This window comes from Chromohalobacter marismortui, from assembly GCF_004364315.1.
Lineage (GTDB): Bacteria > Pseudomonadota > Gammaproteobacteria > Pseudomonadales > Halomonadaceae > Chromohalobacter > Chromohalobacter marismortui.
In genome coordinates, this window is the sequence record NZ_SOBR01000003.1 from 1 (window position 1) to 113,368 (window position 113,368).

Consider the following 113,368-nt stretch of genomic DNA (forward strand, 5'->3'; position numbering starts at 1 on the left):
GCGGTGCCACGAAGGGCCGGGCGGTCTCACCCCCATGCGAGAGTAGCGGAACGCCGCCCGGGACATCGTCAGGCATTTCTTCCGAACCCCGGCCACTTGGTCGGGGTTCACTCGTTTGGGGGCCTCCCACTGGCTCTCGTCAGGCATTTATCCCGGAAACCCTCGTTGGCACAGGCCAGCGGGGGTTTTCTCGTTTATGGGGCTCTACCCTCATGCACGTCTAAGCAGTACAATTTACGTTAAGAACTCATTTTTTTCAGTCACATGCTTGATTGCATCGGACTGCCGCCAATCAGCGAAGTATATTGATGTCAGACACCCAAGTGGCTAAAGAAGCGGATCTACGCCGGACATTCGCCATCATCTCCCACCCCGACGCCGGCAAGACCACCATTACCGAGAAAATGCTGCTGTTTGGCAACGCGATTCAGCTCGCAGGTTCGGTCAAGAGCAAGCGTGATGAGCGTCATGCGACTTCTGACTGGATGAAGATGGAGCAGGAGCGTGGTATCTCGGTAACGACCTCGGTGATGCAGTTCCCGTATAATGGGCGGATTGTCAATCTGCTCGATACGCCTGGCCACGAAGACTTCTCCGAGGACACTTATCGTACGCTGACGGCCGTGGACTCGGCGCTGATGGTGATCGATGGCGCCAAGGGCGTCGAGGACCGCACCATCAAGCTGATGGATGTCTGTCGTTTGCGGACGACACCGATCCTGACCTTCATCAACAAGATGGATCGTGATATCCGTGATCCGGTCGAAGTCATGGATGAAGTCGAAACGGTACTCAACATTCAATGTGCGCCGATGACGTGGCCGGTGGGGATGGGCCGCCATTTTCGTGGTGTCTATCATCTCTACGACGATGTCATCCATCTTTACAAGCAGGGCCAGGGCAACCGGATCCCGGAAGATCTGCGTATCGAAGGGCTCGACAGCTCCGAGGTCGAGGAAACACTGGGGCAGGATGCTGCGGAGGAACTCCGTGCGGAAGTCGAACTGGTCCGTGGTGCGTCCCACACATTTGATCTTGACGCATATCGCCGTGGCGACCTCACTCCAGTGTACTTTGGCACGGCCATGGGGAATTTCGGGGTGCGCGAAATGCTCAATGGTTTCGTCGAATACGCGCCCTCGCCGTTAGCACGCGATACCGACAAGCGCACGGTGGAGGCAAGCGACGAACGTTTCACCGGTTTCGTCTTCAAGATACAGGCCAATATGGATCCCAAGCATCGTGACCGTGTTGCCTTCCTGCGAGTGTGCTCGGGCAAGTACGACAAGAATATGAAGATGCGTCATGTCCGCATTGGTAAAGACGTCAAGATTGCCGATGCACTGACTTTCATGGCCTCCGATCGCTCGCATGTCGAAGAGGCCTGGCCCGGCGACATCATTGGCTTGCACAACCATGGCACGATTCAAATCGGCGATACGTTCACCTTGAACGAGGATATGCGCTTCACGGGCATTCCGCACTTTGCCCCCGAATTGTTCAAACGCGTGCGGTTGCGTGATCCCCTCAAGATGAAGGCCCTGCAAAAGGGGCTGAAGCAGCTTTCGGAGGAAGGCGCGACGCAGGTATTCATGCCGATGGACAACAACGACTTGATCGTTGGTGCCGTCGGGTCGCTGCAGTTCGATGTCGTCGCGCATCGGCTGAAGCAGGAATACAAGGTCGATTGTCTGTATGAGCCGGTCAACGTGCAAACGGCGCGCTGGGTGTATTGCAACGATGCCAAGATGCTCGACGAGTTCAAGCGCAAGGCCAGCACTAACCTTGCCTGGGACGGTGGCGACTATCTCACCTACCTGGCACCGACGCGCGTCAACCTGCAGATGACACAGGAGCGTTGGCCGGATATTGAGTTCCGTGCTACGCGTGAGCACTAAGTCTCTTTAGCGTTTCGTCGTCGGCGCATTGCTACCGGATGCGTCGGCGAAAAAGGTACTCCATGTCCTCGACTCTGATCGATGCCCATTGCCACCTCGACTTCGACGTCTTCGATGAAGATCGCGACGCTGTTCTGGCGCGTGCGGCCACGGCTGGAGTGGGGCATTGTATCGTCCCCGGGACGACGCGTGAGCGTTGGCCGCAGGTGGCCGATCTTGGGCGCCGTCGGCAGATCAGTGTCTGCTTTGGGCTGCATCCTTACTTTCTTCAGGCACATGCACTGGAAGATACCGCGGCGCTTGAAGTCCAGCTCGATGCTCATCCGGAAGCCGTCGCTCTCGGCGAATGTGGCATCGATGCACGTCTCGAGGATCTAAATCGCCAATGGCAACTCTTCGATGCCCAATTGCGTATCGCGAAGCAGCGTCACTTGCCGGTAGTGATTCACTGTGTCCAGGCCAACGACCAGGTAGCAAAGCGATTGCGTCAGCTCGCGTTGCCTGCCGGCGGTTTGATACACGCGTTCTCTGGAAGTCCTGAACAGGCTCGAGGGTTCTTGGACCTAGGCTTCGTCTTGGGTTTTGGCGGAGCAGCGACCTATACGCGCGCCAAGCGTCTTCATCGTGCCATACGTTCGCTACCCGACGATGGTTATGTCCTCGAGACCGATAGTCCGGATATGCCGCTATCCGGTGCGCAGGGACAACGCAACGAGCCATCACGGGTTCATGCTGTCTGTGAAACCGTGGCCGAGCTCCGAAAACAATCCTATGCTGCGGTGGCAACGCAGAGTACGGCCACCGCGCGCCGCTTATTCGGATTGGCGTCACATCAATCCTGAAGAGACATGCTTTCGGGGTCGACGCGTTCGATCGCATAGGGAAGCGACAGGCGCTTGAGCGGAACGCCATCGATGTTGAGCTCGCGGGGTTCATCGCGCTGCGTGATGATGGCGAGTACTTCGGCTTTTCCATCAGCGTTCAGTGCAGCGCACACGACGTCGCCTTGAGACTTGCCGTTGGCGTCATGCACGGGTGTCCCCAGCGCTGGTAGCGTGTCGTTCTCCAACTGAGCACGCAGCAGACGTTTCTTGACCTGTCCACGGAAATGCGCCCGCGCGACCACTTCTTGCCCGGTGTAACACCCCTTGCGGAAACTGATACCGCCCAAGGCTTCCCAATTGATCATCTGGGGAAGATAACTGTCACGTTGCGCATCCCCCAGCCACGCGAGACCAGCCTGGATATCATGAAGACGCCATACTGCGTTGCCGACGGGCGTTGCGGTGCTTTCGCAAGCCTTCCAAGCAGACAGGGCTGCATCCTCCGGGGCAATGACCATGAACCTGGGGATCGGGCCTGGATGGTGCAGGATCACCGTTGCATGGCTCTGAGCCATCGCCCATGTGGCAGGGGCGGTCACATCGAGCTGAGCCTCGACCTGAGCAGCTGCGTCTTTGCCTAGTACACCGAATACTCGCACTTCCGGCCGCGTGATCTCGACCTTGTAAAAGGGGGCGTATTTCGCGAGGTGTGCGTGCAATGGGTCGGCCACACCGACATCCAACACGAGCCAATAGCGTGTCTCATCCACGCGCATCAATTGGCCGTTGGCCAGCACGCGCCCCTTGGGAGAACAAAACGCCGTCAAAGGCGCAAACTCACCGTCGGCAAGCGCCACCTGAGCGCTGGTTTGGCCTTGGAGAAAACGCTCGGCATCGGGACCGGCAATGTCCATGATCGAGTATTGCGGCAACGGCGCAATTGCCGTGGACGACAAGGGCACGCGAGCCTGGGACATCGCCTCGCCGAAGTGCCACTCATTCTCCGCTGCGTGCACTAGCCCTTGCGTTTCAAGATGCCTGGTCCAATCATTCATGGAATAACTCCGTATCGCGAACGCAACGGTCGCTCGACCGCATTCAAATGTCATACTCGAATATCAGGGCGGACAAGGGATTTTCCAACCATCGCAGCGTTGCCGTCGCGCCATGATAAACTCCCCACGGGAAATGAATGAACGGATGGAGAAGCCCCATGTCGCGTATAGCACTGACCTTCGAGCAAGTCGACAGCGCCGAGGATGTCAATCGCATCACCACGGCGCTGATGGAGACGGACGGCGTCGAGGAAGTTGAGGTCGGTCGCCATGGTGCCGAAGTGGAAGGGCGCGTGCGTCGCGAAGCATTGCTTCGAACCGTCCAAGCGCTAGGCTACAAGGCACACTGATTGCCACACGAGAGGGTAGCTATGACGATCACGGTCATGACACGGCGCGACGGCTCGCTTCGCCAGCAGGCCACGGTCAGCGACTTTGAGGCGCTCGCGGTGGATGCACCGCGAGAGGTGGGCGGAAGCGAAAGCGCCCCTGATCCGCACGACTATTTCGATCTGTCGCTCGGCGCATGCAAGGCCATGACGGCCCTGATGTACGCCCGGCGCAAGCAATGGCCCGTGGAGACCATTACTGCAACCGTTGAGCGCGACGCAAGCGATGAGGCGCGTGGCCATTATCGACTCATCGTGACGCTGGCGTTCCAGGGCATCGACGACCCTGAAACACTGAACCGACTGCTCGAGATTGCCGACCGCTGCCCAATACAGCGCCTGATGACCGTCAGCGACGTGGACATCACCACGCGTCAGGCCTGACCAGCGAGTGCGGTCAGAGGCTTGAACGGCGCTTACCTCGCCCTTATGTGAGATTCATGAGCAAACCCTTTCGCATTCAGTCGCAATTTCAGCCCGCTGGCGATCAGCCAACAGCCATTGAAGGCTTGATACATGGCTACAACGCCGGGCTTGCGCATCAAACCCTGCTCGGTGTCACCGGGTCGGGAAAAACATTCACCATGGCCAACGTGGTGGAACGCCTGCAGCGTCCAACCATCGTCATGGCCCCGAACAAGACGCTGGCTGCCCAGCTTTACGGCGAGTTCAAGAGTTTTTTCCCCGATAACGCCGTCGAGTATTTCGTTTCGTATTACGACTACTATCAGCCGGAAGCCTATGTCCCTTCGTCGGACACCTTCATCGAGAAGGATGCTGCGGTCAACGATCATATCGAGCAGATGCGTCTTTCGGCCACCAAGGCGCTCCTGGAGCGTCGTGACTCGCTGATCGTGGTATCCGTCTCGGCTATCTATGGCTTGGGTGACCCCGATCAATATCTGAAGATGCGCTTGCACTTCAACCGTGGCGAGTTAATCGATCAGCGTACTTTCCTGCGGCGTCTCGCCGAGCTGCAATATACCCGCAATGACATGGACTTCCGCCGTGGTACCTATCGTGTGCGGGGCGATGTCATCGATATCTTCCCGGCGGATGCCGAAGATGAAGCGGTGAGGGTGGAGCTGTTCGACGACGAAATCGAGACCATCAGCCTGTTCGATCCACTGACCGGCGAAGTGCGCGGCAAGGTGCCGCGGATGACGATCTATCCCAAAAGCCACTATGTGACACCGCGCGAGACGATTCTCGGTGCGGTGGACAACATCAAGGCCGAACTGGCCGAGCAGCTGGAGTGGTTGCGCAAGAACGACAAGCTCGTGGAAGCTCAGCGTCTTGAGCAGCGTACGCTTTATGATATTGAAATGATGCTCGAGCTGGGATACTGCAACGGCATCGAGAATTACTCGCGCTATCTCTCGGGCCGCGCGCCGGGTGAGCCGCCTCCGACTTTCTTCGATTACCTCCCGGATGACGCGCTTTTGTTCATCGATGAATCTCACGTCAGCGTTCCGCAGGTAGGCGGTATGTACAAGGGAGACCGTTCCCGCAAAGAAACGCTGGTCGAATACGGTTTCCGACTACCGTCGGCGTTGGACAATCGACCTATGAAGTTCGAGGAATGGGAGCGTGTCTGTCCGCAGGCAACTTTCGTTTCGGCGACGCCGGGTAAGTATGAGGCAGAACATGCCGGCCAGGTCGTCGAACAGGTCGTGCGTCCTACCGGCCTGGTCGATCCCGAAATCGAAGTGCGTCCGGCGGGGACGCAGGTAGACGATTTGCTCTCCGAGATTCGGTTGCGTACCGACGTGGGAGAGCGCGTGCTGGTCACGACGCTGACCAAGCGCATGGCCGAAGATCTCACCGAGTATTTCGACGAGCACGATATTCGGGTGCGCTATCTACATTCCGATATCGACACCGTTGAACGTATCGAAATCATTCGTGACTTGCGCCTGGGTAAATTCGATGTCCTCGTGGGCATCAACCTGCTGCGTGAGGGGCTCGATATCCCGGAAGTTTCGCTGGTAGCCATCCTCGATGCCGACAAGGAGGGCTTTCTGCGCGCTGAACGTTCTTTGATTCAGACCATCGGGCGTGCGGCACGCAATGCTCATGGCAAGGCCATTCTCTATGGAGATCGCGTCACGGACTCGATGCGGCGGGCGATGGATGAGACCGAACGCCGCCGTCACAAGCAGATAGCGTTCAACGAGGAACATGGCATCACCCCCAAGACGGTGACGAAGTCGGTCGCCGACATCATGGAAGGGGCACAAACGCCAGGTAAGAAAGTAGGCCATAAGCGTCCCGACAAGCGTGTTGCCGAGGCGCCTGGCGATTACAGCGCGGAGCAGCTCAATCAACTGGATGCATCTGGCCTCACACGGGAAATCAGCAAGCTGGAAGATGCCATGCACGAAGCCGCACAGAACCTCGACTTCGAGGAAGCGGCAAGGCGGCGTGATCAATTGCAATCCTTGAAGGCTCGACTACTGGAGTTAGGCTAATAGCAGATACAAGGGTTATACCGTTATCATTTTTAATGAAAATTCGGGAAAAAATAAGAAACCATGTGCGGTCATCTCCGGTGTCGGGAGTTGATCGCTCATTTTCGGTATAATCCTGCGCTCGTGTCTCTCGCGTTGCTTTCCTGACCGCACTTCGCGAGAGGGGACCCATCATAAGGAGCCTTTTCATGACCGTGATACGCCAAGGCGATGTGATCCAGAGCGTGGCCGATGCCTTGCAGTTCATTTCTTATTACCACCCTAAAGATTTCATCGATGCCATGCATGAGGCGTATCAGCGTGAGGAGAACCCCGCCGCTCGTGACGCTATCGCGCAGATCTTGATCAACTCACGCATGTGTGCGGAGGGGCATCGACCCATCTGTCAGGATACCGGCATCGTGACGGTCTTTGTCGACATCGGCATGAACGTTCAGTGGGAAGCCGACATGGGGTTGGACGACATGATCAACGAAGGCGTCCGGCAGGCATATCAGCTTCCCGATAATGTCTTGCGCGCCTCAGTATTGGCCGACCCCGACGGCAAGCGCACCAACACCCGCGACAATACGCCCGCCGTCATTCATCACAAGCTCGTGCCTGGCGATAATCTCGAGATCCATGTCGCGGCAAAAGGTGGGGGCAGCGAGGCTAAATCCAAGTTCGCCATGCTCAACCCTTCCGATGATGTCGCCGAGTGGGTCCTGGAACAGTTGCCCAAGATGGGCGCAGGGTGGTGCCCACCGGGCATGTTGGGAATCGGCATCGGTGGCACCGCCGAGAAGGCCATGGCATTGGCCAAGGAGGCCTTGCTCGACCCTATCGACATTCAGGATCTCAAGCGTCGTGGAGCCACCACTCGTGCCGAGGAACTGCGCCTCGCGCTCTTCGAGCAAGTCAATCGCACTGGCATCGGCGCGCAAGGGTTGGGGGGATTGACCACCGTGCTCGATATAAAGGTCAAGGATTATCCCACTCACGCGGCCAACAAGCCGGTGGCCATCATTCCCAATTGCGCGGCCACGCGGCACGTCCATTTCACGCTGGACGGTAGTGGCGCGGCATCGCTTCCCGTCCCCACGTTGGAGGACTGGCCAGAGATCACTCGCGAAACGGGCGATAACGTCAAGCGCATCAACCTGGATACGGTAACGGCCGAAGAAGCCGCCTCCTGGCAGCCGGGAGATACGCTACTTCTCAACGGAAAACTATTGACCGGTCGTGATGCTGCGCACAAGCGCATGGTCGATATGCTGTCGAAGGGCGAGTCCCTGCCGGTCGATCTGCGTGGGCGTTTCATTTATTACGTCGGGCCCGTCGATCCTGTCGGCGACGAAGTCGTGGGGCCGGCAGGCCCCACGACGGCCACGCGCATGGATAAGTTTACGCGAACCATGCTCGAGGAAACCGGGCTTCAGGGAATGGTCGGCAAAGCCGAACGCGGGCCGATGGCCATCGAAGCGATTCGTGACAACCGGGCCGTTTACCTGATGGCCGTGGGCGGTGCTGCGTATCTGGTGGCACAAGCGATCAAGAAATCCCGCGTCATCGCTTTCGAGGATCTCGGCATGGAAGCAATCTACGAATTCGATGTCGAGGACATGCCGGTGACCGTTGCCGTCGATAGTCGAGGCGAATCGGTTCATCAGATCGGACCGGCAAAATGGAAAGAGATTATCGCCGCGAGTGCATGATCATGCGATGATCGTCACCTCAGGCCCCGTTCATGCGGGGCCTGCGTTTTAACCAGCGAGTGTTTCGAAGGTTTCAGGGAGGAACCGACATGACATCCGGGCTGATCGGTATCCTGATCGTGACGATCCATGTGCTGGGCGCGTTGTCTTCCATCATGGCATTGATGTCGAGTCGTACTTCGCAAGGGGCCGTCGCCTGGATCGTGACCCTGCTGACCTTTCCCTATCTGGCGGTCCCTATCTACTGGATCTTCGGACGCCCGCGCTTCTACGGATATACCTCCGCTCGAGGCGAACGCGACACCGTACTACGCCAGGTGCTCTTGCGCTTCAGGCCTCGGCTCGAGCCGTTCTTCTCCCGTCCTTCGTTTGACACCACGCGCATTCAGGCCGTCGAGCGCCTGGCCATGATGCCCATGAGCACGGGCAATCGAGCCGAACTGCTTATCGATGGGGAAGACACCTTCCGGAGTCTGCTGGACGGCATCGATGCCGCCCGCGAATATATCCTCGTACAGTTCTTCATTTTCCGTGCCGATGAAATCGGCACCTTATTCAAGCAGCACTTGATGCGTCGAGCGGAGCAGGGCGTGCGGGTTTGCCTTCTCTACGACGAAATCGGGAGCCGTAGTTTACCGAATGATTACTTGCACGAGTTATCGAGCGCAGGCATCGAGGTCACGGCCTTCAACTCGTCACGCGGCTGGCGGCATCGTTTCCAGATCAACTTCCGCAACCATCGCAAGGTGCTGGTCGTCGACGGTCGCGAGGGGTGGACGGGGGGCTTCAACGTGGCCGATGAATACCTGGGACGCGTCGCGCGATATGGTCCATGGCGCGACACCCATATCAAGCTCACCGGCCCCAGCGTCATGGGGTTGCAGGAAGCTTTCTGGGAAGATTGGTACTGGGCCACCGAAGAGATCCTGCCACTGAACTGGGAGCCCTCGGTTACCTGTGACGAATGCCAGCATGTGGTGATCGTACCCTCGGGACCGGCCGACCGCTGCGAGACGGCAAGTTTGCTGATTCAACATGCCATACACGGTGCCCGTGAGCGGCTATGGGTGACCAGCCCCTATTTCGTCCCCGACCAGGGCGTGCAGGACGCGCTGAAACTCGCGGCGTTGCGCGGCGTCGACGTAAGAGTGATGATCCCCGAGCGTCCCGACCATCTGCTGGTCTTTCTCTCCGCCTTTTCCTTCTTGCCCGAGATGATCCGCCACGGCGTGCGTATTTTTCGCTATCAGCCTGGGTTTTTGCACCAAAAGGTCGTCTTGGTCGACGATGAAACGGCGCTGGTCGGCTCGGTCAATCTCGATAACCGCTCGTTTCGTCTTAATTTCGAGATTACTGCCTATGTGCCCGATACGGCGTTTGCCGGTCAGGTAGAGGGCATGTTGCGTCGGGATTTTGCGGCATGCCGTGAGGTGTCGCTGGATGAGCTCAACAATCGTCCCATCTGGCGCAAGCTCGTCTCCCGTGCTGCATATCTGCTAGCGCCGATACAATGACGCCCATGGCATGTAGAACGACGCCCACATGCTGGCGGTTGTCGAATATGTACAGTGTGACCATCAGGAGTGCCGGTGAATCTTGAAACCAAGTGGCTCGAAGATTTCGTTGCCCTCGCGAATACACGCAGCTTCTCTGCATCGGCCAGGCAACGGCACGTCACGCAGCCTGCTTTCAGCCGACGCATTCGCTCCCTGGAGCAAGCCGTGGGCGCCACCTTGGTCGATCGTTCCACGACCCCTATCGGGCTGACGCCGGAAGGGCAGTTGTTTCTGGTCACGGCACGCAGCATGGTCGAGCAGTTGAGTGAATGTCTTGCCCATTTGCGTGGTCTGTCGATGGCCAACGAAGCGCTCGATATCGTCGCCGCACACTCATTGGCGCTGACGTTTTTCCCACACTGGATTTCGCGCTTGCAAAAGGGGGTGGGTGAACTTCCCACGCGGCTGGTGGCAATGAACGTTGGGGACGCCATTCATGTGTTGCGCGAAGGCAACTGCGACCTGATGCTGGCGTATTATGATCCCTATGCCAGCATGCAGCTCGATGCCGAGGCGTTCCCTTCGTTTTCCATCGGGCAAGTGAACATGCTGCCGGTGTGCGTCCCCAATGCCGATGGTTCTCCCCGCTTTGCACTGGACAACGACGCGGGAGTGCCGTTTCTCGCCTATACCCAAGGCGCTTTTCTAGGTCGCAGCGTACGTATGCTGCTCAAGAACGATCCGCTGCGCATGCGCCTCAAGACCGTCTATGAGACGGCCATGGCGGAAGGTCTCAAGGGCATGGCCCTGCAAGGCGTCGGCATGGCCTGGATTCCCGACTTCTGCATACGCGAAGAGCTCGCTGCGGGACGCTTGGTTCGCGCGGGAGATCCGCAATGGGACATTCCACTCGAGATACGTCTTTATCGGTGTTCGCTGGTACATAAGCCCGGCGTCGAGAAGCTCTGGCGACAAATGATGAAACTGCCACGCGATTTCTTGCAGGCATGACATCCCCGATCATGCATCTGGGGTGGCCATCCCGGCCGGTAATCCGAGGAAATTCTGAATGATGAAGAAGTGATCTTCGAACAGTGCCTCGGGGTTGAGGTCGGCCAGCGCCACCCAATGAGCCTGCTCACCACTACGCGAAGGCTTGAGTTGGGGGAGTTGCTGTTCGGGCCGCAGAGCGAAATAGAAGGCTTGTGCCAGGGTACGCCCGCGCCAGCTGCGATGAGGCTCATCGAACAAGCGCTGGCCACGTAACGAGCCTTTGAGCACGGCCTCGGGGATCTTCAGACGTACCCGCTCGCGCAGCTCGCGCAAGCAGGCGTCCAGCAAGCGCTCCTGAGGTTGAATGAAGCCTCCCGGCAAGGCGAGCAGGCCCTTGCCGGGCGCCGCGCGACGCTCGACCAGCAGTACATGCCCGGATTGCACCACGACGGCATCGACGGTCACGAACACCGGTGGATAGGGCGCCTGTGCCCAGGCCTCACGATACTGTTCGAGCAAGTGTTGCTCTTCCCATAATTGCGCGCATTCAGGGGTTGCAAGGAAGCGGCGTAGTGCATCAGAGACCGGCGCCGGCAGTCCGCTGCTTTCCTCGCGTGCCAAGTACTCGTCTGCCACGGCGGGCTCCCCGAACAGTGCCTCGCGAATTCGGCTGGCCGAGACATCGCTGACCAATGACACACTGACCGATTCCCATTGGGGGAAAAGCGTTAGGTAGTAGCTCGATTGACCGCGACTGGCACCGATCAAGCCGATCCGAGGGAACCGGCCCTGCTGAGGAACGATGGCATCACGCACGTGACGCTGCACATCACGCACCCAGACATCATTGTTGTAGAGGGCATCCAGCAAGGGCGTGATATCGAGTCGTGCATTGTCGTCGTCATCGAAGCATGCGCGTAGCATGTCTCGACGTTCCTCGAAACGCCAGGGATTACGCAGCGACCGGGCTTGCCAGGCGGATCCCACCATGACGATCACTTGCCGTGCCTGCTGCAATGCCTCGTGTATGACCGCGAGATGCCCCGAATGCGGCGGCTGGAAACGCCCGATGAAGACCAGGCAGTCGAACTCATAGGGCTTGTCGAGAGACGAGGGAGGCGTAATGGCGTTGGACATGGAGGCTCCATCAGCAGGGCGGCGCCATTATGAGCAGCCGTACGAGGCTCTGCAATATACGCATTGGGTGGGGGATCTACGCTATCCTGAACGCCATCGACATAAAGCCGGCCATCATCATGCCTGACAAGGAGCGTCCGTGAGCAATTTTTCACCCCGTTATTGGTATCGAATCGTCGTCAACGCCGCAACCCTGTGGCTCGAGCATAATGCGTTCAGCTTCGCGGGCTCCTTGGCGTTTTACACACTGTTTTCATTGGCGCCGACGATCATCATCGCCGTTACCGTCATCGGCCTGGTGCTCGGGGAAGATGCCGCGCAGGGCCAGATCGTCGCACAATTGCAAGACACCATGGGGCAAGATGCCGCTATGGCCATCCAGCAAGCAGTGGCTCAGTCGCGCATAGAAAGTTCCGGCATCTTGCCGACCTTGCTCGGCGTCGGCGCGCTGGTGGTAGGGGCAACGACCGTCTTCGCACAGATGCAGTTCTCTCTCAATACCCTGTGGGGTGTGACGGCACGCCCCGATCGCAATAGCCTTTTACTGTTCATTAAGAAACGCCTGCTGTCGCTGACGGTGGTGCTGGCGGTGGGCTTCATCCTGATGGTCTCGCTGGTGCTGAGTGTCATGCTCCAGGCTTTTTTCCGCTATGCCAGCGACTGGCTGCCGGGTATCAATGCACTTCTCGGCGGTGCCGAATTCCTCGTCTCGTTGGCCGTGATCGCGCTGTTTTTTGCCGCCATCTTCAAGGTGTTACCGGATGTCGTGGTCAGTTGGCGAGATGTTATGGTCGGTGCGATCGTCACGGCGGTTCTATTTGCCATCGGGCGCTACGCCATCGCCGCTTATTTAGCCTATACCGCCACGGCGTCGACGTATGGCGCGGCAGGGTCGGTCGTGCTGGTGTTGCTGTGGGTGTACTACAGCTCACTGATTCTACTTTACGGCGCAGCCTTCACTCGAACCCATCTCGAGGCGCGTGGCAAGCGTATCGTGCCGCGTAATTCTGCGGTGTTGGTCAAGCGCGAATTCGTGGATTGATCCGGATATGGCTACCCGTACGGCACCCGCAAGCAAAGGAGAAGAGCATGCATGAACATTGCCTCAAGGCCTGGGTCACCGGCCGTGTGCAAGGCGTGGGATTCCGCGCGGCCACCCGTGACCAAGCGTTGACCGCTGGCGTAACCGGCTACGCCCGAAATCTCCCCGATGGCCGTGTCGAAGTGCTCCTGTGTGGTGAGTCGTCGGCGGTGGATCGTGTCGTACGCTGGCTATGGCAAGGGCCGCCAGCCTCGCGCGTCACCCACGTCGAATGCGAAGAGGCCGACGAGCTGCCGCCGGCCACCTTCGACCTCGGCTGAGACGAGCCGGCGCAAGGAGAGGGCACGGCTCTCAACGTGTCAGCGTCTCGACGATCCAGTCCACAACGGCGTCGCCGTCGGCGTTCATGCACACCTCGACGAGCGGTGTGCGCGACCAGCGTGAATCGATGAAAGCACGCGCCTGAGGCGCGAACAGTGTCTGGCCTTCGGCGTCGCCATCGGTGACGACATTCAAATGTCCTGGCACGCTCGTGAAGAGTTCCGGACGCATTAACCACGCCAAGGCACAGCTGTCATGCGGGCAGCATCCGTCGATATCCAGCGCGTTGCGATAAAACGCACGATAGAATGCATAACTGCCCGCCAGTACCTCCCCGAGTCTGCCTTGCGCGGCGGCGATTTTGTCCATGTGCGCAGGCCCCAGCACGCAGCGGTGCGTGGCATCCAGACCCACCAGCGTCAGCGGCCAATTCGCGGTCAATACCCGTGCGGCGGCATGCGGATCGTTGAAGATATTGGCCTCGGCAACGGGGGTGACATTGCCGCCCTCGCGAATCGAGCCGCCCATGACCACGACCTGCTTGACGCGCTCGACGATGCTCGGATCGAGCTGCAGTGCGGCCGCGAGGTTGCCCAGAGGGCCGACGGCGACCAGCGTGATCTCGCCAGGGCGTGCATTGACCTGGTCGACGATGAACTGGGCGGCGCAGACCGCTTCGGCGCGGCCCTGCACGTCGGGCAGCACATGGTTACCGAGTCCGTTGTCGCCATGGATGTGCGTCGGCGCCGGATGCTTTGGCTTGACCAGCGGAGCCGCAGCCCCTTGCGCGACGGGAATACGCTGGTCGGCTAACTCGGCCAGCAGCAAGGCGTTGGCGGTGGCGGTATCGATATCGACATTGCCGTAGGTCGTGGTCATCCCGAGCAACTCGATGTCGGGATGCGCCAGGGCAATGGCAATGGCTTGGGCGTCGTCGACGCCGGGGTCGGTATCGAAAATCAGTGGAACGGTCATGCGAATCCTTTTTCTGTAGGTGCTGTACAAGGGGCGGCAAGGGCTGAGAGGGGATGACGCAATGTCTTGTCCATCACTCAGGGAAAAAAGGCCGCGACGTCACTCGCCAGCGGAATACTGGGTGCGGCGCCGGCTCGTTGCACGCACAGCGCAGCAGCGGCGCTGGCTTCTTGCAGGCATGTCTCGATGCGCTCGTTGCGCTGGCGGGCCGCCATGAAGTAACCGATGAAGGTATCGCCGGCGGCGGTCGTGTCGACCGCGTCGACCGGCAGGGCGGGTAGTGCCAGACGTTGCTCGCCCCATTGATAGCAGACGCCATCGCGTCCCAGGGTCAGCACCAGCTCGACATCGGGCAGCCGCCGAGACAACACATCCAGCAGTGCCTCGGCCTCGGCATTTTCCTCGAGCCCCGCCAACGCCGCCGCCTCGCCACGATTGAGAAACAGCACCTGGCACAGCTCCAGCGGCAACGCATGCACATTGGCGCCGAGGGGCGCGGGATTGAACGCGATCTGCATGCCGTGGCGCGCGGCCAGCGTCATGACGGTCTCGAGCGCATTGCACTCGTTTTGCAACAGCAGCCAATCGTCAGGACTCACCGAGGTCATTAGCGCGTCGAGATGACGCTCGCTAAAGCCATGATTGGCCCCGGGGCTGAGAATGATGGCGTTCTCGGCATGATCGTCGACCTGAATGATGGCATGCCCACTGGCATCGGCAGTGAGTTCGATCAAGGACGTATTGACGCCCGCCTGAGCGAGGATTTCCAGAACCCAGCGGTCGTGCTGTGATACGCGTCCCCAATGCGTGACGTCACCGCCGGCACGGGCCATCGCCAAGGACTGGTTGGCACCTTTGCCACCGAGTACCTGAGTAAAGCTCTGGCTGGACAATGTCTCGCCGGGGCGCACCAGATGAGTCACGCGGTAGACGTAATCGATATTGATGGAACCGTAGTTATAAAGCATGCAAGCTCCCGGCTTTGAAACTCATATGTTAAGCGCGCGAGGCGAGCCATTGATGCAGGTTGTCACGCGTCAGGGCGACAACGTTGGCGCGGGCTTCCGGTGTGATCCATGCGCTGTGCGGTGTCACGATGAGGTTGAGTGACGCATTCATGGCCTCAATCAACGCGTGTCCCTGACGTGGCGGTTCCTCGGGCAGGCTATCGACACCGAGCCCACCGAGAGCACCGCCGCGAAGCGCGTCCAACGCTGCCTGTTCGTCGATGATACCGCCCCGCGCGCAATTGATCAGCAACGCACCGGGTTTGAAACGGCCCAGCATCTCGGCGTCGACGAGATGGCGCGTCTGGTCGGTTAGCGGGCAATGCAGACTCAGCACATCGAGCTCGCTTGCCAGGGACGCCAGGGACGGGCGCGAATCCTGCGCCTCGTTGCCGGGGCGCGCGGCAAAGGTGACGCGCATGCCGAAGGCCTCGGCCAAGCGAGACACCGCCTGGCCAAGCTCGCCATGCCCGACGATGACGAGATGCTTGCCAGCCAGTTGCAACGTGCGATGATCGAGCAGGCAGAATAATGCGCTATCGTTCCAGCGACCGGCGGCAACATCACGCATGTAAAGCGGCAAGCGATTGGCGAGGGAGAGCATCAACATCAGGGTATGCTGCGCCACACTCGCCGTGCCGTAGGCGGCCACGTTGCGCACCTCGATGCCTCGAGCTCGGGCCGTTTCCATATCGATATTGTTGGTGCCTGTCGCCAGCACGCAGATCAACTTCAGATCAGGCAGGGACGCGAGCAGTTCGCCGTCAAGCACCACCTTATTAGTGATCGCAATATCCGCGCCGACGAGACGCTCCTGGCGTTTGTCGACGGCGGTATGCGCATGGACCTCGAGCTGATCGACCGCTGCGCGCAATGGCGAGAGATCAATATCGTCACCGAGGCTGGCGGCATCGAGAATCACGGCTTTCATGTGACGTCCTTTATCTGTTGACGAAATGGGGCGGGACTGGCATCGCGACGACGAGGTACATGACTATCAAGTCCCGATACGCTTGCCCGCCGGGTGGCGCAACGCGCTATAATGACCGGCTTTCGGAAAAGGCTTGGAAAGTGCGATCTCCGGCCCTATATCCCTGCCACCGTGCGCGAATCGCGCGGGCGCTTCTTGATGACATGAATGGTGAGAACCATGCCCATCTACGAGTATGAGTGCAAGGCCTGCGGCCATCGCCTGGAAAAGCTGCAAAAAGTCAGTGCGGCAGCGTTGACCGATTGTCCACGCTGCGAGCGCGCGGAGTTATCGCGTCTAGTCTCCGCGGCGGGCTTTCGCCTGGCGGGCGGCGGATGGTATGAAACCGACTTCAAATCGGGGCAAAAACGCAATCTCGCGGGAGAAGGGGGGGCGCCGCCCTCCACGTCTACCGAGACCGGCGGCAAGACGCCCGCCTGACGTATGCGGCGCCGTTCGCGTGGCGCCGCATAGCCCCATGAAACACGCAACGAAACAGGATAAGACATGCGCAGTCACTATTGCGGTCAATTGAACGAAACCCAGGTGGATCAGGAAGTCGCACTCTGCGGCTGGGTACATCGGCGGCGCGACCACGGGGGAGTGATCTTCCTCGATTTGCGCGATCGCGATGGTATCGCCCAGGTCGTCGTCGACCCCGATACGCCCGAGGCGTTCGCCAATGCCGATCGGGCCCGCAACGAGTTTGTACTGCGCATTCGCGGACGCATTCGTCTGCGCCCCGAAGGAACCCAGAACCCCAACATGCCCACCGGCATGATCGAGGTGCTGGCATCAAACGTCGAAGTGCTCAACACGGCGGCCACGCCACCATTCCAGCTCGATGAGCATGGCAAGGTCGGCGAGGAGATTCGTCTCAAGCATCGCTACATCGATCTGCGTCGTCCGGAGATGATCGACAAGCTACGCTTGCGTTCGCGGATCACGCACAGCGTGCGCGCGCATCTCGAAGCCCAGGGTTTCCTGGATATCGAGACACCGATCCTGACACGCGCCACACCGGAAGGTGCCCGCGATTACCTGGTGCCGAGCCGTACGCATCCGGGCGAGTTCTTCGCCTTGCCGCAGTCACCGCAGCTATTCAAGCAGTTATTGATGGTGTCCGGGTTCGATCGTTATTACCAGATCGCCAAGTGCTTCCGTGACGAAGACCTGCGTGCCGATCGCCAGCCAGAATTCACCCAGATCGATCTGGAGGCCTCGTTCGTCGAGGAAAGCGACATCATGTCGTTGACCGAAGACATGATCCGTCAACTGTTCCAGGACGTGCTCGATGTCAATTTGCCGGCATTCCCCAAGATGCCGTACAGCGAAGCGATGAACCGTTACGGATCGGACAAGCCCGATCTGCGCATTCCGCTCGAGCTGGTCGATGTCAATGACCTGATGCGTGATGTCGACTTCAAGGTGTTCTCCGGTCCGGCCAAGGCCGATGACGGGCGCGTTGCAGCGCTCAAGGTCACTGGTGGCGCCAAGCTGTCGCGCAAGGAAATCGATGCCTACACCGATTTCGTCAACATCTACGGTGCCAAGGGATTGGCCTGGATCAAGGTCAACGAGCGTGCCAAAGGCATCGAGGGCCTGCAGTCGCCCATCGTCAAGTTCATGGAAGGCATCGTCGACGAGCTGCTCGATCGCGTGGGCGCCGAGGACGGCGATATCATCTTCTTCGGTGCCGACAAGGCCCGCATCGTCAATGAGGCGTTAGGGGCACTGCGCGTCAAGCTGGGCGAAGATCTCGATCTCTATACGCAGGCGTGGGCGCCGTTGTGGGTCGTCGATTTCCCCATGTTCGAAACCGACGACAACGGTCGCCTGGCCGCCTTGCACCATCCGTTCACCGCGCCGTCGTGCTCGCCGGAAGCCTTCAAGGCAGACCCCGCCAGTGCGCTGTCGCGGGCCTACGATATGGTCTTGAACGGCACCGAGCTGGGGGGCGGCTCCATCCGTATCCACGATCAGGCCATGCAACGCGCGGTCTTCGAGGTGCTGGGCATCGGCGAGGCAGAAGCCGATGAGAAGTTCGGCTTCCTGCTCGACGCCCTCAAGTTCGGCGCACCGCCCCACGGCGGGCTGGCCTTCGGTCTCGACCGTCTGGTCATGCTGATGAGCGGCGCCAAGACGATCCGCGAAGTGATCGCCTTCCCCAAGACGCAGAGTGCCGCTTGCCTGATGACCGACGCCCCGGGCGAGGTCAGCGCCGAACAGCTCAAGGAACTCAACATTCGCTTGCGTCAGAAGGCACAGCAAGGTGGCAACGGCGAGGCGTGACGTGCGCCGCTTGTCCCACGTTCTTATCGCTTTCCCGGCGTCGCCTCGGCGCCGGGTGTCCTGCAAACGCGAACGCCTGTTTTTTCAAGGAGTGACGTCGACATGGCAGGCCATAGTAAATGGGCGAACATCAAGCACCGCAAGGCCGCCCAGGATGCCAAACGCGGCAAGATTTTCAGCAAGCTCATTCGCGAGCTGACCGTTGCCTCCCGCCAGGGAGGTGGCGAAGTGGCGGATAACCCACGCCTGCGTGCCGCCATCGACAAGGCACTGGCCAATAACATGACCAAGGACACCATCCAGCGTGCCATCGAGCGCGGCGCCGGCAATACCGACGGCGACGAGATGGAGGAAACCGTCTACGAGGGGTACGGCCCCGAAGGCGTCGCCGTGATGGTCGAATGCATGACCGACAATCGCAATCGCACCGTGTCCGAAGTGCGTCACGCTTTCAACAAGAACGGCGGTAATTTGGGCACCTCCGGATCCGTCGCCTTCATGTTCCATAAGCAAGGGCGATTGACGCTGCCGGCGGGCACCTCGGAAGAAGCGGCCATGGAAGCGACGCTCGCTGCCGAGCCCGACGATATCGTTACCCTGGACGATGGCACGCTCGAGATCGTGACCTCCGTGGAAGGCTTTGGTGCGGTCAAGGACGCGCTAGTCGAGGCAGGCCTCGAGCCCACCGCGAGCGATGTCGGGTCCTATCCGGATACCTATTCCCCCATCGACGATGTCGAAACGGCGCGCAAGGTCCTCAAGTTGTTCGACATGCTCGAAGACCTCGACGACGTGCAGAACGTCTACTCCAACGCCGATTTTTCCGAGGCCGTCATGGCGGAGCTCGGGTGACGGACGGGGCAGGAGTGACGCGTCGATGATCCTGCTGGGGATCGATCCCGGGTCGCGCATCACCGGTTACGGTGTCGTCGATGTCGCCTCGGCGACGCCGCGTTACGTTGCCAGCGGCTGCATCCGTATCAAGAGTGACCAGCTCGCCCAGAAGCTCGCCCAGGTATATGCCGGGATCGGCGAGTTGATTGGTGTGCATCGTCCGCATGAAATCGCCATCGAACAGGTTTTCATGTCCAAGAATGCCGACTCCGCGCTCAAGCTGGGGCAGGCACGCGGCACCGCCATCGTCTGCGCCGCCAATCATGGCCTGGAGGTGTTCGAGTACGCGCCTACCCAGATCAAGCAGGCGGTGACCGGTACCGGCGCGGCGACCAAGAGCCAGGTTCAGCATATGATCACATCGATTCTGGGGCTCGACGGCACGCCACAGGCCGATGCCGCCGACGCACTGGCGATCGCTCTGACACATGCCTATGCGCGCCAAGGGCGCTCGCTGTCAGCCGCGCGCGGGCGCCGGCGCGGTGGTTCCCGTCAGCGTTGGCGGGATTTCCGGCCCGACTGAGGCGCGGCGTGTCGAGTGCTGGTCAGTCGCGAGGCGGATCAGTATAGTGTCAACCCAGTCAATCGAAGGACTCGATGTGCATGATTGGACGCTTGCGTGGCACCCTGCTGGAAAAGCAACCGCCGTGGATCGTCGTCGACGTCGGCGGCGTCGGCTATGAGCTGGAAACTTCCATGACCACCTTGCTGGCATTGCCGGCGGTGGGCGAAGAGGTTCAACTCCACACGCATATGGCGGTGCGCGAGGACGCGCATTTGCTGTATGGCTTCGCTCGCGGCGAGGAACGTCAATTGTTTCGTGCCCTGATCAAAGTCAATGGGGTAGGGCCCAAGCTCGCCTTGGCGATTCTCTCGGGCATGGATCAGGAGGCCTTCATTCGCTGCATCATGGAAGACGACAGCAAAGCGCTGACACGCCTACCCGGGGTCGGCAAGAAAACCGCCGATCGCCTGGTCGTGGAAATGCGTGACCGTTTCCCCCATTGGCAGCTCGAGCAGGAAAACGGACTCCATGCGCTCGAGCTGGGTGCCTCGCCCGCAGCCCCTGCGGCCGACCCCTTCGCCGATGCGGAATCGGCTCTCGTCGCCTTGGGCTACAAACCCACCGAAGCCGCGCGCATGCTGTCCGGGCTGGACGATGGCCTCTCCACGGAAGGCCTGATCAAAGCCGCCCTGACACGCAAGATGGCAGGCTAGGGACCGCGAATGATCGATACTGACCGTCTAATCGCGGCGCAACCTCAGGGAAGCGAGGTGCACGTGGATCATGCCATCCGCCCACAGCGCCTCACCGAGTACATCGGCCAGCCGCGTGTTCGCGAGCAGTTGGATATCTTCATCAGCGCGGCTCGCCAGCGCGGTGACAGCCTCGATCATACCCTGATCTTCGGGCCGCCCGGCCTGGGCAAGACCACGCTGGCCAACATCATCGCCGCCGAGATGGACGTCGATATCAAGTCGACATCCGGTCCTGTACTCGAACGTGCCGGCGATCTCGCCGCCATGCTGACCAACCTGCAAGCCGGTGATGTGTTGTTCATCGACGAGATCCATCGTCTTCCCGCCTCAGTGGAAGAGGTGCTGTATCCGGCGATGGAGGATTATCAGCTCGATATCATGATCGGCGAGGGCCCAGCGGCGCGCTCCATCAAGCTCGATCTGCCGGCGTTCACCCTGGTGGGCGCCACCACGCGCGCAGGGTTGCTCACGTCACCGCTGCGCGACCGTTTCGGCATCGTGCAGCGCTTAGAATTCTATGCTGTCGAGGAACTCACCGAGATCGTCGTGCGCTCGGCGCATTTGCTGGGTGTCGAGGCTGACCGTGACGGTGCAGCCGAAATCGCCCGCCGCGCGCGTGGCACGCCGCGTATCGCCAATCGTCTGCTGCGACGCGTGCGTGACTTCGCCGAAGTGCGTGGCGATGGTCGCCTGAGCGAAGACATTGCCGATCAAGCCCTCAACATGCTGCATGTCGACCGTCATGGCCTCGACCACATGGACCGACGCCTGTTGATGGCGATGATCGAAAAGTTCGATGGCGGTCCGGTTGGCGTCGACAGCCTGGCGGCTGCGATCAGCGAGGAACGCGACACGATCGAAGATGTCCTAGAACCGTACCTGATTCAGCAGGGGTTCATGATGCGCACCGCCCGCGGACGTGTGGTCACCCGTCTGGCTTACGAACACTTCGGCCTGACGCCGAGCGACGCCGTCGCTTCGGTACCGTCGCTTGACGATAAGCGCCGGGAGGGCGATGCATGAGCGGCTTCACGCATTCGGTCAAGGTCTACATCGAAGACACGGATGCCGGCGGCATCGTTTATTACGTCAATTATCTCAAATATATGGAGCGGGCACGCAGCGAATGGCTAAATCATTACGGCCTGACCCAACGCGACTTGCTCGCGCAGGGTATCCAACTGGTCGTGCATCGGTTGGATTGCCGTTATGCCAAGCCCGCCCACCTCGACGACGAACTGCACATCACTGCCGACGTCGTCGAATCCACTGCCTGCCGTGCGACATTCGCCCAGACAGTGACACGTCGCGGGGAACGACTGTGCGAGGCCCGAGTAGACATCGTCTGCCTCGAGGCTGCTCGGCTTAAGCCCGTGCGTTGGCCGGATGCACTGCATCCTCTCATGCACGGATAACCCAAGCGAAACGAACTCTCAAGCGACACGAGGACTGCCGTGAACGACTCCATGTCCATTCCGCATCTGATCATGAACGCCAGCCTGATCGTTCAGTTGGTCATGCTCTTGCTCCTGGCGGCCTCCATAGCCTCCTGGATCATTATTTTTCAACGTGGCATCGCGCTGCGCCGCGCCGAAAAAGCGTATCGGGATTTCGAGGATCGCTTTTGGTCCGGCGTCGATCTCAATGAACTCTATCGTGACTTGCCCGCCGAACATGAATCGCTTGGTGCGGAGCATGTCTTCCGCTCCGGCTTTCGCGAATTCAATCGCCTGATGGCTAAAACCGGCAGCGTCGATGCCGTGCTCGAAGGCGTGCAGCGGGGCCAGCGCGTCGCGCTGTCGCGTGAGGAAGACCGCCTGCAGCTTCACCTTACCTTCCTGGCCACCGTCGCGTCGGCCAGCCCCTATATCGGCCTGTTCGGTACTGTATGGGGCATCATGGGGTCGTTCCAGAGCTTGTCGATGGCTCAGCAGGCGACGCTATCTACCGTCGCGCCCTGGATCGCGGAGGCACTGGTCGCCACGGCCATGGGGCTGTTTGCCGCCATCCCCGCCGTGATCTTTTACAATCGACTATCCGCCCATGCGGGACGCTTGCTCGGCAAATACGAAAACTTCGCCGAGGAATTCCACGCCATCCTGCACCGTAACCTGCAGGGGCGTAGCGAACGCGCAGCATCCTGAGGGAGAGAAATCATGTACGGATCCTATCATCATCGCCAACGGCGCAAGCCGATGGGCGAGATCAATGTCGTCCCGTTCATCGATGTGATGCTCGTGCTACTGGTGATCTTCATGATTACGGCGCCGATGCTCAATCAAGGGGTCAATGTCGAGTTGCCGCAGGTGTCGTCCGAGCCCATCGATACCGATGAGCAAGAGCCACTGATCGTGTCGGTGGATCGTGAAGGGCAATATTACATCTCCCTGGGAGATGAGGAGACCCCCGTTGCCCTTGATGCGCTCGGCGCAAAGGTCCAGGCCATGTTGAGCCGCAACCCCAACACCCCGGTCATGGTGCGTGGTGATCGCAATGTTGCTTATGGTCAGGTCGTCACATTGATGAGCACCTTGCAAGGCTCGGGAGTGGGTAACGTCGGACTGATCTCCGAACCCCCTTCCGGCGGTGAAGAGTGAGGTCCCGACATGGCGAAACGTGAACGCCGCGTAGGCTATGGTTGGCCAGTACTGCTGGCCATTGGCGTGCATATCGCAGCGTTGATGCTCACCGTCATCAAATGGCCTGAAAGCACTCCTGATCCAACCTCTTCATCGGTGGTTCAGGCGACGCTGGTGCGGGCGGAAACGGCAACGAATCAGCCTCAGCAGACAAAGGACGCTACTCCACCGGCGACATCACAGCCGAAAGATCAGGAAGATGCCTCGCAACCCGCGGCATCGCCGCCTCCTGAACCATCCGATCAACCAACAGCCGAGAGCGACGTTCAGATACCGGATGAGGTAGTGGAAGAAGCCAAAGCCCAAGCGCAGCGTTTGCAGGAAGAAGCCCGGCGTGCAGCTCAGCAGCGGGCCGAGGCGGAACGGCAGCGTCAGAAAGAAGCAGCCCAACGCCAAGCCCAAGCCGAGGCCGAGCGAAAGCGCCAAGCCCAAGCCGAGGCGGAGCGGAAACGCCAGGCCCAAGCCGAGGCCGAGCGGAAGCGCCAGGCCCAAGCCGAGGCCGAGCAGAAACGCCAGGCCCAAGCCGAGGCCGAGCAGAAACGCCTGGCAGCACTCGCCGAACGGGCGGCGCAGGCCAATGCTTCGTCCCTCGATGAATTGATCAGCGAGGAGCAGCAATCCATTGCCAATGCCGAACAGGCCAGCGAAGCTGCCAATGGCTTCAAGAACCTGGTGCGGCGTTACGTCGAGCAAAGCTGGAATCTGCCTTCGAACATCTCGTCGGACTTACGCGCCATCGTGCAAATTCAATTACTGCCGACAGGCGAGCTGGTAAGCGCTACGATTCTACAAAGCAGTGGCAATTCCACGTTCGATCGTTCCGCTATCAATGCCATCGAAAAAGCGTCTCCCTTCCGCGAGATGAGCAAGCTTGACGCGTCGGTCAGAGACCAGTTCCGTGAATTCAATCTGGACTTCAACCCAGAGGACATCCGCTGATGAAACGACTCAATCTTTGGGCAGCTGCATTGCTGCTGATGTTAGGCGCCAGCATGGCGCATGCCGAGCTGACCATCGAAATTACCAAGGGGAGCGATCAGGCCATTCCCATTGCCATCGTGCCCATGGCAGGAGGAGAGGCGCTACCGGAAAAGGTGTCACGGATCATTGGCAATGACCTGGAGCGAAGCGGTCGTTTCGAGCCATTGCCGCGTGAATCGCTGATTTCGACTCCCAGCAGCAGCGAGGATGTCTACTATCAGGACTGGCAACAGTTGGGTAGCGATTACCTGGTCGTGGGCAGGGTCGAGAACCAGAATGGCCAGTATCGCATCCAGTACGAGCTTCTCAACGTCAATGGCGAAGACCGCATGCTCGGCGAAGTCGTGACATCCTCGCCCGAAGAATTGCGTGACAGTGCCCACTACATCAGCAACCAGATCTTCGAGTCCATCACCGGTATCCGCGGTGCTTTCTTGACGAACATCGCCTATGTCAGAGCCAATGGCGTCGGTGACAACATCAAGTATACCTTGAATATTGCCGACGCCGATGGCCACAACAATCAGGTGATTCTGACCTCGGACGAGCCCATCTTGTCACCAGCCTGGTCGCCGGACGGCAAGAAGCTGGCCTATGTCTCATTCGAAACGGGCCGCTCCGCCATTTACGTCCAAAACATCGCCACCGGACAGCGTGTGCGCTTGACATCCTTTGAAGGTATCAATGGCGCGCCGGCTTGGTCGCCGGACGGGCGCAAGTTGGCGATGTCGCTCTCCAAGGAGGGTCAACCTGAAATCTACGTCATGGATCTCGCCTCGCGTGATATCACGCGTCTGACACACAGTGAGGCGATCGACACCGAGCCGGACTGGGCACCGAATGGGGATAGCCTGATTTTTACCTCGGACCGCAGTGGCAACCCACAGATTTACCGTTATAACCTGAGTGCTGAACAGGCCCAGCGAATCACCTTCACCGGCAGCTACAATTCTCGTGGGCGCTTCAGCCCGTACGGCGACACGATCTTCATGGTGACACGCGATGAGCAGGGCTTTCACATTGCGCGCCAGAACCTGGAGACGGACCGTATGACGATTCTCACCGAGTCCAATTGGGATGAATCACCCAGTGTCGCGCCGAATGGCACCATGGTAATCTTCGCCACGCAAGAAGGGAATCGAGGTGTACTGGGATTGGTATCGGCGGATGGTAGTGCCTCCTTCCGCTTGCCATCTCCGGAAGGTGATGTGCGCTCACCCGCATGGTCGCCTTTTCTGAACTAACAACGCATTAGCGTCATGTGACTTCCAAGCAAGGAGAGAAAAATGCAATTCAAACCATATGCCCAAGGGCTTGCCGTCGCCGTTTCACTCGCCGTTCTGGCGGGTTGCTCCACTACCGGGGGCACTCAGGATGGCAGCATGGACGGCACCTCTGGAATGGGGGCAGGGACGGGCAGTGGCGCAGCCTCCAGTCAAGGAATGGATAGCGGGCAAGGCGTTTCGGGTAGTGAAATGAGCGATCGTAATGCCATTCCCGAACAGCGCACCATCTATTTTGCGTTCGATCGCAATAACATCCGTCCCGAGTTTGAACCGATACTCGAAGCGCATGCTCAATACCTCAAGCGCCATCCCAATACCCAGGTCGTCCTGGAAGGGCATGCCGACGAACGCGGCACCCGGGAATACAACCTCGGGCTGGGCGAGCGTCGTGCGCAAGCCGTCAAGCAATATCTCAGCGTGGAAGGCGTTCCGTCCGCACAGGTCGAAATCGTCAGCTATGGTGAAGAACGCCCAGCGGTACGTGGTCACAATGAAGCGTCATACGCCAAGAATCGTCGTGTCGTCTTTGACTACTAAACGTCCCCGGAGTCAGATATGAAACACAGTCTGAAAAGACTGTGCGGCACGGGAGCCTTGGTGCTCCCGTTGTCCGTGTGGGCTCAGCCCGCGGTCGAGGACTTGACCGCTCAGTCCAATAGTCTCTATAGCCAAACCGCCGTTCAGCAAGAACCGAGCGGCGGCGGCAATCTGGCCTTGTTCAATCAGTTGCAGGACAACCAACGCGACATCAAGCGGTTGCGAGGACAGATCGAAGAGTTGCGCTATCAACTCGAGCAACAGAAGAAACTGTCGCAAGAGCGCTACCTGAATCTCGAGAAGCGCCTTGAGGCCATGGCGTCACGCCCCCCCGAGGCAAGCGTCGATAGCGACGCCGCTCAATCGGTCACTGGCGCCTCTGCTGATAATGGCAGCTCCAGTAATCAAGCAGGTATTCAAGGTCGCGATGCTTATCAAGCTGCCTTCCAAAAAGTGCAGGCACGCGATTTCGATGCCGCCATACAAGCCTTCCAAGATTTCATCACTGCGTATCCGAATTCCGATCTGCGCCCCAATGCGCACTATTGGTTAGGCGAATTGTATTCGGCACAGTCACAGTTGGATGCGGCCGCCCAAGCCTTTCAGACAGTCATCGATGACTATCCCGACAGCAATAAGGTCGCCGATGCGCTCTACAAGCTGGGATTGCTCAAGGCACGCCAAGGGCACCCCGATGAAAGCAAGAACCTTCTGAATCGCGTCCGTAACGACTATCCTGATAGCAACGCGGCTGACATGGCTCAAGATTTTCTCAATCAATCGGGCACTTGATGCGACGACAAGAGGGAGGATGACTCATGGAATGTCATATCGATTATCATCCGCCCGCGAACCTGCTTGAAGGGCGTGTCATCCTCGTCACCGGTGCGGGAGCGGGCATCGGGCGCGCCGCCGCACGGTCCTTTGCCGAACACGGTGCCACGCTGATCCTGGTCGGACGCACGCTGACCAAGCTCGAAGCGGTTTATGATGAAATCGAAACCGCCGGTGGCCCCCAACCCGCGATTTTTCCGCTCAACTTCGAAGGGGCGACACTCAAGGAATATCACGATCTGGCCGAGACGCTGGAACGTGAATTCGGCCGCCTCGATGGACTCCTTCACAACGCCGGTCTGCTCGGCGAGTTGACGCCCTTTGCGGAGTACGATCCGGAGCTCTGGGAGCGAGTAATGCACGTCAATCTCACCGGTCCCCTATGGATGACTCAGGCGTTATTGCCATTGCTCGAAAAATCACGCGACGCTTCGGTCGTGCTGACGTCCTCGAGCGTCGGACGCAAGGGGCGCGCATGCTGGGGGGCCTATTCGGTGTCGAAGTTCGCCACGGAAGGCTTCATGCAGGTGCTGGCCGATGAACTCGAGCCTTCGTCGTCGATACGCGTGAATACCCTCAACCCCGGAGCAACACGCACCGCCATGCGGCAGCGGGCGTATCCTGACGAGAACCCGGCAACGCTGCGCACGCCATTGGACATCATGCCGACTTACCTGTGGCTGATGGGCCCCGCCAGTCGTGGGCGTACGGGCCAGGCCTTCGATGCTCAGCCGCCCAGGGGAGGCGCGCCGACATCCGCGTAACCGGTTTCTCAACTCGACTGTAGCAGCGCGTCGTCTGTGCCGGGCCATAGTGCTTGCGTCAAGCTTTCCGGCGTCTCGAACCAGTGATCCACCGGCCAGCTATCGGGCGTTTCGTCGACGCCGATATAGCCATAGCGTACCGCGATGGCGGACATGCCCGCAGCGCGTGCCGCCTGCATGTCACGCAGATGGTCACCAATGTACCAGCAGTTGGCGGGGGCCACGCCAAGTCGCCGTGCCGCCTCGAGCAGCGGCGCCGGATCGGGCTTCTTGAGCGGTAGGTCATCTGCGGCAAGCAAGACGCCATGCGTCAGATTCAGTGCCTCGACCAGCGGCTCTGCATAAAGACGGGGTTTATTGGTCACGATCCCCCAGGGGCGATGTGCGTGATCCCAGGCGTTCAGCAATGGCTCAAGCCCTGGAAATACCCGGCTGTGTCGGGCCACATCGCGCCCGTAAACCTCGAGCAGGAAGCGCCTTGCCTCGCCGTGCTCCGCATGCGTGGGAGGCCAGCCTAGCGCCAGTTCGACCAAGGCGCTCCCCCCGTTGGAGACTTGTGCCCGTATGCTGTCATAGGCCAGGGGCGCGAGCCCGTGATGCGCTCGCAAGGCATTGGTGGCATGTGCCAGATCGGGAGCCGTGTCGACGAGCGTGCCATCGAGATCGAAAAGCAACGCCGCCGGTCGGGCATGACTCATAGTGTCTCTCCAGTGCCCGTCCATTCCGGCGTGCAATGCATCATGTAATTCACCGAGACATCATTGGCCACGAGGCGATAGCGCTTGGTCATGGGATTGTAGGTCAGCCCGGTCTGACGGCTCACACGCAGCCCGGCGTCACGGCACCAAGCCGACAACTCCGCCGGGCGAATGAACTTGGCGTAGGTATGCGTACCGCGAGGCAATAGCTGCAAGAGGTACTCGGCGCCGAGAATGGCGAACATGTACGCCTTGGGATTGCGATTGATGGTCGAGAAGAACACATGGCCACCGGGTTTGACCAGGGTCGCGCACGCACGCACGACCGCTGCCGGATCGGGCACATGCTCGAGCATTTCCAGGCAGGTGACGACATCGAACTCACCCGGGTGCTGGGCCGCCATTTCCTCGGCGCTGATCTGGCGGTAGTCGACCGACACGTCGCTTTCCTGCTGATGCAGGCGCGCCACGGCAAGCGGTGCTTCCCCCATATCGATGCCCGTGACCCGGGCGCCGCGATGGGCCATCGCCTCGCTAAGAAGTCCGCCGCCACATCCCACGTCGATGGCGGTCTTGCCCGCCAGGTTGGCCTGTTCATCAATGAAGTTCAGGCGCAGCGGATTGATCTGATGCAGCGGCTTGAACTCACTTTCAGGGTCCCACCAGCGGCTGGCGAGCGCTTCGAATTTGGCGATTTCGGCATGATCCACGTTGTTACCGAACGTCTCGCTCATGGGGTGTCCTCTTGGAGAGATGATCGAACCGATGCCGCGGCACGCGTCTCGACATCTGGATGTCTATATGTGACGTCGCGTCTCGGCACGTCCATGATGCGTATTCTACAAGGTTATGCCCGGATGTTGAGAGTGTTGCGCGACGCGTTCCATTGGACCCGACAGGCAAGGCGACTCGAACCTCTTTGCCTGAAGACCATCAAAGGAATGCCGAATCGGTGGCGCCGTCGTGCTTTTCACTATGGCATACTGCCGACACTCGACCCTAGAACGCTAAGGAAGGATTCCGCATGATCAAGAAGGCCGTACTCCCCGTCGCTGGACTCGGCACGCGTTGCCTACCAGCCTCCAAGGCCATTCCCAAGGAAATGATCACTATCGTCGACAAGCCGGTCATTCAGTACGTCGTCGAAGAGGCGGTGGCCGCCGGCATCAAGGAAATCGTGCTGGTCACGCACTCCAGCAAGAGCGCCATCGAGAACCACTTCGACAAGAACTTCGAGTTGGAAGCGATGCTCGAAGCCAAAGGCAAGGACGAGTTGTTGGCGGAAGTACGCAGCATCGTTCCCGAGGACGTCAGCATCATTGCCGTACGCCAACCGGTCGCCCTGGGCCTAGGGCATGCTGTGCTGTGCGCTCGGTCGGTGATCGGCGACGACCCGTTTGCCGTCCTGCTGCCGGATGTGCTGGTGGATGCCGTCGACCTGCCGCAGAACGATCTTGCCGGCATGGTCGCCGCCTACGAGCGGAGCGGTCAGGCACAAATCATGGTCGAGAACGTGCCGCCAGACATGACCCACAAGTATGGCATCGTCGCGCTCGAAGGCGAATCACCGGCGCCCGGCCATAGCGCCCCGCTGGCAGGCATGGTTGAAAAACCCAAGGTGGAGGAGGCGCCCTCCAGCCTCGCGGTGATCGGACGCTACCTGCTGCCCGCGGCGATTTTCCCGCTGCTCGCCGACACCAAGCCCGGCGCAGGCAATGAGATCCAGCTTACCGACGCCCTCGAATCCTTGCGGCAACAGCAGGGCGCCGAGGCCTATCGCATGCGCGGCAATACCTATGATTGCGGTCATCAGTTAGGCTACCTGGAAGCCACGCTGGCCCTTGCCAAGCGCCACCCCCAGTATGGCGATGGGTTTCGCTCCCTGTTGAGCCGTTACGCAAACGAGGGCTGAGACCATGCGCGTGAACGTGTATGGAAGCGAGCTATCGGCGGCCGTGGCGGCGGCAGCGCTCTCCTCGGTGGGACACCAGGTCGACTGGTGCCCGCATCCCGAGATGCCTTGGCAACGCCTGGAAAACGCCGAATGGCTGCTTCGCGAGCCGGGACTCAAGTCCCAGATCGATGCGGGATGTCGCTCGGGTCTGCTGCGCCTGGTCAGTACCCCCAAAGGAGAAGATGTCGACATTCATTGGCTGGCGCTGGCCCCTGATCAACGCGATGCCGCCGAAGCCTATGTAGCCGATATTCCTGCCGCGCAAAGCACCCCGCTGGTCATCATCAACAATTCCACGTTCCCGGTTGGCCATACCGAACGCCTCGAGGCGTTGCTCGGCCACGCCGCCCAGTCGGCCGTCGCCTTGCCCGACATGCTGGAAGAAGGCCGCGCCTGGGAGACCTTCACTCGACCGGCACGATGGTTGCTCGGCAGCGAAGATAGCCAGGCCACCGCGCAGGTACGCGAGCTGCTGCGCGCCTTCAATCGCCGCCGGGATGTGTTCCAGCTCATGCCGCGACGTGCCGCGGAACTCACCAAGTTGGCGATCATCGGCATGTTGGCGACACGCATCAGTTACATGAACGAGTTGGCGGGATTGGCCGATTCGCTGGATGTCGATGTCGAACATGTACGCCTGGGGATGGGGGCCGATAGCCGCATCGGTTTCGAATATCTGTACCCTGGTTGTGGATTTGGCGGGCCCAGCTTTTCGCGCGACCTCATGCGGCTGGCCGATGTCCAGCATGCCTCCGGTCGTGAGTCACTCCTGCTCGAGCATGTCCTCGACATCAATGAGCAGAAAAAAGAGACGCTGTTCCGAAAATTCTGGCATCACTTCCATGGCCAGCTTTTCGAGCGCCGCGTGGCAATCTGGGGAGCGGCGTTCAAACCCGGTACGACCCGTATCGATCAGGCCCCCGTGCTGACCTTGCTCGATGCATTGCTGGCGCAAGGTGTCCATGTCAGCATTCACGACCCCGAGGCGTTGCCGGCGCTGCGTGAGCTCTACGAACAACATCCTCGTGTTCGCTTCTGCGACGATGATTTCTATGCCGCGTGCGAGGGGGCCGATGCCCTGATGCTGGTGACCGAATGGAAATGCTACTGGAACCCCAATTGGCGTCGCTTGAGCGAGCTGATGGCCACGCCGCTGATTCTTGATGGGCGCAATATCTTCGATCCCGATTATGTCGCGGCGCGCGGTTTGATCTATCGCGGCATCGGCCGGCGGGCGGATCCCACGCATACCTGAGCGACGCACGCCCCGTCATGGCGGGGCGTGCTTGCAAAGCGTCACGATCACCGTTTAGCTTGCGGCCCGCGCTCAGTCATCGAAGTTCTGAGCAATGAAGTCCCAGTTGATGACGTTCCACACGGCATCCAGATAGCGCTGGCGAGCATTGCGATAGTCGATGTAGTAGGCGTGCTCCCAGACATCGATGGCCAATAGCGGGGTCTGGCCATGCGCGATAGGGCAGTCGGCATCGTCGGTGTTGCTGATGGCCACGCCACCCTCGGCGGTCTTGATCAGCCAGGTCCAGCCAGAGCCGAAATTACCCACGGCTTTGGCATTGAACGCTTCCTTGAACCGCTCGAAGGAACCGAACGCTGCCTTGATCGCATCACCCAACGCGCCCTTGGGCTCGCCGCCCCCTTGGGGGGAAAGGCAATGCCAATAGAATGTATGGTTCCATACCTGGGCCGCCTGATTGAATATGACGCCGGAACTCGATTGAATGATCTCTTCGAGTGACGTGTTTTCGTGACAGCTGCCTTGGGTGAGTTCGTTGAGCTTGTCGATGTAGGCTCGGTGATGCTTGCCGTAATGATACGCCAGGGTTTCGGCGGAGATATGCGGTTCGAGCGCATTTTTTTCATACGGAAGGGCAGGCAGTTCAAATGCCATGGTGTTCTCCTTGTAGCGTGGGAAACCTTACAATACCGAGTACCTGCGTCCTCAACGGCGCCCGATATCCTAGCACCGGCCCCGGTAAGCGCCAATTTCGCCACGCTCGTGTGATGCGCCTTGGGTTTTGACAAATAACGTAGTGAGACGAGAGCCGAGCATGTCTGAACGATCCGAAGGAACACGCCAGGAACCGCGTATCGTGCCCGAACGCGATACCGATCCCATCGACGAGGGACGCCTCGACGATCGTCCACGCCGTCGCAGTAGCGGCACGCGTCGCCGCCGTTCGCGTGTTTGGCCGCTATGGTGTTTGACGCTACTTCTCATCATTGCCCTGGCCGGCGTCATCAGGATTTATTGGCAGGACCGCCAGGCCTGGCAGGCCCGACTTTCCAATCTCGAAGCACGTCAGAGCACATTCATGGACCGTCTCGAGGCCACCGGTAGCTCCTTGGATGCTTCCGGTGATAGCTTGCGTTCCGAACTGGACCGATTGAGGTCTGAACTTGACGCTTCTCGCGCCGTGATCGGCAACCTGGAAAACAAGGTGAACACACTGGAGGAGGGCGCGGGCACGCGCGATGCCTTGGCGTCGCTGCGTGACACCCAAGACATGCAGCAAACGCTCATCGGCGCCTTGCAAGCCTCGCTCAAGGCCCTGGAAAGTACCAGTGAGGATTCGCGCGCTACCTTATCATCACGCCTGGAATCGCTTTCAACACGCCAGCAAGAATACGCTGCGCGGCTATCCAAGCAGCGTGAAACGCTTGACGCGCTGCAACAGAATCTCGACGATCTGAGCGCGCGTCTCGCCTCGCTATCCGGCAATCATGACACAGTGGCGAGCGAGATCGCTGACGTAAAGCGTAGCCTCAGGGAACTTCGTCAAGGACAAGTGGCTCTCAATGCCAGTGTTGAAGCGCTTTCTTCTCAATAATCCCGCCACGCGATCTCACGACAAGGATTGAGTCAGTGAAAAGCAGCCGAGTGCAAATCCCGAGGTTCATTGCCCCGTCGCGACTAGACGTTGCCGATCTGCATCACCGGAAAGGTTGATGTCGATGCGTCCCTCCATGATACGACGCTTCCTGTGTGGGGCGACACTGAGCCTCGTCGCGTCCGGTGCCCATGCGCTGGATGCAACGGTGAAAGGGCTGGAAGGGCCTGCCGCCGAGAATGTCGTTACCTTCCTGCGTCCGGTCGATAGCCAAGGGATCAGCAGGGAACGATTGGATAGCGAGGTGCGCCATCGCACTCAACGTGCGTTGCGTGCCTTCGGCTATTATTCACCCCAGATTGATACGGCATATCCCGATGGCACCTTCGCTGCCGGCGTCGTGGTCACCATCGACCCCGGTCCCCTGACGCATATCATTGAACTCGACGTGGGCATCGATGGCGATGCCGCTGATGATCCTGCCTTCGAGCGCGCACGCGACCACATGCCGCTCGAGGAAGGCGACGCATTACGCCATGCTCGTTATGAAAGCACCAAGAGTCGTTTCTCCACGCTGGCACTGGAACGCGGCTATTTCGATGCCAACTTTACGCAACAGCGCATGGAAGTGCGTCCCTGGGAAGCCAGTGCCCGTATTTTCCTGAGGATGAACAGCGGGCCACGTTATCATTTTGGCGCGATTCATTTCTCGGGAAGTCAGATCGAAGAAGCACGTCTACGCCAAATGCTGCCGTTTGCAGAAGGTGATCCCTATCTGGCCGGGCAACTCGCCGAATACAACCAGCGTCTGGGCGAAACCGGCTGGTTTCGCGGCATCGCCGTACGACCGACCATCGACAGCGAAGGACGCGGCGCGAACACTGGGCAATGGTGGCAAGAAGCCACCGGGCGCGCGCCCGCGCTGATCAGTGGACCAGGCGTTGCCGCTGCACGACAGGTCCATGGCCAGCAGCGCACCGCCGTGCCGGTCGATGTCGACCTGATTCCCGCCGACCGTCACCAGTTCGAAACAGGCATTGGCTATGCCACCGACGTGGGGCCCCGCGTTCAATTCAGTTGGCAGATGCCGTGGCTCAACGACCGTGGCCACAGCCTGACCAACGCCTTGTATCTCTCGGGCCCCGAGCAACGCTTCAACGGTGAGTATCTGATCCCGTTGGAAGATCCGCTGCGCGATAGTTACCGCCTCAGCTATGGTCTGCGCAAACTCGACAACGAGGATACGCAGAGTCTGGAGAGTTCGGTCGAGTTGGCAAGACGCTGGGAGTTCGACAACGACTGGGCGCAAGAAGTCTATCTGCGTACCACATACGAGGATTTCACCCAGGCGGACCAGAACGATCAAGTCCTGCTGCTTTACCCGGGCATCAGTTGGAGCCGTACTCGCACACGGCAGCCTAGCTTCCCCATGTGGGGCGATCGGCAGCGATTGACGCTAGAGATCTCCGATCCCAGCTGGGGGTCGGATGCACGCTTCGTGCGCTCGACGTTCGACTCGCAATGGATTCGCTCGCTGGGCCAGGATAACCGTTTCATCGGGCGCCTGAGCGGTGGCGCCATGGCCACCGACACCTTCGATAAGGTTCCACCGTCACTGCGCTTTTTCGCCGGGGGCGACCAAAGCGTGCGCGGTTACGGCTATGAGAGCCTGTCGCCGGAAAATCAAGACGGCGAGTTGCTGGGTGGTCAACATATGCTGACCGCCAGCGCCGAATATCAACGACGGGTCACCGGCAACTGGTGGGGGGCGACCTTCATCGATACCGGCAATGCCTTCAATGAATGGTGGCCCCAGGAACTCAAGACCGGTGCCGGCATCGGCGTACGGTGGATTTCCCCCGTGGGTCCCGTGCGTTTCGATATCGCCCATCCGTTCGACAATCAGGAGGACGCGTGGCGTCTGCACTTCTCCATCGGGCCGGAATTCTGATCCGCGCACTGATTTATGTACCACTGTGGCTATTGGGGCTGGTGATGATGTTGCTCGGGGTGGCGTTGTCGCCCTGGGGAACTGAGTGGCTGGCGGATCAAGGCCAGGCACGCGGCTGGTATGAGGTCGACGAGGTCACTGGAGCACCGCTGGACACCTTGACATTGCGTGGCCTGCATCTCGATATTGGCACGCTCACCCTCGATATCGACCGGCTGCATCTGAGCTGGGCCGACGACTGCTTGCTCGACGGCAAGCTCTGCCTGCAGGGACTGCAAGTCAAGGGGGCACACATTGCCCTGGCTTCCAGTGACGTCAGTGAGTCCCAAGCGGACGCCTCATCCGGCAGCGGAGGAATGCCCGCGCTCTGGTTTCCGTTTCCCATCGAAATACGCGCCCTCGCGCTCGAGGATGTACGCGTCGATCTAGGCGATGGCACGCAACTGCAATGGAAGAAGTTCACCACTGGCGCGCGTATTGCCGGCAATGAGCTCACCTTGCTCCCGACGCACCTGGCGGGGGCGGCGTTATCTCTGCCGATGAGTGAAGGACAACGTCTGACCCAGGAGATGGCCTCGCCCGCCATCCCGGCAGGTACGATCGATGCGGCCTCACAAGCCTCAAGGAGTAGGCCTGGTGCCTCTGCAGAAGGGCTGGCGAACGATGGCTCCGCGGTGACCGGTGAGACGCCTGCGTCCCCTACAGAGACACCCGGTGCCAACAACCGCCTGACATTGCCCGAGATCGATGTGCCACTCGATATTCGTGCACCCAGTGTGGTGGTGACGGATTTCGAACTTCAAGGCGCGACGCCGTATCACATCCAGCGCGCTTCGTTAGCATTGTCTGCTCACGACAGTCAGGTCGCCATCCACCGGCTACATGTGCGTAGCGATGACGGTGAGGCGGAGCTGGCCTTGAAGGCCACGCTGAGTGGCGATTATCCGCTCCGCGGCAGCCTGCAAACACATATCGCGCGCACGCCGTTGGCCGGTCAGCGGTTATCGTTGACGCTGGCGGGTTCCTTGGCCGACCTGGCGCTCGAACTCGACGCCAGCGGTCCGGTTACTGCAGACCTGGAGGCGACGCTCGACGCGCTAGCCCCCGAGCGGCCATTTTCCCTCTCGCTCACCGCACGCGATATCGTCTGGCCCTTGTCCGGGATGGGCGAGCTGTCTTCATTGGCAAGTTTCAAGCCGGGCGTACTGGCAGCGTCGCAACGTTTGACGCGCCCGCCCGCCATGTATCGCCTCGATACGTTGGATCTCGACGCCGAGGGCTCACTGGATAGCTATCGCGTCGCCCTTGACCTCGCCGTCAGGGGCCAGGGACTACCTGCCAGCCATCTGACACTCGAGGGACACGGCGACAGGACGCGATTTGCCTGGTCACCACTGACATTGAACGCCGAAGGAGGCACGCTCACCGGACGCGGGCACGTGGATTGGTCGTCGGCGCTGGCGGTGGAGAGCGATCTTCAGCTCGACAAACTGCCTGTCGGCGCGTTCACCGATGTCGTCGACGGAACGCTCAACGGCAAGGCACGCATCGGCTTCAACATGACCCCCCAGGGATGGCAGCTGCGTATCCCTCAATTGGCTATCGACGGCACTCTGCAGGACAGGGCCTTGCGCTTGAATGCCAAGCTCCAGGGCAACAGCCAGATGCAGTGGATGATCGATCAGCTAGACCTGCGCCAGGGCGATAACCGCATCACCGCCGAGGGCCAAATCGGAAAACGCCTGTCCTTGCAGGCGCGTATCGAGGCACCGCAACTCGCCACTCTATGGCCCGGTCTCGGTGGCGCCTTGCAGGGCGAACTCGATGCCCAGGGCGCTCTCGCATCGCCACGTATCGATCTCACGCTGAGCGGCGATGCCTTGCACTATCGGACACAGCAACTCCAGTCGCTGTCACTCACGGCCCATAGCGAAGGACTCGAAGATCCACGCGTGGACGCCCAAGTGAGTCTCGCTGGACTCGAGGCTGGCGGACAACGTGTCGATACCCTGGCTGCCACGCTCGAAGGGCGCTTATCTCAGCACATGCTGGATATCCAAGCCGAGCTGGGAGCCGGGATGCCAGTGTCTCGCGCGGCCCTCACTCTCGAGGGTGGGTACCAGCGGACGACGCAACACTACCAAGGCGTGTTGGCCCCGCTTGAGCTGGCCACCGAGTACGGTGACTTTTCCCTCGATGATCGCTTGAGCATTAACGCCGATCTGGCCGCCAGCCAAGTGATATTATCGCCGTTTTGCCTGGTCCGCGAGCAAGGCGGTCGAGTATGCCTCACCGAGCGTGCACGCCTTTCCGCCGCGAAGGGTGAGATCGCCCTGGCATTGCGTGACATGCCCATGGCGTTGTTCGCCGACCGGTTGCCCCCGGGGTGGCGTCTGGGGGGAGACACCCAAGGTGATGCTGTGCTGAGATGGCGTCATGCGGGTCAGTTCTGGAGCGCCAAAGGACAACTCAACAGCCAGTTGACGGTCACCGGCGAGGATGCCAACGGCAACCCATGGCATCTTCCCGATAGCCGCCTGTCACTACGTTTCGATGCCACGCCGACGCGTGCCGATATGCAACTCACACTCGATCAAGGAGATGCGGGCCAGCTGGACCTCACCCTGGGGATCGATGAGCCGCTTGGCGAAGGCGCTCTGGAAGGGCGTCTACGAGTCGACGATATCGCCTTTTCGCCCTACCGTCCGCTCGTCGAGGGACTTACCGAACTACATGGCGTTCTCAATGGCGATGTGACGCTGGGCGGCACCATACGCACCCCTGACGTGCAAGGTCGGTTGGTCGTCGATGAGGTCTCCATCCGCGGTGCGGCGACGCCGGTGGCGATAACCGATGCCCGCTTGGCGCTCGATCTCACAGGGCAGGGCGGACGGGTCGACGGGTTTGTGGCCGGTGAACAAGGGCGGCTGAATCTGGGCGGTGAGGTAGACTGGCAAGACCCCACGGCATGGCGTGCCCATCTGGAAATCGAGGGACAGACGGATCCTCTCCGAGTGGACTTGCCACAGTTCGGACGCCTGCGCGTTGCGCCGGATCTCAGCCTCGACGCCAGCCCGGATCTCCTGCGCGTACGTGGCGACGTGAGGATACCCTGGGGACGTCTGGAAGTGGGCCAGATTCCGCCGTCCGCCGTCGCGCCCAGTAGCGACGAGGTCATCATCACCCGCGAAGAGGATGCTGCCCGGCAACAAGCCGAGGCATCGGGCAAACAGGGAGAGGCAACCGCCCAGGCGCTCTCCGAGGCCGGCATGGCACTGGATGTCAGAATCACGCTCGACCTGGGACCGGACATTACCTTGGAGGCGTATGGCCTGGAAACACAACTGGAAGGCGAACTCGAAGTCCGTCAGGAAAGCGGACCGGTACAGCTGTTCGGCAATGTGCGACTCATCGATGGATCCTACACTGCATTTGGACAGGATTTGCTGATTCGTCAGGGGCAAATCCTGTTCAGCGGGCCGGCATCGCAGCCACGCCTGCAGTTCGAGGCGATTCGCAATCCCGATACCATCGAGGATGATGTCACGGCGGGATTGCGCGTCACCGGGCCCGCGCAGAATCCTCAGTTGAGCATCTTTTCGGAACCCGCGATGCCGGAAAGCCGAGCGCTTTCCTATCTGCTTAGAGGTAGGGCGCCTGGAGAAGGCGGCGGCGATGGCGCGCTGACCTCGGCGCTGATCGGACTCTCGCTGTCGCAGAGCGGCCGTGCCGTGGGCCAGCTTGGCCAGGCATTTGGGGTCGACGATTTAAGCCTCGACACCGCGGGCGCAGGCGAGGATAGTCAGGTCGTGGTCAGCGGCTATGTCTTCGATGACTTGAAAGTTAGCTATGGTGTTGGCATTTTCTCACCCATCGCCGAGTTGACACTTCGCTACCGCCTGATTCAAAACCTGTATTTGGAGGCTGTATCCGGCGCGGCTCAGGCGCTCGACGTGATCTATACCTTCAGCCTCGGGCGCAGCAGCGCTTCACCTTGAGGCCACTGCCGCAGGGACACGCGGCATTGCGACCGATATCGAGGCGATGCCACTGGGCATCGCCGTCGACATAGAGCCATTGGCCAGCCTGGGGCGAAAACCGAAAGCGACTGGTTTCGGTAAGACGCTGAAAGCCATGGGTATCGATGAAGTCGGCGCTGAACGTCACCGTGCCGTTTTCGCCTCGTTGTGTGCTGTCATGGACCGTCAGCTTCAGCCAGCGAGCTCCGCTCGTGGCCAATGCCTCGCGCGGCGGGCATGTCACGGGATCCCAGGTAGCGATCAATACACCGTATGCCTCGCGCGCGAAAGCACTGTAGCGTGCTCGCATCAGCGCTTCGGGTGTCTTGGCGCGGCGCGGATCCCCATGGATCGGCGCACAGCATTTTTCGAAACGCTCTGGCTGCCCACAAGGGCAGGTATCAAGCGCTTTTTTATTCATCGTCATGCGAGATTGTTCCTATGTTGTCACAAGAATCGCTGGAGCTACCCACGCCGGCAACGGCCCTCGAAGGACGTGATACGCCTATACGTATCAGCGGCTTGCATTATGTCAACGGTCGCTCGATGTTGCCGCCCTTTCCGGAAGGGCACGAGGAGATCGTGCTGGGGCTGGGATGTTTCTGGGGTGCCGAGCGTTTGTTCTGGGAGATGCCCGGGGTCTATGTAACGGCGGTGGGTTATGCCGGTGGCCATACGCCCCATCCCACTTACGAGGAAACCTGCACCGGGCGTACCGGACACGCCGAAGTGGTCCACGTCGTGTTCGACCCCATCGAAATCGGGTTGCCTGAATTGCTGCGCGCCTTCTGGGAGGCACACGATCCGACCCAAGGCATGCGCCAGGGCAACGATATCGGCAGCCAATATCGGAGCGTCATCTACACCACCGATGAGCTACAGCGTCCGCTGGTCGACAAGAGCTTGCAGGAATACGACCAAGCCCTGCGCCAGCAGGAACTAGGACATGTCACCACGGAAGTGGCACCGCTCGAGGCTTTTTATTATGCCGAAGAGTACCACCAGCAGTACCTTGCCAAGAACCCGGCAGGGTACTGCGGCCTCAAGGGGACAGGCGTGGCCTGCCCGGTGACGTAAAGCGCCAGACCCGCGTGCCTACGCCATCAACCATTGGGCCCCGCCGCCAGCGAGCGATGGGGCGCCAAATGTTCGGCCCAGCCTTCCAGCTGCAAGGCGACGCGCCGCGCCAACCAGGAGTTCAGTCGCCCGTGGCGTGACTCGATAAAGCCGACATGACCGCCTTGTCGGGCAATTTCCAGATGAACGGCATCGGCCGGCGGCGGTAGCCGAGAGAACAAGTCGGCCGGCATGAAAGGGTCGTCCTCGGCATGCAGAATCAGGGTCGGCAGTTCGATATCGCCGAGCAGACGGCCGGCGGACGCGCGACAATAGTAGTCGCTGGCCGATTGAAAGCCGTGCAGTGGCGCCGTCACGGCGTTGTCGTATGCCCAGAACGTTTCCAGGCCCGCCAGCTGGCGCACATTGAGTGCAATCGGCAAAGGGCCGGCTGCCAGTTTGGTGGCGATTTTGCGCTTGAGAGCGTCGAGCAGATAGCGTTGATAGACGCGCGCAAACCCCCGATTGAGCGCATCGGCGCTGGCCGCCAGGTCGAGAGGCGCGCTGATAGCGATGGCCCCGGCCAGATCGAGCCCGTCACCGCCTTGTTCGGCCACCAGCTTGAGAAGCATGTTACCGCCCAGCGACACGCCTGCCGCCACCTTGATGGCATGCGGATACCGCCGTGCCAACTGCCCGATGACCCAGTAGGCATCCGCCGTATCGCCCGAGTGATAGGCTCGAGCAAGCCGATTGGGCGCCTGCCCACAGCCGCGAAAATGCATCAGCACCGCCCGCCACCCCAATGCGCTGGCTGCACGCATCAACTCGCGTGCATAAGGAGAGTCGACCGACCCTTCCAAGCCATGAAACAGCACGAATACCGGCGCATCGGCCCGTGCGGGCGCCGGCTGAGACCAGGCCAGCTCGACGAAGTCGCCATCGGGCAGATTGAGGATTTCCGTTTCACGCGCTAGCGGAGGCAAGCGGCGAAAACGGGGTAACAGGGTTTGCACATGGCGATTACCCAATCCCCGTGGCGCGCGGAAATCGGCAGGAAAAAGCGTGCGTGACATTAGTGTAGCTCTTGCGAATCTGTCTTTAGCTTAACGCGTTGCGCTTGCTCGGCAAGTGCCATCAAACGATGCCGTGTGCTGCCTCGAGACGTTGCCATACGTCGGGCAAACCGGGATGGCGTGAATCCTTGCGCGCATACAGACGCAGGTCGAAGGGCACATCCCATTGCTCATCGCCGGCGCGTACCAGCTCGCCGTTGGCCATGGGCGTGATCACGCTACGCCAGGGCAGCCACCCAAGACCATAACCTTGGACGACCAGCTCACGAATATTGGTGGCCTGTATGCTTTCGTTGAGTGAGGTGAGGTAGGTGGGAGCGGGCATACGGCCAAGGTGCGCTTCGAGCGCCGCCGCCATCAAGCCTCGCGGATGAAAGGCGATCAACGGTTGGGGCTGGCGGCGCGTTCCCGGCAACGAGAAACGCGGACGCCCCTGGGCATCGGGCGCGCTCACTGGCACCAGCCGCTCTTCCCCCAAGGTCAGAAAGGTCAGCTCATTCATCTCGAGATCGAGTGCGATCCGCCCACGCGGCCAATACAACAAGGCCAGATCGCATTCACCTCGCTCCAACCCATGCAGATAATCGCCGATCAACCAGCTCGTGGCCCGCAAGTAGGGCGCTACCAGTGGCGTCAGGGCATGCTGGTCGAGCCAGCCGGGCAAGAAGTTCGAGACCAGGCTCTGCGGCGCAGCCAACAGGATGCGCCTGGCCTCATCGGCGGCGATCGATTGCAAGCGATCACGTGTCAAACGCACACGCTCGGTGATCTGTTCGCAGAGCGCCAGAAACTCCTCTCCGGCAGGCGTCAAGCTCAACGGCAGTGTTTGACGGTTGATCAACGTGGTCCCCATTTCTTCCTCGAGCAGCTTGATGCGCCGCGAGAAGGTGGGTTGCGTCACGTTCTGGGCATCGGCGGCCCGGGAAAAATGGCGTTCCCTGGCCAGCACGATAAAGTCTTCGAGCCAGCGAATTTCCATCCTCAGACGCCATCCATCATCATTGACGCCGCCCGCAGGCGGCGTCGCATGTCATCGTTCCATCACGACGCAGGTGAGCCCCAGGCGAGGCCATTTCATGTTTCCACGAGGCTCTCAGAGACGGCCTTCCTCGATCGCATGACACGCCACCTGACTGCCCTGGGTCTCGATCAACTGCGGTATCTCATGCCGGCATCGGTCATTGGCATGTGGGCAGCGTCCATGAAAGACACACCCCGAGGGCAGGTTGACCGGCGTGGGCACTTCGCCGGGCAGTTTGATATGCGCGGGGCCATCATCGTCGAGACGCGGTATCGCCGACATCAGCGCTTGAGTATAGGGGTGGCGCGGACGATCGAACAGAGTACGCGTCTCGGCTACCTCGCAGACCCGCCCCAGGTACATCACCACCACCCGGGTACCGAAGTGCTCGACGACGGCCAAGTCATGGGTGATGAACAGGTAGGTCAGATGGTGTCTCTCCTGGGCATCCATCAGCAGATTGAGTACCTGCGCCTGAATCGACACGTCGAGCGCCGAGATCGGCTCGTCGGCGACGATGAACTCAGGCTCCACTGCCAGCGCCCTGGCGATGGCAATGCGTTGGCGCTGACCGCCCGAGAACTCATGGCCGAAACGCTTGCCCCATTCCGGATCGATGCCCACCGACACCATCACCTCGCCAATCTTGTCGAGGATCTGTTGGCGACTCCAATCCGGATGATGGAAACGCAGCGGCTCCTCGAGTGTCTGCTGAATGCTCATGCGTGGATTCAGCGACGCATAGGGGTTCTGGAAGATCATCTGCATGCGCCGCCGATAGGGCAGCAACTGGCGTGCGCTGAGATGATCGATGCGCCGGTCGTCATAGCGGATCTCCCCGGCAGTGGGGTGCAGAAGGCCCATCACCATCCGCGCCACCGTGGACTTGCCGCAGCCGGACTCGCCGACGACACACAACGTTTCGCCGCGCTTGACATCGATGTCGACACCGTTGATGGCGTGGACGAACGCCTGACGGCGCTTCAGCTTGCCGCCCTCGAAACGGAGCTGTTCGAGAAAGTCGCCGGAAAGCGGGAAGCGCTTCTCGAGCCCACGAACCTGGAGTAGCGTGTCGCCGGCCTGCGCCGACTCACTCTCTTGAGGATACTGGGGTTGTTGTCGCACCTTGCTCATAAAGCCTCCCGTTTTTCGCTCGGGCCGTTGTCGCTCGCATCATGCTCGGGCGAGTGACGCTCGACGAGCTCACGCACCATGTGGCAGGCCACATCACAGTTCCCCGAGCGCACGAATGTCGGGATCACCTCGCGACAGTCACGCCGACGTTCGCCGTTGGCGTCGACCGAGAAACTGCAGCGTGGATGAAAGGCGCAACCCGGCGGGGTATTGGCAAGACTGGGCATCGAGCCGGGAATCTGGTTGAGACGCTGCCCGGGGGTCGCCATCTGCGGCAGAGCGTTGATCAACCCCTGAGTGTAGGGGTGCTCCGCGTCGTTGATGATTTCCCGGGTCGGCCCCTGTTCAATGACGCGACCGGCATACATCACCAGCATGCGCTGAGTGACCTGGCTGACCACGCCCAGGTCGTGAGTGATCAGGATCAGCGCCACGTTGTGCTTCTCGCACAACTCCAGCAACAGTTCCATGATTTCCGCCTGGATGGTCACATCGAGCGCCGTGGTCGGCTCGTCGGCGACGATCACGTCGGGATCGAGCAACAGGGCGATGGCGATGATGATGCGTTGACGCATTCCCCCGGAAAGCTCATGCGGGTACTGATCCAGACGCCGCTCGGGGGAGGGAATATAGACCTGGTGCAGCTTGTTGAGCGCGATCTCGCGCGCATCGCGACGGCGGATGCGGCGATGCGCCTTGAGGCATTCGATCATCTGCTCGCCGATGGTCAACACCGGATTGAGCGTCATCATCGGGTCCTGGAAGATCATCGATACCTTGTTGCCGCGTATCTGCTGCAGCTGGCGCGGCTTCATGGTGGTCAATTCACGCCCATCGAAGCGGATGCTGCCGTCAGCGATGTAGCCCGGTTTGGCAATCAGGTTGAGGATAGTGAACGCCGCCACCGACTTGCCGGCCCCGGACTCGCCGACAATGCCGAGACGCTCGCCACGGTCCAGCGTGAAGCTGACATCGCGCAGCGCCTTGACGTCGCCCTGACGCAGGGCAAAACGCACGTCGAGATTGGAAACTTCGAGTAAAGCCATGCGATCAGCCCTTGTAGAGTCGCGGGTTCATGACGTCGCGCAGCCAGTCACCGAGCAAATTGATGACCAGCACCAGCACGATCAGCACGGCGCCGGGAATCAGAGTGATCCACCAGGAACCCGACTGCAGATAATCGAAGCCCGACTTGATCAGCGAGCCCAGTGACGGCTGGGTTTCAGGCATCCCCAGACCGAGAAACGATAGCGCCGCTTCCGAGATGATGGCGTTGGCGATCTGCACGGTGGAGATGACGAAGATCGGCGACAGCGTATTGGGCAGAATGTGCCGGAACATGATGCGCTTGGCGCGAAACCCCATCACCCGCGCGGCATCGACATACTCCTTGCTGCGCTCGGCGAGCACCGAGGCGCGCACGGTACGCGCATACTGCGGCCACTCGGCGAGACCGATGATCAGCACCAGGATGAACACCGCATACTCGCTGTAGACGGCGCCACCGAAGGTGGCCTTGATCACTGCACCGACGATGATCGCCACCATCAGCGTGGAGAACGACAGCTGAATGTCGGCCATGCGCATCAGAAAGGCATCGACGCGGCCGCCGAGATAGCCGGCGAGCAGGCCGAAGGTCACCCCGAGGAGGGCCTGCAGCATCACCGCTCCGAAGCCAATGATCAATGACACTCGGGCGCCATAGAGAATCGTCGATAGCAGGTCACGCCCCTGCGCATCGGTACCCAGCAGATATTGCGGGTCGCTGCCATCGATCCAGAACGGCGGCAGTTCCGAGTCCAGGATACGGATCTGGGCCAGGTCATAGGGATTCATCGACGCCAGCCAGGGCGCCAGAATGGCCGCTGCCACCAGCAGGACAAAGACGGCGAAACAGACCTGGGCGATCCAGTCACGCTTGAAGCTGTACAACAGGTAAGAGCTTCGAAAGCGCGCCCAGCGCGAGGACGGCGAGGTAGTGGAAGACGACGTCGGAGCGATAGTCATGCGGGCTTCCCTGTGAGTTTCACGGTGGGGTTGACCAGACCGTAGATCAGATCGACCAGCGTATTGGTGATCACGAAGATCAAGCCGACGATCATCAAATAGGTGACGATCAGCGGGATGTCGGAGCGTTCGATGGCATCGAGGAACATCAGTCCCACGCCCGGCCACTGGAAGACCGTCTCAGTGAGAATGGTATAGGCGACCAGCGTACCGATCTGCACACCGCCTACGGTGATCACCGGCAGCATGGTGTTCTTCAACGCGTGCACGAAGTAAATGCGACGCATGCTGATCCCCTTGGCCTTGGCAAACTTGACGTAGTCGGACTGCAAGACCTCGAGCATTTCGGCGCGGATCAAGCGTATGAAGAGCGGTAGCATGATCGAGGCCAGTGATATCGACGGCAACACCAGGTAACTCAAGCCTTCAAGCGAGGCGAAGTTAGTGCTCCAGGTACCCACCACGTGTACCACGTCACCGCGCCCGTAGGCCGGCATACCGCCGTCGGTGGACAGCAAGCCGTTGAGCCAACTGCCCCAACCGGTATCGACTGGGAATGGGGTGAACTGTACGCCGATGGCGAATATCTGGATCAGCACGATGGCGGTGAGGAACACCGGTATCGAAATGCCCACGATCGAGACGCCCATGAACAATCGCGACAACGGCGAACGCGGCTTGATGGCGCTATAGACGCCGATCGGCACCGAGAACAGCATGATCAATACTGTCGTGGCGAACACCAGCTCCAGGGTCGCCGGCAAATGGCGTAACACGACCTCGATGGTCGGTTCGCCATAAAAGTAGGAATAGCCAAAGTCAAAATGCATGGCATTCTTGGCGAAGCGCAGATACTGCACCATGAACGGATCATTCAGCCCCAGTTCCTCACGCAGTTCGGCGCGTTCACTATCCGGTACCGACTGACCGACCATCTGCTGGATGGGGTCGCCGAGGTTGTCCTGGATGGCGAAGCTGATCACGCTGATGATGAACATCACCAGGAAAGCGTGAAACAGGCGCTTGATCAGAAAAGCAATCATGGATTGCGGCCCCCGTTGGCAAACGAAGGCGCCTGAGCGACCACCGACCGCCAGGACGCGCTTGCTTGGTTTGAAATTCGAAACGACGGATCCCTCCGCCGGCTTGGCACCGGCGGGGGGAGGGTAGGTACGACTTATTCCGGCTTGACGACCACGTCCCCCAGGTAGGGGAAGTTCATGACGTTGAGCACCGGCTCGATCTGAACGTTGTCATCGGCGGCCCAGGCCAGGTCCTGCCAGTGCAGCGGAATGAATGCGGCATCGTCATAGAGAGCCTTTTCCACTGCCTGGAGCATCTTCGCGCGCTTCTCGCGGTCGGTCTCGAGGTTGGCCGCCGCGACCTTCTCATCGAGCGCCGGATTGCAGTAGTTGCCTGCGTTGTACTGGCCGGCGCCGGTGTCGGGGTTGGGGCACTCGGTGAGGTACTGGAAGAAGTTGGCCGAATCCTCGGTGTCGGCGTGCCAGCCAATCATCATCACATCGGCGGCCCGATTGTCGAATTCGGTCCAGTACTGAGCCTTGGGCAGCGTCTTGAGATCCACCGTGACGTTGATTCGCGCCAGCATCGCCGCGACCGCCTGAGCGATCTGTGCATCGTTCACGTAGCGGTTGTTGGGCGCCATCATGGTGATGCTGAAACCATCCCCATAACCGGCTTCCTTCATCAGTTGCTTGGCTTTCTCCAGGTTATACCGTGGTTCCAGGGTCGGGTTGTGTCCGGCATAACCTTTCGGCGAGAGCTGGGCGGCCGGCGTCGCGAAGCCTTTCATCAGCCGATCGGCAATGGCTTCCTGGTTGATGGCATAGGCAAACGCCTGACGAACCTTGGGATTCTTGAAGGCGTCGACACGCTTCTGGTTCATCTGCAGCATGATGATGCGCGTGCCTGACATGGTGACGAGCTTGACGTCTTTGGCCGCGCGGACCCGCTGCAGATCGTTGGGGGGCACCGGCGCGATGAAATCGACGTCACCGGAGAGCAGGGCGGCCACGCGGGTGGCATTCTCGCTGATCGGGGTCAGCACGATGCGATCGACGTTGCCCGGCGACTGCTCATCCCAATAGTTGTCGAAACGCTCGAACTCGACTCTGACACCCTGTTGCCGCTCGGTGACGCGATAGGGGCCGGTGCCGGAGACGTGACGCGACGCGAAGGAGTTGCCGTTCTTGACGATTGCACTCTTGTTCTTGCCATCCGCCGTCTCGCCGGAATAGAACTCGCTATCCATGGGAAAGATGTAAGTCGACAGGTTGAGCAGCAGCGGGTAAGGCTTCTTGGTATGGAACTTGACGGTGTGTTCATCGACCACTTCGACGCGATCGATCGGCTCGAAAATCGCCTTGAAGTCGGCGCTGCGCTTGAGACGCTCGACGGTCCAGGCAACATCCTTGGCGGTAAATGCGTTGCCACTATGGAACTCGACGCCTTTGCGCAGCTTCATCTGCAGCGTGGTATCGTCGATCTGCTCCCAGCTAGTGGCCAGCCGCGGCTCGAATTCGAAGTCTTGGGTCCAGCGCACCAACGGGTCGAAAACCAGGTGCGAGAGTTGCAGTATTCCGCCGGAAAGTTGTTCATGGATATCCAACGACACCGGGTCGGCGTCGTAAGCTACACGCAATGTCACGGGGTCGTTATCGCTGGACGAGTCTTGCGCCAGCACAGGCAGGGGAAGCGCGACACAAGCGCCGAGCAACGCCGCCAGGAGAGTCTTCTTGTTAATCATGTTGAAGCCCTATTGTGTATTGTTATGCGAATAGAATCGCCGGCCTCAACATAAAGAGCTTTGGACGAAGACGACAATCGAAATCTTGATGGCCGCCATTCGTTAGATGAATAATGCCGTCTGGTGGGCTTGCGCTAGACGGTGGACATCAACCCGCCACAGGGTCGAAACGATGGATGTGCGAGGCCTCGTCGAGTTGCGATACCGTGCATTCAAGATCGGTCACGCAGCCGTCGGCCAAGCCATAGACCCAGCCATGCACCGATAGCTTCTGCCCGCGCTGCCAAGCGCGCTGCACGACCTTGGTACGACACAGGTTGGCCACTTGCGCACGCACATTGAGCTCGCACATCCGGTCGACTTTCTCATCGAACGATAACGGCGCGAGTGCCTCACGGTTGACGCTGTACAATTCGCGGACGCTGTGCAGCCAGTAATCGATCATGCCGTTGTCACCGTCGGCGATCGCGGCCCGTACCCCACCGCAGCCATAATGACCGACCACCATGATGTGCTCGACCTGAAGTACATCAACGGCGAACTGCACCACCGACAAGGCGTTCATGTCATTGTGGTACAGCAGGTTCGCCACGTTGCGATGCACGAACACCTCTCCCGGCGGCAAATCGACGATCTGGTTGGCCGGTACTCGACTATCCGAACACCCGATCCACAGATAATCGGGGTTCTGCTGATGCGACAAGCGTTCGAAGAATTCTGGGTCACGTTCACGAACAGCTGCGGCCCATTCACGATTTTGTTCCAGCAGCTTCTTGATATCGCTCATGTAAATCTCTTCATGCAAGCAGGGGATCCGAACAACTTTTACCTTCTCTGTCTCGAAGCGTCAATCAGGCCCCTCCCTGAGCGTTCCCTAGGCTGTTATCATTTGCAACATCGAAAAGTCAGGAGATTGACGTGGTTCAGTACGATTACGACCTATTTGTCATCGGCGCGGGCTCCGGTGGGGTACGCGCTGCACGCACAGCAGCGGCCACGGGCGCGCGCGTCGCCATTGCCGAGGATCGCTATTTGGGCGGTACCTGCGTCAATGTCGGTTGCGTGCCCAAGAAGCTCTATTCCTATGCAGCGCATTTTCACGATGCTTTCGAAGATAGCGCTGGCTTCGGCTGGACGTTGCCCGAAGCACCGCGCTTCGACTGGGCGACGCTGCGCGATAACAAGATCGAGGAGATCAAGCGTCTCAATGGCATCTACGGGCGGTTACTCGAAGGTGCCGATGTCAAGCTCATCAATGGTCGCGCCACCATTACCGGCGCGCATAGCGTCGAAATCAACGGCGAGACGCTATCCGCCGAAAAGATTCTGGTCGCGACCGGCGGCTGGCCCTGGGTTCCCGATATAGAAGGCGCGGAACACGCCGTGGATTCCAACCGCGTCTTCGACCTGGACACCTTTCCCGAGCGCTTTTTGGTGCTGGGCGGTGGCTATATCGCGGTCGAGTTCGCCAGCATCTTCAATGGGCTCGGCAGTGACGCGCACTTGGTCTATCGTGGCGAACTGTTCTTGCGCGGCTTCGACCGTGAAGTGCGTGAATTCACCCGCGACGAGATGCAGAAGAAGGGCGTCAATCTGCATTTCGAAACCACCATCGAGCGTATCGAACCTGTCGGTGATGCGTACCGCGTCAGCCTGACCAATGGCGAAACGCTGGAGGTGGATGTCGTGCTGGCCGCTACCGGTCGCCGTCCCAATCTCACCGGCCTGGGACTCGACGCGCTGGACATCGAGCTCAATCCCAATGGCACGATCAAGGTTGACGAGCGTTATCAAACCTCGGAGCCCTCGATCCTGGCGCTGGGCGACGTGACCGGTGGCCCCGAGCTCACCCCCGTGGCGCTTGCCGAGGCCATGCACCTCGTGCAGCACCATTATGGGGATGCCACGCCGGGCCCCTTGGATTACCAGGACATTGCCACGGCCGTGTTCTGTCATCCCAATATCGGCACTGTCGGCCTCAGCGAAGAGGAAGCCCGCGAGCAGTGCGAGTCGGGCGTACGCATCTATCGCGCCGATTTCCGTCCCATGAAGCACACGCTTTCGGGAAGTCAAGAACGTTGCCTGATGAAGCTGGTCGTGGACGACGCCAGCGATCGGGTGGTGGGTGCTCACATGGTGGGCGACGATGCCGGCGAGCTCATTCAGGGCATCGCCATCGCCGTACGCGCGCGCCTGACCAAGACCGACTTCGACGCCACGGTAGGCATTCACCCCACCAGCGCCGAAGAGTTCGTCACCATGCGCTCCTTGTCACGTCGCTAGTGATGTGGTGCCGTTTCGGTTGCAAACGGGCCACGTGAGTGGCCCGTTTGCATTGGTACCCGACGAGAAGGAATCGCTCCCTAGATGACATGACCCATGCACGCGGCTCATCATTGACTAGACTGAGAGCAGTCGCATTGCATGAGCACAGCTTGGTAACGCGCGGCTATATACGCATATCAAGTTATAATGTGTGTTTATGTGATGGCGGCTTGACGATAATGAATCATTTGATCAATTCATAAGCCGCTGTTATTATTGCAAACACATTCGCCATTAGCGAAACATGGATATGACACCCACGACCGAGAACTTCACGCCTTCTGCCGATCTGGCGCGTCCGAGCGTCGCGGACACCGTGATTGGCAGTCCACAGAAGACTCTTTTCATCCGCAAGCCCACGACCGACGATGGGTGGGGAATCTACGAGCTCGTCAAGGCGTGTCCCCCCTTGGATGTCAACTCGGGCTATGCCTACCTCCTGCTCGCCACACAGTTTCGTGATACCTGCGCCGTGGCCACGGACGAAGAAGGGGAGATCGTCGGTTTCGTGTCCGGATACGTGAAGCGCAACGCGCCGGACACCTACTTCCTGTGGCAAGTGGCCGTGGGTGAGAAAGCCCGAGGAACGGGCCTGGCACGGCGCCTGGTCGAAGCCGTCCTGATGCGTTCGGGGATGAGTGACGTTCGCCACCTCGAAACTACCATCACACCCGATAATGAGGCATCGTGGGGGCTGTTCAAACGCCTTGCCGACCGTTGGCAGGCACCGTTGAACAGCCGTGAGTATTTCTCCACGGGGCAGCTGGGTGGCGAGCACGATCCGGAAAATCTCGTCCGAATCGGCCCGTTCGAGCCGCAACGAATTTGACCCGCTTAAAGAGGCAATCTATGCAGACCGATATTCTCGAACGTATGGAATCCGACGTTCGGACCTATTCGCGTTCGTTTCCCACCGTCTTCACCGAAGCCAAGGGTGCGCGTCTGCACTCTGAAGACGGCAAGCAGTACATCGACTTCCTCGCGGGCGCCGGCACGCTGAACTATGGCCACAACAACCCTCACATCAAACAAGCGCTGGTCGATTACATCGCATCCGATGGCATCGTGCATGGTCTCGACATGTGGAGCAAGGCCAAGCGCGAGTACCTGGAAACGCTCGAGGAGATAATCCTCAAGCCGCGTGGGCTGGATTACAAAGTCCAGCTACCGGGACCGACAGGTACCAATGCCGTCGAAGCCGCCATCCGTATAGCGCGCAACGCCAAAGGACGGCATAACATCGTCGCCTTCACCAATGGCTTCCACGGAGTCACCATGGGGGCCCTGGCCACCACCGGTAATCGCAAGTTCCGTGAAGCCACCGGCGGCATTCCGATGCAAGGCGGAAGCTTCATGCCTTTCGATGGCTATATGGGCGAGGGCACCGATACCCTGGGGTATTTCGAAAAGCTGCTGGGCGATAACTCCAGCGGTCTCGATATTCCCGCCGCAGTCATCGTCGAGACGGTGCAGGGCGAGGGCGGTATCAATCCGGCCAGTATTCCGTGGCTGCAACGCCTGGAAAGAATCTGTCGTGCCCACGACATACTGCTGATCGTCGACGATATCCAAGCCGGTTGCGGTCGTACCGGCAAGTTCTTCAGTTTCGAGCATGCCGATATCAAGCCGGATATCGTCACCAATTCCAAGTCGCTTTCAGGCTACGGGCTGCCGTTCGCTCACGTGTTGATGCGCCCGGAACTGGATATCTGGAAGCCCGGCCAGTACAACGGAACATTCCGTGGGTTCAGCCTTGCGCTGGTAACCGCCGCCGCTGCCATGCGGCACTTCTGGAGTAACGATACGCTCGAGCGTGATGTGCAGCGCAAAGGGGGCATCGTCGAAGAGCGCTTCCAGAAGATCGCCGCGTTCATGACCGAACATGGGCATCAAGCCAGCGAGCGTGGTCGTGGCCTGATGCGTGGCCTGGATGTCGTCGATGGCGACATGGCCGATGACATCACGGCCCAGGCCTTCCAAAATGGGCTGGTCATCGAGACATCTGGGCATTCCGGTCAGGTCGTCAAATGCCTGTGCCCGTTGACTATCTCCGATGAAGACCTGCACGAAGGGTTGGATATCCTGGAGCGAAGCGTCAAAGAAGTCTTGGGTAAAGCCTGACGGCGCTCTTTTTAGCGCGTTAACTCATAAGCGTCCATGCGCTACAGTGGACACGGGATGTGGCCCGCGAGCTCGCGGGCCTTGTATTGAGCCTATAGAGGATGTCGCCTCATGATCGTTCGTAACCTGGAAGAGTGCCGCAAGACGGAGCGCTTCGTCGAAGCCGAAAACGGCAATTGGGATAGCACGCGCCTGGTGCTGGCCGACGACAACGTCGGTTTCTCGTTCAACATCACCCGTATTCATCCGGGTACCGAGACGCACATCCACTACAAGCATCACTTCGAGGCGGTTTTCTGCTACGAAGGTGAAGGTGAAGTCGAAACGCTGGCTGACGGCAAGATTCATCCCATCAAGGCTGGCGACATGTATCTTCTCGACCAGCATGATGAACATTTGCTGCGTGGCAAGGAGAAAGGCATGACCGTCGCGTGCGTATTCAATCCCGCCTTGACCGGGCGCGAAGTGCACCGTGAAGATGGTTCCTACGCGCCGGTCGATGAGTGATCGACCAAGTCTGATATGACCCGTGAAAACGCTGCCTAGTAATGGCAGCGTTTTCTTTTATATGGGGAATGATCGAGCAGATGATAGATAGCACGCATATCTCTAGAATGAGAATGATGCCCTGACCATGACGACCCGGAAGTTCGCATAATATATATTATGTTAAATACACACCCTGTGATGCGGTGCGCATCTGGCTCCATCCCGGGCAACGGCGTAGAATGTCCCGCACTACCGAGAACGATGGTGTTGCGATGCTCGATTCCCATACGCTACTGACGCAGGCGGAACGCCAGTGCCACAAGCACGGTGCGCGCTTCACGCCGATACGGCGGCGTGTCCTGGAAATGATCGCCACCTCACCTGGCGGCCTCAAGGCCTATGACCTACTCGATCGTCTCGCCACGGAGCATGCTTCGGCGCGCCCACCGACCATCTATCGCGCGCTGGAGTTCCTCATCGAGCACGGCCTGGTGCATCGTATCGAGTCGCTCAATGCCTATGTGGCCTGTCCCTGTCCCGAACACGCGCATGGCTTCCAGCTACTGATATGCCGTTCCTGTGGGCGCGTCGAAGAATTGCACCTCGACGACGTCAACGAACAACTGACTCAGGTAGCCCGTCAACAAGGCTACCGTATCGAGCGACAAACCATCGAGCTGCTGGGCCTATGTGCGTCTTGCACGGCGAAGCAGGCATCCGCTTAATTCATCCGCCAAGGCGACGTCACACGATGACCGAACTCTTCAAGCAACTCGAGCCGGCCACACAGGGTACGCGCAAAGCGATAAGCACGCTGCTCGATGCCGCGCGCTGGAACGATGACGGGCTGCTGCCCGCCATTGCACAGCAACATGACAGCGGCGAGGTGCTGATGATGGCGTGGATGAACCGCGCCACGCTGGAGGAAACCCTCGCCACGGGGCGCGTCTGCTACTGGTCACGCTCGCGCGGCAAACCTTGGCGCAAGGGTGAGTCGTCCGGGCAGGTACAACGGTTGATGGCGGCGCATGTCGACTGCGACGGCGATACCCTGCTGCTGAGCGTCGACCAGCAAGGCCCCGCTTGCCACACCGGGCGGCGTAGTTGCTTCTACGTGGCACTGGGCGAGGAAATGGCGGAAATCGTCAGCGCCCCACTGATGGATCCTGCCGAACTGTACGGCCAGCGCTAATCATGCGACTTCTCGGCAAGTGCTTTTCAGGTCTCATGATCGGCCTGTTGCGCGGCTACCAGTACGTGATCAGCCCCCTGCTCGGCCCTCGCTGTCGCTTCTGGCCCAGTTGTTCGCAATACGCCGTAGAAGCCATCCAGATTCATGGCCCCCTGAAAGGCGGCTGGCTGGCGCTCAAACGAATTCTAAAATGCCACCCCGGCCACCCCGGCGGCGTCGATCCTGTGCCGCCCGGACCAGGCGATGGCGACGCCTGCACCGATCACGAACACTCCCACACGCGCTGAAGGTCCTCTCTCTGGCCCTGCGTGGCGTGTGGAGAACAGGCGCTTAGGGGACCATTCAGGACACGCTAGGCCGCTTGTTTTGCCACCGCATAGATGCGATCAAGCATGGCATGCAAGCCATTGCTGCGCGTCGGTGACAGATGCTTGTCGAGCCCCAGCTCGGCCAGGAAATCCGGCGGCGTCGCGTGAATCTCGCTGGGCGGCCGGTCGTTGTAGATCCGCAACAGGACGGCGATCAATCCCGAGACGATGGCGGCATCGGACGTCGCCTCGAAGTGCAGTCGGCCATCCTCCAGGCGGTCGTGAATCCAGACATTGGACTGACAGCCCTGAATCTTGGTGTCATCGTTCTTCAACGACTCAGGGAATGTGGGCAACTGTTTGCCCATGTCGATGATGTACTGATAACGATCCATCCAGTTGTCGAACATGGCGAACTCATCGGCCAGTTCGGCTTGTGCTTCGCGTGCTGTCATGCGCCCTCCTCGCAAATCGATGCCTCATTATAACGTGCCATCACTATGCGTGTCGGCGTCCGTGAGCCGGTGATGCGTCAATTGACGATACCACTCTTCGGCCTCCGCATGCAGATAGCGGGCCGTGGTATCCAGGCGCGCGTGGCGCGCGGTTCGCGCCAGGTAGCGTAACTCCACGCCGGCCTGTGCCTGATGCGTCAACGCAGTGTGACGCAACCAATGAGGCGTGGCCTGTTGCAGCGGCGCACGCTTGGCTTCCGACAGGTCGTCAAGGGCATGATAGCCCGCACGAAATGTCTCGCGAATCATCCGATAAAGCTGGTTGTCACCTAGCCCGCGCCGGCCATCCAACGCCCGTAGCAGCGGCGCGGTATCGTCGGGGTCAGGCTGCGGCGACATGCCCAGCGTCATCCGCCAATCCGCGAGCAGCGTCATCATATCCGGCGGCACCGGCACCTCGGACAGCTTGTCGCCCTTCCCCACGACCCGCCACCACCAGCGCCCTTCACGCTGTATGAAGTCACCCATCCGCGCAGTGGCCATCTCGCTGATCCGGGGCGCCAGCAGATAGGCAAAGCCGAACAAGAAGCGACGCCGCGCCCAACGATAATAGGCGCCGCTGCCTGACTGTGGAGACGGCGGGACTTGCAGCCATGCCCAGAAGTGCTGCCACAGCGTCTTTTCGATATAACGCTCGATACGTTCGTTGCGATTGTCCATGCGTCGACGCTTGTCGCGGATCAAGCGAAACGGGTTATGCTCGACCCACCCTGCCTCGACCAGCCAGGCGAACATACCTTGCAGAATGACCAATGCCTGGCGCCGGCTGGACGCCGAAAGCGGCTGGCGGAACGGCCTCCACTCTAACGCATGCCGGGGCCGTGACGGCCCCTGCCACAACGCCGCCGGCTGCGGATCGGCCAGGAAGCGCTCATAGGCATCCAGCGTGTCACGCCGGACGTCACTTAATGCTTCACTGCGCCGCTGAAGCCACAGCAACAGACGCTCGGCTTCCTTGCGATAGGCGCGCCATGTCTGAGGACTCGACTGAAACTCGCTCAGCCAGGATGCAACGGCTTCCACATCGGTGCGCGCCGAGATATGCACTGCACGCCTCGCGCCGGGTTTCTCCAACTCCCCTGACGTTTGTGACGTTCTCGAGGCGGCCCCGGTTTCGAGCGCGACGATCGCTGCGATTTCTTCTTCACGCACCTGCCCCCTGTCGTCCTGCATGACACCCCTGTGACGTCTCTGGTTCCGATTCCACGCAGTCTCGAATATTACGCCTATAAATTCAAGATAATGCGCGTAATCTTGAATTTTTACCGCCTTTGATAATGTATTTTACGTAATATGTTTAATGTAATATTGCCATTCACCAGTAACGAGGTATGCTGTAAGACGTCACCCACGCCCCCGTGGCGCCCAGCACAAAGGACTCGACATGGCCCGCAACGGCATTCAATACGAAGATGTACAGCGCGCGATCGACACGCTGCTGCGTCACGATGAGGCCCCGACCGTTCAGAAAATTCGCGACATCCTGGGCACGGGAAGCTTCACGACCATCAGCGATCACTTGCGGGAATGGCGGCTAAGACGGGAACAGAACCGCGACGTCACCCCGAGCGAGGCACCGCCGGAAGCGTTACAGGCATGGATGACGGATCTCTGGGCAAAGGCCCAAGCGCTGGCGGCGGAGTCCCTGGCGCATTACCGTCAAGAAGCCGATCAACGTATTGAAGAAGCGCAAGCCGACGCCCAAGCCGCCGCGCGCAAGGCGGCGGACGCCGAGGAACGCCTCGCGGCGCTGAACACGCACTTTGAACAGGCCCAGGCGCGCCTGGAAGAAAAGACAATGCAACTGGCCAATGCGCAAAGCGAACTGCAAGCGGCCCATCAGCAGGAAACTCAGCAGGCACGGCGCGTGCAGCAACTCGATGAGGAATGCCAGAAACATCAGCGCCAGCTAGAAACCGCGCGCAGCGAGCATCGTGAGGCCATGGCAAAGCTCGGGCGTGAGCATCAAACCCAATTGAAGCAGGAAGAGCAACGCCACGAGGCAGCGGAAGCACGCTTGATGGGGCTTCTCGATGACGCGCGTCAAGAGCGCCAGAATGTCGAAAAGCAGGCCCAAAAACGTACTGCGTCCCTGGAGCAGAAACTCGAGCGCATGCAATCCGAGCTCGCCGAGCAGCGCCGTCAGTACACGACGCTGGAAGAAAAGGCTCGCAGTGAAACCTCGCAGCGCCAGGCATTGGAAAGCAAGTTACGGGAGAGCCAAGGTCAACTAGAGCAAACGCAAAGCGACAACCGGCGCGCAGAGCGTGAGCTCGAGCAACAGCACGCCATCAATCGCGAGTTGCGCGAAAAGCTGGCGCGTCTGCCGCTACCCCCCTTCGTCGTCTAAGACGACACTCGGGGGCCAGACCTCGAAAAAAGAAAGCCCGCTCGTGGCGGGCTTTCGATACTGACCATGAATTGTCGCGGCCCGATAGCGGTCGCGATCAATGACGGTCAACGATAATAGGCATTGGTATCGTCGGTATGATCGGTCACGTCGCGGATACCTGCCAGTTCGGGCACACGCTCGACCAGCGTCTTCTCGACCCCGTCCTTGAGCGTTATATCGACCGCGGCACAGCCCTGGCAACCACCGCCGAACTGCAGCACGGCGACATTTTCTTCGGTCAATTGCATGAGGCGGATTTCGCCGCCGTGAGCCGCCAAGCCGGGGTTGATTTCGCTATAGAGCACGTAGTTGACGCGATCTTCGAGTGGGCTATCGGCATTGACCTTGGGCATCTTGGCATTGGGGGCCTTGATGGTCAGTTGGCCGCCCATGCGATCCGGGTTGAAGTCGACCACCGCTTCTTCGAGGAATGCAATGCTGTTTTTCTCGAGATAGACCGTGATCTTGTCCAGGTCGAGGCGCTCGTCGCTGGGCTCTTCCTCACCCGGCCGGCAGTAAGCCAGGCAGGTTTCGGCATACGGCGTGCCCGGCTGTGTGATGAAGATGCGCACCGCAATGCCTTCGACGTTCTGCTTGGCCAACAGCTCGGCAAGATACTCCTGAGCGTTGTCGGTAATCTGGATGGGCTGGCTCATAAAACGTTACTCTCTACCTGAGATGTTGCCTTCATGGTATGAAAAAGCATCGCCGGACACAATCCCGAGTATTTTGCTGGGTCTTGACGACTGCCCACCTAGCGGAGCTTCTGGTAACATCCACGCCTCGTGTATCGCCTGAGCGACATCGGTCTCGTACCGGTCTCGCCGACGCTCGTCCTACCGCTCGGATCCCGCTGGAGTAATACGCCGACATGCCTGCCGCCACCGCTTCGTCATTAACACTCGCCGCTTCGTTCTCGTCGCTTCACGATCAGCTGGCACGGCGCATCATGATCCTCGATGGTGGCATGGGCACCATGCTGCAGAGCTACGAACTGGATGAAAACGACTTTCGGGGGCAACGCTTCGCCGACTGGCCCAGCGACCTCAAGGGCAACAATGACCTGCTGGTGCTGACGCGTCCTGATGTGGTGCGTGACATTCATCGCGCCTACCTCGAGGCCGGCGCGGATATCATCGAGACCAACACCTTCAACAGCACCCAGTTGTCGCAATCCGATTACGGCATGCAGTCCCTGGTCCCCGAGCTCAATCGCGAAGCCGCGCGCCTGGCCAAGGACGTCTGCGACGCGGTGGGCTCGGAAACCGGTGTACCGCGCTATGTCGCCGGCGTATTGGGGCCCACCTCGCGCACGGCGTCACTCTCGCCGGATGTCAATGACCCCGCCAAGCGAAACGTGACCTTCGATGAATTGTTCGACAACTACTACGAGGCAGCCGATGCCCTGATCGACGGAGGAGTCGATCTCTTCATGATCGAGACCATCTTCGACACCCTCAATGCCAAGGCGGCCATCTATGCGCTCGAGAGGCTGTTCGAGGCACGCGGCACGCGTTGGCCAGTGATGATCTCCGGCACCATCACCGACGCCTCCGGGCGCACGCTGTCCGGCCAGACCACCGAGGCGTTCTGGAACTCGATCCGTCATGCTCAACCGCTGTCCGTCGGCCTCAACTGCGCCCTCGGCGCGGCGGAGCTACGCCCCTATCTCGAAGAGCTTTCCCACAAGGCCGACACCTACGTCTCGGCGCACCCCAACGCCGGGCTCCCTAACGAATTCGGCGAATATGACCAGACCGCCGAGGAAATGGCCACGATCGTGCGCGAGTTCGCCGACAGCGGCATGGTCAACATCATCGGCGGCTGTTGCGGGACCGCGCCCGAGCACATCGCCGCCATTCGCGATGCCGTGGCCGAGCTGCCGCCGCGCCCGGTCGTCGAGCGCCCCAAGGCCTGTCGCCTTTCAGGGCTTGAGCCCTTCAACATCGAAGCGGACTCCCTGTTCGTCAATGTCGGCGAGCGCACCAACGTGACCGGATCGGCGCGCTTCAAGCGCTTGATCAAGGAGGAGGACTACACCACGGCGCTCGAGGTGGCCCTCGAACAGGTCGAAAATGGTGCCCAGGTCATCGACATCAACATGGACGAGGGCATGCTCGAGTCACAGGAAGCCATGGTGCGCTTCTTGAACCTGATCGCTTCGGAGCCGGATATCTCCCGTGTACCGATCATGCTCGACTCCTCGAAATGGGAGATCATCGAGGCAGGCCTCAAGTGCGTTCAGGGCAAGGCGGTGGTCAACTCGATTTCCCTCAAGGAAGGCGAAGACGCCTTTCGCCAACAGGCCTTGGCCTGCCGCCGTTACGGGGCTGCCATCGTGGTCATGGCCTTCGACGAGGACGGGCAGGCGGACACCTTCCAGCGCAAGACGGAAATCTGCGAACGCGCCTATCGCCTGCTGGTCGACGACATCGGCTTTCCCGCCGAGGACATCATCTTCGACCCCAACATCTTCGCCATTGCCACGGGCATCGAGGAGCACAACAACTACGCCGTCGACTTCATCGAGGCATCGCAGTGGATTCGCGAGCACCTGCCGCACGCCATGCTCTCGGGCGGCGTGTCCAACGTATCGTTCTCCTTCCGAGGCAACAATGCGGTACGCGAGGCGATCCACTCGGTCTTCCTCTATCACGCCATCAAGGCCGGGCTGACCATGGGGATCGTCAACGCCGGCCAGCTGGCGGTCTACGACGACCTGCCCGAGGAACTGCGCGAGGCCGTCGAAGACGTGGTGCTCAACCGGCGCGACGATGGCACGGAGCGCCTGCTCGATATCGCCGACAAGTACAAGGGCGATGGCGGCGGAAGCGAAAAGAAAGAAGATCTGGAATGGCGCAGCTGGGAAGTCGAAAAGCGCATCGAACACGCCCTGATCAAGGGCATCACGGCCTACATCGAGGACGACACCGAACTCGCGCGGCAGCGTGCCGAGCGCCCTATCGAGGTCATCGAGGGCCCGTTGATGGACGGCATGAACGTGGTCGGCGACCTGTTCGGCGATGGCAAGATGTTCCTGCCTCAGGTGGTCAAATCGGCGCGGGTCATGAAACAGGCGGTCGCCTATCTCATTCCCTACATCGAAGCCGAGAAGAGCGAAGGCACCCAGGCCAAGGGCAAGATCGTCATGGCCACGGTCAAGGGGGACGTTCACGACATCGGCAAGAACATCGTCGGCGTGGTCTTGCAGTGCAACAACTATGAGGTCATCGACCTCGGCGTGATGGTACCGGCGGAGAAGATCTTCGCCGCCGCGCGCGAGCACAATGCGGACATCATCGGCCTGTCCGGACTGATCACCCCGTCGCTGGACGAGATGGTCCATGTGGCCAAGGAAATGCAGCGCCAGGATTTTACGATCCCCCTTCTCATCGGCGGCGCGACGACTTCCAAGGCCCACACGGCGGTCAAGATCGCCCCACAGTACGACCAGCCGGTCATCTATGTCAGCGATGCCTCACGCGCCGTCGGCGTCGCCAGCCGTTTGCTTTCGCCGACGCTCAAGCCGGGCTATGTCGCGGAAATCAGCGACGAATACGACAAGGTCCGCGAGCGCAATGCCAAGCGCCGTCCCAAGGCGGCCGATCTAAGCTATGCCGAGGCGCGTGAGCGCCGTCCTATCTTCGATTGGGCCGATTACACGCCGCCCGAACCGGCCTTCACCGGGCTCAAGGTCTTCGACGATTATCCCCTGGAAGAGTTGGTCGAGCGTATCGACTGGACGCCCTTTTTCATGAGCTGGCAGCTCTCGGGCAAGTATCCCAAGATTCTCGAGGACAAGGTGGTTGGCGAAGCGGCTCGCAGCCTATTCGCCGATGCGCAGACGATGCTGCGCAAGTTGATCGACGAGCGCCATATTACCGCACGCGGCGTCATCGGCATGTGGCCAGCCAACAGCGTCGACGACGACAGCCTAGAGATCTATGCCGACGCCTCGCGCACCGAGGTGATCGAGCGTCTGCATCATATTCGCCAGCAGACCACCAAGAACCGCGACGGTGTTTGCCAGAGCCTCGCCGATTTCATCGCGCCGCGTGATGGGGAGAGCGGCGAGCCCAACGGCAAGCAGGATTGGATCGGCGGCTTCGCGGTGACCACCGGGCATGGCGCGGACGAACTGGCGAAGCAGTACGAAGCGGCGGGTGACGATTACAACGCCATCATGGTCAAGGCCTTGGCCGATCGCCTCGCCGAGGCCTTTGCCGAACGCATGCATGAGCGCGTACGCAAGGAATTCTGGGCCTATGTGCCTGAGGAGACTCTGGACAACGAGGCGCTGATCGCCGAGCAGTATCAGGGCATCCGCCCCGCGCCGGGTTATCCCGCCTGCCCGGATCACACCGAAAAGGCCACGCTCTTCCGGCTGCTGGACGCCACCGTCAAGACCGGGATCGAGCTGACCGACAGTTACGCCATGTGGCCATCGGCGGCGGTCTCCGGCTGGTACTTCTCGCACCCGCGCTCGAAGTATTTCTCCACCGGCAAGATTGGGCGTGACCAGGTCGCGTCGCTGGCGGCGCGCAAGCAGATGCCATTGAAGGAGCTCGAGCGCTGGTTGTCGCCGGTGTTGTCCTACGATCCCGAGTGAGAGATTATAACCAAAAAACAATAAAGTATTATTATTTATTCTTTCAAAGAATATAGAAGGCAGGGTAAGGTGCCCTGCTACGGCAATCCATGTGACTAGCAGGACACCGCCTGTATGTACCGGTACGACACGTACGACCAAACACTCGTCGACGAACGCGTCGCCCAATTCCGCGACCAGATGCGCCGCTACCTCGAGGGCAAGATAAGCGACGAGGAATTTCTGCCGCTGCGCGTGCAGAATGGCCTCTATGTGCAGCGTTATGCGCCGATGCTTCGCATCGCCATCCCTTATGGCATGCTGGCGTCCTACCAGTTGCGCAAGCTGGGCGAGATCGCCGCACGCTACGATCGCGGCTATGGCCATTTCACCACGCGCACCAACCTGCAGCTGAACTGGCCCAAGCTCGAGGACGTACCTGACATCCTGGCGGATCTGGCCAGCGTGCAGATGCATGCCATTCAGACCAGCGGCAACGATATTCGCAACACCACGACCGATCAGTTCTCGGGCATCGCCGCCGACGAGGATGTCGATCCGCGTCCCTGGTGCGAGCTGATTCGTCAATGGTCGACCTTCCACCCGGAGTTCGCCTATCTGCCGCGCAAGTTCAAGATCGCCGTGACCGGTGCCGAGGAAGACCGCGCCGCCATTCAGGTGCACGACGTGGGCCTGCGTTTTTGGCGCAACAGCGATGGCGATGTCCGCGTCAAGGTACTCGCCGGCGGCGGCCTGGGCCGTACACCAATGATCGGCGCCGTGATGTGCGAGGACCTGCCGTGGCAGCACCTGCTGACTTACCTCGAAGCCATCCTGCGCGTCTATAACCAATACGGTCGCCGTGACAACAAGTTCAAGGCGCGCATCAAGATCCTGGTCAAGGCGCTGGGCATCGACGAGTTCCGGCGCCGCACGGAGATCGAATGGGCCCATCTCAAGGATGGCCCGCAGACGCTGACCGAGGAAGCGATCTCCGCCGTGGCCGACCACTTCGTCGAGCCGCCGCGTCGCGACGTTGCCGAAGATGCCATCCAGGCCTACGAGCGCTTGCGCGGAGAGAACCGTGCCTTTGCGCGCTTCGTCACCAACAACGTCACCGATCATAAGGTCCCCGGTTACAAGGCCGTGACGCTATCACTCAAGCGTCACGACCATTCGCCCGGTGACGTGACCTCCGACGACATGGCCGCCGTGGCGGATCTCGCCGATGAGTTCGGCTATGGCGAAGTGCGTGTCACTCACGAGCAGAATCTGGTGCTCACCGATGTGCCCGTGGACCGTATGGAAGATCTCTGGCAACGGCTCGAGACACTCGGCATGGCCAACCCCACCGTGGGTACCCTGGCCGATTTGATCTGCTGCCCGGGAGGTGATTACTGCTCGCTGGCCAATGCCAAGTCGATCCCGGTCGCTCAGGAAATTCAGCAGCGCTTCGAAGATCTGGACTTCCTCTATGATCTGGGGCCGCTGGAGCTCAACATCTCGGGTTGCATGAATGCCTGCGGTCACCACCACGTGGGTCATATCGGCATTCTCGGCGTCGACAAGAAGGGCGAAGAGTATTACCAGATTTCACTGGGCGGGAGTCAGGGCAACGAGTCGTCACTCGGCAAGATTCTGGGGCCGTCTTTCTACCGGGAAGACGTAACCAACGTGATCGACAAACTATTGAAAGTCTATGTCGGCGAGCGTACGCCTGATGAGACCTTTCTCGACACGTATCGCCGCATCGGCCTGAAACCCTTCAAGGAGCATGTCTATGCCTGAGCAGCGCACCCTGATCGTCGGTCGGCATGTCGTGGAAGACGACTGGACACAGCTTCTCGAGGAAGATGCGCCACGCCCCGCGAACGGACGTATCATCGTGGCGTTGTCAGAGTGGCAGGCAGCGCCCAGCGACGATATCGCCCCGCTGCTCGCCAGCGACACCGAGCTCACGCCCGAACTCGCCACGCAATTGCTGGACGCACCGCTGATCGCCATCGACTTTCCCAAGTTCACCGATGGACGTGGCTACAGCCTCGCACGCCTGCTGCGAGAACGTTACGGTTACCAGGGACAGATTCGCGCGGTCGGCGATGTGCTGATCGATCAGCTGTACTACATGTCGCGCTGCGGCTTCGATGCTTTCTGGCTGCGTGAAGATCAAGTCGTTGAAGACGCGCTCAACGCCCTGGACACCTTCAGCCTCAGCTATCAGCCCGGCACCGATACACCGGAACCTTTGTTCCGGCGGCGTATGCGCGAAAGCGCCTGAATCTCGCCGAAGTCCAGCCGACGTCGCCTCGCGAGAGGCATGACGTCGGCCCCTCCTTCCTCGTGTAACGTGACGTGCTTAGCCCCGCCGCTTTTGCTGACGCTCGCGATTCCGGGCTCGCGCCCGCTCAGACTTGCGCAACATGGCGTAAGTAGCGCCCAGGCCACCGTGGCGTTTGTGCGCCGATGCGTAAGCCTGCACTTCATCGAATTGCGACAGCCATTTGGCGATGTAGGAGCGTACGACATTGGCACGTCCCTCAGCCTCTTTGCTACGGCCATGCACGATCAACACACAACGCAGGTCATGTTCGCGGGCGTCTCTTATGAAGCGAAACAACTCACGCCGGCAGGCTTCAAGCGGCATTTTCTGCACGTGTAGATATGCCTCCGGTGCATAGTCGCCGTGACGCAAGCGCTCGAGCACACCGATCTGGATGCCATCGCGACGATACTCGATGGGATCGGCCGGGCCCGCTAGATCGACGAATTCATCGGACAAGAAATTGTCTTCCACTTCGTCGGCTTCGGCCTTGGCACGGCGAGCCAGTTGAGCCTCGGAGGGGGCAGAAGGCGAGTGTTCGATGTCCGCCTTGTCGCGCCCCTTGGTCAAGGGTTGGACATCCTCTCCCAGCGCTTCCCGAAACAGATCATCCCGCATGTGCTGGCTCATCGGCATTGTCTCCTAAGGCACTGTTACCGGAATCCCCGAAGGTTTCCAACCTCACTGGATAATGCCACACTCCCCGGCCCTGGCGGCAAGCACCCGCCTGATCATGGGCACGCGATAGGAGACAATCAATGCGCTGGGGGATCAGACTGGGCATCGCGCTCATGGTCGGCATCGTCATCGGCAGCGGTTACCTCTGGTACACCTTTCGCAGCCCTTACGGCTACGAACCGCCGGCCTCGCCACCGATCGTGGATACTCGCCTCGAGCAACACAATGTCTTCGTCTATGGCACATTGCGCTACGTGCTCATACGTTCGCTGGTAACGGGGAATATAGGCATCGCGTCGTCTCCTGCCACCTTGAATGGCTACACACGTCACGAGCTGGATATTGCTCCAAGCGTCGGCGGCACGGTCGAGGGCGAGCTGTTGAAGGTAAGCACTCCCGCGCTGCAACGTCTGGACCGCTACGAGCGCATCGGCGCCCGCTATCGCCGCGTCAACGTCAGGCTGGCAGACGGCACGAGCGCATGGGTGTATCGACGCATATGAACGTTCTGGTTTTTTTTGAGTCATGAAAGATAACGGTATAAACCTTCATGACCCAAGGCCAGGTCACGCCGAGTCGTTGCATGCCCCCTCAGCCAACAGATGTTCCATGGACTGCGTCAGCACCTGCCGACGGTGGCGCTCGGCTTCTTGTAGCGCCGCATGGACCGCCTGCATCGCCGGTGCGGGCGACGACTCGCCAAGCGGCACGGCCCAAGGCATGGCGCGCTGGAAGTCCCAGAGCGACAAGGCATCGAGGTCGCGCCCCAGCATCCAGCGATCGTTATCGAGCTGCACGGCCACGCCCAGTGTCTGCAAGGGCGCCATCACGTCCGAATAGCGAGCCCCCAGTCGCATCGCCAGTTCCCGGTCGTACACGGCCTGCCCTCGCCGATGGGCATCGTACAGGTGAGACACGACCCCCAGCGCTTGCCAGAACGGCGCCCAGTAGCGCCATTCGGCGCACCGCCGCTCCCCCAGCCAGGCCGCCAGTTCAGCGCCGACCAGCACGATCGCCCAGGACAAGAACACCCACACCAGAAACAAGGGAACGGCGGCAAAGGTCCCGTAGATGACCTGATACGACGGAAAGTAAGTGACGTACAACGAAAACGCCCCCTTGGCGAGCTCCAGAGCCAGGGCGGCCAGCCCGGCGCCCGCCACGGCGTGCCGAAACCGTACCCGGCAGTTGGGCACGGCCATGTAGATGAACACGAACGCCGTGAAGCTCAGCGTCAGCGGCAGCAAGCGCAGAAAGGCGACCGGCCCGCCCAGCACGTCGGCGGCCCCTCGCACCAGTGTCAGCGATGCCAGATAGGAAGACAGCAAGAACCCCGAGCCCAGCAACAAGGGGCCGAGCGTCAGTACCGCCCAGTACAGCAGGAAACTGGAAACGCCGCGTCGGCTGCGCGAGACATGCCAGATACTGTTGAAGGCACGCTCCACGGTCACCATCATCATCACCGCCGTGACCAGCAAGAAGATCAACCCGATCAGCGTCAGGCTACGCGCCTGTCGTGAAAAATCGCGCAAATGCTCGACCAGCGTCGACCCGGTCGCCGGCACGAACTGGCTGAAGATCAAGGCCTGTAGCTGTTCGCTGATCCCCTGGAAGCTGGGAATGGCCGAGAGCATCGCATACAGGACGGTCATGAACGGCACCACCGCGAACAACGTGGTGTAGGTCAAGGCGGAGGCCGTCTTGAGTCCGTCATGCGCATCGAAGCGCTGAATCAGCTCACGCAGACTGTGCAGGATGATGGCCGGCCAGCGTCTATCAAGGAGTTGTGGGCGTCGCATGTGGCGCTCTAAAATGCTTAACTAATTGTTTGATACGTCGAATCCCGCTGCCGGAGTCAAGGCATGACGACTTTTACACTCTACCACAACCCGCGCTGTTCCAAGTCCCGAGAAGCGCTCGCCCTCATCGAAGCACGCGGGGTCGATGTCACTGTCCATCGCTACCTTGACGCGCCATTGGACATCGCCGCGCTGCGTGCCTTGGCGCAACGGCTGGAAGATGGGGTGCCTGCTCTGGTGCGTACCAACGAGGCGCAGTGGAGATCCCTGGCACTCGAGGCACCCAGCGACGACGAGCGTCTGCAGGCCATTGCCGAGCACCCTCGCCTCATGCAACGACCGATTCTCGATGATGGCACACGTGCCCGCATCGGCCGTCCCCCGGCCGCTATTCTCGACTTGATCGAATGATCGATGTCCACGACACGAGGCTTCTCATGACGCGCCCCGCTTCTGCAACACCCTATGTACTCGTGCTGTTCTACTCGCGCAACGGCGCTACTCGAGAGATGGCAGAACAACTCGCCGCTGGCGTGGAGAGCAACGCCGGCATCGCGGCACGGCTACGTACCGTCCCTCCCGTGTCGCCGACCACCGAAGCGGTCGACCCGGAAATCCCCGCCGAGGGAGCCGTTTACGCTACCCTGGACGATCTCCGCCACTGCCATGGTCTGGCGCTGGGCAGCCCCACACGGTTCGGCAACATGGCCTCGCCCCTCAAATACTTTTTGGATACCACCAGCGAGCTGTGGATGAACGGCATCCTCGCCGACAAACCCGCCACTGCATTCACCTCCACGGCCAGCCTGCACGGCGGGCAGGAAGCCACGCTATTGACCATGCTGATTCCCCTGCTGCATCACGGCATGGTCTACGCTGGTGTCCCCTATCGCGAGACGCGCTTGTTGACGACGCAGTCCGGCGGCACCCCCTATGGCACGAGTCACCTCGCCGGCGCACAGGCAGACCGTCCGCTGGATGACGACGAAACGGCGCTGGCACGGGCTCAAGGCGAGCGACTGGGACGTCTCGCCCTGGCCATGCGCTCGCTGCATGAGGCCACGTGATGCGTCAACGGCTCGATCAACTGGCGTCACGCCATGGGCTGTCGCGGGTCGCTACGCTGGCACGCCGAGGCGTCTGGGGCGGCATGGCGGCACTGGCCCTTCTGCAAATCTTCGGCGGCTGGCAACTGTATGCCAGCGGTCAGGTCGACCTGATGCCGATAGCTGTCCGCCTCTTGCCACTGGTACTCTTTCTCCCTTCTGTGGTCACTCGGCGTCCGCGAGGGCATGTCATGCTGGCCTTCGTCAGCCTGCTGTATATCTTGCAAGGGCTGATGATCGCTCAGCTACCGGATCGACTCGCATGGGGGGTGCTGGAAACACTCGCTGCCCTCGTCTTGTTCGTTAGTGCCGCTGCGTATGCGCGCTGGCGCCGACAACAGCTCACAGGCTGAGGAATGCCGCTACGCCCATCGAGCTGCCTCATTCTCGCGATGCTCATCGTCAGTATCGCTTGCTCGTTGCTCCATCTACCCTTATGGCCGGCCGCCATTCTGGGATGGCTCGCCACGTTGCGCCTGTGTTTGCAACTGCCACGCGCCTCCCGGCGACAAGCCATGTGGCTGGGACTTGCCGGGGCGGTCCTCTGGGGAATCGCTTTGTGGCGCGAAACACCGGCCTCTCTGGTGGCCGGCTTGAGCGTCAACCAGCCCTTGCTGATGATGTTTGCCGGCGTCAGTTTTCTCTCCATGGCACGCCCTCTCAGCGACAGTGACTCCCCGGACGCTCGACATGGTAGCTTTTGGGGCACGTTGCTGGGCGTGCATCTCTTCGGGGCGGTCATCAATCTTTCCGTGCTGTTTTTATTCGGAGATCGCATGCAGCGCCAAGGACGCTTGACGCGCCAACAGGCCATTGTGCTGGGGCGCGCCTTCCCGGCAGCAGCAGCCTGGTCACCGTTCTTCGTCGCCATGGGGGTGGCCCTGACCTATGCGCCAGGCATCGACTTCCTGGCGATACTCCCGTGGGGGCTTCTGGCATCGTCGCTACTGCTGGCGTTGATAACAGTCGATGCGCTACGCCTGCCCGGTGAGTTCATCGGCTACCCCCTTGGCAGGAGCAGTCTCGTGTTACCCGGCGTATTGGCGCTGAGCGTCATTGTGACGCACTTCATCTGGCCGAACTTGTCCATTCCCTTGATCATCAGCATCGTATCGCCGTTGTTCGCGACCCTGCTGGTTCCCTCACGTGAAAGACGCGAGCGTTTACGGCACCAACTCAACGAGGGATTGCCGCGTCTCGGGCCTCAGTTTTCGCTATTCCTTGCCGCCGGGCTCATCTCCAGCGGCCTCGCCGCCCTGCTGGCCAGCGCACCGGACCGCCATCTCCTGCCACTCGACCATTTCGGGAGTTTCGCTGCCTGGATCACGCAAGGTATTCTCGTGGTATTGGCGTTCGTGGGTATCCATCCACTTGTTGGCATCGCCACGATCGCACCACTGGTGCAACCTCTGAACCCCGACCCGACCTTGCTGGGCATGTTGTTTCTCATGAGCTGGGCACTGGGAACCGGATGCAGCCCCCTATCGGGCAGTAATCTCGCACTGTGCGTTCGCTACGGCCTCAAGTCGCGGGACATGCTCCGCTGGAACTTGCCCTATGCCGTGCTTGGCTGGCTGGCATGCGGAACGGTCTTCGCCTTGTACGCTTGGTGGCAGACACCTTGACGCCATGCGACCGTAGAAGGATGACGTTGGTGACATCTCAACCGTCGAGGCAAATACTTTTCGCGATCTCGACCGCCTGGAACGCTATCCTGATGGGTATGACCGCATTCCACTCGATACGCCGCGGGGAGAAGCCTGGCGCTGTGTCATGCGCTTACCATCCCGATACGCTAGCGTCCTGGCGCATGATCGCGGCCACCTGCGCGAATGAGTCGACATGCCGCTACCCGATGAATGAAGGCACACTAAGGAGAGGAAGATCATGAATTACGATATCGCTGATCTGCGACGCGATTATGCCGGCGAGACACTCTCCGACGAGCAGACGCCGGCGTCACCCATCGACTTGTTTCACGCCTGGTTCACGGCGGCGCGCGACAACGAGCCTCAAGATCCCAACGCCATGACATTGGCCACCGTCGATAGCCAGGGGCTGCCCCATGCCCGCGTGGTATTGCTCAAACATTTCGACGAATCAGGCTTCGTGTTTTTCACCAACTATCAAAGCCACAAGGGCAGCGAGCTGGCGAATGTGCCCCATGCCGCGCTTGTGTTCTGGTGGCCCACTCTCCATAGGCAGGTGCGTATCGAGGGGCGCGTGGAAAAAGCCGAGGCGCACCTCTCGGATGAGTATTTCGCGAGTCGTCCTCGCGATAGCCAGCTAGGCGCATGGATTTCCCAGCAGAGCGTGGAAATTCCCGACCGCGGGTGGCTGGAAGAACGCAAGCAGCGCTTCGAACAAGTCTATGCCGATCAGAGCGTCGAACGCCCGCCTCATTGGGGCGGGTACCGTATTCGGCCCCATATTCTGGAATTCTGGCAGGGCCAGTCCAACCGTCTCCATGACCGTATTCGCTACCGGCACCACGAACAGGACGCGGCCTGGAGCAAAACACGGCTGGCCCCCTGAGGCCACTCGAGCGGCCCAATGCACTGATCGGCTCTCGGCATGAAAAACGCCCGGTTCATGAAGAACCGGGCGCTTGGGTCAACGCTCTTGGAGCGTCCGTGCCAATCAGCTGTCGCCGTTCACCCACTCATCGACGACCTTGGGATGGTTTTCCACCCACTTCTTGGCATTTTCATACGGATCGGCATCTTCTTCTTGGTTCATGAGCATGACCTCGCCCATTTGCTCCGGCGTCCACTCGAAGTTATCGAGGATCGCATAGGCGCCCGGCATATCTTCCTCGAGGCCCTTGCGAACGATCGTGCTGATGTGTTCCGCGTCACCGTAGACATTCTTGGGATCATCGAGGTATTTGAGATCCCAACGCGCAAACATCCAGTGTGGCGTCCAACCGGTCACCACGATGTCGTCCTTGTTCTGGATCGCGCTGTCGAGCGCCGCCGTCATGGTGGCGCCGCTGCCCGATTGCAGGTTGATCGCATCACCAAGATCATACTCTTCGATCGCCTTCTCGGTGAGCCCCATCAACCCTGCACCAGGATCGATACCGACGATCTCACCATCAATCATATCCGCCTTGTCGTCCAGGTTGGCGACGGAAGAGATATCGGTATAAGAGGGCGCGACAAGGCCCAGCCTGGTGCCCTGAAGGTTGGGACCAAGGTTGACGACCTTGTCTTTCACCTTCTCGAGGTACTGCTCGTGCGTCGTCGGCAGCCAAGCCGCCACCATGCCATCGGCATCGCCATAGGCCACGGCCTGCCACATGGCAGCAGCGGAAAGTGACGACATCTCGACATCGTATCCTTGCTGTTCGAGTACCGCGCGAACCACATTGGTAGACGCCACTTCGGAGGCCCACTGGACATAGGCGAGCGTGATTTCACCCTTGCTATCCTGCGCTTGCGCGATGCCCGCATTGAGCCCTGCACCGGCGGCCATCATGATGGCGCCATAGCGTACGGCTTTCGTCAATGAAGTGCGTGTCATCGTCTTTCTCCTTCTCTTATTGATGGGAGATCTTGCCGGAACGACCTGCCGGCCGTTCCTTATCGAGCCCATGCTCGATACATGGCGCTTTGCTACGCCTTCCTGCTTAGCTCGTTTTCTTTCTCGGCTTGCGAAGTGCCTGCGTGATGCGGTCCAGCAACATGGCAAGGATCACCACGGCAATGCCGGCTTCGAAGCCATCGCCGGGACGCAGACGCTGAATGGCGCGCCAGACTTCGCTACCCAGGCCATCGGCCCCGATCATGGCGGCGATCACGACCATCGACAGCGCCAGCATGATCGTCTGGTTGATACCGGCCATGATCGTCGGCAAGGAGAGCGGAAACTGTATCTTGATCAACTTCTGTGTGCGCGTGGCGCCGAACGCATCCGCCGCTTCTATCAAGTCATTGGGGACCTGTCGAATGCCCAGTGTCGTAAAACGTATCGCCGGTGGCATCGAAAAGATCACCGTGGCAAAAATAGCCGACACGGACCCAATGCCGAAAAACGGGATGGCCGGGATCAAATACACGAAGGCCGGCATGGTCTGCATGAAATCCAGAACCGGCATGATGAAACCATAGAAGCGATCCGAAATAGCCGCAAACACCCCGAACGGCATGGCAATGACTACCGCAACCACCGTGGCGATCACCACCAACGTCAGGGTCTCGATCATCGGATCCCACAGGCCGAGGTTCCAGATCAAGGCCAGCCCCAGAACGGCCCCGATGCCTAGTTTAAGGTTGGCGACCCGCCAGCAGATCACCGCGATGATCGCCATCAGCGCCCATTCGGGCAACCACATCAGGCCATCGTTAAGCGCTGAGATACCCGTCTGGGTAACACTGGAGATGCCTCGTGTCACATTGGAATAATGCGACGTCAAGAAATCGAGCCCCCCCTCGATGGCATCGCCGAGGGGAATGCGTGGAATATCAATCGCCATCAGTGCTCTCCCGCTTCAGCCAGTTTTTCAAGTACCGCACCCTTCACGACCACACCCAATAAACGCTGGTTGTCGTCGACGATGGCAATCGGATAGCTTTTCTCAGTGAACATGGCAAAGAGATTGTTCATCGGCTCATCCGGACCGGCCTTCGGAAAGTCGTTCTGGATCAACTCGCTGATCGTATCCTTGCCCGCCTTGGCAGCCGCATCGACGTCGTCGACATTCACGATCCCCATCAAGGTGCGATCACGGCCGATGACATAGATGGAATCCAGTCCGTTGTCGCTCATCTTGCGCAACACGGTGCGCGGCCCGTCGCCATCACGCGCCGTGGCACGCACGGGTCGCATGGCGCTATTAGCCGTGAAGACACGCGACATGTCCACGCCTTCGACGAAGCGCGCCACGTAATCGTCGGCAGGCCGGGTCAGAATCTCTTCCGGGGTACCACTCTGCACGACCTCGCCATCCTTGAGCAGGATGATGCGATCACCGATGCTGATGGCCTCATCAAGGTCATGAGTGATGAAGATGGTGGTCTTCTTCATGCGATGCTGCAGTTCAAGCAACTCTTGCTGCATGTCCTTGCGGATGAGCGGATCAAGCGCCGAGAAGGCTTCGTCCATCAGCATCACGGTGGCATCGTTGGCCAGGGCACGGGCCAGACCGACACGCTGCTGCATGCCCCCTGAAAGCTGGCTCGGATAGGCATCCTCCCATCCATCGAGGCCTACCTGCTTGAGCGAGTTACGCGCACTTTGCACGCGTGAACTTTTCTCTACGCCGCGCACCTCGAGACCGTATTCGGCATTTTCCTGTACGGTTTTATGCGGAAACAGCGCGAAATTCTGGAAAACCATCGAGAAATGCCGACGGCGGCATTCCAATAGCTCTTTCTCATTGAGCTTGGGGATGTTCTGACCGTCGATCACGATATCCCCTTCGGTGGGCTCGATGAGACGGTTGAGACAACGAATCAGCGTCGACTTCCCGGAACCCGAAAGCCCCATGATGACGAGGAGCTCGCCCTCACGTACGTCGAAGTCAATGTTGGAAAGACCCAGGGTCTGGCCGGTTTTTTCAAGAATTTCAGGGCGTTTTTTACCTTGGTTACGCAACTCGAGTGCTTTCTTGGGCTGCGAGCCAAACACCTTGCTCAAGCCGCGTACCTGAATCTTGATATTCGTTTCGTCCGTTTCAGTCATAGGCTTGCCTGCTTTGGTCAAGTCGTCGCCATGCCCTTGCGAAGCAAGAGCGCTCAGCAATGTCACGTTGTCACGTTGCGAGTATCTGGCGGGTCAGTCTCCTGGCTCTTGTTATGGTCATGGAGATGATGAGAAATGATCATGAAGATAATGTTGCGTTATGTTTCGTATCGAATCATACCTACTTATTGATATTGCTTCAAATAAAAACAACTGATGATTGATCCATGGTTCAACAACCCACTCACGCACTCCCAAGCATCTCGATCATACCCACCCGATGGGGGCGGCAAGCGACAAAACCGACCTTCCGCAGCCTCGTCGCGACATCGAGAAGCAGACCAGAGCGCCTCAATCCGTCGGACTCTCCAGCCGATGGCGTTGCCAATCGCTGCTCGGCGCGTTGAGTCGCAAGGACGCCTCGACCACCTGCTCCTCCATGTTATAGCGAAAGCTGAATCCCAGGCGCTTCAGCAACGTCCGCATGGGTTGATTGTCGAGCATCACCGTGCCGACCATTTCGAGAATGCCGATCCCTCTGCAGTAGCGGATCATTTTTTCCATCAGCAGACTGCCCAGGCCATGGCCATGGAGATCATCGCGAATGATCACGGAAAATTCGGTACGGATATTGTCCGGATCGTTCCACACGCGTACCACGCCGAGCATTTCCTTGCTGCCATCGGCTTGTGCGTGCTCGGCAATGAACGCCATTTGGCGGTCGTAATTGATCTGTGCCAGTACGGCCAGGTCGCGCTGGGTCAGGTCCGCCTTGTGATGGAAATAACGAAAGCGAATGCTTTCTTCGGAAAGACGCTCATGGAAAAGCGTGATCAACGGGGCATCTTCGCCACGGATCGGACGTACCTCGACATCCATGCCATTACCCAATACCCGCCACTCTCGCAGCTCTTCGGGATACGGCATGATCGCATGGCGCGCGGGCTGGCCCAGGTCCATGGCAAAGTCCACCGCCACCACACCATCGCGGTTGAGCAATAATGGATTGAGCTCCAGCCCTTGGAGCTCGGGCAAGTCCGACGCCATCTGCGAGAGCTTGACCAGCAATTCGCAGAGACGCTCGATGTCCTGTTCGGAATCGGCGGCATGCTCGCAAATCAAGCGGTACGCATGCGTGCGCGCCACCAGCTCGTTGGCCAGCGTCATGTTCAGGGGCGGCAAGGCCACCTGACGATCCGCCAGCACATTGATCTTATAGCCGCCGGTACCGAAGACAATGACCGGCCCGAACACCGGGTCACGCGTAATGCCCGCGCAGAGTTGCATCGACGCCTTGCCACGCTGCATGCGTTGCAGGCAATAACTGAAAATCGGGCTTTCAGGGAATTTTTCGCGGACCTTGTCACCTAGACGCCGCACGCCATCGGCCACCTGCTCCGGCGTCTCGAGATCTTGCAGCAAGCCCGCGGAGAGCTTATGCGGGTGCTTGCGATAGCGAAACGGCACGCAGTTATGCGCATGCACGATTTTCAGTGCCATGGGACCCTCGATGTCTCGCGCCGCCTGCAGCGCTTCCTCGGGGCTGAACACATACTGACTCGGCGCCGACGGTATGCCATAAGCAGCCAGAACGTCGGCAGTTTCCTGATGCGTCAGGCGGTCACGATGACGCTGCTTGGCGGCAGCGATCAAGCGATGGCAGCGGGCGCGAATATCGGGCTGGGTGGTGAAAGGCAGGCTGGGCGGCGTTTCCTGCAGGAGCGTTTGCACACGCTGATAATCGACCATGTGCATGAACGCCTTGACCGCTTTTTCTGGGGAGATATAGGTGGGGATACCCGCCAGATTGCACTCGTGGCGTGCCTTGAGTGCCTCCTCGAGCCCCATCCAACTGGTCAACAGGTTGCGCTTGAAGCGTTTACGATTGGCGATCAACGCCTCGGCCGTAATCTTGGACGGCGCGAGTCGCGTCGGTGCGTGCACGACCAGTACGGCATCCACGTTGGCATCGGCCGCCACGATTTCCAACGCATCGACGAAGCGTTCAGGCGAGGCATTGCCGCCCAGATCGACGGGATTGCGCCCCGGCAGGCTGACATCGAATTCTCCCTGCACCAGCGCATCGCGGGTAACGTCGGTCAAGTCTGCCAGTTTTCCGCCAGCAATCACCAACTTGTCGATCGCCAAGAGCGCCGGTCCCAGGCCATTCGCCACGATGGCCAAGCGATCGCCGCGCAACGGCCGCATGCGCGTCAATGTTTCCAATGCATCGAACAACTCATCGGAATCGTTCACGCGCACGACCCCGGCACGCGCCAGTGCGGCGTCGAATACCACGTCACGATTGTCGATCCCCGGTGTCCGAGGCTCATGGGTGAGCGTCGACTGCGGCGAGCGTCCACTCTTGATCGCCAATACCAGACGGTTGCGCGAGGCATCACGCAACGCGGTCATGAAATGCTGTGCATCGTGCACGCGTTCCAGATGCAGCAGCAGCGCGCGTGTCGGTGAGTACTGGTTGATGTAATCCATCAGGTCGGAGAGCATCACATCGACGCTGTCACCCAATGTCACCAGATGCGAGAAACCAATACCGCGCCCCGCTGCCCAGTCGATCATGGCATTACCGAGCATCCCCGACTGGCCTAGATAAGCGACGCGCCCTGCCTTGATCGGCTGGCTCGCATAGGTGGCATTGAGCTTGCTGCCGGGGACCACGATCCCCAGGCACTCAGGCCCCAGGACTCGAATGCCCGAACGCAACGCCGCCGTGAGCATTCGCTCTCGGAGCGAGCCACCATCCTGGGTGCGATCATCGAGGTAGGACCCACCGGACAGCACCAGGGCCGCACGCGCGCCCAACTTGCCCAGCGCCTCGATACTAAGCGGTACCCCTTCCACAGGGTTGCAAAGGATCGCCAGGTCCGGCACCGCGGGCAGGTCCGCGATACGCTTTACACAGGGGGCGCCGTATACCGTGTCGTAACCGCGCGGATTCACTGCCCACAGCGTGCCGGTAAAACCGGCCTCGAGCAGGTTGCCGAGCACCATGCCGCCCATCGAAAGCGGCTTTTCCGACGCGCCGATCACTGCCACGCTATGTGGCTCGAAAAAATGACGCAGAAAACGCGTTCCCACAGCAATCTCCCCCGCTTGGTCCGACCTTGCCGCTCATCCTCACGCTCGGGCGGCCTCACTTCAACTCGCCATGACTGTAGCGACATGGCATCGTTCGACCTATGGGCACTGTTCTATCATCCTATCAGGCCTTAAGGTCCCACGCGGACAGTCTGCGCCCATCGTCTCAGCCCATAGACGCCCTCTGGATGGAGTTCCCATGATTACTGCGTATATTACCCACCCCGATTGCATGCGGCATTTCATGGGGCCGAGCCATCCCGAGAGTCCCAAGCGCTTGGAGGCCATTCGCGCACGCTTGGCCTTGAGCGGGGTGCTGACGCATACCATGCAATCCGAAGCGCAACCGGTAACAGCGCAGACGCTGGCCCGCGTCCACTGCCCTCAATACCTGGAAATGCTGGCGACGCGCTCCCCCCAGCAAGGCTTGAGCGAACTCGACGCCGAGACCCACATGAACCAGGACACGCTGGCCGCCGCGGGCGTCGCCGCCGGCGCCGTCGTGCGCGGTGTCGATCAGGTCTTCCGACACCAGGCGGACAACGTCTTCTGTGCCGTGCGCCCCCCCGGTCATCATGCCGAACGCTGCTCGGCCATGGGGTTTTGCTTCTACAACAACGTGGCCATCGGCGTGGCCCACGCCCGCCAGCGCTATGATGTCGAGCGTATCGCCGTGTTGGATTTCGACGTCCACCAGGGCAACGGGACGATCGACATCTTCAAGGATGACCCAGGCGTCCTGGTCTGTTCGAGCTTCCAGTCGCCCTTTTATCCTTGGCGCTATCAGGACGACACATGGGACAACATCATCAACACCCCTTTGTCTGCAGGCGCCGGGGGCCATGAGTTTCGTCATCGCGTGGAAAACCAGTGGCTCCCCGCCCTCCAGGCGTTCAAGCCACAGTTGATCATGCTGTCGGCGGGCTTCGATGCTCACCGCGACGATCCGATGGCGAGCCTCAACCTCGTCGAGGCCGACTATTACTGGGTGACACAACTCGCCCTGGACATAGCGCGCATCTACGCCGAAGGACGCCTGGTTTCGGTACTCGAGGGCGGGTACCATCTGGACGCGCTGGGCAGTAGTGTCGAGGCCCATCTCAAGGCGCTGCTGGGCTTTCCTCTCGGCGACCCCTGAGCATCTCCGAACGGCACTCGGCTCGCCCCGTGCCTACCGGGCTGTGGTATCCTGACGGAAACTTTATTTCCTATCGTGGACCCCCATGGCTGCCCAAACCGATAGCGACGCCGCCCTGCGCATCGCCTCCGGACGCAAAGCGTTCGTCGAGCCGCTACGCTTGGGTGATCGCCTCAAGGAAATTCGCCTGTCCAACCATTGGACCCTGGAAGACGTCAGCCAACGCACCGGCTTGGCACGCTCGACGCTTTCCAAGATCGAAAACGACCAGATATCGCCGACCTTCAGCGCCGTGCAGAAACTCATCGGCGGCCTGGGAATCGATCTGCCGCAACTGCTGACACCGCCCAAGCCACAATCACGCACTCTCGGTCGCCGAGACCTGACCCGCGTCGGCGAGGGTCAGCAGCATCCCACCCCTACCTATGAGCACGAGCTCCTCTCGTGGCAGCTGGCCCAGAAGCGGATGATTCCCTTCAAGACCATCGTCCGTGCGCGCAGCTTCGACGAATTCCAGGAGTGGGTCCGCCATGACGGCGAGGAATTCCTGATGGTCCTCGACGGTGACATCCTGCTGTATACCGAGTTCTACGAACCGCTGCACCTGACCCACGGCGACAGCATCTATTTCGACAGCGACATGGGCCACGCCCTGGTGTCCGTCAGCGACGCCGACGCCGTCGTGCTCTCCGTATGCACGCGCGGCGAGAACGCGTGATCGCCCATTAAAAAAGCGCCCGGCTCAAGGCCGGGCGCGTTCCACTTCTTCATTGCGATGTTGACGCCTTCAATCAATATCCTTGACGGCGCTATCGCCGGAAAGCTCGCGGGCCATCATGCGGTCACTGTACGCCACGCCATAGCGCTTGCGCGCCCATAGGTACATTCCCAGCCCCAGCAACATCCACGCACCGAAGACGACCCACTCGATCGGCAACAACGCCGAGGGGCTGCCCGGCAGATAGAGACTCACCATCCCCAACGACAACGCCACCGCAACGATGCCGACCCACTTGCCATAGGGCACCTTGAAGGGGCGCGGCATATCGGCGTTCTTGTAACGCATCACCACGAACGACAGCGCCACGAACAAATACGCGATGACGATGCCCAGCCCACCGGCGTCCACCAACCACACCAGCATCGGACGGCCGAAAAACGGCGCCAGGCAGGAGACCGCGCCGATCATGATGACTGCGTTGCTGGGCGTCTTGTAGCGTGGGTGAAGCTTGCCCAGAAACGCTGGCAGCATCCCTGCATGCGCAAGAGCATAAACGGCCCGGGAGCCACCAATGTAGAAGGCATTCCAGCTCGTGATGATCCCCGCGATGCCCGCCACCACCATCAGCTTGCCGGCCCAGGGCGCCGCAAAAACGGCCTGCATGGCATCCGGCACCGCCAGCGTGGAAGCTTCCAGTGCCTGCGGATCGAGCATCAGCGACGTTCCGAGGATGATCAAGGCATACCAGAACACCGCCAGAATGACCGAGATCATCAGCACCTTGCCGATATCGCGAAATGGCAGATCGATTTCCTCGGCCGCCTGCGGGATGACATCGAAACCCACGAACATGAACGGCACCATGATCATGACCATCATGATGCCACCCACGAGGCCGTTCTCGACGTTGAACAGAGGCTCCATGTGAGCCGTGTCTCCGGTAAACAGTGCCCCGGTGATGAACATCACGCCCACCACCAGGATCAGAATCGTCACCAGTTTCTGTACCAAGGCCGCCGTGCGAATGCCAATGTAATTGATCGCCATCATGACCAGCGAGCCGACGACGCCGACGGCCACCCAGGTCGCTTCGACCTCCCAGCCCGCAATCGTCCACAGATGGCCGACGGCATAGCCGGGAAACAGATTCTCGAATACCGTAGGCAAGGCCACGGCCTCAAACGACACCACGCTCATGTAGCCCAGCACGATGGTCCAAGTACAGAGGAACGAGGCGAAATGCCCCAGAGCATGATAACTGTATACGTGCTCACCTCCGACCTGCGGCATCGCCGACGCCAGCTCGGCATACGTCAAGCCCACCAAGACGATGGCAATGCCGCCGATGACAAAGGCCAGGATGGCGCCTAGACTCCCTGCCGACTGGATCCAGTTGCCGGTCATGACGATCCAGCCCCACCCCACCATGGCGCCGAACGCCAATGCGAGCACATCCTTGCGCGCCAGCACGCGCGTCAGCTCGCTTGCCTCTTTGGAAGACGTTGTTCGATTCATCGCGATACTCATTTATGGAAAGCGGTATTGTTGATGTGCACTTATCTTGCGTCCAGAGAGCGGCATTTGTTTCATATAATGCACGCCCGGCAGGCAAGATAATGGACCAGGTGAATCGAGACAACCCACGGTGAGAGGCAATGGCGGTTTTTTCCACGCCGTGGCGATAACAACCAGCGATAGGCTAGGTATGCTGAACGTCATCGCCCCGCCACAACAACTTGCCGCATTCATCGAGCGTGTAGCCACCCAGTGATTGGGCCAGGGTCAAGCCGGCGGCACTGTGTAGATAATCGAACATCTGCTGCAACAACGACCGGAAGTACACGTTGCGCGGCGTCACCAGATCGAACGACTCTTCGCTGATGGGAATGAACCCCAGGCCGAATTCATTGGCCGCCGACAGCGTGCCTGGGCCGATGTCGGCTTCGTGACGCGCGACGAGCGAAGCAACCTCGCGTTCGCTGTAGGCGACGACCTGGGTATTGAGCTGATCGAGTCGCAACTGATGCCCCGCCAACCATTCCTTGAGAAAGCGCTGCGATCCAGCCCCCTCTTGACGGACGGCCCAGCGACGATTGGCGCCGAAAAGCCCCGAGGGATCGTGAGGCTGGTGTCGGTCCTCGGGCCGGATGATCAACCCCTGACTGCGGCGGAACAATCGCACCAGCACCCAATGACGATAGCCGCTATGACTTCTCACCAGCGCCGGGTGGCGCAACTCGCTTTCCTCGGCACGCCCCCAATGGATGGCACACACATCGGCGCGGCCTTGCGAGAGCAACGACAAGCCCAGTTGCGTCCCGGTCACGCTATAGCCATAGAAGGCATGCCCCTGCTGCTGCTGATTGAGGCGCATGATCAAGGCCGAAAGCAACGGGTCGTCACTACCGGTCACCATCAGACGATCGGCCAGTACGCCATGGTGACAGGATTCCAGAATCCATTGCTCGACCAAGCGTCTGGGGAATAACCATTTACCGGTCACCTTGGTGGAAGGGATGGCGCCATCGCTGGCCAGCTGGTAAATCTTCTTTTCGTTGAGATGCAACAGCTCGGCGACTTGATGCACGTTGAGAAACGGCGAGGTAGAGGCGGAATCGCTCATGAGATGTCCTTGTGCCGAGACGCCGCTTTGTCCCCCGGACGTGGCGCCGGCATGGCATCCAGCACCAGGCGCGCCTGCTGGTCGACGACCTGAAAATGGCGCCCCTTGGCTCGCGCCACCAGCAGCACGCCGAAACGCTGCGCCAGTTCCACGCCTTTCTGCGTCATGCCCGAACGCGAGACCAGCACGCTGATCCCCATCTGCGCGACCTTGAGCACCATTTCGGACGTCAGGCGCCCCGTGGTGTAGAAGATATCCGCCGTCGCCAGCTCGGTATCCTCCGACACACCTTCTCCCAGTGCCGCCAGCCATTGGCGACCAGCCAGCGTATCCACCGCATTATGGCGCCCCACGTCTTCCACGAACCCCAGCACACGATCCTGCCGACACAGCGCGCAACCATGCACGGCCCCGGCATTGCGATAGGTCTCGTTGAACTGCCCCAGGTTGTCGAGCATGCGATACAGCACCGCCTGGGATAACGGCTCGCGGGGCAAGGGACGCAGATCGGTGGCATCGAGCAGGCGTCCAAAGACCGTTCCCTGCCCGCAGCCGGTGGTCACGGTTCGCTGAGCCAGGCGCGCCTCAAGGTCTTCAGGCAAGACACGCGTCACGACCGCAGCGGCCTCCACATCCCAATCGACCTGCAGTGCCTCGACATCCTCGGCACGCGCCAAGAGCCCCTGGTTGCGCAGATACCCCAATACCAGCGCTTCCGGCTCGGCCCCCAGCGTCATCAGGGTCACGATCTCCTGACGATTCAAGTACACCGTCAAGGCGCGCTCGGCAGCGATCGCCTGCTGACGACGCTGGCCGTATTCATCAGTCACCGCGATCTCGAGCGTTGTCGGCATACGCGCCCGACTCAACACGACATTGGACATGCTCACCTCCTTCTCATGGCGACAGGATACCCAAAGCACAACATGCATGCCCAAGGGAAATGTACGCCGAGGACGCATTTTCCAGGCTATCAGGCACGCGGCTTGCTATATGATGCAGATACAGCGTGTCATGTTTCACCTTACAGGGAGCAACCGCCATGGCGGCCGACGACAACCTGAGATACTTGAGCTTCGAGCTGGCGTTCCGGCGCCAGGAGGTCAAGGGCTTCACGTCCCTGGCCTGGTACATTGCCGACATCGGGTGCCATGACCGCGGCCCCCACGTCCTGCCGCTGACGCTCTTTCTCACCGAACGTACAGCCTACCGCTTCAACTTGAACGCCCAGCATCCTGTCCTGTTCATGCGCTGCGAAGCGACCGATGACGGTCCAGCACCACGCGAGCTTACCGCGAGTCAAGAAGTCGCGGCCAACTGGATGGACGGTGACACCCAGGTCCTCGACGCCCCCATGCCCTTGGCCATACAGGCCTGGATCGAGGCCTACCTGGCACGTCACGGCGAACGTGTCGACGGTGGTCGCAAGAAGAAACGCGCCGGCGCCGGGCGCGCCAGTCAGGAGTGATGTCATGAGCTTCATGCAACGCTGGTCACAGCGCAAGCGCGATCACGGCGATGCGTCGTCGCCCGACATGCCGCACGAAGAGACGGCCGTCGGCCAGGCACAGGCTCCTCCCGCGCACGGGGACGACGCGGCCTCATCGCGCGCCGCCGCCCTGATTCCCGGCTACGATCCTCAGCGTCCGTTGGACGAGCAACTGCCTGCACCGGAGACACTCGGCGCCGAGGACGATTTTCGCGCCTTCATGCTGCCGGGTGTCGGCGAGCTCCTCAAACGCCGCGCCCTGCGCCGCATGTTCACGATTGGCAACTACAACGTGCGCGACGGCCTGGACGATTATGACGAGGATTACTCGCAATTGATGCGCATGACGCCCGAGGTCAGTGCCCGGATGCGCCAATGGCTCCGCCAGGAACAAGCGTCCCAGGACTCACCACAGCACGACGACACGCAGACGCGACCATCCGACACGCCCGCTGAAGAAGATGAAGACGCCACTTCCGAGTCAGCGCAGACATCCCAGCCGACAGAGACGGACCCACCGGCAGAAGAGGCACCAAATGACCCATCCGGGCGCTCGGGTGCGTCAAGTTGACCCATAGCGTCCGTCAATAATGCCACGGTGCTCCCGTATCTTGCCCGGCAAGCCCTTCGTTTGCGACGAGAACAGGTATCTAACCTGCAGTCATAACATTATATAAAGCTCGGCAAAGACCGAGACGAGATGCCACCCGATTGGCACGACAAGACTCAAAGCCCCGTGACACGACCGACAAGCTGATGAGGTGACATGCCCCAGTTCATCGATACGCGAGCGTTGAACGACGACGCACGTAACGCAGCCGCGCGTGAGGCCGCCCTGCAGCAGGTGTCATGGCCGCAGAACCTCGCCCCGCCCACGGTGAGCTATACCAGCCACGGCCATGTGGCCATCGTGGGGCCGGCAACGGACCTTCAGCGCGCCATGCAGGCACTCACGGACAACGAGCTTGCCAGCATCACGCTGGTCACCACGCAGTCCGCATTGCCTCACGACAGCACACACGATCTCGCCAGCGTGCGCGATATCGCCTGCGCGCATCCACACCTGGAAGGCTATCTAGGCGCGTTTCATCTAAGTGCCGGTGACGGCGGCGCGTCTCTTTCACAGGCCAGCCTGGGGCGCGACCACTTCGATGCCATTCTCGATCTCGGCACACCGGCGCTGCTGCAGTACGAATTGCCGCCGCCGGGCTACCACCGCGTGAATCACACGACATCCCTCGAGCAAGCCGTTCAGGATCTTCAAGCGTGCGTCGGTGAATTCGAGAAGCCGCGCTATTTTCAGATCGACAGTGATTTGTGCGCCCATGCCGGGCGTGGTCAAAGCGGCTGCACTCGCTGCCTCGATATCTGCCCTGCCGATGCCATTTCGAGCGTCAAGCAGGAAATCGTCATCGACCCGTTTCGGTGTCACGGTGCGGGCAGTTGCACCAGCGCATGTCCCACCGGCGCCATTCGCTATGCCTTGCCCACACCGGAGCGCCTGGACGATTACATCGCACGCCTGCTTGCCAGCTATCACGCCGAAGGCGGCGATACCGCCGTGGTGCGTTTTCTCGACCAAGAGACGCAAGCCAGCGACCCCCCCCCGGCGGCGGGCCATGTCCTCGATGTGCCGCTGGAAGAACTCGGCGCGGCGGGGCTCGACCACTGGCTGGGCGCCCTCGCCCGCGGCGGCGCCGAAGTACGCATCGTCATGCATGACAGCTTACCGCCGTCATTGAGCCGGCTAGTGCACGATCAATACGCTCAAGCCACCGCCATGTTAGCGGCATTGGGCCATGATACCCGGCGCCTGAGCCTGATTGATGCAGGCGACAGCGCCAAACGCGACGCACTGCCGATCGTGGCGCCTCTCGGCGCACGCCTGGAAACGACACGCCCGCACGCCAAACGCGAGGCCCTCAACAGCATTCTCGACTTCCTCGCGGCACATGGCACGCCCAGCGCAAAGCGCGTGGACATGCCCGTCGGCGCGCCATTCGGCACGCTGGATATCGACGCCGACCACTGCACCTTGTGCATGGCCTGCGTGGCGGTGTGCCCCGTGCAGGCGCTGAGCACGCCTGGCCAATCTCCGGCCCTGCAGTTTCAGGAAAGTGCCTGCGTGCAGTGCGGGCTTTGCGAGGCCACGTGCCCCGAAGGGGTCATTGCCCTGCACCCCGGGTTCATGGCCGACCCTGAAACCCGCAGCCAGGTCGCGACGGTCAAGGAAGAAGCGCCATTCGAGTGCATCAGCTGCGGCAAGCCTTTTGCCACTACCAGCACCATCGCCTCGATCAAGCAGAAACTCGCCGATCATCCGTATTTTGCCGGTGATGCCATCAAGCGCCTGGAAATGTGCGAAGACTGCCGCGTCAAGGATATCTGGCACGACATGGCGCGTGACCCCAATGCTCAGCTCAAGGTATGACGATGACGACGCCCGAGCATAGCGATACTCATCACTCTCCAGCATCCCTCACGGCGGCACTCGAGGAACGCAACGCCCTGCGCGCCGATGTCTATCTATTGCTGGCACGCTTGGTACGTGAAGCGCCCAACGCGGAGCTGCTCGACTTTCTCGCCGCGCTCGAACCCGACGACGAGAATTCGCCACTCAAGCGACATTGGGCCTCGCTGTCACTGGCCGCCCGCCATGGGCATCCCGGCACGCTGCACGATGTGCACTTTGGTCTGCTCGTGGGCGTGATCCAGGGCCAGCTCGTGCCGTATGCCTCCTGGTACCTGACCGGATCGCTGATGGAAATGCCCTTGGTGGCACTGCGCCATGACCTCAAGCACCTCGGTTTCGAGCGCGCCGCGCACGTCAAGGAACCCGAAGATCACTTCTCCGCCATGTGCGAAGTCATGGCCATGCTCATCGAATCCCGGGCCGCGGCACAGGCAGCGTTCTTCAAGCGTCATTTGAGCCCTTGGGCATTGCGTTTCATGCATGACCTGGCCCAGGTCGAAGACCCGTTCTATGCCAGCGTCGGAGCGCTCGGAGAGGCTTTCTTCTCGCGTGAGGGTGATCAATTGCAAAGTGACCCTGACGCGCAAGTCGTCACGTTTTCGCCACCTCCCGCTACGCTTGGCGAAGGGAGGCCCAACTAATGCGCCTCGTTCATCACCCATGCCGCTTGCCCGACGGCAGCGATAACGCAGAGGTGTGTGCAAGCCACAAACGCGCAAAACAAAAAGGAGTCGCCTCATGAAAGAGCCGAACGATAAAACGTCGAACAATCCCGCCCGGCGTCACTTCTTGCGCAATGTCGGGCTGGGTACGGTCGCCGCGGGTGCGGCCGTGGCCGTCGGCCATGTCACCCTGGCGCAGGCACAAGCGGATGAAACCAAAGACGCCGCCGATGCCGGCGACACGACGTATCGCGAAACCGATCACGTCAAGGCCTTCTACGCCACCTTGCGCGACTAAACGGTCGAGAGAACCGGAACTGAGGACATAACCATGCGATTGACTCGAAAATCCTCCCAACCCGCCGGTCAAGGCGGTCTCGGCATCAGCCGCCGACAATTCCTCCAGCGCAGCGGCGTGGCCACCGGCGGCCTCGCGGCGGCCGGCTTCATGGGCCATGGCATGATGCAGGCGGCCAGTGCCAAGGAAAAGACGGCCTATTCCGATGCGCCCGTCGAAACCAAACGCACCATCTGTTCCCACTGTTCGGTGGGCTGCGGCGTCTACGCCGAGGTGCAAGAAGGGGTCTGGACCAAGCAGGAGCCCGCGTTCGACCACCCGATCAACCGGGGGGCGCATTGCGCCAAGGGCGCCTCGCTGCGCGAACACGGCCATTCCACGCGGCGCTTGAAGTACCCGATGAAACTGGTCGACGGCCAATGGCAGCGTCTCGAATGGGACCAGGCCATCGAGGAAATCGGTGACAAGGTACTCGAGCTCAGAGACAAGCACGGCCCGGACAGCGTTTATTGGCTGGGATCGGCCAAGTTCAATAATGAACAGGCTTACCTGATGCGTAAGCTGGCCGCCTTATGGGGCACCAACAACACCGATCACCAGGCACGTATCTGCCACTCCACCACCGTCGCCGGCGTCGCCAATACGTGGGGCTACGGCGCGATGACCAATTCGCTCAACGATATACAAAACAGCAAGTCGATTCTGTTCATCGGCTCCAACCCCAGTGAGGCGCATCCAGTCGCCATGCAGCATATCCTGCTGGCCAAGGAACGTAACAACGCTCAGATCATCGTGGTCGACCCACGCTTTACGCGCACCGCCGCCAAGTCCGACAAGTATGTGCGCCTGCGCCCGGGGTCCGACGTTGCTTATATCTGGGGCCTGCTGTGGCATATCTTCGAAAACGGCTGGGAAGATACGCAGTTCATCGAACAGCGCGTCTATGGCATGGACAAGGTGCGTAGCGAAGTCGCCAACTTCCCGCCCGATGTGGTCGAGTCGATCACCGGCGTCGGCGAGGCCGACATGTACGATGTCGCCAAGCGTATCAGTGAAAATCGTCCTGGGTGCGTCGTATGGTGCATGGGCGGCACCCAGCACACCACCGGCAACAACAACACCCGCGCGTATTGCATCCTCGAGTTGGCATTGGGCAACCTGGGAGTCTCCGGTGGCGGCGCCAACATCTTCCGCGGGCACGACAACGTGCAGGGCGCCACCGATCTGGGCCTGATGTCACATTCCCTGCCCGGTTATTACGGGCTCAGTGAAGGGGCATGGAAGCACTGGAGCAAGATCTGGAACGTCGACTACGAGTGGATCAAGAATCGCTTCGATCCCAACGAGTACAACGGCTCCCTGCCCATGAACTCCAATGGCATCACCGTCTCGCGCTGGATCGATGGCGTGCTCGAAGAAGACGCCGACATTGCCCAACGCTCGAGCCTCAAGGGCATGTTCTACTGGGGACACGCGGTCAACTCGCAGACCCGTGGTCCGGAAATGAAAAAGGCCATGAGCCAGCTCGAGCTGATGGTCGTGGTCGATCCCTACCCCACCGTGGCCGCCGTGATGAACGACCGCACCGATGGCGTTTATCTACTGCCCGCCGCCACACAGTTCGAGACCACGGGAAGCGTCACCGCCACCAATCGCGCACTGCAGTGGCGCGATCAGGTCATCGAACCGATGTTCGACTCCAAGCCCGACCATGAAATCATGTACCTCATGGCGCAAAAGCTTGGATTCGGCGATGAATTCACACGCAACTTCGCCATCGAGAACGGCCGCCCGGTCATCGAGGACGTGTTGCGTGAAATCAACGCCGGCATGTGGACGGTCGGCTATACCGGTCAGAGCCCGGAACGTCTCAAGGCCCACCAGAAAAACTGGCATACCTTCGATTTCCATTCCATGCAGGCGCTGGGCGGCCCCATCGACGGCGACTATTACGGCCTGCCCTGGCCTTGCTGGGGCACCGCCGAATTCGGCCATCCCGGCACGCCGCTACTGTACGACATGAGCAAGCCCGTCAAGGAAGGGGGGCTCACATTCCGAGCGCGTTTCGGCGTCGAACACGATGGCGTCAATTTGCTGGCCGACGGCGTGGCAAGCGCCGGTTCCGAGATAAAGGACGGCTACCCGGAATTCACCGCCGACATGCTCAAGCAGTTGGGGTGGTGGGACGATCTCACGGCCGAAGAGAAAAAAGCCGCCGAAGGCAAGAACTGGAAGACCGATCTTTCCGGCGGCATTCAGCGTGTCGCCATCGAGCACGGCTGTGCGCCGTTCGGTAACGCCAAGGCACGCTGTGAAGTGTGGACATTCCCGGACCCGATCCCCAAGCACCGCGAACCGCTTTACACCCCTAGGCGCGACCTGGTGGAGAAATACCCGACCTGGGACGACGTGGCATCGTTCTATCGCTTGCCGACGTTGTATCGCTCGATTCAGGAAAACGACTTCAGCCAGGAATTCCCGATCATCCTGACGTCGGGACGCCTGGTCGAGTACGAAGGCGGTGGCGAAGAAACCCGCTCCATGTCATGGCTCGCCGAGCTGCAGCAGGAAATGTTCGTCGAGATCAACCCGGCGCAGGCCAACGACCTGGGCATCAAGAACGATGACATGGTCTGGGTGCATGGGCCCGAAGGCGGCAAGGTCAAGGTCAAGGCCATGGTGACGCCGCGCGTGGCACGCGACGTCGCCTTCATGCCTTTCCATTTCGGCGGCATTTTCCAGGGCGAAAGCCTGGCGGACAAGTACCCCGAAGGTGCACGGCCTTATGTCCTTGGTGAGGCCGCCAACACCGCGACTACTTACGGCTACGACATAGTGACACAGATGCAGGAAACCAAGTGCACACTATGCCGGATCGAGAAAGCCTCCGCCTGATCGACGATGCTTAAAATGCCGGTGAGGCCACGTACCTCGCCGGCCAGAGGAGAACACCATGGCTCAAATGAAATTTCTCTGCGACGCCGAACGCTGCATCGAATGCAACGGCTGCGTCACGGCCTGCAAGAACGCCAACGAAACCGACTGGGGCATTCAGCGCCGCCGAGTCGTCACTCTCGACGATGGCATGCCTTCCGAGGTATCGATTTCCGTCGCCTGCATGCACTGCGACGATGCCCCGTGCATGGCGGTGTGTCCCACCGACTGCTTCTACAAGACCGATGACGGCATCGTCCTGCATGACAAGGACATCTGCATCGGCTGCGGTTACTGCCTCTACGCCTGCCCCTTCGGCGCGCCGCAGTTTCCCAAGCAAGAAGCCTTCGGCGAGCGCGGCAAGATGGACAAGTGCACCTTCTGCGCCGGCGGTCCCGCCGAGACCAAGGAAGAAGAATACGAAAAGTACGGCGCCAACCGTATCGCCGAAGGCAAACTGCCGCTATGTGCCGAGATGTGCTCCACCAAGGCGCTATTGGCCGGTGATGCCCAGACCATTTCCGACATTTTCCGCCAGCGTGTGGTCTATCGCGGCCATGAAGATGGCGGCTGGTCATCCGTCGAGAAGGCGCAACTGTCGGGCCCGGATGTGTCGGGCAATCTCGACGAGATGGCCTACGACGCCACTCGTGCCACACGTGAAGGGTGAGGAGAGCGCTCATGCACACACTCATGCAATGCTTGTGGCGGCTGCGTATGCTAGGTGCGGTGCTGTTGCTGGCGGTGTTGGCCGCTAGCCTTGCCCCGTCCACGCACGCCGCCGAACCCAACGAGGAGCTGGGTCAGGCCGTCGGCACGGTGGACGCCGACACTTGGCGAGACGTCAAAAACGGCGAAAACTTCATTGATACACGCCACGAATCCACCTATAGCCTGATCAATACCAGTGGCGAGACCTGGCGTCAGATCCGCAACGAGTGGATTTCGCCCGCCGGCCTGATCGCCATCGGCGGCATGCTGGCGATCCTGATCATCTTCTATCTTGTCGTCGGCCGCAACGATCTCGATCATGAGCGCACGGGGCGTAAGATTCTACGCTGGACCGCTATCGAGCGGGCCCTGCACTGGACCGTGGCGACGTTGTTCATCGCATTGGCGCTGACCGGTTTGAACCTGCTATACGGCAAGTTCGTGTTCCGGCACATTTTCGGCGATGTCTTCTGGGCCAACATGATCATGGGCTCCAAGCTGATCCACAACTACGCGGGCCCGGTCTTCGGCATTCTGTTGATCGTCATTCTCGCCAAGTGGCTCAAGGTCAATCTGCCCAAGAAGCACGATCTGGAGTGGTTCAAGCAAGGGGGCGGCATGGTCGGTGACAAGCATCCCGATGCCGGCTTCGCCAATGCCGGTGAAAAGGTCTGGTTCTGGCTGTTGGCCAGCGTCGGCTTGCTGGTCGTGGTCAGTGGCTTGGTGCTCGACTTCCCGATCTTCGGGCAGACGCGTGACGACATGCAGTGGGCCAACATGTTCCACGGCGTGACCTCGTTGATACTCATGACCGTGGCGCTGGGCCACATCTACATCGGGACCCTGGGGACCGAGGGCGCGTTTGAAGGCATGGCGACCGGCTATGTCGATGAAACCTGGGCCAAGCAACACCACAATCTGTGGTACGAAGAGGTCAAGGAAAGCGCCGGACAGCCCCACCAGAGCGACCCTCCCATTGACGACGACACGGCGACGGCACAACGGCCCAACTGAACACCAAAGCGTATCTCGACACGCCGCGAGCAAGACGACACCGCCACCTGGCGGTGTCGCTCTTTGTTATGATGCAGGCAGATGTCCTACCACTCAAAGATCCCGCGAGGAGGCTTTCCCATGCAACACATCGACGCTGATACGCGCACCGAGCTCGAGGCGGCCGCCTTCCGCCACCTGCTCGATCATCTCGACGCCAACAAGGACGTACAGAACATCGACCTGATGATCCTGGCCGACTTCTGCCGCAACTGTCTCTCCAAATGGCTGATGGCCGCCGCCAGCGAGCGCGGTATCGAGCTCGACTACGAGACGGCCCGTGAATACGTCTACGGCATGCCCTACAGCGAATGGAAAGCGCTCTACCAGGCCCCCGCCACGCCCGAGCAGCTCGCAGCATTGGATGCCCGCCAGCAACGCAAGAAGGACACCCAGGCATGAGCGAGGCCACTTTCGTCCCCCTCGAGATCGCCGTGCTGACCGTCTCCGATACCCGCACGGAAGAAACCGACCGCTCCGGCGACGCCCTGGTCGATCGCCTCGAGCGCGACGGCCACACGCTGGTCGAAAAGCGCATCGTCGCGGATGACGTCTATCGTATCCGAGCGGTCGTCGCCCAATGGATTGCCGATGAGGGTGTGCAAGTCATCATCACCACCGGTGGCACGGGCTTCACCGGGCGCGACTCCACCCCCGAAGCGATCGAGGTCTTGCTCGACAAGCACATCGAAGGCTTCGGCGAACTGTTTCGCCATCTCTCGTGGCAGGAAATCGGCAGTTCCACGGTGCAAAGCCGGTGCCTGGGTGGCCTGGCCAACGCCACCGTGGTGTTCTGCTTGCCGGGGTCCACGGGGGCATGCCGTACCGCCTGGGACGGCATCCTTCACGAACAGCTCGACAGCCGTCACAAGCCCTGCAACTTCGCCAATCTCGTGATCCCCGGGAGCGGTCAGCATGGCTGAGCTGCAAAGCGTCGAACGTGCGCTGTCGGCACTGCTGGACGACGTGACACCGAGCGAAATCGAGCGAATCGACTGCACGCAAGCCGCCGGCCGCGTCCTGGCGGAAACCGTCACCGCGCGCCTCGACGTGCCGCCGGCCGACAACAGCGCCATGGATGGCTATGCACTGCGCCATGCCGATGCCGGTCAGTGGCTCCCCATCAGCCAGCGCATCGCGGCCGGCTACGCGCCGGCGCCACTGGCGCCAGGCACCTGCGCGCGCATCTTTACCGGTGGCGAGATCCCCCCGGGGGCCGACACCGTCGTGATGCAGGAGCGCGTGGACGCGCCAGACGCCCAGGCCCATATGCCGAGTGACATCGCGCAGGGCGACAACGTGCGTCGTCGGGGACGCGACGTGGCGGCCGGCACGCCCTTGCTGGACGCCGGCATGCGTCTGGAGGCCGCGGCCCTGGGGCACCTGGCCGGTCAGGGCATCACCCAGGTCGGCGTATACCGTCGCCCGCGCGTGGCATTGCTTTCCACCGGCGATGAAATCGTCGAGCCAAGTCAATCACTCGCGCCGGGGCAGATTCATAACTCGAACCGCCCCATGCTGTCGCGCCTGCTCGAGCGCTTCGGCGCCGACCTGGTCATGCGCGAGCACGTCCCCGACGACTTCGCGACGACCCAGCGTCTTATGCGCCGGGCCGCCGAATGCGCCGATGTCATCGTCACCACGGGGGGCGTCAGCGTCGGCGAAGAAGACCATGTCAAGCATGCGCTGGAATCACTGGGCCAGCTAGACCTGTGGCAATTGGCCATGCGCCCCGGCAAACCATTGGCACTGGGACGCATCGGGCAAGCGCGGCTAGTCGGCCTGCCCGGCAACCCCGTGTCCTGCTTCGTCGGCGCCTGGGTCTATCTGCGTCCGCTCATGGGCACACTGCAAGGATGCCCTCGCATGACCACGCTACCGCGCCTGTGGGCGCGTGCCGAGTTCGAGACCCGCACCCAGGCACGTCGTCACTACATGCGCGTGGGGCTCGAGTTCACGCCCGCGGGCGTCGTCGCCCATGCCTTCGCCGATCAGAACTCCGCCGTGCTGTCTTCCTGCCTCGCGGCCGATGCCTTGGCCGTCATCCCCGAGTACACGACCGTGCAAGCGGGCGAGCAGGTGGAATGCCTGTGGCTGACGGATTGAGACGACGGACGATGACATCTAATCGGCGCACAATGCCTGGTTGAGCGCCGGCCAGAGTCGCTGGAAGTCTCGCTCCAGCGCGGGATAATCGGCGTGCAACCAGGGCACTAACTCCGCCAGGCGATTGGGACCACTCAAACGGCGCCCCAGGCCCGCGATCGCCTGGCAGGTAAAGCCGAAATCGGCGTAACGACTCAGCCAATCATCCTCGATCAGGACCGGGATCATCGGCGCCAAACGATTCGGGGCCACACCTTGGCTCTCCAGGACCCGGTAACAGCGTGCAATCAAGGCAACATCGGCATGATCGCGTGCCACGAAATGATCCCACACCAGATCCAGAGCGATACCCACCACACGCCGCTGGGGACGCGGTGCGCGCGCTCGCACGCCGCGAATCACGGCATGATCGTCGACCCAGGCATCCACGCGGCGATGATGGCGGATACCGCGCGCGACCTCCGCCGCCCAATCGTCGCCGGGATCGCCCTTGACGCCATCGGCGATCAAGTTGCCATACAGGAAGGCGTCGTTGCCGCCACGGGCCAGCCAGGCGTGTGCAAGAAAGTTCATCGAAGGCCTAGACAGTTCTCAAAGACAGCTTTTAAAGCCAGTCCTTAAAGACAGTGGGTTGGTTTGGGCAAGCCCGCCAGACGCGCGCCCACCTTTGCAGGGCTATCGGGAAACAAGCGCATCAAATGCAGGGAGCGACCTTTATCGGGCCCCAGCGCCTGGCTGACGGCCTTGACCAGGGGGCGCATGGCCGGCGCATTTTCGTAACGCGCATAGAAGGCGCGCAGTACCTCGAGCACTTCCCAGTGTTCGGGCGTCAATTCCCTGCCTTCCTCGGCAGCTAGCGCCTCGGCCACCGCAGGCGTCCAGGCCGCCAGATCGACGACGAATCCTTCGGGATCGAGCCCGATGTCACGGCCTTCTACCGTGATATAGCGTGTCGCTTGCGTGGTCGCCATTAGAACCAGCTCACCGTGCGTTGTGCGTCCTCGGTCAAGGCCACGAAACCATCCATGTCGACGATGATCACACGCGCATCGCAGCGCCCCGCCAAGCCACGCGCTTCCAGATCCTCGCGCAGGGCAAACAAACGGCCTTCCAGGCCGGGAAAATGTTTCACCTGTGCACTCACTGCGCCAAACACGCCATCTTCGATCAGCATCAGCCCATCTTCCTCCCCCATCGCGCGCAATACGTCCTGATGAACGGGGCTCGAACTCGGGGCACGATTGAGCAAGTGCAACAACATTCGCAGGTGTCTCCTAACAGCGCTTCCCCGCTAGCATGCAGTACGGGCAGCATTCAGAAATTGACGATTTGACGATGGCCGGCAAGCACCGCCGACAATGCCGGTGCCGGGACTTCAATCACCGGCAAGAGCAGATCATCGCGGGTTAATCCACGCGCTTCGAGCGCGTCGATATCGATATACAAACGCTCGATATCGTACATTTCCAGCATCTCGAAGGTGCTTTGGGTGCCCTTTTGACCCAACGGCCCCGAGCCTTGCCCCTGAAGCAATGCCCAGACGCCGTCTCCCATCAGCAAAAGCGAGACGGACTGCCCGAAGGCCGCGCCCACCAAGGCCAGATCGAGAGCCTCGCGTAGCCATAGACTGCCATGTGGCGCATGGCGCAATATCACCAGCAGATCGCCGTGCGGTGTCTCGGATACCTCGGACATGACGGTTTCCCAGTTACATGAATGAGCGACGCTATATTCAGGGCGCGAAGGTAATCAACCGCTCGTGCGTCTGGCTGATATCAAGCAGCTGCCCCAACCCCGTCAACTCGAAGGGAGGTTCGAGACTCGCCCCGCTCTTGCCGTGACGCTCGGCCTCCCGGGCATCGAGCAAGCCACGACGCAACGCCGCCGCCACGCAGACCTGCAAGGCGGTTCCATGGGTGCGCCGCAACTCACTCCAGGCATCGACGAGGTGCGGCTCATCCTGTGGCGGCGCCGAGAGGTGTGAGGCGTTATATACCCCATCGTGATAGAAGAACACCGTCTCGACACGATGCCCCCGGGCGATGGCGGCATGCGCGAAACGCAACGCGGAATGCGCTGCCTGATGGCTATACGGGCCCCCCAGCACGAGCAAGGCGTAACGCATCGAGAGTCTCCATCACTGACGCGGTGAATACTGCTATTGTCCTCGACGAAGCGAGGTCATGGCAAATCATGGGCCGCCGTGCGGCATGTCACTCAGTGGACATTGACGCCGACCATGTTAGCGAGTATATTTTTAACAAGCTAACATATAGCATGTCTTTAGCTAGCGATACCGATCTGTTGATATCCCAACCTTGGCCGCCTTCCAGGCGGCTTTTTTTATCGCGCGCGCCTCTCCGCCCTGCAACAACAGCGACTCATATGAGCGCCGTCACGATTTACGCAAATCCTGCTTAGCCGTTACTCAATCCGGCTAAATTGAAAGCGTCTGTGTCGTAATGTATCGACACTACCGCTGATTCGTGGAGGTTACGCTCATGACCGTTGCCCTGCTTTCCCCGACCAAACGCCCGCCAGCGACGCTGACACCGGCCAATACGGCCGTCTCAACCACGCTATCGCCCGCTCCTTGCGATCGTACGGCAGCATCGCGCCCGGCGCCCAAGTGCGTGATCGGAGGCCTGACATATCTTCGCCACGACCCTCATCTTCGGCATGATCTCTGCAGCACCGAGGATATCGCCAATGCCCATCGCCGCGCGATTTTCTACACTCGCTGGTTTGGCCTCGCCGAGCCCTTGCTGCAACTCTGGCGCGGATAGACGCCCCCAACGCAAAAGGCCCACACCTTTCGAGACGTGGGCCTTCGCCAAACGGGCAGTACAACATCGATGCCGAATCAATCGTCGGACATAAAACCGAGGATAGACAAAAGGCTCACGAAAATGTTGTAGATCGACACGAACAGGGTAATGGTCGCCAGGATGTAGTTGGTTTCGCCCGCGCGATGGATGATTTCACTGGTTTGATACAGGATCGCGGCCGAGGAAAACAACACGAAACCGGCTGAGACGGCCAGCGCCAGCGCGGTGATGTTGAAGATCATCGCCGCGACCATGGCCAGCACCAGCACGATCGCCCCGGCGATCATGAAGTTACCCAGGAAACTGAAGTCTTTGCGCGTCACCAGCGCCACGGCGGACAAGCCGATGAACGTTGCCCCCGTCATCCCCAGCGCCGTCATCACCAATTGCGCCCCATTGGGCAGTGACAAGTAGAGATTCAGCATCGGTCCCAGGGTGAAGCCCATGAAACCGGTAAAGGCAAAGATCGACAGGATGCCCGCCGCCGAATTCGCTGTCTTGTGGACCAGAAACATCAAGCCATACGCGCCGATCAGGAAGATGAAGATGTTCATCTGCCCGATGCCCATCGCCATTGATGTACCCGCTGTCACGGCGGAGAACAGCAATGTCATGGCCAGGAGCATGTATGTGTTACGCAGCACCTTGTTGGTACTGACCGATCGCGTCTGCTGACCGGCAATCTGAGACGTGCGGTATGCCATGGGATATCTCCTCGGTGGCGCTGAAAACATAAGGTAAGACCTAGGATGCCCCGCTTGAGTTCCCACTGCAAGATGGATATTCAACGCCCATGGCATTGTTTTAACTCATTGAAAGCACATAAAGTCTTGACGAATCACAGAACGCTGGTAATATACACCGCCGTAAGCCGGAGGGATGGCAGAGCGGTTGAATGCACCGGTCTTGAAAACCGGCGAAGGTTTGCGCCTTCCCAGGGTTCGAATCCCTGTCCCTCCGCCACTACATCAAAGCGCCCTGAGATTTCAGTAACTTGCTGGTCTCGGGGCGTTTTCGTTTCGGGGTGTTACCTCCCGCCGTCGTTACACCGCACTGTTACATTCGCTACAGCTACGATCCGACACCACTCATCAGCGTGCATGCTTCAATGAGCGTTAGCCTCCCGGTCGTGAAGGCGCCGGTATCGAGGTAGTAGACGTTCCCCAGCCATATCGGTCGTTCAACGATGGTGTGCCCCACCACCACGGCATCGATGCCGCGAACCGGTGTCTCGTCGCCACGCCGGATGCGCGTTCTTCCCCAAAGCAAATCCTGCGACGTTGTTGCGAGATCATTCCAGTCCTTGGGCGGTTCGGCGTGAACGATCCCGAGACGCTTGCCCGCGACCGATATTTCGCGCGCATAGGGCATGCTCGGCAAGGCCTGCTGAAGCATCGTCTGCGCCTCGTCCAGCCCTGCTTCCAAGGCCCAGGTACCACCATTGATCATCCAGGCATCGCGCGTCTTCAGGCTGCCCCTTTCTTCGCCCAGCAACGCGTCATGCGCCAGCATTTCGTGATTGCCACGCACGGCGAAGAACCAAGGCTCGAGAGCGAGAGACAAACACTGAAGACTATCGGCGCCACGATCGATCAGATCCCCGACACTGAACAGCCGGTCTCGTTGGTAATCGAAACCGACCGCCTCCAATTGGCCATAAAGCAATGCCAGTTGGCCGTGTATATCGCCGACGATGAAATCACGACCATGCTCATTGGGGCCGTGCCGTTGCATCACGTCACCGCTCATTGCCACCAACTTTCCCACTAGCGAAAGCCCCGAACGGGGCACTTAAATATCGTGGATGATCGGCTTTGCATAACGACACGCACTGTCCCGCGATCTTCCACCTTCCAGCTCCAGCGCCTTCGCCAGAAGCTCATCGACGCTGGCACGTGGATTTGCACCGATCCTCTCGACGCTCTCGAAATCATATGACGCGCATGCCGGGCACCGGGTTTCCGACGGCCGCCTGGTTGCCTTGATGAACACTTCGACCTGACAAGCACGGCAGCGATAGAGCCGCCGATCGGACATGGTCATGACAAACTCCATGGGGCGAAACATTCCTCTCAGCATAGGACACGCCAATGTCTTGTGCATACTGAATCGAACACCGGGCTCAGTAATAAAGCCTCAGACCGACCCGAGTCACCCGATTGCCCTCCACCGCGCTGACGACCCAGTGAAAGCCATGCCAGTCGACATCGTCCCCCACCACGGGATGGCCGCCGACGCGTAGCGAGACGAACTCCCCCAAGGTCATGTGCTGCTCACCGGCGCTCAACGTCAGGCCATAGGCATCCGCCACATCGCTCATGACGGCGTCTCCGTCCAGCGTAAAGGTGCCGAAGAAAGCACGCTCGCGCTTGAGTGTGGCATCGCCGTTGAACAGACGATTGAGTGCCGGCAGATCCTCGCTACGCCCGATGACGCAAATGACATCCCCCAGCCTCAAGCGTGTACTGCCTTTGGCATGCAGCATGGTGTGCTTGCGAAACAAACCGGAGATCAGCGCGCCCGACGGGAAGCGCAGCAGCCGAATGGGGACGTCCTCGAGCGCTTCATTCTCGACCTTGTAGACGAACATTTCATAGTCGTTTTCCGGCAGGACGCCCAGTGGGCCGCGACGATTGGGCGTCGTACCGGCCGGCACTTCGACGCGCATCCAACGCGCCACCCGCGCCAGGGAAGCCCCCTGCATCAGTAGCGACATCAGCACCACGAAGAAGGCGACGTTGAAATACAGCGTCGCGTTTTCGACCCCGGCAATGACCGGAAAGATGGCCAGCACGATAGGCACCGCGCCGCGCAGCCCCACCCAGGAGATGAACCCGAGCTCCCGCCAGCGGAAGCTGAAGAACGGCTTGAGCGAGATCAGAACGGCCAGCGGGCGGGCCACGAAAATCAGACCCAACGCCAAGACGGCCCCCGGTATCGCGTAATCGATCATTTCACTGGGCGTCACCAGCAGCCCAAGCACCAGGAAAAGTCCAATCTGACTCAGCCATGCCAACCCATCGTGAACCGGCAGAATATGCGTGAGATGCCGCCCGGGCTGATTGCCGATCATCAGGCCCGCCAGATAAATCGCCAAGAAACCACTGCCACCGGCCGCCCCGGTCAAGCCGAAGATGAAAAAACCCGACGCCAACGCCAACAGCGAATAGAGTCCCGACGCCAGGTCGAGCCAGCGCAACAGTTTGGCCGCCAACCAGCCGCCTCCAAGCCCAAACAGCAAGCCCAGCCCGAACTGTGAGGCGAACATCATCAGGGTCTGTCCGACGCCGCTGGTACCACTCACCAGCATGTCAGCCAGCGTAATGGTCAAGAAGATCGCCATCGGGTCGTTGGTACCTGACTCGATCTCCAGGGTCGCCCCCACCCGCTCGTTGAGCGTCACGCCCTGACCGCTGAGCATCGAAAAGACCGCTGCCGCATCTGTCGATCCGACGATGGCGCCCACCAGCAGGCCTTCCACCAGGGAAAGATTGAAGATCCAAGTCGCCAACAGCCCCACCAGGCCACTGGTGATGAAGACGCCCAGCGTGGCCAGGGATAGTGCGGGTTTGAGCCCCACGCGGAATGTCTTGAGACGCGTGCGCAGGCCACCATCGAGCAGGATCATCGCCAGCGCCAGGTGCCCGATCAGGTAGGCGAGCGAATAGTCATCGAACTCGATGCCCAGCACGCCCTCCTCGCCGGCCATCATGCCCAACCCCAGGAACAACACCAGCAGCGGTACACCGATGCGCGACGAGACACGACTCGCCACGATGCTCAGCGCAATGAGAAACCCCGAAAACAAAAAAAGGCTGTTGATGGTATCCACGACTAACGACTATCTCCCTGAATTCAAGGACCTAGTATGCCATGTCCCGGTGCCTCTTGCTGTCACCTACATCAACCAATGTGGATGCGATTGCAAGGCGGGCCAATCGACATCGCCCTGCAATCGCATTCCCCAGATCAGGGCCCTCATCCCCTGGCGATACTCGCCAAGCGCGACATCCGGCGACTGTCGACGATAGCCGGCAAGGAAAGCATCCCGTTCGTCGGGCGCCGTGATCAGCAACTCGGCTATGCAGAGGTCGAACTCGAGCGGCGCCCACACCAGGGCCTCCCAGTCACTCCATACCCAACCGGTGGCACTATAGAGGAATTGATCGGCACGCAAATCGGGGAGGCACCACACCGCGCGCGTGGGAAGGGGAAAATCCGGCAGTACCTGCCAATCGGCACAGCCTGGGTGGTGTCTCAAAAAGTCGCGTGCGCGTCGCGGCCATTGTGATAGCGGCCAGACAGTTTCCAGTGGGTGCCCCCAGCCCGAGACCGTTTCGCGATGCAGGCAACCCAACTGACTACCCAGCAGTTCCGCGAAAACCGCCCCCATGCGCGCCGTCGCCCCATCGCTCCAGGGCAGACTCCAGAGGGGCACCTGGTGCAATGCTCCCAGATACGTGAGCGGTAATGGCGGCAACGGCAAATGCACCGGCAAGGCCCCCGCCAGGCGCGTCACTGCTTCGGGACAGCGCCAACGATCGAAACCGAAGAGCCGCTGCATCCCCTGCCAGAACGGGTCCTGAGCGGGATGTGTTCGTGCCAGCTTGAGTAATTGCGGCGCCTCGCCGCGTGTTCGCCATAGCCAGTTGGCACTGTCCCCCCAGGCCAATGGCAACGGGGCCAGGGCATGACCGGTGAAGACCTCGACACGATGGGTCAGTGCTGGATCGGGGTACATGTATGCTCCTGGCGGCCCACGCGATAGCGAGGCGACGACGCCCCGCAGGTCTGGGCAGCCGCCGCCGCATCAGGATACAATACTCACCTCTGGATAGGGGTGCCCATCATGGAATGGGCTGAGAGCGCCACGCGCAACCCTGGAACCTGATCCGGTTAGAACCGGCGGAGGAAATACCAGAGCGTGCCGTCGGCACGTCCTTCGCCCCATTCATGGAGCCTTGATGACGTCCCTCGGTTTTTCGCTTTCCCAGGCGCGGCTCGCCTTTTCGGGGCAATGGCTGTTCGATGGTCTCACGGTCGACTTCGCCCCCGGTAGCTGGACGGGACTGCTCGGCCGCAGCGGCAGCGGCAAGAGTTCCTTGCTACGCATGATCGCAGGCCTCCCGATCCCTGACACCCATGATGTAACCCTCACTACCAGCGATGAGCGTCCATTGTCCGGACGCTTGGCGTGGATGGCCCAGCAAGACCAGCTACTCCCCTGGCGCAAGGTCATCGACAACGTCCTGCTCGGTCCCGCGTTGCGCGATCGTCCCTCGGCGGCGCAATATCAACGCGCCCTGGACCTGCTCGGCGATGTCGGTCTCAGCGACAAAACCCAGCAGTGGCCCAAGACATTATCCGGCGGTGAGCGTCAACGCGTCGCGCTGGCACGCACACTCTTCGAGGATGCGCCGGTGATATTGATGGACGAGCCGTTTTCCGCCGTCGACGCGATCACTCGCCTGGAGCTCCACGAACTGGCCGCGCGCCTGCTGGCCGGCCGTACCGTATTGTTGGTCACCCACGACCCGCTCGAGGCCCTGCGTCTCAGCGATCGTATCCTGATACTCAGCGGTCAGCCGGCGTCGCTGAGTGACGTCGACGTCCCCGATGGGCATCCCCCCCGCGCCCTCGACGCGCCCGATGTTCAGCGCATGCAATCGCACTTGGTAAGGCGTCTCCACACACCGCATGGCCCTATCGACGGGAGCGGCGCATGAGCATGCTCAAGCGTTTCTGGCCCGCCCTGTTGGGGATCATCACCCTACTTGGCCTCTGGCAGATCCTGGTCGTCGTCAGCGGCGTGCCCGACTACATTCTTCCCGCACCGCTGACCGTCGCGCAAGCGTTCGCGGCGCACCAGCCACTGTTGTGGCATCATGCCGGTATCACGGTGATCGAGATCGTCGCAGGGCTGCTCATCGGCTTCATCAGCGGGCTCGGCACGGCCCTGGCGTTGGCACGTTTTCATGGCTTGCGGCGCACCTTGCTTCCCATTCTGTTGATCAGCCAAGCCGTGCCCTTGTTCGCTCTCGCCCCTATCCTGATGCTATGGCTGGGGTACGGCATGACCGCCAAGATCGTCATGGCGACCCTGATCATCTATTTTCCGGTCGCCTCGACATGTTACGACGGCCTGCGCCAGACACCACAGGGATGGCTGGATCTTGCCCAGACACTGGGGGCCGACCGTCGGCGGCGGCTGCTGCGCATCCAATTGCCCGCCGCCTTGCCGGCACTGGCGTCCGGCATGCGCATGGCCGCTAGTGCCGCGCCCATCGGGGCGGTGATCGGCGAATGGGTCGGCTCCAGCCAAGGCCTGGGGTACTTGATGCTCAATGCCAACGCGCGCATGCAAGTCGACCTGATGTTTGCCGCCCTGCTGATTCTCGTCACCTTCGGGGTCGCGCTCTACTTCACCACCGATGCCTTGATGCGACGCCTCATGCCTTGGCACGACGACCGCATCAGCACCCGCTGACGACGCTCATTCGAGGCAGCTCCCGCCATCGCGGAGAGATGTCCTAACCACCGTCTTTTACGGCGGTCACGATAACACCCGCCACGCACGCATGGCGGAGATCCGCAGGAGGACAACACATGACACGTTTGACGCGACGCCTGATGAGAGCTTGTCTGGCACTGATATTGATCATACCCGGCTTGGCTTGGGCCGCCGAGGGCGACAGCGCCTCGGAGACAACCTCGCTGAAGGTCATGCTCGACTGGTACACCAATCCGTCGCACGCCCCCCTGGTCATCGCCCAGCAACGCGGCATCTTCGAGCGCTACGGGCTCGATGTAGAGCTGATCTCACCCGCCGACCCCAGCGTCCCACCCAAGCTGGTCGCTGCCGGCAAGGTTGACCTGGCACTCAGCTACCAACCCCAGCTGCATCTCCAGGTAGATCAAGGTCTCCCGCTGGTGCGCGTGGGCACGCTGATCGCGACACCGCTCAATGTCACGCTGGTACGTGCCGACAGCGATATCGAGAGCATGAAAGATCTGGCCGGCAAGAGCATCGGCTACTCAGTGGGCGGGGTCGAGAAAGTACTGCTCAATACCATGCTCGAGCACAACGGCGTCGACCCTGCAAGCGTCGAGATGGTCAATGTCAATTTCGCGCTGACACCGGCATTGATCAGCGGCAAGGTCGATGCCATCACCGGCGCGTTTCGCAACTTCGAACTCGCGCAAATGGCCCAGGAAGGCGTCAAGGGACGCGCCTTCTATATCGAGGAAGAAGGCGTCCCCACCTACGATGAACTGATCTTCATCGCCAATCGCGACACGCTCGACACGCACCGCGATGCCTATGCCCGTTTCATGGCCGCCATCGAAGATGCCACGGCCTGGATCATCAATCATCCCGACGAGGGCTGGAAAGCCTTCACGGCCTACGACCCGGCATTGGACACCCCGGTCAACAAGAAAGCCTGGTACAACTCCATTCCACGCTTTGCCCTGCGACCCGCCGCCCTCGATGTGCGTCGCTACAAAGCGTTCGAGGCATTTCTCCTCGAGCGCGGCCAGATCAAGGCCAAGAGCCCGGTGTCACGCCTCGCCGTCGACGTGAATCGTCTTTAAAGCACACCTTCGCCAACGACCTGGAGAGCTATTCGGATCCGCCAGGTCGTTGCCTCTCATTCGGCAGCCAGGAAGTTCGCCACAGCAGTTTGAAACGCCTCAGGCTGCTCGGCGTGCAACCAATGTCCGGCACCGGCCACGGTCTCGAGCCGGGCTCCCGGCAATACCGACTCGATAGCGGGCAAGGCATCATCGCCGACGTAATCGGAGCGTTCGCCACGCAGCACCAGCGTCGGCCCCGTGTAGGTCCCGTCACCGTCCGGTACCGCGACGATACGCAGGTAGTCGTTCTCTATCTCGTCGAGCCCGACGCGCCACACCAGCGTCGCGTCCTCGCCGCGCACCAGATTGGTCGCCAGAAACTGTCGCGTCGCCGGGGTTTCGACGAAATCCGCCATGATCCGATCGGCTGCCTTGCGGTCCGCAGGCGGTTGCCGCTCGACCGCGCGCATGGCCTTGAAGATCGCTTCGTGCCCGTGCTCATAAGCAATCGGCGCGATATCGGCCACGATCAAACGCGCGACACGCGTGGGTGCCTGACGCGCCAAGGTGATGGCGACCTTACCCCCCATCGAGTGCCCCAGCAGATCGCAATCATCGATCGCCAGGCGATCCAGCAAGGCCTCGACATCCGCCGCCTGATCGGCATAGCGCATGCCGGCCACATGGGGAGACTTTCCGTGGTTGCGCAGGTCGACGGCGATCACGCGGCGACTTTCCTGCCAGCGCTTGATATGCGAGCGCCAGTTGTCGGCGCTGCCGAACAAGCCGTGCAGCACCACCAGCGGACGCCCTGCGCCGCCGGTATCAACATGATGTAATTCCACAATTTGCCTCGTCAGCCATTCACGTCATGTCGTCATGATATCAGAGGCGTTTCAGGCATTGCGCGCCGACACCCGCTCGGAGGCATCGGCGACATGCGCCAGGCGGCGCGTCAACGCCCCCAGAAGCACACCATACAACGGCAGGAAGAAGGCCAGGCTGACGCTCAGCTTGATGGCATAATCCACCCAGGCGATTTCGACCCAATGCGCGCTCATGAACGCATTGGGGCCCTTCCAGAAGGCGATGGCGAAAAAGGCGAAGGTATCGGCCAGGTTGCCCAATAGCGTCGAAAACGCCGGCGCCACCCACCAGGCGCGCAGTCGCCGCATTCGATCGAAGACGTGAATGTCCAGCAACTGCCCCAGCACGTAGGCCATGAAACTCGCCAGCGCGATACGCCCCACGAAGAGGTTCCAATCACCCAGCGCTGCCACTCCCTGGAAGGCACCGTCCTGAAACAGCACCGAGACCGCGTAGGACATCAGCAGGGCTGGTATCATGACCCGGGTGATGGTCGTGCGTGCCCGGCGTTTCCCGAACAGCCGTACGGTCAGATCCGTGGCAAGAAAGATGAACGGAAAGCTGAACGCTCCCCAGGTTGTGTGTACGCCGAATATCGAAAACGGCAGTTGCACCAAGTAATTGCTGGCCGCGATGACGATGATGTGGAAACTCACGAGCCACGCCATCAAGTGGCGCGCCTGACGAGCGTCGAGGTCAAACATGCAGCACCTTTTTAATTGCCGAAAGAGGCCGAGGGGTAAGGGAACCCTCAAGGCAGGACAGCGTGGAAGACGCCGGGCGAAAGCACGCGAGTGTAAAGTATTGCGCTGATATCGACCAGCAGGATCCACCATCCCTCTGCTTCAGAGCATCACGCACACGACGTCGAAAACCACGCCCCCGAGGAACTATCAGCGTATCGTCAATGCCTTAGGGGACAACAATGACCATGACAATCGCCGACTTTCAAGCCTGCCGATCGCGCCACGGCCACTACCGATGAAAAACCGTTGAAGACTATCTTGGACAAGGCTGGCGAAGTTATTGAAGATTCGCTAAATCAAGAATGAGTAACAAGGCATGACCGTTCGCCCAATCGGGGTAAGGATACGCCGGACGCAGACGAACATTCGACATGCAAGCATCCCTTTGCCGCTGGGCGTTTCATCCCGCGCCTCTCGGCAACCAACCGCCAATCCCAATGTAGGAGAAACCATATGAGCCAGCTCCAGCCTGCCTCCGCCCTGATCGACGCCGGTCATGGCGCCATCGACAAAGGCACGACACTGCTCAAGGCCATGGCCAACGAAAACCGCTTGCGCATTTTATGCCTGCTCGATGATACCGAGCTTTCGGTCACCGAGCTGAACCGCAAGCTGAACCTCAGCCAGTCGGCGCTTTCGCAGCACCTGGCCATCCTGCGCCGTGAAAACCTGGTGGTCACACGCCGCGCCTCGCAGACCATCTACTATTCACTGGCAGGCAATGAGGCCCGCACCGTCATCGACTCATTGACCACACTCTACGGCAAGTCACGCTAACCGATCCCGGCAGCGGCTCAGCGCCGCTGCCAGCCACTGGCCTCCACGCGTTCGATGACACGATCCCCGAGCCGCTCGATGCCCATCGAGACCCCTACGCCGAGACGCTGCAACAGCGAATGGCGCGGCTCGAGCGTGACATGCAAGACCCGCTTCTCCTTCATGCGTGCCGCGAGATAGCCGTCGCTGGTGGCGACCTCATCGATCAAGCCATCCTCGAGGGCCTGACGGCCGTACCAGATTTCGCCGGTCGCCACTCTGTCGATTTCCAGCGCCGGACGCCGCTCGCCGACGTAGCGCTTGAAGAGATCATGCGTCTCCTGCAAATCGTCGAGAAACTTGGCGCGCCCCTCGTCGGTATTCTCCCCGAGCACGGTCAAGGTCCGCTTGTAACGGCCCGCCGTGAGCAGCTCGACGTCAATATCGTGCTTCTTGAGCAGACGATGTACGTTGGGCACCTGCGCGACCACGCCGATCGACCCAATGACGGCAAACGGTGCCGCGATCAGGCGATGCGCGCAGCACGCCATCATGTAGCCCCCGCTGGCGGCCACCTTGTCGACGCATACGGTCAGTTGCACCCCGGCGTCGCGCAGCCGGTCGAGCTGCGCAGCGGCAAGCCCATAGGCATGCACCAAACCACCGCCCGAGGTAAGGCGCACGACGACTTCATCCCCGGCCTCCAGTTCATCCGACAACAGCGAGACCTGCTCGGCCAGTTGCGGGGTGCGCGATGCCTTGAGGTCGCCATCGAAGTCGAGCACCCACACCCGCGATGGCAACTCGTCAGATGCGTCATCCTCTCCCTTGCGGCGTGCTTTCTCCTGTTTACGCAACAGCTTGTGCGCGCGACGCCGACGCGCCGGCGACATACCCGCCAGCCGCAAGGACTCACGTCGACGACGCTGACGCTCATTCAACGTCACCACGCGCAGACGATTATCATCTCCTTGCCCACTGGCACGCTGCTTGAGGGACACCACCAGCACGATCAGTACGCCCAGGGCGATCACCAGTGTCGCCAGCTTGGCGGCAAACAAGGCGTATTCCGCTATCCATTCACTCACATCGCGCCCTCATGCTTGGATGATTCCATACAGGTCTTGTATGAAACATATGTTTAAAATAGGCTGAGGCTTCCACCAACACCACAGAGTGACCGATCATGGCCGACGCCAGTACCGTCATCGAAAAACTCCAGTCGCGCTTCGATCCTGCCGCCGCCCAGGGCATGAATGATATTTTCCAGTTCCACATCACCGATGCCGATGACTATTACCTGCACGTTCAGGACGGCACGCTGGACGTTCGGCAAGGCGAGCACGACGACCCTTCCGTCAGCCTGACCACCGACACCGAAACGCTGAAAGGCGTGATGAGCGGTGAACTCAACGGCATGCAAGCCTTCATGAGCGGCAAGCTCAAGGCCGCCGGCAATGTCATGCTGGCCAGCAAGCTCTCCCGCCTGTTCCCCAGCGGCTGACCCCCTCCAGAGCGCCGTTACAAGGCACCTCAGCGCATCGCCACCGCACTGAGGTGTGTCTCGATCAACTGACGCGAAATCGAGTGACCAGGCGGCAGTTCCGGCAAATGACGCGGCGTGAACCAGGCGGCATCGGCGATCTCGATACCGTCGATGCGAATCCGCCGACTGGCCGCTTCAGCAAAGAAGCCCAGCATCAACGAATGCGGAAACGGCCATGACTGGCTGCGAAAGAAACGTACCCGGCCAATCTCGACACCGACTTCCTCGTGGACCTCACGACGCACGGCGTCCTCGGCGGTCTCTCCAGGCTCGATGAATCCTGCCAGCGTGGAATAACGTCGCGCGGGAAAGCGCGAATTGCGCGCCAGCAACAGATCCCGCCCATGGGTAACCAAGGTAATGATGCACGGCGAAATGCGCGGATAGCTACGATGACCGCAGGCCTCGCACTGCATGGCAAACTCGTGGGCTATACGCTGCATGGGCGCCCCGCAGCGCCCGCAAAAACGATGATCGCGCGCCCAAGCTGACACTTGCAGCGCCGTCGCCAGTAGGTCGGCCTGTGCAGCCGGCAAGCGCGCCAGCCAATCACGCGCCGGGGGCCAACTGGCTTCGCCAGGCTCATGCGCCATCGCCACCGGCATGCCATGCCACATGCCCAGTGGCATGGCATGCTCGGGCCAGGCAGCGGGCGCTTGAAGGATGCCCGGTTCTTCACCGGGCGCGATGCCCGCCTCGCCGAAACGAATCCAATACCCCCAGCGCGGCGTCTCCGCGCCGGGCAGCTCTCTGACGAATTCCGCTGTCGACGTCGTCGTCATGACGGCCCCTGCGTCGTTGCATCCAACGCGTCCCAATGGCACTCACCCGCCGCCTGCCGAATGCCGTCGAGTTTGGCGCGATGCGCGCTCAACTCCGTCTCGCTGGGTCGCGTCACTACTAGCGTCATGCCTTCCCGCGCCACCCGGCGGATGCCGCTGACGCTATTGCCCCCTTCGGCGGACCCGCCGCCAGCCTCTTCGATACCTGCCAGCGATAGGGCCGTCTGGCCCCCGGTCATCGCCAGGTAGACGTCGGAGAGAATCTCGGCATCCAACAGGGCGCCGTGGAGCACCCGGCGGCCGTTGTCGATGGCATACCGCTTGCACAGGGCGTCCAGGTTATTACGCTGTCCCGGGTGCAACTTACGCGCCATGGCCAGCGTATCGAGCACGCCGCAATGCTCCGCGACCGGCCCCAGGCGCGGCCCGCCTCGCTTGTTCTGCAGCAGGCCGAATTCGTGATCGATGAAGCCCACGTCGAATGCCGCGTTGTGAATCACCAACTCGGCACCGTAAATGTATTCCCAGAACGCATCGGCGACATCTGCAAACACAGGCTCATCGGCCACCCGCTCATTGGTGATACCGTGAATTTCCACGGCCTCTGGATCGATATCGCGTTCAGGGTTGATGTATTGATGGAAGTTATTGCCGGTGAGTCGACGATTGACCACCTCCACTGCGCCGATCTCGATCAGGCGGTGGCCTTCCTTGGGGTCGATACCGGTCGTTTCGGTGTCCAGTACAATTTGACGCATTGCTTACTCTTCTCCAGCCATGGCTCGACGCTGAGTCGCCTGCACGTCGTCGGTGGCGGCGTTAGCCAGCGTATCGGCCAGTTCGTTACCTGCATGCCCACTGTGTCCTTTGACCCAGTGCCATTCGATGCGATGGCGCTGGGTTTCTTCGAGCAGTTCACGCCACAACTCGGCGTTCTTGACCGGCTTTTTGGCGGCGGTCTTCCAGCCACGCTTGATCCAGCCATGGACCCACTGGGTAATCCCTTTACGCAGGTACTCGGAGTCCGTCCAAAGCGCGACCTCGCATGGACGCGTCAAGGTCCGCAGCGCTTGGATCGCGGCCATCAACTCCATGCGGTTATTGGTGGTCTCGGCTTCACCGCCGTTGAGCGTTTTTTCATGCTGACCGTAACGCAGCACCGCCCCCCAGCCGCCGGGGCCAGGGTTACCACGGCAAGCGCCGTCGGTGTAAATGGTCACATGGGGCATGTCGCCCACGGTGGGGGTGTCAGTCAACCTCGGCCATCCTATCGTCGTGGGCTTGGGCCCGGGCGCGCCGCGTGCGTTCGTTGCGATGCAGTGCGGCGGGGCCGAGCCAGGAGTTGCTCGTCATCGTATCGCGGCGCAGCATCGTCCGCACCGGATGCACCGGGATCTGCTTGCGCCGGGCCACGATCAGGTAACATCCGCCGATCGGGAGGTTATAGCGTCGCCCCAGCGTTTCGAGCCCCAGGTTATGAATATGTCCGCCGGGCAGGCGAAAGCCGCAGTAGTCTACGCGGTCGATCTCGAAATCGACAAACGCCAGCCATTCCCGCAATCGGCTGCTGCGTCGCCAATGCCCCTTGCATGGCCAGCGACGTCGACTGGTGGGTGACAAATGCCCCAGAACATCGACGCCGAAAGGGTTCCAGCCCATCATCACCAGGATGCCGTCGTCACGCGTGACCCGCGCCGCCTCGCGCACCAGGTGATGGGCATTGGGCATCACTTCCAACAAATGATGCACCAGCACGAGATCGAGGCTTTCATCGGGAAGCGGCAAGGCGCTGGGATCACACACCAAGGCCGCGTCATCCTGAGCCAAGGCGCGTGTCGGTGACCAGCTCATCGCATGGCGGATGGGGCACATATCAGTCAGCCGCGCGGCCATCCCGAGTTGCAGGCTGTGAGATCCGAAGCGCGACTCGCAGAGTGGTCCCAAGCACGCGCGCTGTGCCTGCCACAATGCAGCACCATATTCAGACGCCCAGAAACGGCGCCCCTCGCGGACGGCCTGCGCCAACGTCATCGTCATCTGCGAATTTGACACGACGGTCCGTTCCCCCCAAGGTTGTCGCATTTTACGCTACCGTCCGCCATCATGCATGGCGTGACGATAAGCGTGTTTCCGACGTTTGCCGAGGTCTAGCGTACTATGTTGACCGTGATTCCCATTCCCGCGTTCCAGGACAACTATATCTGGCTGCTCCGTCAGGATGCCAGCGATAAGGTGGCGATCGTCGATCCCGGCGACGCACAACCCGTCATCGAATACCTGGAACGCGAAAACCTGAACCTGGCGGCGATTCTGGTGACTCACCACCACCACGATCACACGGGCGGCATTGAAACGCTGGTCAAACGCTACGCCCCCCGCGTGATCGGCCCCGACAACTCGGCCATTCCCGCCGTTGAAGAAATCGTCGGTGACGACGACGAATGCCGCGTCCAGGGTCGACGCTTCGAAGTCCTCGCGGTCCCCGGCCACACACTCGACCATATCGCCTTCTACGCCCCCGGCACACCAGGGCTGCTCTTCTGCGGCGACGTGATGTTCTCGGCCGGTTGCGGACGCCTGTTCGAAGGCACTTCCGCGCAGATGCAATCCTCACTCGAGCGCCTCGCCGCATTGCCCGATGACACGCTGGTGTTCGCCGGGCACGAATACACATTGGCCAATCTGCGCTTTTCCCAGGCCGCCGAGCCCGACAATCCCACGCGGGACGCCTATCTGGAAGAATGCGAAAAAGCGCGTCAGTTGGAGCGCCCCACGCTGCCCACCAACATCGGTCGCGAGCGCCAGATCAATCCTTTTCTGCGCATCGACCAACCCGGCTTGCTCAACACGGTCGCCGAACAAGGCGAGGCCGACGACGCCAGCAGCGCCTTCGCCACGTTGCGCGACTGGAAGAACCGTTTCTAGCATCGCCATTTCAGGCCGTCGTCATCACCCTTGAGAGGCTCGTTTACCATGCATGCTCGATCGATCCGCCGCCAAGCCGTGGGCTTGGCAGGCGGTCTTTTACTGACCACCTTGTCGCTGCCCGCGCTTGCGGCGAGCGGTTCACCGACCGACGATTCAACGACCTCGACACAGCACGCCACCTTCTGGCAAGCATTGGAGCTTAAAAGCGCCACGCAGGCCAACGTCTGGACGCGCCTGAAAAGCGGCTTCGAGTTGCCAGACAACCTCAGCAATCCACGCGTCAAGGAATGGCTCGACTACTTCGCCGCCAATCCTCAATACGTCTCGACCGTGGCTCGCAACGCGCGGCCTTGGCTACGTTGGGTGACCCGCCAGCTCGAAGCACGCGACATGCCCACCGAGCTGGCCTTGTTGCCGTTCATTGAAAGCGCCTACGATCCGACCGCCAAGCATCCCGGCGGAGCGTCGGGGCTCTGGCAGTTCATGCCCCGCACCGGCGACGCCATGGGGCTCAACAACACCTGGTGGTATGCTGGACGCCGCGATGTCATGGCCTCGACCAAGGCTGCGCTCGATTATCTGCAGACACTCGCCCGCCAATGGTACGAGGGCGATCTCGAGCTGGCCTTGGCGGCTTACAATGCCGGTGCGGGCACCGTCAACCGCGCCCGCAAACGGGCCGCCGCCCAGGGCAAGCCCATCGACTACTGGCACCTCTCGCTGCCCAAGCAAACCATGGATTATGTACCCAAATTACTGGCCTTGGCCGCAGTGATCTCCGCCCCACAGCGCTACGGCGTCACCCTGCCCGACATTCCAGACCGCCCCGCCATTGCTCAAGTCACGACCAAAGGTCAGCTCTCGCTTAACGAAGCCGCCCGTCTCGCCGGCGTCAGCGAGCAACGCCTGCGCAGGCTCAACCCCGCCTTGCGGCGCGAGGCCACTCGCCCGACCCAGAATGCCAAGCTGGTCATTCCCGCCGCCAGCCGTCAGCGCTTTCTCGCCAATCTCGACACGCTGCCCCCCGAACAGCGTCGTCTCCAGACGCATTATGTGGTCAAACGCGGTGACACGCTCTCGGGTATCGCCGCGCGACACGACCTTCCGATCAGTGTGCTGCGTCAGCAGAATCACCTCGACGGCGACTTGCTCAGGGTGGGTCAATCACTGATCGTTCCGACCACTGGCCAGGCCAGCCGTTTGGCCCGTCATGCCACTACCCACGAAGTGACCGTCAAGCCGGGCGACAGCCTGTCACGCATCGCCGCGCGCCACGATGTCAGCGTCGACGAGCTGGCTCGCTGGAATCGGCTCGATCGAAGCGATTATCTACATCCGGGACAACGCCTGACGCTGCGCCAGGCGCCGCGTTGATCGCAACGGATGCGCCCCCCTACTCAGCACGCCACGGCTAGGATAGGCTAGGTGTTGTACGAAAAGTCGCCGAGCGCAGACAGTTTCCCGACAATGCCTAGCGTGCAGAATCGATATCTTCACCACCACTCATGCATCTTGCTTCAAGGAATCGTTTGATGCTTTCGTTCGTTCGTGCCTTGTTGTTGGGGGGCTCCCTGTGGGCGGTCAGTCTCGCCTCGTGGGCCGTAGCGGCCGAACATGTCCCTACCGTCGGCGCGATTTCACTCTACGACGCCCCCGCGCTGCCCGACGACTTCACGCATCTGCCCTATACCAACCCCGACGCGCCCAAGGGCGGCGAAATGCGCCGCGCCGCGCAGGATAGCTTCGATTCGACCAACCCTTTCATCCTTCAGGGCAACGCCGCCGCTGGCCTGGATCACATCTACGATACCTTGATGGAAGCCAGCGCCGACGAGCCCTTTACCATGTATGGACTACTGGCAGGGGGCATCCGGCTTGATCCCGATCGACACTGGATGGAAATCGATCTGCGCCCCACGGCTCGTTTTCATGACGGCCACCCGGTAACCGCCGAGGACGTGGTCTTCAGTTTTCGTATCCTGAGGGAGAAAGGTCAGCCGTTCTATCGGGCCTACTATGCCAATGTCGACAAGATCGAGGCTCTGGACGACGACACCGTGCGTTTCGAGTTCAGCAACAACGACTCCCGGGAATTACCGTTGATCCTGGGACAATTGCCGGTGCTGCCCAAGCACTACTGGCAATCGCGCGACTTCGCCTCGCCGACGCTGGACAAGCCGCTGGGCTCGGGGCCCTACGAAATCGCCAGTCTCATCCCGGGGCG

The 113,368-nt window shown here is 60.6% G+C and carries 114 protein-coding genes, 1 tRNA gene and 1 riboswitch (1 of these 116 cut by a window edge); of the genes, 69 read left to right on the forward strand and 46 right to left on the reverse strand.

Annotated elements, in window-relative coordinates; all coding sequences use genetic code 11:
• Positions 1-308: 308 nt before the first annotated feature.
• Together C8E00_RS06505 and C8E00_RS06510 are read left to right on the forward strand one after the other, a co-directional pair.
• Positions 309-1,898: a peptide chain release factor 3 gene (locus tag C8E00_RS06505; protein WP_133695988.1), complete on the forward strand. Its 1,590-nt coding sequence runs from the start codon at positions 309-311 to the stop codon at positions 1,896-1,898.
• 62 nt (positions 1,899-1,960) lie between these two features.
• The gene (locus C8E00_RS06510; RefSeq protein ID WP_133695990.1) at positions 1,961-2,740 is read left to right on the forward strand and encodes a TatD family hydrolase; all 780 of its coding nucleotides are present in this window, start codon (positions 1,961-1,963) and stop codon (positions 2,738-2,740) included.
• On the opposite strand, the gene ygfZ is transcribed toward C8E00_RS06510, so the two are convergent.
• Entirely contained in the window at positions 2,731-3,777 is a 1,047-nt protein-coding gene (gene ygfZ / locus C8E00_RS06515; RefSeq protein ID WP_133695993.1) for a CAF17-like 4Fe-4S cluster assembly/insertion protein YgfZ, read from the reverse strand. The genes C8E00_RS06510 and ygfZ overlap by 10 nt on opposite strands.
• A gap of 158 nt (positions 3,778-3,935) precedes the next feature.
• On the opposite strand from ygfZ, the gene C8E00_RS06520 reads away from it, so the two are divergent.
• The 6 genes from C8E00_RS06520 to C8E00_RS06545 all read left to right on the forward strand — a co-directional run bounded on the left by C8E00_RS06520 (position 3,936) and on the right by C8E00_RS06545 (position 10,838).
• Complete coding sequence (locus C8E00_RS06520) at positions 3,936-4,127, forward strand: hypothetical protein (RefSeq protein WP_133695995.1); 192 nt, start codon at positions 3,936-3,938, stop codon at positions 4,125-4,127.
• Between the two features lie 21 nt (positions 4,128-4,148).
• Complete coding sequence (locus C8E00_RS06525) at positions 4,149-4,550, forward strand: OsmC family protein (RefSeq protein ID WP_133695998.1); 402 nt, start codon at positions 4,149-4,151, stop codon at positions 4,548-4,550.
• 56 nt (positions 4,551-4,606) lie between these two features.
• A complete protein-coding gene (gene uvrB / locus C8E00_RS06530; RefSeq protein ID WP_133696000.1) occupies positions 4,607-6,637 on the forward strand; it encodes an excinuclease ABC subunit UvrB in 2,031 nt (676 codons plus the stop codon).
• A gap of 188 nt (positions 6,638-6,825) precedes the next feature.
• Positions 6,826-8,331, forward strand: coding sequence for a fumarate hydratase (locus tag C8E00_RS06535; RefSeq protein ID WP_133696003.1), 1,506 nt, complete (start codon positions 6,826-6,828; stop codon positions 8,329-8,331).
• 89 nt (positions 8,332-8,420) lie between these two features.
• On the forward strand, positions 8,421-9,845 hold the full coding sequence (gene cls / locus C8E00_RS06540; RefSeq protein ID WP_133696005.1) for a cardiolipin synthase: 1,425 nt from the start codon (positions 8,421-8,423) through the stop codon (positions 9,843-9,845).
• Positions 9,846-9,920: 75 nt separating this feature from the next.
• Entirely contained in the window at positions 9,921-10,838 is a 918-nt protein-coding gene (locus C8E00_RS06545) for a LysR substrate-binding domain-containing protein (protein WP_133696007.1), read from the forward strand.
• 9 nt (positions 10,839-10,847) lie between these two features.
• On the opposite strand, the gene C8E00_RS06550 is transcribed toward C8E00_RS06545, so the two are convergent.
• Positions 10,848-11,957 carry a bifunctional nicotinamide-nucleotide adenylyltransferase/Nudix hydroxylase gene (locus C8E00_RS06550; RefSeq protein ID WP_133696009.1) on the reverse strand — a complete coding sequence of 370 codons (1,110 nt, stop codon included), beginning with the start codon at positions 11,955-11,957 and terminating at the stop codon, positions 10,848-10,850.
• Positions 11,958-12,096: 139 nt separating this feature from the next.
• Between C8E00_RS06550 and C8E00_RS06555 the strand changes: the two genes are divergently transcribed.
• Entirely contained in the window at positions 12,097-12,999 is a 903-nt protein-coding gene (locus C8E00_RS06555; protein WP_166638271.1) for a YihY/virulence factor BrkB family protein, read from the forward strand.
• A gap of 47 nt (positions 13,000-13,046) precedes the next feature.
• Entirely contained in the window at positions 13,047-13,319 is a 273-nt protein-coding gene (gene yccX / locus C8E00_RS06560) for an acylphosphatase (RefSeq protein ID WP_133696010.1), read from the forward strand.
• 31 nt (positions 13,320-13,350) lie between these two features.
• Here the strand turns inward: yccX and C8E00_RS06565 are convergent, their stop codons facing one another.
• From C8E00_RS06565 to C8E00_RS06575, 3 genes are all read right to left on the reverse strand, one after another.
• Entirely contained in the window at positions 13,351-14,295 is a 945-nt protein-coding gene (locus C8E00_RS06565) for a nucleoside hydrolase (protein WP_133696013.1), read from the reverse strand.
• Between the two features lie 77 nt (positions 14,296-14,372).
• Positions 14,373-15,263: a ribokinase gene (locus C8E00_RS06570; protein ID WP_133696016.1), complete on the reverse strand. Its 891-nt coding sequence runs from the start codon at positions 15,261-15,263 to the stop codon at positions 14,373-14,375.
• Between the two features lie 28 nt (positions 15,264-15,291).
• Positions 15,292-16,233, reverse strand: coding sequence for an NAD(P)-dependent oxidoreductase (locus C8E00_RS06575; RefSeq protein ID WP_133696019.1), 942 nt, complete (start codon positions 16,231-16,233; stop codon positions 15,292-15,294).
• 219 nt (positions 16,234-16,452) lie between these two features.
• Here C8E00_RS06575 and C8E00_RS06580 point away from each other — a divergent pair, with 219 nt between their 5' ends.
• The 14 genes from C8E00_RS06580 (at position 16,453) to C8E00_RS06645 (ending at position 27,759) form a co-directional block, all read left to right on the forward strand.
• A complete protein-coding gene (locus tag C8E00_RS06580) occupies positions 16,453-16,713 on the forward strand; it encodes an FmdB family zinc ribbon protein (RefSeq protein WP_133696022.1) in 261 nt (86 codons plus the stop codon).
• Positions 16,714-16,779: 66 nt separating this feature from the next.
• Complete coding sequence (aspS, locus tag C8E00_RS06585) at positions 16,780-18,564, forward strand: aspartate--tRNA ligase (protein WP_133696025.1); 1,785 nt, start codon at positions 16,780-16,782, stop codon at positions 18,562-18,564.
• 102 nt (positions 18,565-18,666) lie between these two features.
• A complete protein-coding gene (locus C8E00_RS06590; protein ID WP_133696026.1) occupies positions 18,667-19,416 on the forward strand; it encodes a YebC/PmpR family DNA-binding transcriptional regulator in 750 nt (249 codons plus the stop codon).
• Between the two features lie 25 nt (positions 19,417-19,441).
• Positions 19,442-19,981 (forward strand): crossover junction endodeoxyribonuclease RuvC, encoded by a 540-nt coding sequence (gene ruvC, locus C8E00_RS06595; RefSeq protein WP_133696028.1) that lies wholly within the window; start codon positions 19,442-19,444, stop codon positions 19,979-19,981.
• A gap of 80 nt (positions 19,982-20,061) precedes the next feature.
• Positions 20,062-20,676, forward strand: coding sequence for a Holliday junction branch migration protein RuvA (ruvA, locus tag C8E00_RS06600; protein ID WP_133696030.1), 615 nt, complete (start codon positions 20,062-20,064; stop codon positions 20,674-20,676).
• Between the two features lie 9 nt (positions 20,677-20,685).
• Positions 20,686-21,741, forward strand: a complete 1,056-nt coding sequence (gene ruvB, locus C8E00_RS06605; RefSeq protein WP_133696034.1) for a Holliday junction branch migration DNA helicase RuvB — start codon at positions 20,686-20,688, stop codon at positions 21,739-21,741.
• Entirely contained in the window at positions 21,738-22,133 is a 396-nt protein-coding gene (gene ybgC / locus C8E00_RS06610) for a tol-pal system-associated acyl-CoA thioesterase (protein WP_133696036.1), read from the forward strand. Before ruvB ends, ybgC begins: the two co-directional genes overlap by 4 nt.
• A 51-nt stretch (positions 22,134-22,184) precedes the next feature.
• Positions 22,185-22,862: a protein TolQ gene (gene tolQ / locus C8E00_RS06615; RefSeq protein ID WP_208291904.1), complete on the forward strand. Its 678-nt coding sequence runs from the start codon at positions 22,185-22,187 to the stop codon at positions 22,860-22,862.
• A gap of 12 nt (positions 22,863-22,874) precedes the next feature.
• A complete protein-coding gene (gene tolR, locus C8E00_RS06620; protein WP_133696040.1) occupies positions 22,875-23,315 on the forward strand; it encodes a protein TolR in 441 nt (146 codons plus the stop codon).
• A gap of 9 nt (positions 23,316-23,324) precedes the next feature.
• Positions 23,325-24,296, forward strand: coding sequence for a cell envelope integrity protein TolA (tolA, locus tag C8E00_RS06625; protein WP_133696043.1), 972 nt, complete (start codon positions 23,325-23,327; stop codon positions 24,294-24,296).
• Positions 24,296-25,582, forward strand: coding sequence for a Tol-Pal system beta propeller repeat protein TolB (gene tolB, locus C8E00_RS06630; RefSeq protein ID WP_133696045.1), 1,287 nt, complete (start codon positions 24,296-24,298; stop codon positions 25,580-25,582). Before tolA ends, tolB begins: the two co-directional genes overlap by 1 nt.
• 42 nt (positions 25,583-25,624) lie before the next feature.
• On the forward strand, positions 25,625-26,161 hold the full coding sequence (gene pal, locus C8E00_RS06635) for a peptidoglycan-associated lipoprotein Pal (RefSeq protein WP_133696048.1): 537 nt from the start codon (positions 25,625-25,627) through the stop codon (positions 26,159-26,161).
• Between the two features lie 18 nt (positions 26,162-26,179).
• Positions 26,180-26,953 carry a tol-pal system protein YbgF gene (gene ybgF, locus C8E00_RS06640; RefSeq protein WP_133696050.1) on the forward strand — a complete coding sequence of 258 codons (774 nt, stop codon included), beginning with the start codon at positions 26,180-26,182 and terminating at the stop codon, positions 26,951-26,953.
• A 26-nt stretch (positions 26,954-26,979) separates the two neighbouring features.
• Positions 26,980-27,759: a YciK family oxidoreductase gene (locus tag C8E00_RS06645; protein WP_133696053.1), complete on the forward strand. Its 780-nt coding sequence runs from the start codon at positions 26,980-26,982 to the stop codon at positions 27,757-27,759.
• Positions 27,760-27,767: 8 nt separating this feature from the next.
• Here C8E00_RS06645 and C8E00_RS06650 read toward each other — a convergent pair whose 3' ends face one another.
• A complete protein-coding gene (locus C8E00_RS06650; protein ID WP_133696055.1) occupies positions 27,768-28,457 on the reverse strand; it encodes an HAD-IA family hydrolase in 690 nt (229 codons plus the stop codon).
• On the reverse strand, positions 28,454-29,191 hold the full coding sequence (ubiG, locus tag C8E00_RS06655; protein ID WP_133696058.1) for a bifunctional 2-polyprenyl-6-hydroxyphenol methylase/3-demethylubiquinol 3-O-methyltransferase UbiG: 738 nt from the start codon (positions 29,189-29,191) through the stop codon (positions 28,454-28,456). The genes C8E00_RS06650 and ubiG overlap by 4 nt, the downstream gene beginning before the upstream one ends.
• A gap of 290 nt (positions 29,192-29,481) precedes the next feature.
• Between ubiG and galU the strand changes: the two genes are divergently transcribed.
• Entirely contained in the window at positions 29,482-30,369 is an 888-nt protein-coding gene (gene galU, locus C8E00_RS06660) for a UTP--glucose-1-phosphate uridylyltransferase GalU (RefSeq protein ID WP_133696060.1), read from the forward strand.
• A 4-nt stretch (positions 30,370-30,373) separates the two neighbouring features.
• The gene (locus C8E00_RS06665) at positions 30,374-31,666 is read left to right on the forward strand and encodes a nucleotide sugar dehydrogenase (protein WP_133696062.1); all 1,293 of its coding nucleotides are present in this window, start codon (positions 30,374-30,376) and stop codon (positions 31,664-31,666) included.
• 72 nt (positions 31,667-31,738) lie between these two features.
• Here C8E00_RS06665 and C8E00_RS06670 read toward each other — a convergent pair whose 3' ends face one another.
• Complete coding sequence (locus tag C8E00_RS06670; RefSeq protein ID WP_133696064.1) at positions 31,739-32,320, reverse strand: superoxide dismutase; 582 nt, start codon at positions 32,318-32,320, stop codon at positions 31,739-31,741.
• 160 nt (positions 32,321-32,480) lie between these two features.
• Between C8E00_RS06670 and C8E00_RS06675 the strand changes: the two genes are divergently transcribed.
• From C8E00_RS06675 to tamB, 3 genes are all read left to right on the forward strand, one after another.
• Positions 32,481-33,260 (forward strand): hypothetical protein, encoded by a 780-nt coding sequence (locus C8E00_RS06675; RefSeq protein WP_133696066.1) that lies wholly within the window; start codon positions 32,481-32,483, stop codon positions 33,258-33,260.
• Positions 33,261-33,396: 136 nt separating this feature from the next.
• Complete coding sequence (gene tamA, locus C8E00_RS06680) at positions 33,397-35,211, forward strand: autotransporter assembly complex protein TamA (protein ID WP_243833130.1); 1,815 nt, start codon at positions 33,397-33,399, stop codon at positions 35,209-35,211.
• Positions 35,175-39,209, forward strand: a complete 4,035-nt coding sequence (gene tamB, locus C8E00_RS06685) for an autotransporter assembly complex protein TamB (protein WP_243833131.1) — start codon at positions 35,175-35,177, stop codon at positions 39,207-39,209. The genes tamA and tamB overlap by 37 nt, the downstream gene beginning before the upstream one ends.
• Here tamB and C8E00_RS06690 read toward each other — a convergent pair.
• Positions 39,178-39,657 carry a YchJ family protein gene (locus C8E00_RS06690; protein WP_133696069.1) on the reverse strand — a complete coding sequence of 160 codons (480 nt, stop codon included), beginning with the start codon at positions 39,655-39,657 and terminating at the stop codon, positions 39,178-39,180. The genes tamB and C8E00_RS06690 overlap by 32 nt on opposite strands.
• 14 nt (positions 39,658-39,671) lie before the next feature.
• On the opposite strand from C8E00_RS06690, the gene msrA reads away from it, so the two are divergent.
• Entirely contained in the window at positions 39,672-40,307 is a 636-nt protein-coding gene (msrA, locus tag C8E00_RS06695) for a peptide-methionine (S)-S-oxide reductase MsrA (protein ID WP_133696070.1), read from the forward strand.
• 26 nt (positions 40,308-40,333) lie between these two features.
• Here msrA and C8E00_RS06700 read toward each other — a convergent pair whose 3' ends face one another.
• From C8E00_RS06700 to can, 8 genes are all read right to left on the reverse strand, one after another.
• A complete protein-coding gene (locus tag C8E00_RS06700; RefSeq protein ID WP_133696071.1) occupies positions 40,334-41,362 on the reverse strand; it encodes a hydrolase in 1,029 nt (342 codons plus the stop codon).
• Positions 41,363-41,423: 61 nt separating this feature from the next.
• Positions 41,424-42,341, reverse strand: a complete 918-nt coding sequence (locus tag C8E00_RS06705) for a LysR family transcriptional regulator (protein WP_133696072.1) — start codon at positions 42,339-42,341, stop codon at positions 41,424-41,426.
• A 114-nt stretch (positions 42,342-42,455) separates the two neighbouring features.
• The gene (locus tag C8E00_RS06710) at positions 42,456-43,517 is read right to left on the reverse strand and encodes an ABC transporter ATP-binding protein (protein ID WP_133696073.1); all 1,062 of its coding nucleotides are present in this window, start codon (positions 43,515-43,517) and stop codon (positions 42,456-42,458) included.
• Entirely contained in the window at positions 43,514-44,563 is a 1,050-nt protein-coding gene (locus C8E00_RS06715) for an ABC transporter ATP-binding protein (protein WP_133696075.1), read from the reverse strand. The genes C8E00_RS06710 and C8E00_RS06715 overlap by 4 nt, the downstream gene beginning before the upstream one ends.
• A 4-nt stretch (positions 44,564-44,567) precedes the next feature.
• On the reverse strand, positions 44,568-45,524 hold the full coding sequence (locus tag C8E00_RS06720; protein ID WP_133696077.1) for an ABC transporter permease: 957 nt from the start codon (positions 45,522-45,524) through the stop codon (positions 44,568-44,570).
• Complete coding sequence (locus C8E00_RS06725; RefSeq protein WP_133696079.1) at positions 45,521-46,567, reverse strand: ABC transporter permease; 1,047 nt, start codon at positions 46,565-46,567, stop codon at positions 45,521-45,523. Before C8E00_RS06725 ends, C8E00_RS06720 begins: the two co-directional genes overlap by 4 nt.
• A gap of 134 nt (positions 46,568-46,701) precedes the next feature.
• Entirely contained in the window at positions 46,702-48,291 is a 1,590-nt protein-coding gene (locus C8E00_RS06730) for an ABC transporter substrate-binding protein (protein ID WP_133696089.1), read from the reverse strand.
• Positions 48,292-48,439: 148 nt separating this feature from the next.
• Complete coding sequence (gene can, locus C8E00_RS06735) at positions 48,440-49,078, reverse strand: carbonate dehydratase (RefSeq protein WP_133696092.1); 639 nt, start codon at positions 49,076-49,078, stop codon at positions 48,440-48,442.
• 131 nt (positions 49,079-49,209) lie between these two features.
• Here can and gorA point away from each other — a divergent pair, with 131 nt between their 5' ends.
• The 7 genes from gorA to yidD all read left to right on the forward strand — a co-directional run bounded on the left by gorA (position 49,210) and on the right by yidD (position 54,705).
• Positions 49,210-50,574 (forward strand): glutathione-disulfide reductase, encoded by a 1,365-nt coding sequence (gene gorA / locus C8E00_RS06740; RefSeq protein ID WP_133696094.1) that lies wholly within the window; start codon positions 49,210-49,212, stop codon positions 50,572-50,574.
• 292 nt (positions 50,575-50,866) lie between these two features.
• A complete protein-coding gene (ectA, locus tag C8E00_RS06745) occupies positions 50,867-51,445 on the forward strand; it encodes a diaminobutyrate acetyltransferase (RefSeq protein ID WP_133696096.1) in 579 nt (192 codons plus the stop codon).
• 20 nt (positions 51,446-51,465) lie between these two features.
• Positions 51,466-52,737, forward strand: a complete 1,272-nt coding sequence (gene ectB, locus C8E00_RS06750) for a diaminobutyrate--2-oxoglutarate transaminase (RefSeq protein WP_133696099.1) — start codon at positions 51,466-51,468, stop codon at positions 52,735-52,737.
• Positions 52,738-52,848: 111 nt separating this feature from the next.
• Positions 52,849-53,244: an ectoine synthase gene (locus C8E00_RS06755; protein ID WP_133696102.1), complete on the forward strand. Its 396-nt coding sequence runs from the start codon at positions 52,849-52,851 to the stop codon at positions 53,242-53,244.
• Between the two features lie 254 nt (positions 53,245-53,498).
• Complete coding sequence (locus C8E00_RS06760) at positions 53,499-53,951, forward strand: Fur family transcriptional regulator (protein ID WP_133696104.1); 453 nt, start codon at positions 53,499-53,501, stop codon at positions 53,949-53,951.
• 26 nt (positions 53,952-53,977) lie between these two features.
• The gene (gene hisI, locus C8E00_RS06765) at positions 53,978-54,418 is read left to right on the forward strand and encodes a phosphoribosyl-AMP cyclohydrolase (RefSeq protein ID WP_133696107.1); all 441 of its coding nucleotides are present in this window, start codon (positions 53,978-53,980) and stop codon (positions 54,416-54,418) included.
• 2 nt (positions 54,419-54,420) lie between these two features.
• Entirely contained in the window at positions 54,421-54,705 is a 285-nt protein-coding gene (yidD, locus tag C8E00_RS06770; RefSeq protein ID WP_133696110.1) for a membrane protein insertion efficiency factor YidD, read from the forward strand.
• 65 nt (positions 54,706-54,770) lie between these two features.
• Here yidD and C8E00_RS06775 read toward each other — a convergent pair whose 3' ends face one another.
• Positions 54,771-55,181: a SufE family protein gene (locus C8E00_RS06775; RefSeq protein WP_133696112.1), complete on the reverse strand. Its 411-nt coding sequence runs from the start codon at positions 55,179-55,181 to the stop codon at positions 54,771-54,773.
• 27 nt (positions 55,182-55,208) lie between these two features.
• Positions 55,209-56,414 carry a tyrosine-type recombinase/integrase gene (locus C8E00_RS06780; RefSeq protein ID WP_133696115.1) on the reverse strand — a complete coding sequence of 402 codons (1,206 nt, stop codon included), beginning with the start codon at positions 56,412-56,414 and terminating at the stop codon, positions 55,209-55,211.
• 211 nt (positions 56,415-56,625) lie between these two features.
• On the opposite strand from C8E00_RS06780, the gene C8E00_RS06785 reads away from it, so the two are divergent.
• Complete coding sequence (locus tag C8E00_RS06785) at positions 56,626-57,591, forward strand: DNA-binding protein (protein ID WP_133696117.1); 966 nt, start codon at positions 56,626-56,628, stop codon at positions 57,589-57,591.
• Between the two features lie 107 nt (positions 57,592-57,698).
• Here the strand turns inward: C8E00_RS06785 and nfuA are convergent, their stop codons facing one another.
• Positions 57,699-58,289, reverse strand: a complete 591-nt coding sequence (nfuA, locus tag C8E00_RS06790) for a Fe-S biogenesis protein NfuA (RefSeq protein WP_133696119.1) — start codon at positions 58,287-58,289, stop codon at positions 57,699-57,701.
• Between the two features lie 215 nt (positions 58,290-58,504).
• Here nfuA and metH point away from each other — a divergent pair, with 215 nt between their 5' ends.
• The 3 genes from metH to C8E00_RS06805 all read left to right on the forward strand — a co-directional run bounded on the left by metH (position 58,505) and on the right by C8E00_RS06805 (position 64,499).
• Complete coding sequence (metH, locus tag C8E00_RS06795; protein WP_133696122.1) at positions 58,505-62,242, forward strand: methionine synthase; 3,738 nt, start codon at positions 58,505-58,507, stop codon at positions 62,240-62,242.
• A gap of 114 nt (positions 62,243-62,356) precedes the next feature.
• Positions 62,357-64,009 (forward strand): nitrite/sulfite reductase, encoded by a 1,653-nt coding sequence (locus C8E00_RS06800; RefSeq protein WP_133696124.1) that lies wholly within the window; start codon positions 62,357-62,359, stop codon positions 64,007-64,009.
• Positions 64,002-64,499: a DUF934 domain-containing protein gene (locus C8E00_RS06805; protein WP_133696127.1), complete on the forward strand. Its 498-nt coding sequence runs from the start codon at positions 64,002-64,004 to the stop codon at positions 64,497-64,499. Before C8E00_RS06800 ends, C8E00_RS06805 begins: the two co-directional genes overlap by 8 nt.
• Positions 64,500-64,577: 78 nt before the next feature.
• Here the strand turns inward: C8E00_RS06805 and smrA are convergent, their stop codons facing one another.
• Positions 64,578-65,171 (reverse strand): DNA endonuclease SmrA, encoded by a 594-nt coding sequence (gene smrA, locus C8E00_RS06810; RefSeq protein WP_133696129.1) that lies wholly within the window; start codon positions 65,169-65,171, stop codon positions 64,578-64,580.
• A 128-nt stretch (positions 65,172-65,299) separates the two neighbouring features.
• Here smrA and C8E00_RS06815 point away from each other — a divergent pair, with 128 nt between their 5' ends.
• Positions 65,300-65,722: a gamma-glutamylcyclotransferase family protein gene (locus tag C8E00_RS06815; RefSeq protein WP_133696132.1), complete on the forward strand. Its 423-nt coding sequence runs from the start codon at positions 65,300-65,302 to the stop codon at positions 65,720-65,722.
• A gap of 63 nt (positions 65,723-65,785) precedes the next feature.
• Here C8E00_RS06815 and C8E00_RS06820 read toward each other — a convergent pair whose 3' ends face one another.
• The gene (locus C8E00_RS06820) at positions 65,786-67,018 is read right to left on the reverse strand and encodes a YihY family inner membrane protein (protein WP_133696135.1); all 1,233 of its coding nucleotides are present in this window, start codon (positions 67,016-67,018) and stop codon (positions 65,786-65,788) included.
• 63 nt (positions 67,019-67,081) lie between these two features.
• Between C8E00_RS06820 and arsC the strand changes: the two genes are divergently transcribed.
• The 5 genes from arsC (at position 67,082) to pdxH (ending at position 70,659) form a co-directional block, all read left to right on the forward strand.
• The gene (gene arsC / locus C8E00_RS06825; RefSeq protein ID WP_133696137.1) at positions 67,082-67,429 is read left to right on the forward strand and encodes an arsenate reductase (glutaredoxin); all 348 of its coding nucleotides are present in this window, start codon (positions 67,082-67,084) and stop codon (positions 67,427-67,429) included.
• Positions 67,430-67,455: 26 nt separating this feature from the next.
• Positions 67,456-68,085, forward strand: coding sequence for an NAD(P)H:quinone oxidoreductase (wrbA, locus tag C8E00_RS06830; protein ID WP_133696140.1), 630 nt, complete (start codon positions 67,456-67,458; stop codon positions 68,083-68,085).
• On the forward strand, positions 68,085-68,477 hold the full coding sequence (locus tag C8E00_RS06835; protein WP_133697212.1) for a DUF2069 domain-containing protein: 393 nt from the start codon (positions 68,085-68,087) through the stop codon (positions 68,475-68,477). Before wrbA ends, C8E00_RS06835 begins: the two co-directional genes overlap by 1 nt.
• Positions 68,478-68,480: 3 nt before the next feature.
• Positions 68,481-69,749 carry a hypothetical protein gene (locus tag C8E00_RS06840; protein ID WP_133696143.1) on the forward strand — a complete coding sequence of 423 codons (1,269 nt, stop codon included), beginning with the start codon at positions 68,481-68,483 and terminating at the stop codon, positions 69,747-69,749.
• Positions 69,750-70,011: 262 nt separating this feature from the next.
• Positions 70,012-70,659 carry a pyridoxamine 5'-phosphate oxidase gene (gene pdxH / locus C8E00_RS06845; protein WP_133696146.1) on the forward strand — a complete coding sequence of 216 codons (648 nt, stop codon included), beginning with the start codon at positions 70,012-70,014 and terminating at the stop codon, positions 70,657-70,659.
• Positions 70,660-70,764: 105 nt separating this feature from the next.
• On the opposite strand, the gene C8E00_RS06850 is transcribed toward pdxH, so the two are convergent.
• The 4 genes from C8E00_RS06850 to C8E00_RS06865 all read right to left on the reverse strand — a co-directional run bounded on the left by C8E00_RS06850 (position 70,765) and on the right by C8E00_RS06865 (position 76,908).
• Complete coding sequence (locus C8E00_RS06850) at positions 70,765-71,649, reverse strand: glycine betaine ABC transporter substrate-binding protein (protein ID WP_133696148.1); 885 nt, start codon at positions 71,647-71,649, stop codon at positions 70,765-70,767.
• Between the two features lie 106 nt (positions 71,650-71,755).
• Positions 71,756-72,601, reverse strand: a complete 846-nt coding sequence (locus C8E00_RS06855; RefSeq protein WP_133696151.1) for an ABC transporter permease — start codon at positions 72,599-72,601, stop codon at positions 71,756-71,758.
• Entirely contained in the window at positions 72,601-73,809 is a 1,209-nt protein-coding gene (locus C8E00_RS06860) for a quaternary amine ABC transporter ATP-binding protein (protein WP_133696153.1), read from the reverse strand. The genes C8E00_RS06855 and C8E00_RS06860 overlap by 1 nt, the downstream gene beginning before the upstream one ends.
• Positions 73,810-74,160: 351 nt before the next feature.
• Positions 74,161-76,908 carry a bifunctional acetate--CoA ligase family protein/GNAT family N-acetyltransferase gene (locus C8E00_RS06865; protein WP_133696156.1) on the reverse strand — a complete coding sequence of 916 codons (2,748 nt, stop codon included), beginning with the start codon at positions 76,906-76,908 and terminating at the stop codon, positions 74,161-74,163.
• Positions 76,909-77,107: 199 nt separating this feature from the next.
• Between C8E00_RS06865 and C8E00_RS06870 the strand changes: the two genes are divergently transcribed.
• Together C8E00_RS06870 and C8E00_RS06875 are read left to right on the forward strand one after the other, a co-directional pair.
• Positions 77,108-78,046 (forward strand): histone deacetylase family protein, encoded by a 939-nt coding sequence (locus C8E00_RS06870; RefSeq protein ID WP_133696158.1) that lies wholly within the window; start codon positions 77,108-77,110, stop codon positions 78,044-78,046.
• A gap of 85 nt (positions 78,047-78,131) precedes the next feature.
• Positions 78,132-78,764 (forward strand): helix-turn-helix domain-containing protein, encoded by a 633-nt coding sequence (locus C8E00_RS06875; protein WP_133696161.1) that lies wholly within the window; start codon positions 78,132-78,134, stop codon positions 78,762-78,764.
• A gap of 69 nt (positions 78,765-78,833) precedes the next feature.
• Here C8E00_RS06875 and C8E00_RS06880 read toward each other — a convergent pair whose 3' ends face one another.
• The 3 genes from C8E00_RS06880 to C8E00_RS06890 form a co-directional block, all read right to left on the reverse strand.
• A complete protein-coding gene (locus C8E00_RS06880; RefSeq protein WP_243833132.1) occupies positions 78,834-80,282 on the reverse strand; it encodes an APC family permease in 1,449 nt (482 codons plus the stop codon).
• A gap of 184 nt (positions 80,283-80,466) precedes the next feature.
• Positions 80,467-81,390, reverse strand: coding sequence for a helix-turn-helix transcriptional regulator (locus C8E00_RS06885; RefSeq protein WP_133696165.1), 924 nt, complete (start codon positions 81,388-81,390; stop codon positions 80,467-80,469).
• Entirely contained in the window at positions 81,387-82,274 is an 888-nt protein-coding gene (locus C8E00_RS06890; RefSeq protein WP_133696167.1) for a formate dehydrogenase accessory sulfurtransferase FdhD, read from the reverse strand. The genes C8E00_RS06885 and C8E00_RS06890 overlap by 4 nt, the downstream gene beginning before the upstream one ends.
• Positions 82,275-82,432: 158 nt before the next feature.
• Between C8E00_RS06890 and C8E00_RS06895 the strand changes: the two genes are divergently transcribed.
• The 11 genes from C8E00_RS06895 (at position 82,433) to C8E00_RS06945 (ending at position 93,116) form a co-directional block, all read left to right on the forward strand.
• Positions 82,433-82,858, forward strand: coding sequence for a DUF3305 domain-containing protein (locus C8E00_RS06895; RefSeq protein WP_133696169.1), 426 nt, complete (start codon positions 82,433-82,435; stop codon positions 82,856-82,858).
• A gap of 4 nt (positions 82,859-82,862) precedes the next feature.
• Complete coding sequence (locus C8E00_RS06900; protein ID WP_133696171.1) at positions 82,863-83,450, forward strand: DUF3306 domain-containing protein; 588 nt, start codon at positions 82,863-82,865, stop codon at positions 83,448-83,450.
• A 195-nt stretch (positions 83,451-83,645) separates the two neighbouring features.
• Positions 83,646-85,310, forward strand: coding sequence for a 4Fe-4S dicluster domain-containing protein (locus C8E00_RS06905; RefSeq protein ID WP_133696174.1), 1,665 nt, complete (start codon positions 83,646-83,648; stop codon positions 85,308-85,310).
• A 2-nt stretch (positions 85,311-85,312) separates the two neighbouring features.
• A complete protein-coding gene (locus C8E00_RS06910) occupies positions 85,313-85,993 on the forward strand; it encodes a TorD/DmsD family molecular chaperone (RefSeq protein WP_133696176.1) in 681 nt (226 codons plus the stop codon).
• A gap of 97 nt (positions 85,994-86,090) precedes the next feature.
• The gene (locus tag C8E00_RS06915; RefSeq protein WP_133696179.1) at positions 86,091-86,312 is read left to right on the forward strand and encodes a twin-arginine translocation pathway signal; all 222 of its coding nucleotides are present in this window, start codon (positions 86,091-86,093) and stop codon (positions 86,310-86,312) included.
• A 33-nt stretch (positions 86,313-86,345) separates the two neighbouring features.
• A complete protein-coding gene (locus tag C8E00_RS06920; protein ID WP_133696181.1) occupies positions 86,346-89,207 on the forward strand; it encodes a formate dehydrogenase subunit alpha in 2,862 nt (953 codons plus the stop codon).
• A 58-nt stretch (positions 89,208-89,265) separates the two neighbouring features.
• A complete protein-coding gene (fdh3B, locus tag C8E00_RS06925) occupies positions 89,266-89,916 on the forward strand; it encodes a formate dehydrogenase FDH3 subunit beta (protein ID WP_133696184.1) in 651 nt (216 codons plus the stop codon).
• A gap of 11 nt (positions 89,917-89,927) precedes the next feature.
• On the forward strand, positions 89,928-90,971 hold the full coding sequence (locus C8E00_RS06930) for a formate dehydrogenase subunit gamma (RefSeq protein WP_133696186.1): 1,044 nt from the start codon (positions 89,928-89,930) through the stop codon (positions 90,969-90,971).
• A gap of 120 nt (positions 90,972-91,091) precedes the next feature.
• The gene (locus tag C8E00_RS06935) at positions 91,092-91,412 is read left to right on the forward strand and encodes a DUF1244 domain-containing protein (protein WP_133696189.1); all 321 of its coding nucleotides are present in this window, start codon (positions 91,092-91,094) and stop codon (positions 91,410-91,412) included.
• Positions 91,409-91,933: a molybdenum cofactor biosynthesis protein B gene (gene moaB / locus C8E00_RS06940; RefSeq protein ID WP_133696192.1), complete on the forward strand. Its 525-nt coding sequence runs from the start codon at positions 91,409-91,411 to the stop codon at positions 91,931-91,933. Before C8E00_RS06935 ends, moaB begins: the two co-directional genes overlap by 4 nt.
• Positions 91,926-93,116, forward strand: a complete 1,191-nt coding sequence (locus tag C8E00_RS06945) for a molybdopterin molybdotransferase MoeA (protein WP_133696195.1) — start codon at positions 91,926-91,928, stop codon at positions 93,114-93,116. The genes moaB and C8E00_RS06945 overlap by 8 nt, the downstream gene beginning before the upstream one ends.
• 18 nt (positions 93,117-93,134) lie before the next feature.
• Here C8E00_RS06945 and C8E00_RS06950 read toward each other — a convergent pair whose 3' ends face one another.
• The 6 genes from C8E00_RS06950 to C8E00_RS06975 all read right to left on the reverse strand — a co-directional run bounded on the left by C8E00_RS06950 (position 93,135) and on the right by C8E00_RS06975 (position 96,648).
• Positions 93,135-93,689 carry an acyl carrier protein phosphodiesterase gene (locus C8E00_RS06950; RefSeq protein ID WP_133696197.1) on the reverse strand — a complete coding sequence of 185 codons (555 nt, stop codon included), beginning with the start codon at positions 93,687-93,689 and terminating at the stop codon, positions 93,135-93,137.
• 44 nt (positions 93,690-93,733) lie between these two features.
• Entirely contained in the window at positions 93,734-94,087 is a 354-nt protein-coding gene (locus tag C8E00_RS06955) for a TusE/DsrC/DsvC family sulfur relay protein (protein WP_133696199.1), read from the reverse strand.
• Entirely contained in the window at positions 94,087-94,377 is a 291-nt protein-coding gene (gene tusB, locus C8E00_RS06960; RefSeq protein WP_133696201.1) for a sulfurtransferase complex subunit TusB, read from the reverse strand. The genes C8E00_RS06955 and tusB overlap by 1 nt, the downstream gene beginning before the upstream one ends.
• A 53-nt stretch (positions 94,378-94,430) precedes the next feature.
• The gene (tusC, locus tag C8E00_RS06965) at positions 94,431-94,811 is read right to left on the reverse strand and encodes a sulfurtransferase complex subunit TusC (protein WP_133696204.1); all 381 of its coding nucleotides are present in this window, start codon (positions 94,809-94,811) and stop codon (positions 94,431-94,433) included.
• Between the two features lie 37 nt (positions 94,812-94,848).
• Positions 94,849-95,241 (reverse strand): sulfurtransferase complex subunit TusD, encoded by a 393-nt coding sequence (gene tusD / locus C8E00_RS06970; RefSeq protein ID WP_133696206.1) that lies wholly within the window; start codon positions 95,239-95,241, stop codon positions 94,849-94,851.
• A gap of 738 nt (positions 95,242-95,979) precedes the next feature.
• Complete coding sequence (locus C8E00_RS06975) at positions 95,980-96,648, reverse strand: Bax inhibitor-1/YccA family protein (RefSeq protein WP_133696209.1); 669 nt, start codon at positions 96,646-96,648, stop codon at positions 95,980-95,982.
• 169 nt (positions 96,649-96,817) lie between these two features.
• Between C8E00_RS06975 and C8E00_RS06980 the strand changes: the two genes are divergently transcribed.
• A tRNA-Ser gene (locus C8E00_RS06980) sits at positions 96,818-96,907 on the forward strand.
• Between the two features lie 108 nt (positions 96,908-97,015).
• On the opposite strand, the gene C8E00_RS06985 is transcribed toward C8E00_RS06980, so the two are convergent.
• From C8E00_RS06985 to C8E00_RS07000, 4 genes are all read right to left on the reverse strand, one after another.
• Positions 97,016-97,693 carry a metallophosphoesterase gene (locus C8E00_RS06985; RefSeq protein WP_243833133.1) on the reverse strand — a complete coding sequence of 226 codons (678 nt, stop codon included), beginning with the start codon at positions 97,691-97,693 and terminating at the stop codon, positions 97,016-97,018.
• 42 nt (positions 97,694-97,735) lie between these two features.
• Positions 97,736-97,987 carry a zinc ribbon domain-containing protein gene (locus C8E00_RS06990; protein ID WP_133696211.1) on the reverse strand — a complete coding sequence of 84 codons (252 nt, stop codon included), beginning with the start codon at positions 97,985-97,987 and terminating at the stop codon, positions 97,736-97,738.
• 79 nt (positions 97,988-98,066) lie between these two features.
• Complete coding sequence (locus C8E00_RS06995) at positions 98,067-99,776, reverse strand: potassium/proton antiporter (RefSeq protein WP_133696214.1); 1,710 nt, start codon at positions 99,774-99,776, stop codon at positions 98,067-98,069.
• 66 nt (positions 99,777-99,842) lie between these two features.
• Complete coding sequence (locus C8E00_RS07000) at positions 99,843-100,685, reverse strand: hypothetical protein (RefSeq protein ID WP_133696216.1); 843 nt, start codon at positions 100,683-100,685, stop codon at positions 99,843-99,845.
• Positions 100,686-100,770: 85 nt separating this feature from the next.
• A riboswitch (TPP riboswitch) is annotated at positions 100,771-100,875 on the forward strand.
• 33 nt (positions 100,876-100,908) lie between these two features.
• On the opposite strand from C8E00_RS07000, the gene C8E00_RS07005 reads away from it, so the two are divergent.
• From C8E00_RS07005 to C8E00_RS07015, 3 genes are all read left to right on the forward strand, one after another.
• Positions 100,909-101,670, forward strand: coding sequence for an ABC transporter ATP-binding protein (locus tag C8E00_RS07005; RefSeq protein WP_133696218.1), 762 nt, complete (start codon positions 100,909-100,911; stop codon positions 101,668-101,670).
• Positions 101,667-102,431, forward strand: coding sequence for an ABC transporter permease (locus C8E00_RS07010; protein WP_133696220.1), 765 nt, complete (start codon positions 101,667-101,669; stop codon positions 102,429-102,431). Before C8E00_RS07005 ends, C8E00_RS07010 begins: the two co-directional genes overlap by 4 nt.
• A gap of 119 nt (positions 102,432-102,550) precedes the next feature.
• On the forward strand, positions 102,551-103,537 hold the full coding sequence (locus C8E00_RS07015; protein ID WP_133696222.1) for an ABC transporter substrate-binding protein: 987 nt from the start codon (positions 102,551-102,553) through the stop codon (positions 103,535-103,537).
• A 56-nt stretch (positions 103,538-103,593) separates the two neighbouring features.
• Here the strand turns inward: C8E00_RS07015 and C8E00_RS07020 are convergent, their stop codons facing one another.
• Positions 103,594-104,364, reverse strand: a complete 771-nt coding sequence (locus C8E00_RS07020; RefSeq protein ID WP_243833134.1) for an alpha/beta fold hydrolase — start codon at positions 104,362-104,364, stop codon at positions 103,594-103,596.
• A gap of 51 nt (positions 104,365-104,415) precedes the next feature.
• Positions 104,416-105,090 (reverse strand): 7-cyano-7-deazaguanine/7-aminomethyl-7-deazaguanine transporter, encoded by a 675-nt coding sequence (locus C8E00_RS07025; RefSeq protein WP_133696227.1) that lies wholly within the window; start codon positions 105,088-105,090, stop codon positions 104,416-104,418.
• Between the two features lie 495 nt (positions 105,091-105,585).
• Between C8E00_RS07025 and C8E00_RS07030 the strand changes: the two genes are divergently transcribed.
• The gene (locus C8E00_RS07030) at positions 105,586-105,909 is read left to right on the forward strand and encodes an ArsR/SmtB family transcription factor (RefSeq protein WP_133696230.1); all 324 of its coding nucleotides are present in this window, start codon (positions 105,586-105,588) and stop codon (positions 105,907-105,909) included.
• 17 nt (positions 105,910-105,926) lie between these two features.
• Here the strand turns inward: C8E00_RS07030 and sohB are convergent, their stop codons facing one another.
• Positions 105,927-106,976, reverse strand: a complete 1,050-nt coding sequence (gene sohB, locus C8E00_RS07035; RefSeq protein WP_133696232.1) for a protease SohB — start codon at positions 106,974-106,976, stop codon at positions 105,927-105,929.
• Positions 106,977-107,074: 98 nt separating this feature from the next.
• On the opposite strand from sohB, the gene C8E00_RS07040 reads away from it, so the two are divergent.
• Positions 107,075-107,392, forward strand: coding sequence for an SCP2 sterol-binding domain-containing protein (locus tag C8E00_RS07040; protein ID WP_133696235.1), 318 nt, complete (start codon positions 107,075-107,077; stop codon positions 107,390-107,392).
• Positions 107,393-107,421: 29 nt separating this feature from the next.
• Here C8E00_RS07040 and nudC read toward each other — a convergent pair whose 3' ends face one another.
• The 4 genes from nudC to C8E00_RS07060 are packed head-to-tail and all read right to left on the reverse strand — an operon-like array spanning position 107,422 to position 110,268.
• Positions 107,422-108,216 (reverse strand): NAD(+) diphosphatase, encoded by a 795-nt coding sequence (gene nudC, locus C8E00_RS07045; protein WP_133696237.1) that lies wholly within the window; start codon positions 108,214-108,216, stop codon positions 107,422-107,424.
• Complete coding sequence (gene dnaQ, locus C8E00_RS07050; protein ID WP_133696240.1) at positions 108,213-108,974, reverse strand: DNA polymerase III subunit epsilon; 762 nt, start codon at positions 108,972-108,974, stop codon at positions 108,213-108,215. The genes nudC and dnaQ overlap by 4 nt, the downstream gene beginning before the upstream one ends.
• A gap of 3 nt (positions 108,975-108,977) precedes the next feature.
• Entirely contained in the window at positions 108,978-109,445 is a 468-nt protein-coding gene (gene rnhA, locus C8E00_RS07055; RefSeq protein WP_133697214.1) for a ribonuclease HI, read from the reverse strand.
• A 19-nt stretch (positions 109,446-109,464) separates the two neighbouring features.
• Positions 109,465-110,268 carry a methyltransferase domain-containing protein gene (locus tag C8E00_RS07060; RefSeq protein ID WP_133696242.1) on the reverse strand — a complete coding sequence of 268 codons (804 nt, stop codon included), beginning with the start codon at positions 110,266-110,268 and terminating at the stop codon, positions 109,465-109,467.
• Between the two features lie 105 nt (positions 110,269-110,373).
• Here C8E00_RS07060 and gloB point away from each other — a divergent pair, with 105 nt between their 5' ends.
• From gloB to C8E00_RS07075, 3 genes are all read left to right on the forward strand, one after another.
• Positions 110,374-111,141 carry a hydroxyacylglutathione hydrolase gene (gloB, locus tag C8E00_RS07065; RefSeq protein ID WP_133696245.1) on the forward strand — a complete coding sequence of 256 codons (768 nt, stop codon included), beginning with the start codon at positions 110,374-110,376 and terminating at the stop codon, positions 111,139-111,141.
• 48 nt (positions 111,142-111,189) lie between these two features.
• A complete protein-coding gene (locus tag C8E00_RS07070) occupies positions 111,190-112,518 on the forward strand; it encodes a LysM peptidoglycan-binding domain-containing protein (protein WP_133696248.1) in 1,329 nt (442 codons plus the stop codon).
• Positions 112,519-112,676: 158 nt separating this feature from the next.
• Positions 112,677-113,368, forward strand: the start of a protein-coding gene (locus C8E00_RS07075; protein ID WP_133696250.1) for an extracellular solute-binding protein. Its footprint extends 1,144 nt past the window's final position; only the first 692 of its 1,836 coding nucleotides appear in the window; it begins with the start codon at positions 112,677-112,679; its stop codon lies beyond the right edge, outside the window.

Coding starts and splice junctions, on each gene's coding strand:
- C8E00_RS06505 (WP_133695988.1), top strand. CDS start 309: ATGTCAGACACCCAAGTGGCTAAAGAAGCGGATCTACGCCGGACATTC.
- C8E00_RS06510 (WP_133695990.1), top strand. CDS start 1,961: ATGTCCTCGACTCTGATCGATGCCCATTGCCACCTCGACTTCGACGTC.
- ygfZ (WP_133695993.1), bottom strand. CDS start 3,777: ATGAATGATTGGACCAGGCATCTTGAAACGCAAGGGCTAGTGCACGCA.
- C8E00_RS06520 (WP_133695995.1), top strand. CDS start 3,936: ATGTCGCGTATAGCACTGACCTTCGAGCAAGTCGACAGCGCCGAGGAT.
- C8E00_RS06525 (WP_133695998.1), top strand. CDS start 4,149: ATGACGATCACGGTCATGACACGGCGCGACGGCTCGCTTCGCCAGCAG.
- uvrB (WP_133696000.1), top strand. CDS start 4,607: ATGAGCAAACCCTTTCGCATTCAGTCGCAATTTCAGCCCGCTGGCGAT.
- C8E00_RS06535 (WP_133696003.1), top strand. CDS start 6,826: ATGACCGTGATACGCCAAGGCGATGTGATCCAGAGCGTGGCCGATGCC.
- cls (WP_133696005.1), top strand. CDS start 8,421: ATGACATCCGGGCTGATCGGTATCCTGATCGTGACGATCCATGTGCTG.
- C8E00_RS06550 (WP_133696009.1), bottom strand. CDS start 11,957: ATGTCCAACGCCATTACGCCTCCCTCGTCTCTCGACAAGCCCTATGAG.
- yccX (WP_133696010.1), top strand. CDS start 13,047: ATGCATGAACATTGCCTCAAGGCCTGGGTCACCGGCCGTGTGCAAGGC.
- C8E00_RS06565 (WP_133696013.1), bottom strand. CDS start 14,295: ATGACCGTTCCACTGATTTTCGATACCGACCCCGGCGTCGACGACGCC.
- C8E00_RS06570 (WP_133696016.1), bottom strand. CDS start 15,263: ATGCTTTATAACTACGGTTCCATCAATATCGATTACGTCTACCGCGTG.
- C8E00_RS06575 (WP_133696019.1), bottom strand. CDS start 16,233: ATGAAAGCCGTGATTCTCGATGCCGCCAGCCTCGGTGACGATATTGAT.
- C8E00_RS06580 (WP_133696022.1), top strand. CDS start 16,453: ATGCCCATCTACGAGTATGAGTGCAAGGCCTGCGGCCATCGCCTGGAA.
- aspS (WP_133696025.1), top strand. CDS start 16,780: ATGCGCAGTCACTATTGCGGTCAATTGAACGAAACCCAGGTGGATCAG.
- C8E00_RS06590 (WP_133696026.1), top strand. CDS start 18,667: ATGGCAGGCCATAGTAAATGGGCGAACATCAAGCACCGCAAGGCCGCC.
- ruvC (WP_133696028.1), top strand. CDS start 19,442: ATGATCCTGCTGGGGATCGATCCCGGGTCGCGCATCACCGGTTACGGT.
- ruvA (WP_133696030.1), top strand. CDS start 20,062: ATGATTGGACGCTTGCGTGGCACCCTGCTGGAAAAGCAACCGCCGTGG.
- ruvB (WP_133696034.1), top strand. CDS start 20,686: ATGATCGATACTGACCGTCTAATCGCGGCGCAACCTCAGGGAAGCGAG.
- ybgC (WP_133696036.1), top strand. CDS start 21,738: ATGAGCGGCTTCACGCATTCGGTCAAGGTCTACATCGAAGACACGGAT.
- tolQ (WP_208291904.1), top strand. CDS start 22,185: ATGTCCATTCCGCATCTGATCATGAACGCCAGCCTGATCGTTCAGTTG.
- tolR (WP_133696040.1), top strand. CDS start 22,875: ATGTACGGATCCTATCATCATCGCCAACGGCGCAAGCCGATGGGCGAG.
- tolA (WP_133696043.1), top strand. CDS start 23,325: ATGGCGAAACGTGAACGCCGCGTAGGCTATGGTTGGCCAGTACTGCTG.
- tolB (WP_133696045.1), top strand. CDS start 24,296: ATGAAACGACTCAATCTTTGGGCAGCTGCATTGCTGCTGATGTTAGGC.
- pal (WP_133696048.1), top strand. CDS start 25,625: ATGCAATTCAAACCATATGCCCAAGGGCTTGCCGTCGCCGTTTCACTC.
- ybgF (WP_133696050.1), top strand. CDS start 26,180: ATGAAACACAGTCTGAAAAGACTGTGCGGCACGGGAGCCTTGGTGCTC.
- C8E00_RS06645 (WP_133696053.1), top strand. CDS start 26,980: ATGGAATGTCATATCGATTATCATCCGCCCGCGAACCTGCTTGAAGGG.
- C8E00_RS06650 (WP_133696055.1), bottom strand. CDS start 28,457: ATGAGTCATGCCCGACCGGCGGCGTTGCTTTTCGATCTCGATGGCACG.
- ubiG (WP_133696058.1), bottom strand. CDS start 29,191: ATGAGCGAGACGTTCGGTAACAACGTGGATCATGCCGAAATCGCCAAA.
- galU (WP_133696060.1), top strand. CDS start 29,482: ATGATCAAGAAGGCCGTACTCCCCGTCGCTGGACTCGGCACGCGTTGC.
- C8E00_RS06665 (WP_133696062.1), top strand. CDS start 30,374: ATGCGCGTGAACGTGTATGGAAGCGAGCTATCGGCGGCCGTGGCGGCG.
- C8E00_RS06670 (WP_133696064.1), bottom strand. CDS start 32,320: ATGGCATTTGAACTGCCTGCCCTTCCGTATGAAAAAAATGCGCTCGAA.
- C8E00_RS06675 (WP_133696066.1), top strand. CDS start 32,481: ATGTCTGAACGATCCGAAGGAACACGCCAGGAACCGCGTATCGTGCCC.
- tamA (WP_243833130.1), top strand. CDS start 33,397: ATGATACGACGCTTCCTGTGTGGGGCGACACTGAGCCTCGTCGCGTCC.
- C8E00_RS06690 (WP_133696069.1), bottom strand. CDS start 39,657: ATGACGATGAATAAAAAAGCGCTTGATACCTGCCCTTGTGGGCAGCCA.
- msrA (WP_133696070.1), top strand. CDS start 39,672: ATGTTGTCACAAGAATCGCTGGAGCTACCCACGCCGGCAACGGCCCTC.
- C8E00_RS06700 (WP_133696071.1), bottom strand. CDS start 41,362: ATGTCACGCACGCTTTTTCCTGCCGATTTCCGCGCGCCACGGGGATTG.
- C8E00_RS06705 (WP_133696072.1), bottom strand. CDS start 42,341: ATGGAAATTCGCTGGCTCGAAGACTTTATCGTGCTGGCCAGGGAACGC.
- C8E00_RS06710 (WP_133696073.1), bottom strand. CDS start 43,517: ATGAGCAAGGTGCGACAACAACCCCAGTATCCTCAAGAGAGTGAGTCG.
- C8E00_RS06715 (WP_133696075.1), bottom strand. CDS start 44,563: ATGGCTTTACTCGAAGTTTCCAATCTCGACGTGCGTTTTGCCCTGCGT.
- C8E00_RS06720 (WP_133696077.1), bottom strand. CDS start 45,524: ATGACTATCGCTCCGACGTCGTCTTCCACTACCTCGCCGTCCTCGCGC.
- C8E00_RS06725 (WP_133696079.1), bottom strand. CDS start 46,567: ATGATTGCTTTTCTGATCAAGCGCCTGTTTCACGCTTTCCTGGTGATG.
- C8E00_RS06730 (WP_133696089.1), bottom strand. CDS start 48,291: ATGATTAACAAGAAGACTCTCCTGGCGGCGTTGCTCGGCGCTTGTGTC.
- can (WP_133696092.1), bottom strand. CDS start 49,078: ATGAGCGATATCAAGAAGCTGCTGGAACAAAATCGTGAATGGGCCGCA.
- ectA (WP_133696096.1), top strand. CDS start 50,867: ATGACACCCACGACCGAGAACTTCACGCCTTCTGCCGATCTGGCGCGT.
- ectB (WP_133696099.1), top strand. CDS start 51,466: ATGCAGACCGATATTCTCGAACGTATGGAATCCGACGTTCGGACCTAT.
- C8E00_RS06755 (WP_133696102.1), top strand. CDS start 52,849: ATGATCGTTCGTAACCTGGAAGAGTGCCGCAAGACGGAGCGCTTCGTC.
- C8E00_RS06760 (WP_133696104.1), top strand. CDS start 53,499: ATGCTCGATTCCCATACGCTACTGACGCAGGCGGAACGCCAGTGCCAC.
- hisI (WP_133696107.1), top strand. CDS start 53,978: ATGACCGAACTCTTCAAGCAACTCGAGCCGGCCACACAGGGTACGCGC.
- yidD (WP_133696110.1), top strand. CDS start 54,421: ATGCGACTTCTCGGCAAGTGCTTTTCAGGTCTCATGATCGGCCTGTTG.
- C8E00_RS06775 (WP_133696112.1), bottom strand. CDS start 55,181: ATGACAGCACGCGAAGCACAAGCCGAACTGGCCGATGAGTTCGCCATG.
- C8E00_RS06780 (WP_133696115.1), bottom strand. CDS start 56,414: ATGCAGGACGACAGGGGGCAGGTGCGTGAAGAAGAAATCGCAGCGATC.
- C8E00_RS06785 (WP_133696117.1), top strand. CDS start 56,626: ATGGCCCGCAACGGCATTCAATACGAAGATGTACAGCGCGCGATCGAC.
- nfuA (WP_133696119.1), bottom strand. CDS start 58,289: ATGAGCCAGCCCATCCAGATTACCGACAACGCTCAGGAGTATCTTGCC.
- metH (WP_133696122.1), top strand. CDS start 58,505: ATGCCTGCCGCCACCGCTTCGTCATTAACACTCGCCGCTTCGTTCTCG.
- C8E00_RS06800 (WP_133696124.1), top strand. CDS start 62,357: ATGTACCGGTACGACACGTACGACCAAACACTCGTCGACGAACGCGTC.
- C8E00_RS06805 (WP_133696127.1), top strand. CDS start 64,002: ATGCCTGAGCAGCGCACCCTGATCGTCGGTCGGCATGTCGTGGAAGAC.
- smrA (WP_133696129.1), bottom strand. CDS start 65,171: ATGAGCCAGCACATGCGGGATGATCTGTTTCGGGAAGCGCTGGGAGAG.
- C8E00_RS06815 (WP_133696132.1), top strand. CDS start 65,300: ATGCGCTGGGGGATCAGACTGGGCATCGCGCTCATGGTCGGCATCGTC.
- C8E00_RS06820 (WP_133696135.1), bottom strand. CDS start 67,018: ATGCGACGCCCACAACTCCTTGATAGACGCTGGCCGGCCATCATCCTG.
- arsC (WP_133696137.1), top strand. CDS start 67,082: ATGACGACTTTTACACTCTACCACAACCCGCGCTGTTCCAAGTCCCGA.
- wrbA (WP_133696140.1), top strand. CDS start 67,456: ATGACGCGCCCCGCTTCTGCAACACCCTATGTACTCGTGCTGTTCTAC.
- C8E00_RS06835 (WP_133697212.1), top strand. CDS start 68,085: ATGCGTCAACGGCTCGATCAACTGGCGTCACGCCATGGGCTGTCGCGG.
- C8E00_RS06840 (WP_133696143.1), top strand. CDS start 68,481: ATGCCGCTACGCCCATCGAGCTGCCTCATTCTCGCGATGCTCATCGTC.
- pdxH (WP_133696146.1), top strand. CDS start 70,012: ATGAATTACGATATCGCTGATCTGCGACGCGATTATGCCGGCGAGACA.
- C8E00_RS06850 (WP_133696148.1), bottom strand. CDS start 71,649: ATGACACGCACTTCATTGACGAAAGCCGTACGCTATGGCGCCATCATG.
- C8E00_RS06855 (WP_133696151.1), bottom strand. CDS start 72,601: ATGGCGATTGATATTCCACGCATTCCCCTCGGCGATGCCATCGAGGGG.
- C8E00_RS06860 (WP_133696153.1), bottom strand. CDS start 73,809: ATGACTGAAACGGACGAAACGAATATCAAGATTCAGGTACGCGGCTTG.
- C8E00_RS06870 (WP_133696158.1), top strand. CDS start 77,108: ATGATTACTGCGTATATTACCCACCCCGATTGCATGCGGCATTTCATG.
- C8E00_RS06875 (WP_133696161.1), top strand. CDS start 78,132: ATGGCTGCCCAAACCGATAGCGACGCCGCCCTGCGCATCGCCTCCGGA.
- C8E00_RS06880 (WP_243833132.1), bottom strand. CDS start 80,282: ATGAATCGAACAACGTCTTCCAAAGAGGCAAGCGAGCTGACGCGCGTG.
- C8E00_RS06885 (WP_133696165.1), bottom strand. CDS start 81,390: ATGAGCGATTCCGCCTCTACCTCGCCGTTTCTCAACGTGCATCAAGTC.
- C8E00_RS06890 (WP_133696167.1), bottom strand. CDS start 82,274: ATGTCCAATGTCGTGTTGAGTCGGGCGCGTATGCCGACAACGCTCGAG.
- C8E00_RS06895 (WP_133696169.1), top strand. CDS start 82,433: ATGGCGGCCGACGACAACCTGAGATACTTGAGCTTCGAGCTGGCGTTC.
- C8E00_RS06900 (WP_133696171.1), top strand. CDS start 82,863: ATGAGCTTCATGCAACGCTGGTCACAGCGCAAGCGCGATCACGGCGAT.
- C8E00_RS06905 (WP_133696174.1), top strand. CDS start 83,646: ATGCCCCAGTTCATCGATACGCGAGCGTTGAACGACGACGCACGTAAC.
- C8E00_RS06910 (WP_133696176.1), top strand. CDS start 85,313: ATGACGACGCCCGAGCATAGCGATACTCATCACTCTCCAGCATCCCTC.
- C8E00_RS06915 (WP_133696179.1), top strand. CDS start 86,091: ATGAAAGAGCCGAACGATAAAACGTCGAACAATCCCGCCCGGCGTCAC.
- C8E00_RS06920 (WP_133696181.1), top strand. CDS start 86,346: ATGCGATTGACTCGAAAATCCTCCCAACCCGCCGGTCAAGGCGGTCTC.
- fdh3B (WP_133696184.1), top strand. CDS start 89,266: ATGGCTCAAATGAAATTTCTCTGCGACGCCGAACGCTGCATCGAATGC.
- C8E00_RS06930 (WP_133696186.1), top strand. CDS start 89,928: ATGCACACACTCATGCAATGCTTGTGGCGGCTGCGTATGCTAGGTGCG.
- C8E00_RS06935 (WP_133696189.1), top strand. CDS start 91,092: ATGCAACACATCGACGCTGATACGCGCACCGAGCTCGAGGCGGCCGCC.
- moaB (WP_133696192.1), top strand. CDS start 91,409: ATGAGCGAGGCCACTTTCGTCCCCCTCGAGATCGCCGTGCTGACCGTC.
- C8E00_RS06945 (WP_133696195.1), top strand. CDS start 91,926: ATGGCTGAGCTGCAAAGCGTCGAACGTGCGCTGTCGGCACTGCTGGAC.
- C8E00_RS06950 (WP_133696197.1), bottom strand. CDS start 93,689: ATGAACTTTCTTGCACACGCCTGGCTGGCCCGTGGCGGCAACGACGCC.
- C8E00_RS06955 (WP_133696199.1), bottom strand. CDS start 94,087: ATGGCGACCACGCAAGCGACACGCTATATCACGGTAGAAGGCCGTGAC.
- tusB (WP_133696201.1), bottom strand. CDS start 94,377: ATGTTGTTGCACTTGCTCAATCGTGCCCCGAGTTCGAGCCCCGTTCAT.
- tusC (WP_133696204.1), bottom strand. CDS start 94,811: ATGTCCGAGGTATCCGAGACACCGCACGGCGATCTGCTGGTGATATTG.
- tusD (WP_133696206.1), bottom strand. CDS start 95,241: ATGCGTTACGCCTTGCTCGTGCTGGGGGGCCCGTATAGCCATCAGGCA.
- C8E00_RS06975 (WP_133696209.1), bottom strand. CDS start 96,648: ATGGCATACCGCACGTCTCAGATTGCCGGTCAGCAGACGCGATCGGTC.
- C8E00_RS06985 (WP_243833133.1), bottom strand. CDS start 97,693: ATGAGCGGTGACGTGATGCAACGGCACGGCCCCAATGAGCATGGTCGT.
- C8E00_RS06990 (WP_133696211.1), bottom strand. CDS start 97,987: ATGACCATGTCCGATCGGCGGCTCTATCGCTGCCGTGCTTGTCAGGTC.
- C8E00_RS07000 (WP_133696216.1), bottom strand. CDS start 100,685: ATGTACCCCGATCCAGCACTGACCCATCGTGTCGAGGTCTTCACCGGT.
- C8E00_RS07005 (WP_133696218.1), top strand. CDS start 100,909: ATGACGTCCCTCGGTTTTTCGCTTTCCCAGGCGCGGCTCGCCTTTTCG.
- C8E00_RS07010 (WP_133696220.1), top strand. CDS start 101,667: ATGAGCATGCTCAAGCGTTTCTGGCCCGCCCTGTTGGGGATCATCACC.
- C8E00_RS07015 (WP_133696222.1), top strand. CDS start 102,551: ATGACACGTTTGACGCGACGCCTGATGAGAGCTTGTCTGGCACTGATA.
- C8E00_RS07025 (WP_133696227.1), bottom strand. CDS start 105,090: ATGTTTGACCTCGACGCTCGTCAGGCGCGCCACTTGATGGCGTGGCTC.
- C8E00_RS07030 (WP_133696230.1), top strand. CDS start 105,586: ATGAGCCAGCTCCAGCCTGCCTCCGCCCTGATCGACGCCGGTCATGGC.
- C8E00_RS07040 (WP_133696235.1), top strand. CDS start 107,075: ATGGCCGACGCCAGTACCGTCATCGAAAAACTCCAGTCGCGCTTCGAT.
- nudC (WP_133696237.1), bottom strand. CDS start 108,216: ATGACGACGACGTCGACAGCGGAATTCGTCAGAGAGCTGCCCGGCGCG.
- dnaQ (WP_133696240.1), bottom strand. CDS start 108,974: ATGCGTCAAATTGTACTGGACACCGAAACGACCGGTATCGACCCCAAG.
- rnhA (WP_133697214.1), bottom strand. CDS start 109,445: ATGCCCCATGTGACCATTTACACCGACGGCGCTTGCCGTGGTAACCCT.
- gloB (WP_133696245.1), top strand. CDS start 110,374: ATGTTGACCGTGATTCCCATTCCCGCGTTCCAGGACAACTATATCTGG.
- C8E00_RS07070 (WP_133696248.1), top strand. CDS start 111,190: ATGCATGCTCGATCGATCCGCCGCCAAGCCGTGGGCTTGGCAGGCGGT.